This window comes from Streptomyces filamentosus (assembly GCF_014654895.1).
Taxonomy (GTDB): domain Bacteria; phylum Actinomycetota; class Actinomycetes; order Streptomycetales; family Streptomycetaceae; genus Streptomyces; species Streptomyces filamentosus.
Map to the genome: position 1 here is coordinate 2,455,001 of NZ_BNBE01000001.1, position 113,693 is coordinate 2,568,693.

Below are 113,693 nucleotides of genomic sequence, written 5' to 3' on the forward strand. Positions count from 1 at the left end.
GGATATCCGGTCACACTCGCGTTGAGCGGGACAGACGAGCCGGAATAAGGCCCGCTGTCCACAGCGTCCTCGCTGTGTCATTGCCACCCCCCGAAGAGGATGGACTTTTCAAAGGAACCTCGACCATCCGAAGATGGACGGGGTATCAACTAATCTGGCGTTGATTTTTGGCACGCTGTTGAGTTCTCAAGGTGCGGACGCTTCCTTCGATCCCGTTTCCGGGCCCTCCGGGCGCTTCCTTCGTTTCCGACTCTATCAGATCTTTCCGATCCGATTTCCTCGGTGCTTTCCGGTCCCGTTCGCTTTCGCTCCGGGCCCTTCCGGCGTTTCCGACTCTATCAGATCCTTTCGGCGTCTGATTCCCAGTCAGCGGGGTTTGTCTTCCCGGCTGTTGGGCCGTTCCGACGTCTCAAACCTTAGCGGTTTCCCTCCGCGACTCATAATCGAGTCGTTCGAAATGAATTTCGGCATGCCGGAATTCATCCCCTGCGGGAGATCGTGCTGGATTGAGGTGCCGCTATCGCGGCGGGATGGCTGTCGCAGAACCGTTCCGGCTCCGTGACAACTCGGAGAACACTACGCGTCTCCCAGGGGGGTGTCAACCCCCCTCTGGTGGCGTCCTCAGTCGAGGTCCGTCAGCCGGCCGCCCGCGTCGGGCTGGCTCAGTTCCACCCGGCGCAGGAGGCGGATGAGGGCGTCGCCCAGGGCGCCGCGCTCCTCGGTGGAGAGGTCCTGGAGGAGCTTCTCCTCGAAGTCGGTGGCCATGCGCATGGCCTCCAGCCACTTCGTACGGCCCTCGTCCGTCAGCTCGACGATCACGCGGACGCGGTTGTTCTCGTCGCGGTCGCGGGTGACCAGGCCCTCGCCGGCCATGCGGTCGATGCGGTGGGTCATGGCGGCGGGGGTGAGGCCGAGGCGCTTGGCCAGCTCGCCGGGGCCCAGGCGGTACGGGGCGCCGGAGAGGACGAGGGTCTTGAGGACCTCCCACTCCGCGTTGCTGATGCCGAGGTCGGCCAGCTGGCGGCCGTACGCCACGTTCATCCGGCGGTTCAGCCGGCCGAGGGCGGAGACCACCTTCTCCACCTGGGGGTCCAGGTCGCGGTACTCGCGCTGGTAGGCGGCGATCTGCTCGTCGAGCGTCGGCTCCTGCGGCTCTTGCTGGGCGGAGCGCTCGGGGGTGTCGGACATGGGGCGAGTATTCCACGGCCCTCGTTGGCGTTGAAGTCCTTCTATGTGTACTGTTAAGAATCGAACTTTAGGGTTGAAGTCTTCAGGGCTCAGGCGTACAAGCCTGAACCCGCTACCGAAGTGGGTGAGTGTGACCAAGGCGAGGGGCGCGGCGATGCGCCGGATTCAGGCGGGCAGCGCGCTGAGCGCGTTCGGACTCGGTTTCACCGTCCCGTACCTCTATGTGTACGTGGCACAGGTGCGGGATCTGGGCGCGACGACCGCGGGTGTGGTGCTGGCCGTCTTCGCCATGGCCGCGCTCGTGGTGCTGCCGTTCAGCGGGCGGGCCATCGACCGGCGCGGGCCCGTGCCGGTGCTGCTGGTCGCCTCGGCGGTGGCCGCGGTCGGCGCCGTGGGGATGGGTCTCGCGTCGAGCGTCCCGGCGGCGGTGGGCGCCGCCGCGCTGCTCGGTGCGGGCACCGCGGTGCTCCAGCCGGCGCTCGCCACGATGATCGTGTGGTGCTCCGAGCCCTCCGGCCGGACCCGTGCCTTCGCGCTCCAGTTCTTCCTCCAGAACCTCGGCCTGGGCGTCGGCGGTCTCATCGGCGGCCAGCTCGTCGACGTGAGCCGGCCGAACAGCTTCCTGCTGCTGTTCTCGATCGAGGCGGCGATGTTCCTGGTGCTGGCCGCGGTGGTCGGCACCGTGCGGACCGCCGGTTCGGCCGCCTTCCAGGAGGCGCGGCCCGCGGGCGGCAAGGGCGGCGGGGTCCGCGCGCTGCTGGGCCACAAGGCGATGGTGCAGCTGTGCGTCCTCGGCTTCGTCCTCTTCTTCGCCTGCTACGGACAGTTCGAGTCGGGTCTTGCCGCGTACGGCACCGAGGCCGCGGGCATCGCCCCGTCGACGCTCGGCATCGCGCTCGCCGCGAACACCGCGGTGATCGTGCTGGCGCAGTTCCTGGTGCTGAAGTTCGTGGAACGCCGCAAGCGCACCCGGGTGATCGCGGCCGTGGGCCTGATCTGGGCCGTGGCCTGGATCATCGCCGGGTACGCGGGGCTCGGGCACGGCAGCCAGGCGATGGCGACGGCCGCGTTCGTCTCCACGTACGCGCTCTTCGGCCTGGGCGAGGCGATGCTGTCGCCGACCGTGGCGCCGCTGGTCGCCGACCTGGCGCCGGAGTCCATGGTGGGCTCGTACAACTCGGCCTTCGCGCTGGTGAAGCAGCTGGCGCTGGCGGTCGGGCCCGCGGTGGGCGGTCCGATGGGCGCGTCCATGCACGGGCCGTACATCGTGACCTTCGTGCTCTTCTCGCTCCTGGTCACCGTGCTCGCGGTGCGGCTGGGCAGGCAGCTCACCCCGGTGCAGAACCAGCCGTCGCTGGCCGCCAAGCCCTCCCTCGTGGTGGCGCAGGGCCGGCCGGAGAAGGAGACCGTGGCCCTCTAGGGGCCCGGGCCCCTCACTCCTTGAGGGCGAACTCGCACCACACCGCTTTGCCGCCGCCCGGAGTGCGGCGGCTCCCCCAGGACGAGGCGATCGTCGCGATGATGGAGATCCCGCGACCCGCCTCGTCCTCCGTTTCCGCCCGGCGGCGGCGCGGCAGGTGGTCGTCCCCGTCGGTGACCTCGATGATCAGGCGGCGGTCGGTGCGGCGCAGCCGCAGGCGCATGGGCGGGGTGCCGTGCTGGAGGCTGTTGGCGACCAGCTCGCTGGTGGCGAGGACGCCGAGGTCGCGCAGCTCCACGGGGAAGCGCCAGGAGGAGAGGACCCCGGAGGCGAAGGCACGCGCGCGGGGGGCGGCCTCGACGCCGCCGAGGAGTTCGAGGGCCGCGTTGTGGAACAGCTCGGCGTCGGCTCCGGTGCGGGCCGGGTGCTGGACGACGAGGACCGCGACGTCGTCGTCGTGCTCGGCGGTCACGCCGAGGGCGCGGAGCAGCCGGCCGCAGATCACCTGGGGGGTGCCGCTGGCGCCCGCGAGCGCGCGGGCGAGGGCCTCGACGCCCTCGTCGATGTCCTCGCGGCGGCGCTCGACCAGGCCGTCGGTGTAGAGGACGGCGGTGGAGCCGGGCGGCAGGGCGATGGAGCCGGAGGAGTGCAGCCAGCCGCCGGTGCCGAGCGGGGGTCCGGTGGCGCCGTCGGCCTGGCGGACGGTGCCGTCCTCGTCGCGGACGAGGATCGGGAGGTGGCCCGCGGAGGCGTAGACGAGCCGGCCCTCGTTGGGGTCGTGGACGGCGTAGACGCAGGTGGCGATCTGGCTGGCGTCGATCTCGGCGGCGAGGCCGTCGAGGAGCTGGAGGACCTCGTGCGGGGGCAGGTCCAGGCGCGCGTAGGCGCGGACGGCGGTGCGGAGCTGGCCCATGACGGCGGCGGCGCGGACGCCGCGGCCCATGACGTCGCCGATGACGAGGGCGGTGCGGCCCGCGCCGAGGGTGATGACGTCGTACCAGTCGCCGCCGACGGCGGCGTCGGCGACGCCGGGCTGGTAGGTGGCGGCGATCCGCAGGTCGTCGGGCTGCTCCAGCTCCTGCGGCAGGAGGGAGCGCTGGAGGGTGACGGCGGTCTCGCGGTGGCGGCGCTCGCTGGCGCGGAGCCGCTCGGCGGCCTCCGCGTGGTCGGTGACGTCGGCGGCGTGGACGAGGACGCCGGCGCCTTCGAGGTGCGGGCTGTCGACGGGCAGGCAGGTGACCGTGTACGAGCCGCCGTCGGCGGTGCGGCGGGACTTCACCGTGCGGGGCCTGCCGCTGCGGAGCACCTGGTCGAGGAGGGGCAGCAGGCCCAGCTCCTCGGCCTCGGGGCAGGAGGCGGCGACGGTGGCGCCGGCCGGGCGGGGGCCGAACGCGGAGGCGTACGCCTCGTTGACGTACGCGATGCGGTGCTCGGGGCCGTACACGAGGGCGACGAGGCCGGGGAGGCGGCCGAGGAGGTCCCGTACGGAGAAGTCCTCCAGGGCGGGGACGTCGCCGGGGTCGCCGTCCTCGGCCGTGTGCTCCGGCTGGGGGCCGTACTCACCGCGGGCGGCGGGCACGGAGCCTTCGCCGCCCCGCGCCGCGCGGCGCTGCGTGCCGGGGAGCCGGGCGCTCCAACGGGTGAAGTTCACGGATCTGTATGCCTCGTGGTGTCGGTGCCGTGCGGAGTCACGCTGTGCAGGTGTGAGCCCACCTATGGTCACACGTCCAGTGTGGACGAGTGCACTGACAGTGATGTCAGGAGGACGGCTCGTCGGAGCCGGGGTCGCGGGCCGGGGGTGGCGGCGCTGCCGCGAGTTCGAACTCGGCCCGGGGGTGTTCCAGGGAGCCGAGGGAGACGATCTCGCGCTTGAACAGGCCGGAAAGGGTCCATTCGGCGAGGACGCGGGCCTTGCGGTTGGCGGTGGGCATCCGGCTGAGGTGGTAGGCGCGGTGCATCAGCCAGGCCGGGTAGCCCTTGAGCTTGCGGCCGTACACGTGGGCGACGCCCTTGTGGAGGCCGAGGGAGGCGACGGAGCCCGCGTACGCGTGCGCGTACTCCTTGAGCGGGCGGCCCCGCAGGGAGGCGGCGAGGTTCTCGGCGAGCACCTTGGCCTGGCGGACGGCGTGCTGGGCGTTGGGGGCGCAGGGGGTGCCGGGTTCCTCCGCGGTGACGTCGGGGACGGCGGCGGCGTCTCCCGCCGCCCACGCGTGGGGGGCGCCCTCGACGGCGAGGTGGGCGGTGCAGCGGATCCGGCCGCGTGCGTCGAGGGGGAGGTCGGTGGCGGCGAGGACGGGCGCGGGCTTGACCCCGGCGGTCCACACGACGGTGCGGGTGGGCAGGCGGGTGCCGTCGCTGAGGACGGCGACGCGGTCCTCGCAGCTGTCGAGGCGGGTGTCGAGGCGGACGTCGACGTTGCGTCCGCGGAGCTCGCGGATCGCGTACCGGCCCATCTCGTCGCCGACCTCGGGGAGGATCCGTCCGGCGGCCTCGACGAGGACCCAGCGCAGGTCCTCCGGCTTGATGTTGTGGTAGTAGCGGGTGGCGTACCGGGCCATGTCCTCCAGTTCGGCCAGTGCCTCCACGCCCGCGTAGCCGCCGCCGACGAAGACGAAGGTGAGGGCGGCGTCGCGGAGGGCCGGGTCCCGGGTGGAGGAGGCGATGTCCAGCTGTTCGAGGACGTGGTTGCGCAGGCCGATGGCCTCCTCGACGGTCTTGAAGCCGATGCCGTGCTCGGCGAGGCCGGGGACCGGGAGGGTGCGGGAGACCGAGCCGGGGGCGAGGACCAGCTCGTCGTAGGTGAGGGCGACCGGGCCCGCGCCCTCCTCGTCGGTGGCGAGGGTGGTGAGGATCGCGGCGCGCTTGGCGTGGTCGACGGACTCGACCTCGCCGATGAGGAGGCGGCAGCGGTCCAGGACACGGCGGAGCGGGACGACGACGTGGCGCGGGGAGAGGGAGCCGGCGGCGGCCTCGGGGAGGAACGGCTGGTACGTCATGTACGGGTCGGGGGTGACCACCACGATCTCGGCGGCGGAGGCCCTGAGCTCCGTCCTGAGCTGCCGCTGGAGGCGCAGCGCGGTGTACATGCCGACGTAGCCACCGCCGACCACGAGAATGCGCGCAGGTTCGGTCACCGTCCCATGAGGCATCGCCGTCCGGGGTTTGTCCACAGGCCCGGCGAATTGTGTGACCGGAGGGGTGCGGAGGCGCGGGGTGGCGCGCGCGAGGTGGGTGGGTGCAACGGCGCAGGTCACGGCGCGCGTGGGTGGTGGGACGGGGGGTGGGAAACCGGTGGCTTCGGTGCCTTGCTCCGATCGGGGGGCGCACCGTACGGAACTCCCCCTTCTGAATTGACCCGGACTCAACTATGTTCGTAGTTCGTCGGGGTGTCGGTTCCGGCGTGCGCGCGGACCGATGGCGCACACCGGCCGGGAGCCCCGTATCAGGGCGGGGAGTCTCCGGGGGGAGACATCATGAGCGGGGGAACGCTTATGCATATTCAGGATTCTCGTTGGCAGTCCGTGGTCGGGGCCGCGCAGGACGACAGGGGTGCGGGGGCCGTGGCCGCCGCGCCGCTGGTCGGGAGCGCGCTGTCCGGCGGCACCGTCTCGGGCACCGGCACCGTCGTGGGCGGGCCGGTGGCGGGCGGGCGTTCGGCGCCGCTGCGGGTCGACGCGCAGCGGAACCTGGAGCACGTGCTCCGGGCCGCGCGCGAGGTGTTCGGCGAGCTCGGTTACGGGGCGCCGATGGAGGACGTGGCCCGGCGGGCCCGCGTCGGCGTGGGCACCGTCTACCGGCGCTTCCCCAGCAAGGACGTGCTGGTGCGGCGGATAGCCGAGGAGGAGACCGCGCGGCTGACGGAGCAGGCGCGGGCCGCGCTGGGGCAGGAGGACGAGCCGTGGTCGGCCCTGTCCCGGTTCCTGCGCACCTCGGTCGCCTCGGGCGCCGGCCGGCTGCTGCCGCCGCAGGTGCTGCGGGTGGACGTGGACGTGCTCCCCGTCGACGGGGACGGCGAGGGGCCGGCGCGGGTGCCGTACCAGCGCGGTCTCGGCGAGCCGGGCGACGCGCGCGTGGTGGCGCCCCGGGGCGTGCCGTCGGACGAGCGGGACGACGCCGGGGCCGCCGAGCTCCTGGAGGTCGTCGGCCGGCTGGTCGACCGGGCGCGCGAGGCGGGCGAGCTGCGGGCGGACGTGACGGTGGCGGACGTGCTGCTGGTCATCGCCACCTCGGCCCCGGCGCTGCCGGACGCGGCCCAGCAGGCGGCGGCCTCGGCCCGGCTCCTCGACATCCTCCTGGAGGGTCTGCGCTCGCGGTAGTCCGCGGGCGCGGGCGGAGCCCGGTGCCGTCCGCCGGTCCGCCGGGTCCTTGGGCCGGGCGGACCAGCGGCCGTGCCACGAACGCGTGAGCGGTCACGCCGGGACGCGTGAAGTCGCCCCGGACGAGTGGTAAGTGGACGTGGCGCTTCGGCGTGCCCGCGTCGTGTGGCAGTCTTTCCCGGTGTTCGGGTCTGCGCATGCGTACGGGGGCTTCCGCGATGAGCGGTGACGGTCGGGACGATCCGCTGGGCGGTGGCGGTGCCACGGAGGCCGGCGGGCTGCCGGCCCGGCAGGTGCCGAGCCAGAAGGTCCCGGGCGGCCAGCCCGCGGGCGCCCCCGGATCCCCGCAGGCCCCGGCCGAGCCGAGCGTGCCGCAGCAGCGCGAGCCCCGTTCGGCGGGCGCCGCACGGCCCCCGGTCGCGGGCCCCGGCGCCGTACCGGTGCAGGAGACCGACGCCGTACCGCCCCCGGACGCCGACGACGGCGAGGGGGTGCTGCCGCCGCCCCGGGAGTCGGCGCCCTCCGACGCCGATCTCGTCCGGCTCATGCGGGAGGGCGACGACAGCGCGTACGAGGAGCTGTTCCGCCGCCACTCGGAGGCCGTCCGGCGCTACGCCAGGACCTGCTGCCGGGACGCGCACACCGCCGACGACCTGACCGCCGAGGTCTTCGCCCGCACCCTCCAGGCCGTGCGCGGCGGCGCCGGGCCCGAACAGGCCGTCCGCGCCTATCTGATGACCACCGTCCGCCGGGTCGGCGCGGCCTGGGCGAAGACGCAGAAGCGGGAGCACCTGGTCGAGGACTTCGCCGTCTTCGCCGCCGACGCCGCCCGCACCTCCGAGGTGTCCGACCAGGACACCATGGACCTCGGCGCCGAGGTCCTGGCCATGCGGGAGGCCGAACAGTCGCTGGCCATGCAGGCGTTCCGCTCGCTGCCCGAGCGCTGGCAGGCCGTCCTGTGGCACACCACCGTCGAGGAGGAGTCGCCCAGCGAGGTCGCCCCCCTCTTCGGGCTGACCGCCAACGCCACGGCCGTGCTCGCCAGCCGCGCCCGCGAGGGGCTCAAGCAGGCGTACCTCCAGGCGCACGTCAGCCAGGCGCTGACGGCCGGCGGCGACTGCGCCCGGTACGCGGACCGGCTCGGCGCCTACGCGCGCGGCGGGCTGCGGATGCGGGCCGAGCGGGGCCTGCGCAAGCACCTGGAGGAGTGCGCCAAGTGCCGGCTCGCCGCCGGTGAACTCGCCCACGTCAACGCCGGGATCCCGGCGCTGCTCCCGATCGCGGTCATCGGCTGGTTCGCCGCCGGGTACTCGCTCAAGGCCGCCGGGATCGTCGCCGGCGGGGCGGTGGGCGCGGCCGGTGCCGGTGCCGCCGCCGCGGCCACCGGCGGGTCCGGCTCCGCGGCGTCGGGCGGTGCCGCCGCCGAGGGGTTCGGCGCGCCCGCGAAGGCGGGAATCGCCGCCGCCGTGGCCGTCGCCGCGGCGGCCGGGCTCGTCTGGGCGATGGCCGGCGATCCGCAGCCCGTCGCCGCGCCCGCCCCGGCGCAGCCGGTCGTCACCCCCGTCGCCCCGCCCCCGCCGTCCGCGGAGCCCGCCCCGAAGCAGGCGCCGAAGCCGCCCCCGCCGCCCGCGCCGGAGCCGGAGCCCACCCCGCCGCCGGCGACACCGCCGCCGAAGCCGAAGCCCACACCCACACCCACGCCGAAGCCGAAGCCGGTGGTGAAGCCGTCCCCGAAGCCGACGCCGACACCCACGCCCACGCCGAAGCGGACGCCCACGCCGTCCCCGACGCCGACGCCCACCCCTGCCCCGACGACGCCCCCGCCGCCGTCCGCCCCCGCCCCGTACCAGGTCGACCAGCTGGACTACGAGGCGTTCGGCGACGGCAGCGGGCCGGAGGTCGTGCTGGAGGACGGCACGTGGCTGTGGCCGCGCCAGGGCATGTCGATCGGCGGCAGCACGTACGCGTACGGGGTGAGCGTGCACGCGCCCTCGTCGGTGCTCATCCGGCTGAACCGGCAGTGCACCGCCTACGACGCGCTCGTCGGCGTCGACGACCTGAGCGCGCCGCTCGGACCCGGCGGGGTCCGGTTCTCCGTGTACGGGGACGGGGAGCGGCTCTGGCGGTCGCCCGTGGTCCGGCCGGGCGATCCTGCCCTGCCGGTGCACGTCCCCCTCGACGGGCGCTCCACGCTGCGGCTGGTGGTGGAGGAGCACACGCCGTTCGGGAAGGCCGCCGTCGCCGACTGGGCCGAGTCGCGGATCACCTGCTCCTGACGGCTTCCCCGGCTCCCTCGGCGTACTGCTCCAGGAGGGCCAGGACGTCCTCGGGGGCGAGGCCGGAGCCGGCGGCGCGGGCGGTGGCGAGGCCGTCCTCGCCGAGCGCGGCCCGGCAGGCGTCGAGGACCGCCGCGGCCTCGCGCAGCTCGGGCACCGAGCGGGGTATCTCCCGCCGCCAGGTGTCGGTGGCGGCGGCCACGCGCGCGCAGAGGTCTGCTTCGCCGGCCCGGTGCAGAGCGTAGACCAGCCCCTCGGCGAGGCTGATGGTGATGAGGTCCGCGCAGTCGCCCTCGACGGCGGAGCGCAGCGCGGCGGCGGCGTCCGTGACGGCGGTCGGCCCCGCGCCCTCGAAGGCGGCGATCCGGGCGACGAAGCCCTCCACGGCGGCGGTGAAGTGCGCGGGCGGGGCGCCGGTGTGGGTGTGCGAGCCGGCCCGGGTGATCAGGGCACGCGCGCGTGCCGGGTCGTCGGCGTCGAGGGCGAGGACGGCGCGCAGGAAGTCGATGTAGGCGAGGGCGTCCTGGAGGCGGAGCCGCCCGGCCTCCCGGCCGGCCTCGTCGAGCTGCCGCTCGGCGGCGGCCGTGTCCCCGTCGCGGTAGGTCATGTCGGCGAGCCGGGCCAGGAGGAAGGGGGTCTCGGCGTGGGCGCCGACCTCGCGGGCGAGCCCGAGGGCCTCCTCGTACGCCTCCCTGGCCTCCGCGCGGCGGCCGCGCATGACGTGGGCCTCGGCGGCGGCGGAGGCGACCTGGGCGCCCATCCAGCGGTCGCCGGACCGGCGGGCGAGGGAGCGGAGTTCGGCGAGGTCCTCGTCGACGCCGTCCATGCCGCCCGACATGTCCACGATCATGTGGGTGCGGAACATCAGGCTGACGCCGGTCTCCCAGTCGCCGCCGTACCGGCGGCAGGTGTCGATGCCGGAGTCGAGGAGGGCGCGGACCGTGGCCGGCTCCTCGGTGAGGTACGCGGTGAACGGCCACAACAGGCCGGGGAAGCGGGCGGACTCCGGGCCGGGGTCCTTGCCGAAGGCGTCCCGGACGCGGCGGACGAGCGCGAGCGCGTCCTCGTCGTCGCGGAGGCCGCCGGTGTACATGTTCTCGTCCTCCATGGCGAGGAAGAACGACAGCATCCGCAGGTGCATGCGCGGCCAGTGGCGGGGGTCGGCCGGGTCGTCGGGGTCCTCGCCGAGGGCGAGGGCGCGCCGGGTCCAGGACAGGCCCTCCGAGCGGTAGTTCCGCAGCCACCAGAACCAGCCCGTGGCGAAGACCAGGCGGAGCCCGGCGGCCTCGTCGGGGTCCGTGACGAGGGTGCGGTGGAGGGCGGCCCGGACGTTGTCGAGGTCCCGTTCGAGCCGGTCGATCCAGGGGAGCTGGTCGGCGGACCTGAGCCGGGGTTCGGCCTCCTCCACCAGGGCCGTGAAGTGCGCGGTGTGGGCGGCCTCGGCGGCGGCGAGCAGGGCGGGGGTCTCGGCGGCGCGCTCGGCGGCGTACTCGTGGATGGTCTCCAGGAGGCGGTAGCGCATGGTGCCGTCGTCGGTGGGGGCGGCGACGACGAGGGACTTGTCCACGAGGGCGCCGAGGGTGGTGAGGGCGTCGGCGCCGGGGGGCGCGCCGGTGTGCGCGCGGTGGACGGCCTCGGCGGCCGGGAGGTCCCAGCCGCCGGTGAGGACGGAGACCTGGCGGAGCAGGGTGCGCTCGTCCGGGGCGAGCAGGTCCCAGGACCAGTCGACGACCGCGCGGAGGGTCTGCTGGCGGGGCAGCAGGGTGCGGGACCCGGAGCTGAGGAGGCGGAAGCGGTCGTCCAGGCGGTCGGCGATCTGGCGCGGGGTGAGCAGCCGCAGGCGGGCGGCGGCCAGTTCGATGGCGAGGGGGAGGCCGTCGAGCCGGCGGCAGATCTCGGCGACGGCTTCGGCGGTGCCGGCGCCCCGCGCGAGGTCCTCGTCGAAGCCGGGGCGGACGGCGCGGGCCCGCTCGGCGAAGAGGCGGTGCGCGGGGGCGGGCGGCAGCGGCTCGACCGGGCGGACGGTCTCGCCGGGGACGCCGAGGGGTTCGCGGCTGGTCGCGAGGACGCGGAGGCCGGGGCAGTGCGCGAGGAGCGTCTCGGCGAGGGCGGCCGCGGCGCCGACGACGTGCTCGCAGTTGTCGAGGACGAGGAGCAGGCCGGGGTGGTGGGCGAGGTGCTCGACCAGGTGGGCGGTGGGGTCGTCCTGGAGCGGGACGCCGTCGCGGGTGATGAGGTTGATCTCGCGGAGGCGGAGCGCGGAGAGGACGGCGCCGGGGACCGCCCCCGGGTCGTCGAGCGGGGCGAGTTCGGCGATCCACGCGTGGGGGCCCGCGACCTGCCGGGCGGCCTCCTCGGCGAGCCGGGTCTTCCCCGAGCCGCCGGGCCCGGTGAGCGTGACGAGCCGGGAGCGGGCGAGGTCCTCGCGGAGCGCGGCGAGTTCGGGCTCGCGGCCGACGAAGGAGGTGAGGCGGGGGCGGATGTTGCCGCCCCCGGGCACGGACGGGGCGGGTTTCCGCTCCGCCGGAGCGGGAGTCGGGGCGGAGGCCGGGGCGAGGGCCGGGGCCGGTCCCGGCGCCGGGGCCGGGGCGAGGAGCTCCCGGTGGAGGGCGGTCAGTTCGGGGCCGGGGTCGGTGCCGAGGGTGTCCGCGAGGGTGCGGCGGGCCGTCTCGTACGCGGCGAGCGCGTCGGCCGGGCGGCCCTCGGCGCGCAGGGCGCGGACGAGCTGGGCGTGGAAGCCCTCGTCGTACGGGTACGCGGCGGTGAGCCCGGTCAGCTCCGGCACGAGTCCGTCGACGGCGCCGCGCCGCAGGTCGGCCTCGACGCGCCGGCGCAGGGCGGCGAGGCGCTGCGCCTCCGGGCGCAGGCCCAGCGGCTCGGGCAGGTCGGCGAGGGCGGGGCCGCGGAAGAGCCTCAGGGCGCCCCGCAGCAGGGCGGCGGCCGTCTCGGGGTCGCCGGCGTCGAGGCGGGCGGCGGCGTCGGCGGCGCGGCGCTCGAACACGTACAGGTCGACGTCCTCCGGCCCGGCGGCGAGCCGGTACCCGGGCCCGGGGGTGGCGGCGACGGCGTCCCGGCCGAGGACCCTGCGCAGGCGGCCGACGAGGGCCTGGAGGGCGGCGGGCGCGTCGAGCGGCGGCTCGTCCCCGTACACGTCGTCGACGAGCTCCCCCACGGGCACGGCCCGTCCGCCGCGCAGCGCGAGCGCGGCGAGCAGCCCGCGCAGCCGGGCGCCGCCGAGGGGCAGGGGCGCGCCGTCGGGGCCGAGGGCCTCGGTGGTGCCGAGGATGAGATACCGCACCGGCCCATTCTCACCGCCGGGTACGGCGAACGCCTCGGGGTTTCCCCTGACTGTGGACAAAGGCGCCGGCTGTGGACGGAGGCGCCGGCCGGGTGACGCAGGCGTCGGCCGTGACGAAGCCGCGTGACGAAGGCGTCGGCCGGAGACAGAGGCGCCGGGGGCAGAGGCGGGCGGCTTCCGGGCGGTTCCGGCGGGGTCATCGCGCGGGCAGCGACCTCGACGCCGGGATCAGGGGGCCCTGGACCGCGCGGGGGGCGCGGGGGGTGGCCGTGTCGGTCCAGCAGGAGCCGCGGCGGGCGAGGAGGCGGCGGAGCCAGAGTTCGGTGGAGACCAGGTCGGCGAGGCCGTCGAGGGGGACGCGGGCACCGTCGGCGGCGGAGCGCAGGGCCTCGCGGACGGTGCCGGCCTCGATGAGGCCCGCGTCGGCGAGGAGGGGGGCGTCGAAGAGCGCGAGGAGGCCGGGGAGGGCGGCCCGCAGGCCCGCGCGGGCGGTGCCGGCGGGGACCGCCGGATAGGGGGCGCCCCAGCCGGGCGGCAGGTCGCGGATGCCGGTGTCGGCGAGGACGGTGCGCAGGACGCCGGCCCGGGCGTCGGGCTGGACGCGGAGCGCTTCGGGGAGGTCCCGGCAGGCGCGGACGACCTGGTTGTCGAGGAAGGGGGCGTGCAGCCGCTGGCCGCGGATCTCGGCGGCCTGTTCCAGCACCCGGTGGTCGGCGGCGGCGCGGGCGAGGACGGCACGCGCGCGTGCCTCGCCGGGGCGCTGCACGGACGGCGGCAGGGTGGCCGCCCGGCCCAGGCGGAACGACACCTCGGCCAGCGCCTCGCCGGTCAGCCAGCGGGCCGCCGGTCCCGGCCGGGCCCAGGCGAGGGCGGAGAGCGAGGCCGCGAGGGGGCCGTGGGCGTAGGAGGGGTCGCGGTTGGCGTCGAGGACGTGCCGGGCGGCGGTCTCCAGGCCGGTCCGGTAGGGGGTGCGGGCGAGCCTGCGGGCCGCGCGGTAGACGGTGACCGGCACCAGGAAGGCGCCCGCCGAGGGGCCGCTCGCGCGGGCGAGGGCGGTCACCGGGCGGACCAGGGAGCGGCGCCTGCGGTCCATCAGGAGGTCGGCGAGGCGCGCCGGGTGGGCGTCCAGGACCTGTTTGGCGCCCAGTCCGGTGAAGTGGTCGGCGCTGCCGCCGGAGAGCCGTCTGCGGTGCCGTTCGGCGGTGACCAGGGAGGGGCCCGGTTCGTCGGTGAGCGGCCCGTCCAGGGCGGCGTACGGCAGGGCCTCCTCGCCCGCGGTGACGACCACGTGGCGCAGCCGGGGGTCCGAGGCCAGCTCCCGGGCCCGCTCCAGTTCGGCGGCGCGGCCCGGGCCCGGCTTGTTCGCCAGGTCGCTGAAGGTGACGGCGAGGAGCCGCTCCCCCGCGTCGGCGCCGTGGCCGAGGATCGTGCCGGGGACGCCGGGCAGTCCGGCGGCGAGCAGGGCCAGGGTGGCGGAGGCGCTGCCGCCGGACAGGTCGGCGCCGATGCCGGGCACGGGGCCGGTGCCGCGGGCGGCGCGGCGGTCCGCGGGTCCCATGCCGGGGACCGGTCCGGGGTCCGGCGGGGGCGCGTCGGGGGCGTGCCGGGGGGCGGTGAGCCGGGCCCGCACGGACTCCACGAGCGCGTCCCTGACGGCTTCGACGGCCTGCCTCGGGTCGGCCTGCGGGGCGGCGACGGCGAGCGAGGCGACCGTCTCGTACCCGGCGATCTCGCGGGAGCCCTCACGCAGGACGAGGGCGTGGCCGGGCGGGACCCGCCGGACGCCCTCGTAGGGGGTCGAGTCGCGCAGCGCCTCAGGGGACTCGGGGCAGGCGAGCAGGGCGGCGAGGTGGCCGATGTCGAGCTGGGCCTCGACCAGGTCGGCGAGCGGGAGGGCGGCGGTGGCGTAGGCGGTGCCGCCCTCCCAGGGGGTGTGGAAGACGGGCCGGGCGCCCGCGAGGTCGCCGGTGACGGTGACCCGGCGGCCGGCCTTCACGACGGCGGTGTAGCTGCCGGGCCAGGCGGTGAGGTGGCGCAGGGCGCCGCCGCGCGCGGTGACGAGGCCGCGGCGGAGTTCGTCGTCGCCCGCGGCGCAGCAGCCGAGGACGGCGAGCCGGGTGCCGTCGTCGAGACCGACCACCCGGACCTCGTCCGGGCGCCAGTCGCCGACGGCCCACAGCGGGTCGGGATCGCCCCAGAGGAGCTGTGCGCCCACCGGCTGCACCGTGCGCCCCCCGACGTGCCCGCCGGTCCCGGCGTACGGGCCGACCCTGGGCGGGGTTCCGGAGCCGTACGCGCCGCTCGCCGCGGCGGCGGGCGCTCCGGCGGTCGTGGCGTACCCCGCGGCGACACTGCTCCAGCCCACCAGCCATCGCATCGGCGCCTCCACGTCCGTTTCGGTGGGGACATGCTGCCATGACAACGGCGCACGGGGCGGGGTGCGGGGGCACGCGCGTGAAAGCCGAATGCGCCCCTGGCATGGGCCCGTTGGCCGGGTGGTGGCGTCCGCCGGACGGACGGGTTGCGGACCGGCGGCGGGCGGGGGCGGGCCGGCGAAGGGGTCCGGGCGGGGCGGCGAGGGGGGCCGGGCAAGGCGGCGAGGGGATCCGGGCAAGGCGGCGAGGGGATCCGGGCGGGGCGCTTTAGGCCGAATCTCGCCCCCGGAAGGATGTTTGATTTTCCGTCAGCCGCAGAAGGGGGCCGCCAGAGGCGTTCCGTCCGGGGGTGTCGGGCGGTGCCGGCGCGTCCCGGCGGGCCCGGTCCCGTGCCGGTGTCCGGCAGTCCGGGAGGCGACCCGCCCCCCGGCGCCGTCCGCCGCCCGCGGGGAATGGAGCGGCGGTGTCCCCCGGCCCACCGGTGCGGGACGGGGAACCCGAGGGGGTTCCGCCTCCCGGCCGGACGGGCCGACCCACGCAGGTCCCATGCAAGCGTCCGGGGTCCGGGGCGGCGAGAGCGCACGGCCGGGCGCACGGCCGCGCGGCCGGAGCACGCTCCGGCGCCCGAGCCCCGCGGTGGGCTGGTCACACAACAATCTCGCCATACGGAACTCCGCCCCTTAACGGTGGGGATGCGGAGAACTACGCTTTGTTTACGAATGCCGCCCGCCTATGCCCGGCGTCGCGGCGGCCGTCTGGATGTCGAGGGGTGGCGTCATGTCCAGGGAGCAACGCGGGCCGAACGAGAAGCTCGGCGCCGTTCTCGCCCTCGCGGGAATCAGCAACGCCGGCCTCGCCCGGCGCGTCAACGACCTCGGCGCACAGCGCGGTCTGACGCTTCGTTACGACAAGACCTCGGTGGCCCGCTGGGTCTCCAAGGGGATGGTGCCGCAGGGCGCCGCGCCGCACCTGATCGCCGCCGCGATCGGGCAGAAGCTGGGCCGGCCCGTGCCGCTGCACGAGATCGGCCTCGCGGACGCCGATCCGGCGCCCGAGGTGGGCCTCGCCTTCCCCCGGGACGTCGGGGAGGCGGTCCGCGCCGCCACCGACCTCTACCGGCTGGACCTCGCGGGGCGGCGGGCCGGCGGGGGCGGGATCTGGCAGTCGCTCGCCGGGTCCTTCTCGGTCAGCGCCTACGCGACCCCGGCCTCCCGGTGGCTGATCACGCCCGCCGACCCGTCGGTGGAGCGGGAGGCGAGCCGGCCGGGCGGCGGGTCCGGTCCCGGGGAGCACGCGCGCGTGGGGCACAGCGACGTCGCCAAGCTCCGCGAGGCCGCCGAGGACGCGCGCAAGTGGGACTCCAAGTACGGCGGCGGGGACTGGCGTTCCTCGATGGTGCCCGAGTGCCTGCGGGTGGACGCGGCGCCGCTGCTGCTCGGCTCGTACTCGGACGAGGTCGGCCGGGCCCTCTTCGGGGCGACCGCCGAACTGACCCGGCTGGCCGGGTGGATGGCCTTTGACACCGGGCAGCAGGAGGCCGCCCAGCGCTACTACATCCAGGCGCTGCGGCTCGCCCGGGCCGCCGCCGACGTGCCGCTCGGCGGCTACGTCCTCGCCTCCATGTCGCTCCAGGCGACCTACCGGGGCTTCGCCGACGAGGGCGTGGACCTGGCGCAGGCCGCCCTGGAGCGGAACCGGGGGCTCGCCACCGCCCGCACCATGTCCTTCTTCCGGCTCGTCGAGGCCAGGGCGCACGCCAAGGCCGGCGACGGCCCGGCCGCGGCGGGCGCCCTGAAGTCCGCCGAGGGGTGGCTGGAGCGGTCCCGGGAGGGCGACGCCGACCCGACGTGGCTGGGCTTCTACTCGTACGACCGGTTCTGCGCGGACGCCGCCGAGTGCTACCGGGACCTGCGGCTGCCGGGCGAGGTGCGGCGCTTCACCGAGCAGGCGCTGTCCCGGCCGACGGAGGAGTTCGTCCGCTCGCACGGGCTGCGGCTGATCGTCTCGGCCGTCGCCGAGCTGGAGTCCGGGAACCTCGACGCGGCCTGCGCGGCGGGCACGCGCGCGGTGGAGGTCGCGGGCAGGATCTCCTCCGCGCGGACCACCGAGTACGTACGGGACCTGCTGCACCGCCTGGAGCCGTACGGGCACGAGCCCCGGGTCCGGGAGCTGCGGGAGCGGGCCCGACCGCTCCTGGTCGCCCCGGCGTGACCGGCGCGCGCCCGGCGCCCGGCGGGGTGCGCGGCGGCGCGCGAAAGCGTGACGCGCATCCCACGACGTGGGCGTTTAAGGGGGATGTCAGTGGGCCAGTGCACTATCGAGGGTGGGAGGTGGCGCTGTGTTCGACTGTGACGTGCTGGTGATCGGGGGCGGGATCGTCGGTCTGTCGACGGCGTACGCGCTCCAGCGGGCCGCTCCGGGCACCCGGGTCGCCGTGCTGGAGAAGGAGGAGGGCCCGGCCCGCCACCAGACCGGCCGCAACAGCGGGGTCATCCACAGCGGGATCTACTACCGGCCGGGCTCCCTGAAGGCGCGGTTCGCCGTCGAGGGCGCGGCCGAGATGGTCAAGTTCTGCTCGGAGTGGGACATTTCGCACGAGGTGACGGGGAAGCTCGTCGTCGCCACCGAGCGCGAGGAGCTGCCCCGGCTGCACGCCCTGGTCCAGCGCGCCCGGGAGAACGGCATCCCGGTGCGCGAGCTGGGCCCCTCGCAGATCAGCGCGTACGAGCCCCGGGTGCGGGGCCTCGCGGCCATCCACGTCGGCACCACCGGCATCGTCGACTACAAGGCGGTCGCACGGCGGCTCGCCGACTCCTCCGGCGCCGAGATCCTGTACGGGGCGGAGGTCGAGGCCGTGGACCGGCGCCCGTGGGGCGTCGCCGTGCGGACCGCCGACCAGCGGATCGTGCGCGGCAAGGTGCTGGTCAACTGCGCGGGGCTGCACTGCGACCGGGTCGCCCGGCTCGCGGGCGACGACCCGGGCATGCGGATCGTCCCCTTCCGCGGCGAGTACTACGAGCTGGCCGACCCCTCGCTGGTCCGGGGCCTGGTCTATCCGGTGCCCGACCCGGCCTTCCCCTTCCTCGGGGTGCACCTCACCCGGGGCATCGACGGCGGCGTCCACATCGGGCCGAACGCGGTCCCGGCGCTGGCCCGCGAGGGCTACGACTGGGGGGTCGTCCAGCCGCGCGAGCTGGCCGGCACGCTCGCGTGGCCCGGCTCCTGGGCCATCGCCCGCCGGCATTGGCGGTACGGCGCGGGCGAGCTGCGCCGCTCCCTGTCGAAGCGGGCCTTCACGGAGGCGGTGCGGCGGCTGCTGCCCGGCGTGGAGGAGTCCGACCTGCTGCCGACGGCGGCGGGCGTGCGGGCGCAGGCGGTGCTGCGGGACGGGACGCTGGCGGACGACTTCCTCATCCGGGAGGCGCCCCGCACGGTCCACGTCCTCAACGCCCCCTCGCCCGCGGCGACCGCGTCCCTCCCTATCGGCCGCGAGATCGCCCGCCGGGCGCTGGCCCTGCTGTAGGGCCTTCCGGGCCGTGCCCCGCGGGGCACCCGGGCGCGGTGCCGCGCCCGGACGGCATGGGCGGCGCGGCGGCCGGGGCCCGTACCATGGACGGCATTGTGTCTGAGCGCCATGAGAACCCCACCGAGCCCGTCGCCCGCCGCGGCAGCCGCATGTTCGCACCCGGCGAGGGCCCCTCGCCCGATCCCGCCGGTGCGCACTTCGAGCGGCGGATCCGGAGCTTCCAGCCGCGCCGCAGCCGGGTGACGGCCGGGCAGGCCGAGGCGATGCTGAAGCGGTGGCCGGACTGGGGCCTGGACATCGACGGCAAGCGGGTGCTCGACCTGCGGGAGATGTTCGGCGGGCTGCCCGTCGTCCTGGAGATCGGCTTCGGGATGGGCGAGGCGACCGCGCAGATGGCCGCCGCCGACCCCGGCACCGGCATCCTCGCCGTCGACGTGCACACCCCCGGCCAGGGCAACCTCCTCGGCCTCGCCGACCGGAACAGGCTGTCCAACGTCCGGGTCGCCAACGGCGACGCGATCATCCTGCTGCGCGAGATGCTCGACCCGGCCGCCCTCGACGGCTGCCGCGTCTACTTCCCCGACCCGTGGCCGAAGAAGCGGCACCACAAGCGGCGGCTGATCCAGCCCGAGTTCCTGACCCTGCTCGCGACCCGGCTGAAGCCGGGCGGGGTGCTGCACTGCGCCACGGACTGGGAGCCGTACGCGGAGCAGATGCTGGAGGTGCTGTCCGCGCACCCCGACTTCGAGAACACCGCTCCCGACGGCGGCTACGCCCCGCGCCCCGACTTCCGGCCGCTGACCCGCTTCGAGGGCCAGGGCCTGGACAAGGGACACGTCGTGCACGACCTGCTCTTCCGCCGGAAGTAGGACCCGCCGGGCCCTCCCCCGCCGAACCCCCTCCCGGCGGATCTGTGGACGGAGGCCACCCTGTGGACAAGTCCGTCGCCGCTGTCGGCGGCGCTCGCTAGGGTCGAGGCGTGTCACAACCCCTGCCGCCGCCCGACCCGTCCGCGCCGCCCGTGCCGCCGACGGCGGCCCCCGTGCTGCCGTCGCAGGCCGGACCGCCCGCACCCGAGCCACCGGCCCCGGCGGCCGGCGCACCCGGGACCCCCGCGCCGGGTCCCCACGCGCCCGCCCCCCACGTGCCCGAGCCCCGCGCGCCCGAGGCACCGAACCCCGAGACCCCGAACCCCGGCACCCACGGCCCGGGGCTCCTCGCCGGCGGGACCCACGACCCCGGGACCCACGTCCCCGGGATCCACGACCCCGGGATCCACGACCCCGGGATCCACGTCCCCGCGCGGGACGGGGACGAGCCGTCGTTCGCCGTGGCCGCCGACCGGAGCCAGTGGCGGTACCGGCCCCGGCGGGCCTTCTGGCGGAGCCGGATCGTGCGGGCCGTCGCCCTGGTCACGCTGCTCACCCTCTGCGCCCTGGTGATCCTGGCGCTGGTGCGGGAGCAGACCGGCACGGAGGGCTTCCTCGTCGGCCTCGGCCTCGCGGTGCTGCCCGTGCCGCTGCTGATGGCGGCCTTCCGCTGGCTCGACCGGGTCGAGCCGGGCCCGTGGAAGAACCTGCTGTTCGCCTTCGCGTGGGGGGCGTTCGCCGCCGCCCTGGTCGCGATCCTGGCGAACTCCTTCGCCGTCCGCTGGATCGCCACCGCGACCGCCGACCCGGGCGCCGCCGACGACCTCGGCGCCACCGTCATCGCCCCGGTGGTGGAGGAGTCCGCGAAGGCCGCCGCGATCCTGCTGCTCTTCCTCTTCCGGCGGCGGGACTTCCGGAGCCTGGTCGACGGCGTGGTGATCGCCGGGTTCACCGCGACCGGCTTCGCGTTCACCGAGAACATCCTCTACCTCGGCAACGCCTTCGGGGAGGACCAGGACCTCGGCGACGGCGGCATCGGCGCCGTCACCGCCGGGACCTTCTTCGTGCGGGTGGTGATGTCGCCGTTCGCGCACCCGCTCTTCACCGTGCTCACCGGCATCGGCTTCGGGCTGGCCGCGCTCGCCCCGCGCGGCAGGGTGCGCAGACCCCGGAAGGTGCTGCTGCCGCTCGCCGGGCTGCTGCTCGCGATGGGCGTCCACGCACTGTGGAACGGCTCGGCGACCTTCGGCGGCGCGCTCGCCTTCTACGCCGTGTACGGGGTCTTCATGGTCCCGGCCTTCGGGCTGCTGACCTGGCTTGCCGTGTGGAGCCGGCAGAAGGAGCTGCGGACGATCGCCGGGGTGCTGCCGGCGTACGCGGCGGCCGGCTGGCTCTCCCCGGAGGAGCCGCTGGCGCTCTCCTCGATGCGGGCCCGCCGCACCGCGCGGAAGGCCGCGTCCGCCAGGTACGGGAGGGCGGGGGCGCGGACGGTCGGCGAGTACGAGTCCTTCGCCACCACCCTGGCGTTCCTGCGCGAGCGGGCCCGCCGGGGCACGGTCCCGGTGCCGGACTTCGCCGCCCGCGAGCAGGAGCTGCTGCACCACCTGTGGGAGCGCCGGGCGACGGCCTCGCCCGCGCTGTCGTACGCGGCGCGGGCCACCGGCCGGGTGTGGGTGCCGCCGCAGTACCTCGACTACGGCGGCTACAACCCCTACAAGGGCTAGCCCTCGGTCGTCCCGGAGCCGGTCGTCCCGGACGCGGCCGTCAGGCGGGCCAGTTCGTCCGCCGTCAGGGTCAGGTCCGCGACCGCGACGAGGGCGGGCAGCTGCTCGACCGTGCGGGCCGAGGCGATCGGGGCGGCGACGGTGGGGCGGGAGGCGAGCCAGGCGAGGGCGACGGTCGCGGGCTCGGCGCCGTGGGCCTCGGCGACCTCGTCGAGGGCGGTGAGGACGGCCCGGCCGCGCGCGGTCTCCGCGTGGGCGGAGGCGCTGCGGGCGCGGACGCTCTCGACGGTCCGGCCGGGCCGGTACTTGCCGGTGAGGAAGCCGGACGCGAGGCCGAAGTACGGGACGGCGGCGAGGCCCGCCCCGGCGACGACGTCGAGGAGCGGGCCCTCGTACTTCTCGCGCGCGACGAGGTTGTACTCGGGCTGGAGCGCCACGTACCGGGCGAGGCCCTCGGCCTCGGCGAAGTCGAGGGAGGCCCGCAGCCGCTCGGGGGAGATGTTGGAGGCGGCGACGGCCCGGACCTTGCCCTCCTTCACGAGCTGGTCGAGGGCGGTGACGATCTCCTCGACCGGCACCGACTCGTCGTCGAAGTGCGTGTAGTAGAGGTCGATGTGGTCGGTGCCGAGGCGGCGCAGGGACTCCTCCGCGCCGGCCTTGATGGTGGGGGCGGCCAGGCCCTTGAGGCGGGAGTGGTGGCCGACCTTGGTGGCGACGACGACGTCGGAGCGGTTGCCGCGCGAGGCCATCCAGCGGCCGATGATCGTCTCGGACTCGCCGCCCTCGTTGCCCTCGACCCACTCGGAGTAGACGTCGGCGGTGTCCAGGAAGTTGCCGCCGGCGGCGGCGTAGGCGTCGAGGACGGCGAAGGACTGCCGCTCGTCGGCGCTCCAGCCGAAGACGTTGCCGCCGAGGGCGAGGGGGAAGACGCGCAGGTCGGAGGTGCCCAGCGGGCGCAGAGGTGAGCTCATGGAAGAGGTCAACTCCGTGCGCCGCCGGGCGTATTCCGGTCGGGGAGCCTGAACCCCGGCCGGAACGCTCGCGGCCCGGGGGTCAGACCGTCAGGCCCTTGGACCGCAGCCACTCGGCGGGGTCGATGCCCGAGCCGTCGGGGGTGTGGACCTCCATGTGGAGGTGGGGTCCGGTCACGTTGCCGGTGGCGCCGACGCGGCCGATGGTCTCGCCGGTGGCGACGGTCTGGTCGGCGGCGACGGTCATGGAGGAGAGGTGGCAGTACCAGACCTCGGTGCCGTCCTCCAGCTCCAGGACGACCCGGTAGCCGTACGAGCCGGAGTAGGTGGCCGACTTGATCGTGCCGCCGTGCACCGCCTTGAGCGGGGTGCCGGTGGGCGCGGCGAAGTCGAGGCCGGTGTGGTAGCCGGAGGACCACATCGAGCCGGACTGCATGTAGGTGGAGGTGAGCGTGTAGGAGGAGAGCGGCATGGAGTAGCTGGCGGCCAGCTTGGCGAGCCGCTCGGCCTCCGCCTTCTCGGCGGCGATGCGCTCGGCCTCGGCCTTCTCGGCGGCGAGCCGCTCGGCCTCCGCCTTGGCCTTGGCGACGGCCTCGGCCTTCGCGACGGCGTCCGCCTCGGCCTTGGCCTGGGCGGCGGCCTCCACGGCCTTCTCGGCGGCGGCCTTCTCGGCGGCCTCCTTCTCGGCGTCGACGGCGGCCTGCTGCTGCTGTTCGGCCTGCTGGAGGATGCGGGCGCGCAGGGCCTCGCCGGCATCGGCGGCGGCGACGGTGCGCTCCGCCTCGGCGGCGGTGGCGGTGTCGGCCGGGGCGGCGTACGTGAGGGAGGTCAGCGGCTTCGCGGCCGTGCCGCCCGCGGCTGCCGGGGCGGAGCCACGCGCCTCGGCGGGCCCGTCCTCGTCGTCGGCCAGGAGGGCGCCGACGCCCGGGAGGTCCTTGGCGTCCGGCAGGCCCAGGTCGGGGAGGTCCGGCAGCGAGATCGCGACCGGGGGCTTGTCCTGCGCGGTGGCGAGGCCGCCCGCGCCGACGGCGGCGATGACGCCGACGCCGAGGACGGTGGAGGAGCGGGCGAAGTTGGAGCGCTGCTTCACGACGCGGTGGCGGCCGCCGGAGCGGCTCTCGGCGCGCAGGGAGCCCTCGGTCGGGTTCCACTCCCCGGGGGCGGGGGTGAAGGAGGCGGTTTCGTACGCGCCCGGTGCGGAGCCCGCCGGGTCGTCCGCGCCGGCGGCACCCCGGCCGCCGAAGGGGTCGAAGGGGGCTTCGGGTACGGGGGTGTTGGACGCCACGGAGGCGCGCTCCTTTCCTTCCTTCTCGCCTACCGGGTTAGCTGACGGGTTCGGAGCAGGAAGGTCTCCTACGGGCGTGTTCGCACGGGGGCGTGCGAGGGGCCCGATTCACCCCAAGGGATGGTTCCCCGGTTCCCTTTCGGGATTCGGCACATGCGCGCGGAGCCGCCTCTTGCGACGGCTGGGACGACCGCGCTGCGTTATCGAACGTTAATAGACACGGCGGCCCGATTCCAAGCCGTTCCCCTTGATCATTCATTGAAATGGAAGGGAATCGCCCGACTTGAGTCCCCTTCAGCATCACCCGGGCAAACCCCCGCGATCTGACGTTATGTCAATTGTTATCGCTGTGACACCTCGTGACCACGGACGGTGACGGGGCGTCCTCAGGGGTGGCCGGGCCCGGGCGGCACCACCGGCATCGTCCGCCGCCGCTCGGGCGCCCCGGCCGCCGGCCGGCTGAGCGCGAGCAGCGCCATGTCGTCCGTCGCGCCGCCGCCGGTGTGCCGCCGCACGTCGTCCACGAGCGCGTCCAGCAGCTCCTCCGGTCCGGGGAAGACCGCCCCCGCGAGCCGGGCCGCCGGGTCGTAGAAGACGCCGTGCGCGTCCCGCGCCTCCGACAGGCCGTCCGTGTGGAAGAGCAGGGTGGCGCCCGGCGGGTACGTCCGCTCGTCGGCCCGGTCCGGCCAGACGGACAGCTCCCCCATGCCGAGCGGCAGCGCCGGTTCGGTCGGATCGACCTGCTCCAGGCGCCCGTCCCCGTACAGCAGCAGCAGCGGCGGATGGCCCCGGTTCACGAGCCGGACCCGGCCGCCGCCGTGCGGGACCTCGGCGAGCACCGCCGTGGTGAACCCCTCGAAGGCGTCGAGCCCCTCGCGCCGGGCGCCCTCCCGGGTGAGGGCCCGGTCCAGGCGCCGCGCCACCCCCTCCAGGGTCTCCTCCTGCTCGGCCGCCTCCCGGAAGGCTCCGATGACGACGGCCACCGCCTCCACCGCGTCCATGCCCTTGCCCCGGACGTCCCCGACCACCAGCCGCACCCCGTGCGGGGTGTCCTGCACGGCGAACAGGTCGCCGCCGATGAAGGCGTCCGCCTGCGCCGCCTCGTACCGGGCCGCGCACTGGAGTCCGGCGATCCGCTCCGCGGGCATGGGCAGCACCGCCCGCTGCGCCGCCTCCGCGATCACCCGCGCCGACGCGAGCCGCTCCCCGCTGCGCCGCACCACCAGGTTGATCAGCATCGCCAGCGCGGAGACGGTCACCACGGTCAGCGTCTCGGTCAGCGAGGGCACGTCGGAGAGCGTGTGGTTGTACGCGTGCAGCCCGACCGAGGCCAGGACCGCCGCGATCCCGGTCAGCAGGGTGGTGAGCCGGGAGAAGAACGGGGCGGCGATCAGCGGGGCGGCGGAGAAGAGCGGCGAGGCGGTGTACGCGGCGGGCGTGGCCAGGTCGAACACCACCCCGCCCCCGATGATCAGCGGCGGCAGCGCCCGCAGGAACCTCCGGGCGACGCCGTACGGCACGGGCGGGCCCTGGACGCCGTTCCCGCCCGTGCCGTACGGCGCCCGGTGCGCGCCGGACCCGGCGGCGCGGCGTGTGCCCCGCCGCCCGTCGCCCGCCGCTCCCCGAGGGTGCGCCACCTGAACTCCTGACCGTTCCCCGCGGCCCCGGGCCCGGACCCGCGCCGCACGCCCCTCCAGGGTCGCCGCACCGGCGGCGGCGGGCGACCCGGGTGGCCCGATCGGCGGAGGGGCGCGGGGAACGGCCGCGCCACGCGCGCGTGGCGCGGGACGACGGAGGCGCACCCCGGCCGTGCGGCCCCGCTAGCCGGTCCGCAGCCGCCCGCCCCGGCCCAGCAGCGCGACCGCCGCCGCGCAGCCGAGGCCCACGGCGCACAGGGCGAGCCAGGGCGCGGCCGTCCAGCCGGTGACGTCGAGCAGCACGCCGGTGCCCAGGTTCCCCAGGGTGATGCCGATCCCGCACACCGTGTTGTAGAGCCCGTAGTGGGTGGCGACCCAGCGGCCCCGGGAGAGGGCGACGACGGTGTCCATCTCGTACGGGTAGAGCACCGCGTTCGCCACCGCGAGGACCGCCGCGCACAGCAGCAGCGCCGGGGCGCCCCGGCCGAGCAGGGCGGGCAGCAGGAAGGCGCCGCCCATCAGCGCGAGGCCGAGGACGAGGCTCCGCTCGCGGGAGAGCCGGGCCGCGCACCAGGCGGTGATCCGCAGCTGCCCGGCGAGCGCGACGAGCGCGGAGACGACGAAGAGCGCGGTCGTCGTGCCCGTGCCGCCGGCCGCGAGCGGCAGCGCCAGGTAGACCTGGAAGGACAGCACGTAGGAGCCGGTCATGGCGAGCGAGAAGAGCCAGAAGACGCGGTTGCCGAGGACGGTGCGGAACTGTCCCCGGGCCCCGGCCTCCTTCGGCGCGGGCCGGCCGCCGCCCGCCGAGACGGGCAGGTGCCGCAGCTGCACCAGGGTCAGGCCCAGGAAGAGCAGGGCCGCGACGACGCAGGTCAGCCGGAACGACACCCCGGTGAGCGCCACCCCGATCAGCGGGCCGAGCAGGATGCCCGCCTGGTAGTGGGCGTTGAACACCGCGAACGCCTCCACCCGGCGCTCCTCCCCCGCCTCCGCCGCCAGGCAGGCCCGCACGGCCGGGTTGAAGAGCGCGCCGGCGAGGCCGGTGGCGAGCGAGGCGGCGATCAGGAAGGACAGCGACTGGGCGAAGGCGAGCGCGCCGAAGCCGACGGTCCGCAGGGCGCAGCCGGCGACGATGAGCGGCTTGAAGCCGAGCCGGTCGGCGAGCGCGCCGCCGACGAGGAACATGCCCTGCTGGGAGAGGTTCCGGACGCCGAGGACGAGCCCGACCGCCCAGGCCGCCATGCCGAGCCCGTCGGCCAGGTGGGCGGCCAGGTAGGGCATCAGCATGTAGAAGCCGAGGTTGATGGTGAGCTGGTTGAGGAAGAGCAGCCGGACGGCCGGGTCGAAGGTGCGGCTGCGCTTCCAGATCCCGCCGCGTGCGGACGCGGCGGTGGTGGCCGTGGGGGTCAACGCGCCGCCCCCGCCTTCCGGTCCAGGACCCGGCGGGTCCAGCCCTCGACGCCCTCGGGGCCCTCGTAGGCGGCCGGTTCGTCCCGTACGGGTCCGTCGAGGAGGCCGTGGGCGGCGCAGTAGGCGTCGTTGAAGACGGTGTCGAAGTAGCGCTGCGGGCCGTCGGGGAAGACGGCCGCGACGCGGGTGCCGCGCGGTCGGGTGCGGGCCAGCCAGCCCGCGACGAGCGCGACGGCGCCGACGCTCCAGCCGCCGGTGGCGTACTGGCGGGCGGCGAGCCTGCGGGCCGAGCGGACGGCCTCGGCGGGGGCGACCCAGTGGACCTCGTCGAAGGCCGCGTGGTCGACGTTGGCGGGGTGGATGGAGGAGCCGAGGCCGCGCATCAGCCGCTCCCCGGCGGGCAGGCCGAAGACGGTGGAGCGGATGGAGTCGACGCCGACGAGCTCCAGGGCGGGGCTGCTGGTGGCGCGGAGCGCGCGGGCGATGCCGGCGGAGTGGCCGCCGGTGCCGACCGCGCAGACGAGGACGTCGATCCGGTCGAGCTGTCCGGAGAGTTCGGCGGCGAGCCCGGCGTAGGCGGCGGGGTTGTCGGGGTTGGCGTACTGGTCGGGCCACCAGGCCCCGTCGAGGAGGGCGAGGAGTTCGGCGACCCGGTCCTTGCGGGCCTGCTGCCAGCCGCCGTGCGGGTGGGGTTCGGTGACGACGTGGACGGTGGCGCCGTGGGCGACGAGCATCCGCTCGACGATCGGCTCCAGGCCGGGGTCGGTGACGACGTGCACGGGGTGGCCGTGGAGCACGCCGGCGAGGGCGAGGCCGAGGCCGAGGGTGCCGGAGGTCGACTCGACGATGGGGGCGCCGGGCCGCAGGTCGCCCCGGCGGCGGGCCTCCTCGACCATGTGGAGCGCGGGGCGGTCCTTGATGCCGCCGGCGTTGAAGCCTTCGAGCTTGGCCCAGTAGCCGTCGTCGGTCCACAGCACGGGGGTGTTGCCGACGGTGGGGTGCGGGCGCGGGGCCGGGTGCAGGGGCGCGGGCGCGTGCGGGGGCAGCGGGGTGTGTACGGGCAGGGGGGTGTGCGCGGGAGCGTGCATGGGTGCGGTCACGTCCTCGGGGTCCGGAGGGGGTGGGAAGGGGCCGGGCCGTCGCGGGGGGCGACGGGGGCGGCCCTCAGTTCCGGTCCACTCCGAGGGCGATGAGCAGGCGTCCGGGCTCGGGGCGGGGGCCCGCCCGGGTGCGCGGGTTCCTGAGCTCCGCCGCCGGGGGCAGCGGGGTGGTGCGTCCGGCGGTGACGGGCGTGCCGGGGCCCGGCGGGTCGAGCTGCGGGGTGGTGGCCGTCTGCGCGGGCGGCGGCAGCTCGGCGGCGTGCCCCTCGCCGTCCTGCCCGCAGCCGTGCGGGACGGCGCCGTGGGCGGGGCCCGCGAAGGCGGGGGCGAAGGCGACGCTGCCGGCGGGGCCGGTGGCCGCGTGGCCGGGCCCGGTGTGCCCGCCGTGGCCGGGGGCGCCGTGGCAGAGCCCCGCGAAGAGGGCGACGAGCGCGAGGAGGAGCAGGAGGACGGGCGCCCGTCCTCCTGCTCCTCCTCGCCGCCTCGTCACCGCTTCGTCACACATGGCGGTCATGACGTTACGTTCCGCGTTCGCGCCCGCGCAAAGAGGCGGGCACGGACGGGGAAGGTTTCGGACAGCGTTTACTTCGGGCGCGGGAGCCCCGCGCGGGGGCTACAGGTTCCGCTCGGCCCACACGGCCAGGGCGTCGCGCACCAGGACGGCGGTGCCCTCGCCGTGCTTGTCGTAGTTCCTGGCGAACCTGGGGTCGTCCACGTACATCTGTCCGAGTCCGATCAGGTACTCCTTGGTCGGGGTGGTGGTGGCGGACAGCCACGCGCACTGGCGGCGGGCCAGGTCCTGCACCTCGTCGCTGTCCGGCGCGAGGCCGGCCGCGGCCGCCGCGCCGAAGTCGCGGGCGATGCCGGCCTGCGTCTCCAGGAACTCCTTCTTCTCGGCCTCGCCGAGCGAGCGCCACCAGCGGTCGCCCCGCTCGTACGCGTCGCGGCCCCAGCGTTCGGTGACCTCGGCCTCGTAGCGCGTGTGGTCGAACCCGTCGAAGACTTCCTCGGCCATCAGTCGTTCTCCTCTCTCGGTCTTGTGGAGGGTGGTCCGGACGGCCTCGATCTGTCGCCCGATGCGCTCGCGCTCCTGCTGGAGGAGGGCCAGATGCGTGCGCAGGGCGGCCGAGGTGTCCCGCTGGCCTTCGAGGACCTCGGCGATGGCGGGCAGCGACAGCCCGAGCTCGCGCAGCAGAAGGATCCGCTGGAGCCGGACGAGCGCCGCCTCGTCGTAGTACCGGTAACCGTTCGTGCCGATCCGGCTCGGCTCCAGCAGCCCCAGCTCGCCGTAGTGGCGGAGCGTGCGGCTGGTGGTGCCGGCCTTCCTGGCGATCTCCTGGATCGACCACTCCATGACGGGAACGCTAGAACTTGACGTTGCGTAAAGGTCAAGCCGGCCGCGCGGGGCTGCGGGAGTGCTTCGGGAGTGCTCCGGGAACGCCGAAGGCCCGGATCGTCCTGAGACGATCCGGGCCTTCGGGCTACTGAGTAGCGGGGACAGGATTTGAACCTGCGACCTCTGGGTTATGAGCCCAGCGAGCTACCGAGCTGCTCCACCCCGCGTCGGTGAATATGACTCTACGGCATGGGTGGAGGAAAGCGAAATCCGATTCCTCAGCAGCCGCAGTCCTCGGCGTCGACCGGGGCCGTCAGCGGGTCGGCGGCCTGCTGCGCCGGGCCCTCCCAGGTCTCGTAGGCGAAGCCCTCGCGGGCCCAGTACTCGAAGCCGCCGAGCATCTCCTTCACCTGGAAGCCCAGCTCGGCGAGGGCGAGCGCGGCGCGGGTGGCGCCGTTGCAGCCGGGGCCCCAGCAGTAGGTGACGACCGGGACGGCCTTGTCGAGGATCCGCTCGGCCTGCTCGGGGATGAGGGCGGTGGGGAGGTGGACGGCGCCCGGGACGTGCCCCTGGTCCCAGGAGGCGGTCGAGCGGGTGTCGATCACCACGAAGCCGGGGTCGGCTCCGGTCTCGCGGGCGCCGGCCAGCACGGAGGCCACGTCGGAGACGTCCGCGTGGAAGGCGAGGCTCGCGGAGAAGTAGGCGGCCGCGGCGGCGGGGGAGGCGGGCGGGGTGCGCAGCACGGGGTTGACCTGGTGGCCTGTCGTCGTCATGGTGATCAATCTACGGACGAAGATCACCACGCTGAAGTGGTGTTCCACGGTGGCCGGGGGGGCCAGGCCGGGGAAATCCGGGCTCTTGCCCCCGGGCGGCGTGGATCTCACGGTGCGGGACCGGGAGGGCGCGCACGTTCTCGCTCCGCTGTCACATCCAGGGATTCTGATCCGTCATGCGGGCATGACGGGACGCGAAGGGGGAGATCGACGGATGGACGAGAGCAGGGCCGGGGGACCGGCCGCCGGCGCGGACACGGGTGCGGGTACGGGATCCGGTACGGGTACGGGCGCCGGCGCGGGTGCGGGATCCGGCGCGGGTACGGGCCCCGGCCCGGCTACGGGCCCCGGCGCGGGTGCGGGCGGGGGCGCGTACGGTGACGCGGACGCGCTGGCGCGCCGGTTCGACGCCGACCGGGGACACCTGCGGTCCGTCGCGTACCGCATGCTCGGCTCGGTCGGCGAGGCCGAGGACGCGGTGCAGGAGACGTGGTTCAAGCTCAGCCGCACCGACGTGAGCGGCGTCGCCAACCTCACCGGCTGGCTCACCACCGTCATCGGCCGGGTCTGCCTGGACATGCTGCGCTCGCGCGGCTCCCGGCGGGAGGACCCGCTGGACTTCCACGTCCCCGACCCGATCGTGCACGTCCCGGGGCCCGGCGACCCGGAGCACGTCGCCGAGCTGACCGAGTCGGTGGGCCTCGCGCTGCTCGTCGTCCTGGAGACGCTGTCACCGGCCGAACGGCTCGCCTTCGTGCTGCACGACATGTTCGCCGTGTCCTTCGACGAGATCGCACCGGTCGTGGACCGCACTCCGGCCGCGACCCGGCAGCTGGCGAGCCGGGCGCGCCGCCGCGTCCAGGACGCCGACCCGGGGCCCGGCCCCGACGCGCGGCGCCAGCGGGAGATCGCCGACGCCTTCCTCGCCGCCTCGCAGGGCGGCGACTTCGAGGGGCTGCTCGCCGTCCTCGACCCGGACGCGGTGCTGCGCGCGGACGGCGGCACGCTGCTCGCGGGCACCTCGCGGGTGGTCCGGGGCGCCGAGTCGATCATGCGGCAGGCCGTCATGTACGCGAGCTTCCGCAAGGCCTCGCTGTCGGTCCTCGTCAACGGCCGCCCGGCCGTCCTGTCGGTCGTCGGCGGGAAGGCGACCGCGCTCATGGCCTTCACCATCTCCGGCGACCGCATCGTCCAGCTCCACGTGCTGGCCGACCCGGACCGCATCGCCGCCCTCGGCATCCCGGAGGAGGCCCTGGCCCGCGCCGCGTACCCGGAGGACTGACCGGGGACGCCCCGGGGCGCCGGGCGCGGCGGCGTCAGGTGCGGCGGCGGGACTCCTCGTACGCCGCTCCGACCGCCGCGACCGCGTCGTCGATCCCGCCGAGGGGGAGGGAGCCGTAGCCGAGGAGGAGGGCGGGGCCGCCCAGGGGGCCGGGGGGCCCGCCGAAGCGGAACTCCCCGCCGCCCCGGACCAGGACCGAGCGGCGCCGCGCGCCCTCCACCACCGCCGCCTCGTCGGTGCCGGGCGGCAGCAGGGCGAAGCTGTGCAGGCCGGCCGCGCAGCCGACGAGCCGGGCATCGGGCAGCGAGCGGCGCACGGCGCCGGCCAGCGCCTCGCGGCGGGAGCGGTAGCGGGCGCGGACCCGGCGCAGGTGGCGGTCGAGGAGGCCGCTGCGCACGAGCTCCGCGAAGGCCAGCTGGGTGAGCGCGTCGGAGCCCAGGTCCTGCCGGGAGCGGGCCCGTTCCACCAGGGGGTACAGCCCCGGCGGGAGCGCCAGCCAGCCCAGGCGCAGTCCGGGCACCAGGACCTTGCTGGTGGTGCCCGCGTACACCACGCGGTCCGGGTCGCCCTCCTGGAGCGCGGCGGGCCGGTCGCGGTGGTCGAACCAGAACTCGCCGTCGTAGTCGTCCTCGACGATCCAGCCGTCCCTCTCCCGCGCCCAGTCGACGAGCCGGCGCCGCCGCTCCGGGGAGAGCACGACGCCGGTGGGGAACTGGTGGGCGGGCGTCACCAGGACCGCGCGGACGCCGGTGCGGTACAACTCCTCGACGTCCAGGCCCTCTTCGTCCACCGGTACCGGCACCGGCACCATCCCGGTCTCCTGGACGAAGAGGCGCTGCCCGTTGTGGCCCGGCGCCTCGACGGCGATCCGGTGGACGCCGAGGCGCTGGAGCGCCTGGGACAGCAGCGCGAGACCCTGCGCGAACCCGGCGGTGACCATCGTCCGGGCGGGTTCCGTGCGGACCGAGCGCACCCGGCCCAGATAGCCGGCGAGTTCGTTGCGCAGCTCCGGGACGCCGGCGACCGGCGGGTAGTCCAGGCCCTCCCGGCCGACGTCCCGCACCGCCTTCCCGTAGCAGTGGAGCCATTCCTCGCGGGGGAAGTTCGACAGGTTCGCGTTGCCGACCCGCAGGTCCCAGCGGGCCCCGGTGTCCCGGCGCTCCTCCAGCAGGCAGGCCCCGCCGTCCCCTTCGGGCAGGGTCCGGGCGACGCGGGTGCCCGAGCCGCGGACCGCCTCCAGATACCCCCCGGCGATCAGCTGCTCGTACGCCTCCACCACCACGCGCCGCGAGATCCCCAGGTCCAGGGCGAGCCGGCGGCTCGACGGCAGGCGCGCGCCCGGGTGCAGGACCCGGTCCTCCACGTGCGCCCTGATGGCGCCGCGGAGCTGCGCGGTGAGCGGTACGGACGATTCCCGGTCCACCTGGACCGAGAGGTCCCAGGCCATGTGCCCTGCTCCTTCCCCTCCTCGTCCCTCCCCGGTCCTTCCCTCCGCTCAGTCCGCCGCCGGGCGGGCGCGCAGCAGGGAGGCGCCGAGGGCGAGGGAGGCGGTGCCGCTGGCGAGGCCCAGGACCGCTCCGGCGGCGACGTCGCCCGGGTAGTGGACCCCGGTGTGGACGCGGGAGTAGCCGACCGCCGAGGCCAGCAGGCCGAGCGGCACCGCGGCCGGCGGCAGCGCCACGCCGACGGCGGTGGCGAAGGCGACCGCCGAGGCGGTGTGCCCGGAGGGGAAGGACGCGGACTCGGGCATCGGCACCTGACGGCCGGTCACGACCCGGGCCGCCTCCCGGTCCGGGCGCGGCCGCCGCACCAGCCGCTTGCCGAGGAGGTTCGCGGAGGCGGAGGCGATGGCGATCGCACCGACGCCCGCGAGCGCGGCCCGGCGCGGCCGGCCCGGGAAGAGGGCGAGCCCGGCGGCGACGGCGAAGGAGATCTTGGAGTGGTCGGCGGCGTTCGACAGGCGGCGCAGACCGGCGTCGAGGGCGGGCGTCGGCGTGGCCGCCACCGCCGCGTACACCGCGCCGTCCACGCCCCGCAGGTCGTGCAGCACGGCCCGGACGGTGACGGCCGCGGCCCGCGCCCGCTCCTGCGCCCGGGTCCGGGGCGTCGTCCCGGCCGCCGGGCCGCCCCCCGTCTCGTACGTGCTCTCGTCGCTCATGCGCCACTCCTGTAAGGGTCGTCGTACCGTTCGTTCTTCGAGGGGCCGGGCCCCTGGGGGTCCGGGAAGGCGAGCCCGATGATCCTCCGCCAGTTCAGCGGCGGGGGCGGCGGAGCCACTCCGGGGCGGCTCCTCGGCACCAGGACGCGCAGGGCGCGGGGCCGCAGTTCGCAGACGACGGGGGCGGGCAGGACGAGCGCCTCGCCGTCCACGGCCACCGAGACGGCCCGGTCCGCCTTCCGCACGCCGGTGTTGGTGACTCCCCCGTGGACTTCGACGCGCCGGGCGGTCAGGACGTTGAGCCCGGACGCCTGGGTGCCCAGCACCACCAGTTCGGCGGCCTGTGCCGCGCCGTCCACCCGGATGCCGATCACGCCGAGCCGGCCGCTGTCGAGCCGGACCCGGTGCCCGGCGCCGGCGCTGAACAGGTCGGGCGCGGCGTACGGGTTGTTGCTGACCAGCACCGCCTGCTGGCCCGGCAGCGGCGTGCTGTCCGCGGTGGCGTCGAGCCGGTCGCCCTGCCCGCCCTGGAGGAGGTCGGGCAGCGCGTCCAGCGCGGTCTCCGCCTTGGCGTCGCGGTACTCGGGGCGCCGCACGACGTCCGCGTACACGCCGAAGGAGACGGTGTTGACGAAGGGCCGGCCGGAGACCGTGCCGAGGTCGACCCGCAGCTCCTCCCCGTCGGTGAGCGCGTCCAGGCAGCGCGCGGGGTCGTCGCGGTCGAGGCCGAGGTCCATGGCGAAGTGGTTGCGGGTGCCGGCCGAGATCACCAGGAAGGGCAGGTCGTGCTCGGCGGCGACCGCGGCGACCAGCGCCTGGGTGCCGTCGCCGCCCGCGACGCCGAGGAGGTCGGCGCCCCCGGCGACGGCCTCGCGGGCCAGCGCCTCGACGTCGGCGGGGGCGGACGGGTCGAGCAGGACGACCCGGGCGCCCAGCCGCTCCGCCTTCGCGGCCAGGCCGAACCGCTCGACCTTCCCGCCGCCGGACTTCGGGTTCATGATCAGCACCGGCCGCCGGGGCCGGACGGCCGGTTCCGCGCGGGCGGGTCCCGGCGCGGGCTCGCCCGGTCTGCGCAGCGCCTCCCGGCCGCAGCCGAGGGCGGTGCCCCACAGGGCGAGCGCGCTCAGGGCGTAGAGCCACAGTCCGCCGACGACGTACAGCGCGAGGACGGCGACGGGCGCGCCGAACAGGAGGAGGCCGCCGAGGATCCGCACGGTCCCCCGGTGCGCGAGGAACCACCAGAGTCCGGCCGCCGCGGCGACCAGCCCGGCGAGTCCGCCGAGGAGGACGTAGAGTCCCCCGCCGCCCAGGGCGAACAGCAGCACGACCACGGCGGCGCCGGCCGCGCCGAGCGCCGTCCTCGCCAGTCCGCGCGTGACCGCCCCCACGTCGCCCGCACCCCATCGGTACGCCGATCCCGTCACCGACCCCACCTCCACGTTCTCAGGTTCTCCCACCCTCTCCCGGGCGACTTCGCGGAAGGAGCCATTCGACGGAGCGGGGCGTTCAGCCCGTGGGAAAGATCCTGTCCTCGAGGCTCGGAACCATATGCGTTCGGAAAGAAATATTTCCTCTCCGCCCTCGTGGGCCCCTCCGCCTCGTTCGTCACGGGGCGGTCCGTCCACGTCGACGGCGGCCGACCGCTCCACTGGGACCGTCGACAAGCAAGGAGACGAACCGAAATGACCGAACGAGTCCGCGCCGTCCTCGTCACCCCCGACGACACGATGCTGGTCATCCGCCGCACCCGGCCCGGCATCCCCGAGTACTGGGTCCTGCCCGGCGGCGGCGTCGAACCCGGCGACGCCTCCCGGGAGGCCGCCCTCCACCGCGAGATCCACGAGGAGATCGCGGGGAAGGCCGACATCGTCCGCCTCCTCCACACGATGGAGTCCGACGACGAACGCCAGTTCTTCTACCTCGCCCGCATCGCCACCTGGTCCTTCGACGACCGCACCGGTCCCGAGTTCAGCGCCGAGGGCCGCGGCGCCTACGCGCTGGAGGAGATCCCTCTGACCCCGGAGGGGCTCGACGGCATCGCCCTCAGGCCCGAGGAGATCGCCCACGTCCTGCGGGAGGCCGTCAGCGCCGGAAGCCTCGGACCGTGAGCCGGCCGGGAAACCGACAGGCCCCCGAACGGGCCCCGGGAACGACGGAAGCGCCCCGCCCGGAGGATCCGGGCGGGGCGCTTCCGGTGCCGTAGGCCGTGTGGGACTCGAACCCACAACCAATGGATTAAAAGTCCACTGCTCTGCCAATTGAGCTAACGGCCCGTGTGCGAGCACACCGTGCAGCATAGCCCGCCGGGCCCCCGGAACCGATCGGGTATCGGCTTTCCCGCCGTGCCGTGCCCCGCCCCCGGGGCACGGCACGGCGGGCTGGGGGTGGGGTCAGGACAGGGAGCGGTAGGTGTTCCAGCCGCCCTGGCCGATGACGACGCGGTCGGCGTAGAGGCCGTTGCCGCGGCCGGTGTAGGCGTAGAGGCGGCCGGTGGTGTCGCGGGCGAGGAGGTCGGCGATGCCGTCGCCGGAGAGGTCGCCGGTGCCGAGGACGGCGGTGTAGCCCTGCCAGCCGCCGCCGATCCGGACCCGGGCGGTGACGCCGCCGGTGGCGGTGCCGTAGTAGCGCCACAGCACGCCGGCGGAGTCGATGCCCAGGAGGTCGCCGCGGCCGTCGCGGTTGAGGTCGCCGGCGCCGGTGAGCTTCTTGTACAGCTTCCAGTCGGTGCCGATCCGCACCCGGGACGTCAGCCGGTGGGTGGCGGTCCCGCCGTAGAAGTACACGTCGCCCGTGGTGGTCTGGCGGGCGATCAGGTCGGCGTAGCCGTCGCCGTTCACGTCGCCGGACGAGGTCAGCACGTCGTACTGGCCCCAGCCGGAGCCCACGGAGGTGTACGGCGACGAGGCCGTCACCACCTTGCCGCAGCCCGGCCGGTAGGCCCGCAGCTCGCCGCCCACGCGGGCGAGGACGTCGGCGCAGCCGTCGCCGTTCACGTCGCCGAAGGGCACGAGGACGGTGCCGGCGGGGAAGGCCGCGCCGGAGCCGGGGATCCGGGCCGACAGGTGGCTGTCGTAGCCGGTGCCGCGGTACATCGAGACGGCTCCGGCGGCGTCCGTGGCCAGCAGGTCGGCCTGGGCGTCGTTGCCGGCGAGGTCACGCCAGGCGGGCTGCCCGCCGGTGACCGCGATCCGACCGGAGGCGCGCAGGTCCTGGCCCTTGCCGTCGGCCGTGCCGGCCCTCAGCTCCCACTCGTAGGGCCCGTTCGGCACGGTCTTCCCCGCGGCCGTCCGGCCGTCCCAGGTGACGTCGATCCGCCCCCGGGTCTCGTTCGCCCGGAAGGTCCGCACGGTCTTCCCGCTGTACTGCTCCCGGACCGTCACCTCGTGGTACGAGGCGGGCTTCGACAGCGTCCAGTACGCCTTCCAGGCCGCCGGCAGCCGCAGCGACGCGGGCGCGGAGGAGGAGGGCGCGGTCAGGTCGGAGGTGGGGACTCCGGGCCAGACGGCGTGGACGAGGCCGTCGATCCCCAGGTGGGCGACGGGGCCGCCGAAGCGGTCCACCGCGAAGCCCTCGCGGCGGGGTCCGGTGACGTACGCGGCGGGGCCCGGGACGAAGCGGGTGGGCGTGCCGGTGTGGAAGTCGGTGACGTGGAGCGTGAAGGTTCCGGGCGTCGAGTCCCGGTCCGCGTAGTAACCGTCGCCGAGGAGACCGCCGGTGGCCGCCTTCCCGGTCAGGTCGATCACCGCCGCGGTGGGCCTGCGGAGGTCGACGACGCCGTGGGTGAAGGAGGAGGCGCACTTCCAGTAGAGCCAGCGGCCGGCCGCGAGCTGGTACTCCTCCGCCGCGCACGGGATCCGCGTGCTGAGCTTGCCGAGGTCCTTGCCGGTGGCGAGGTCCGTCCGGGCGACCTCGCCGGCGACCGCGGTGGCGGAGAAGAGGGTGTCGCCCCAGACGGCGGCCGCCGTGCTCGCCCGGTCCTGGACGATCACCGGCTTGCCGGGCGCCGCGTCCAGGTCCAGGACGAGGGTCCGGCCACCCGTCCGGAAGGCCACCCAGCGGCCGAAGACGTCGGCGACGGCGCCCTGCGTCTTCCCGGTGGAGATCCGGGTCAGCTTCCCGTCGGAGGTGCGGGACACCACTTCCAGCGGCTCGTAGTGGTCGGCGCGGGCGAGGTGGACGGTGCGCCCGTCGCCGCTGTCGAAGAGGGGGGTCGTGCGCTCCAGGAGCACCGGTGCCGAAGGCAGCCGGACCGGCGCGGACTGCCCGGTGTGCAGGGGTCCGACCGGCAGCGTCCGCGCCGAGAAGCCGGTTCCCTTCGTCCCGCCGGTCTCCAGGGTGGAGAGCCGGCCGGAGCCGAGCGCGAGGGACTCGGTGGTGACGGCCACCGGTGCGACGGGCGGCGCGAGCTTCTCCAGGAAGGGGTTGCCGGCCTTGTCGAGCACCACCTTGAGCAGGGACCAGTCGGTGGCGCCCGCGCCGCCGACGACGGCCACGCCGTCACGGCTCCCGCCGTCCCCCGCGACCTGGTTGAGCTCGCCCTCGGACTTCTCCAGCAGGGTGACCGAACGGCCGTCGGGGTGGAGCGCGACGACCGCGCGCCGCAGGACCGGGTCCGCGCCCTCGGTCTTGCCGGAGACGACGACCCAGTCGCCGACGACGCCGATCCGGTAGCGGTCCTCCAGCGTCCCGGGCAGCGGGAAGGTCCGGTCGGCGACGGCGCCGGTGCGGTCCCGGAGGTGGACGGTGCGGCCCCGGTCCACCCAGGCGAGCCGGTCGGCGGTGAGCACCACGGGCGCGGAGGAGCTGCCGGAGTTCGTCACGGCCGCGCCCTCGATCACCGACAGCCGGGCGGTGGCGAGGTCGAGGAGGGCGAGCCCCTCGTCGCCGGAGAGGTCCCCGACGCGCCCGAAGCGGACCACCACGTGGCCGGAGTCGCCCGCCACGAGGGCGGTGCTCCCCGGGTCCGCGTCGGCGGGCCAGCCTGTGACCCGGGTCGCCGGGGCGGCGGGGTCGGCGGCGGACACCAGCGAGTAGCCGGTGGCGTCCCGGAGGACGAGCCGGTCGCCGAAGAGGGCGACGTACTGGGCGCCGGCCGGCACCGTGAACGGCTTCTCCGCCCCGGTGGCGAGGTTCCGGACGGTGCCCGTGGTGGAGCGGTCGAGCCCCACGGGCACGTACCGGCCGCCGATCCCGGCCGCGCCGAAGAGCGGCGACGCCGTCCCGAGCTCGATGCTCTCCCCCGTCGCGAAGTCCGTCCACATCAGGGGGTCGTCGTCGTGGTCGACGGCGTCCTCGGTGGCGTGCGCGTAGCCGTTCGCCGAGACGGAGGTGACGACCTCGGCCCGGGGCACCGCCCGCCAGTCGGGGGCGATGTCGATCCGGTCGACGGTCACGACCGGGTCGGCCGCCGCGGCGGGAGCGGCCAGCGAGGCGCTCGTGGCCACCAGGACGGCGGCGAGCAGGACGGCGCGCGCGCGGGTCCGCCGCGCGGGTGCGGTACGAGACAAGAGGGCCCCTCCCCGGGGGTGGTCCATCGGTACGGCGGGCGGCCGGACGCGCGTGCGTCACACGTGCCCCCGTACGAGACCGGTCTGCCCCCGGGATGGTTGTACGCCGGACACGACGAACCCCCGTGACAGCGGGTGTCACGGGGGTTGGTCGTACGCGTCAGGTCACGCGGCGCGGCCGGTGTCAGCCGTTGCGCTTCCAGCGGGGCTTGTCGTCGCGGCGGCCGAAGGAGGAACCGGAGCCGGAGCCGGACGGACGGTGGTCGTCGCGGCGGAAGCCGCCGGACGGGCGGTCGTCGCGGCGGAAGCCGCCCGAGGGACGGTCGTCGCGGCGGTCGCGGTTGAACGGACGGTCGTTGTCCCGGCGGAAGCCGCCGGACGGACGGTCGTCGCGGCGGAAGCCACCGGAGGGACGGTCGTCGCGGCGGAAGCCGCCACGGTCGCCACCGCGCTCGCCGCCACGGTCGTCACGGTCACGGAACGACGGACGGTCGTTGTCCCGGCGGAAGCCGCCGGACGGGCGGTCGTCGCGGCGGAAGCCGCCCGAGGGACGGTCGTTGTCGCGGCGGAAGCCGCCGCGGTCGCCACCGCGGTCGTCACGGTCACGGAACGACGGACGGTCGTTGTCCCGGCGGAAACCACCACGGTCGCCGCCACGGTCGTCACGGTCACGGAACGACGGACGGTCGTTGTCCCGGCGGAAACCACCACGGTCGCCGCCACGGTCGTCACGGTCACGGAACGACGGACGGTCGTTGTCCCGGCGGAAACCACCGGACGGACGGTCGTTGTCGCGGCGGAAGCCGCCACGGTCGCCACCGCGGTCGCGGCGCTCGTAGTTGCCCCGCTCGTCGCGGGACGGACGCTCCTCGCGGCGCTGCTCCTCGCGGGCGGCGCGCTCGGCGGCAGCGGCGGCGGCGGCGATCTCGGCCTCGGCGGCCTCGGCGACGGCGGCCACCGCGGTCTCCGGGTCCTCACCGCGCTCGCGGGCGGCCTGGGCGACGAGGCGGTCGGCCTCCTCGCGGAGCTCGACGGCGCGGCGCTGGAGGCGCTCCAGCTGCTTGGTCAGGTCGACGACCTCGCGCTCGGCCTGCTTGGCCGAGTTGTTCGCCGAGTCGGCTTGGACCTCGGTCAGCGAACGGGCGCCGGTGATCTCGGCGACCTCGGGGTCGAAGGCGCCGGCGCCGCCGACGATGTGGCGCGAGGCGTCGACGCCCGCGTCCTCCATGAGGCGGAAGATCTGGCGGCGCTGGTGCGGCAGGGCCAGGGAGACCACGACGCCGGAGCGGCCGGCGCGGGCGGTGCGGCCCGAGCGGTGCAGGTAGTCCTTGTGGTCGCCGGCCGGGTCCACGTTGAGGACCAGGTCGATGCCGTCGACGTGGATGCCTCGGGCGGCGACGTCGGTGGCGACGAGGACGTTGACGTAACCGTCCTTGAAGTCGGCGAGCGTACGGGTACGGGCGCCCTGGGTCATGCCGCCGTGCAGCGCGTCGGCCTTCACGCCGGACTCGCGCAGCTGCTCGGCGACGCGGTCGGCACCGAGCTGGGTGCGGACGAAGATGATGGTGCGGCCCTTGCGGGCGGCGATGGCGGCGGTGACCGGGGCCTTGTCCTTCGGCTTCACGACGAGGACGTGGTGGGTCATGGTCGTGACGGCACCGGCGGACGGGTCGACCTCGTGGGTGACCGGGTTCACCAGGTAGCGCTTGACCAGGCTGTCGATCTCGTTCTCCAGCGTGGCGGAGAAGAGGAGGCGCTGGCCGCCGGCCGGGACCTGGTCGAGCAGCTCGGTGACCTCGGGCAGGAAGCCCAGGTCGGCCATCTGGTCGGCCTCGTCGAGGACGGCGATCTGGACCTGCTCCAGGGAGCAGGCGCCGCGGTTGATGATGTCGCGCAGACGGCCCGGGGTGGCGACGAGGATGTCGACGCCGCGCTCAAGGGCGTAGATCTGGTTGCCCATCGACGTGCCGCCGCAGACGACCTTCATCTTGAGGCCGAGGACGTCGCCGTAGGGCTGGAGGGCGTCCGCGACCTGCATCGCGAGCTCACGGGTCGGGGTGAGGATGACGCCGCGGGGCTTCTTCTTCTCGGTCTGGCCGCCGGCCAGGGTGGCGAGCAGCGGGAGGCCGAAGGAGAGGGTCTTGCCGGAGCCGGTGCGGCCGCGGCCCAGGATGTCCTTGCCGGCCAGGGCGTCCGGGATGGTCGCGGCCTGGATCGGGAAGGGGCTGGTCACGCCGTTCTGCGCGAGCTTGCGGACGACGCCCTCGGGCAGGCCCAGGTCGCCGAAGGTGATGCCGGGGGCCTCGTCGGCCTCCTCGGCGTCGTCGATGTCGTCGGCGCCGTCCTCGACCTCGTCGGTCAGGTCGGCGGCGTCATCGGTGATCTCGGCGTCGTCGGACAGCTCGACGATCTCGACGATCTCGGTGATCTCGTCGTTCTCGGGCATGACGGCGTGGTCAGAATGAGAAATGGACATGCGAAATGCGAAACCTTCCGGAGTCTCGGCACGCGCCCGTCAACTCCGTGTTTCGCACAAGACCGCCTCTATGCGGTCAGCCACGGCAAGGGAGAGTACGCGCCAGTCGCGGCGCTCTTCGGTCGTGGCGCCGGGCAAATGGGATCAAACGATCTACCACCATACGCACTCCCCCCCGCCCAAGGCAAACCGAGCTGCGTCACACCGGTCCCGCCCCGGCGTCCTCCCCCCGATTCCACGCCGGTTCCACCCCGGTCCCGCGCGGGTTCCACCCCGGCCCTCCGCCCGCCCCGCTCCGTCTTCACGCCGGGCTCATCTGCGGCGATGCCACCGGTTCGGTGGCGACCCCGGCGGCCCGCACCCCGCCCAGCTGGGTCGAGGGGCCCTCGGTCGGCGCGTCGGTCGGGTTCGAGGTCGGCTCGGGCGTGGGCTCCGGCGTCGGCTCCGGGGTGGGGGTGGGCTCCGGGGTCGGCTCCTGCGTGGGCTCCGGCGAGGGGGTGCCCCCGCCGCCGCCCGGCGCGCCCCCGGCCTCGCCGCCCGTCCCGCCCGTACCGCCTCCGGCTCCGCCCGCGTCCCCGCCGCCCGCACCGCCGCCGGCTCCGCCGGTCCCGCCCGTGTCCCCGCCGCCCGCGCCCCCGGCCGCGCCGTCCGTCCCCCCGTGGCCGCCCGCACCGCCGCCGGGCGTGGGGTGCGGCCGGGAGGGCACGAGGCCGCCCTCCTCGCCGGGCTCCATCGTCCTCGGGCCCGGGGAGGGGGAGCCGGAGGTGGAGGGCGAGCCGCCCGGCACCGGCGTCCCGCCGTCCTCGCCCGCCGGGCCGGGGCCGCCGGGACGGTCGTCGTACCCGCCGCCGGACGCGCTGCCACCGCCGTCCGGCTCCCCGGTGCCGCCGCCGTCCGGCTGGGCCGACGCGCCCGGCTTCCCCCCGGTCGCCCCCGGCGCGGGCCGGGCGCCCTCGTCGCTCACACTCATACAGCCGCTCAGGCCGGCGCACGCGGCGACCGCGAGGGCGGCGGCGGCCCATCGAACGCGGGTGGGCAAATGGCGCACGGAGGCACCTCCAGGACACAAAAGGCGGGGAAGGAACGCGTCCCCCTGCCCAACTCCCCGGGCGTCACGGGGGACACGGCGCGACGGCCCCTTGTTCGACAGGAATCGGCCCCACGGACCGAAAACCCCCGCCCGCCACTCCGGAACGCCCCCGCTCCGGAAGCCCGGCTCCTGAAGCCCCGCTCCGGAAGCCCCCGCCGCCCGCGCGGGTGTCACCCGCACCCGGCCCCGCCGGCCGTACGCACCCGAGCGCGTGCAGCCGCGCCCGCAGCAGACCCGTCAGCCGGTCCCGCCGCCCGCCCGCACCCGGCCCCGTCAGCCGTACCCGAGCGCGTGCAGCCGCTCGTCGTCGATGCCGAAGTGGTGGGCGATCTCGTGGACCACCGTGATCTCGGTCTCGGCCACGACGTCCTCGCGGGTCTCGCACATCCGCAGCGTCGGCCCCCGGTAGACCGTGATCCGGTCGGGCAGCACGCCGGCGTACCACTCGCCCCGCTCGGTCAGCGGCGTCCCCTCGTAGAGCCCGAGCAGCTCCGGGTCGTCCGGAGAGGGCTCGTCCTCCACGAACACCGCGACGTTGTCCATCAGCCGCGTCAGCTCCGGCGGGATCCGGTCCAGGGCCTCGGCGACAAGCTCCTCGAACTCCTCGCGCGTCATCTCCAGCACGGGCCCATTCTCCCCCTCCCGGAAACCGTTTTGGCGATACCGCCCGCCATCCCATATGCTTCTCACGTCCCCGACGCGCTGATGAAGCGCCAGGTGGGGCCGTTAGCCCTCATCGTCTAGTGGCCCAGGACGCCGCCCTTTCAAGGCGGTAGCACGGGTTCGAATCCCGTTGGGGGCACGCACAACCGTGTGCGAGACTAGTGCTCGTACACAAGCAAGGCTCTGTGGAGCAGTTGGTTAGCTCGCCACCCTGTCAAGGTGGAGGTCGCGGGTTCAAGTCCCGTCAGAGTCGCCGAAGCTGGAAACAGCTTCGTGGCTGGGTAGCTCAGTTGGTACGAGCGATCGCCTGAAAAGCGATAGGTCGCCGGTTCGACCCCGGCCCCAGCCACAAAAGAAGGGCCCCGTTCTCACGAACGGGGCCCTTCGTCATTCCGCCCGCCGCTCCCGGCTCCGGCCACGGCTCCGCGCCGCCGCCACCAGACCGGCCACCGTGACGACCGCCACGAGCAGCGCCCAGTCCGGCACCGCGCGGCCCCACTCGGCCACCCGCTGCTCCACGGCGAAGGAGTCGTCCACCGAGAGCAGCCCCGGCAGCGCGGTCGTCCCGTCGAAGACCAGGAACAGCGCCCCGAGGGCCACGAAGAAGAGGCCCGACGCCAGCGAGGTCGAGTGGACCCCGAAGCGCCCGAACCGCAGCGGCCGGCCGCGCAGCCAGCGCCGCCGCCCCAGGTCGTACCGCTCCCACAGCAGCGCCAGCACGAACAGCGGCACCGCCATCCCGAGCGCGTACACCGCGAGGAGCAGACCGCCGTACGCCGGGCTGCCGCTCAGCGCCGCCACCGTCAGGACGCTGCCGAGGATCGGGCCCGCGCAGAAGCCGGCCAGGCCGTAGACCAGGCCGAGGGCGTAGACCGAGAGCGCCGAGGTGGGCCGGATCCGGCCGCTCGCCTCGGACATCCGGCGGGAGGCGAAGCCCAGGCCCAGGACCTGGAGGACGCCGAGGCCGATGATCAGCCAGCCGCCCGCCGTCACCAGCAGGTCCCGGTGGCCGTAGAAGAAGCGGCCCGCGAGCGAGCCCGCCGCGCCGAGCGGCACCAGGGTGGTGGCGAGGCCCGCGTAGAGGATCGCGGTCCGCGCCACCAGCTTCGCCCGGTTCTCGATCGAGTACGCGAAGAAGGCCGGCAGCAGCAGGGCGCTGCACGGGCTGAGCAGGGCGAGCAGACCGCCGAGGAAGGCGGCGAAGTAGCCGATCCCGGAGGTCACCGCGAGGCCCCGGCCTTCCCGGCCGCCCCGGTCTCCTCCTCGCCGCCCTTCGCCGGCATGCGGGACCCCTCCGCCGCCTCGCGCGCCGCCTCGATCGCCTCCGTGAAGGTCTCCAGGGACTGGGCGCCGGCGATCGGACGGCCGTTGACCAGGAACGACGGGGTGGAGGAGGCGCCGAGCTCGTACCCCTGTTCCTGGTCCTTCCGGACCGCCTCGCGGGCCGCCGCGCCCTCGCTGTCCTCCGCGAAGCGCGCGAGGTCCGGGACCCCGGCCGCCTTCGCGAGGGCGGCCAGCCGCTCCTTCCCGAAGCCCTTCTCCTTGGCGCCCTCCGCGTACGCCTCCTTGTGGAACTGCCAGAAGCGGCCCTGCTGCCCGGCGGCCCAGGAGGCGCGGGCCACAGCCTCGGACTCCTCGCCGAAGATCGGGAAGTTCCGCCACTCGATGCGCAGGGTGCCGTCCTGCACGTACTTCTCCACCAGGGCCGGCTCGGTGTCCCGGGCGAACTTGCCGCAGTAGCCGCACTTGAAGTCGGCGTACTCGATCAGGACGACCGGCGCGTCGGCGCGGCCCAGGGCGAGCCCGTCGGAGGCGTCCCGGCGGGCGTACTTCTCCAGCTCCGCGTAGACGCCGGCCTCCGGGTCGGCGGAGACCTCGGCGACGGCGGCGGAACCGGGGCCGGACGGCCCGGACGGCTTGGTGGCGGTGTACGAGACGAGACCGAGGACGGTGGCGGCGAGGGCCACCCCGGCGACGATCAGCACGGGACGGGTCCTGGAGGGCGACTGGGGGCTGGACATGGCATGCACTCTAGACACGGGCCCGGAACACTCCGTGAGCAAGGGTGCAAAGCGAAGCAATCCGGCCACGGGGAGGGTCGTAAATCGGTTCGCCGCTTCTCGCCCGCAGGTGCGATCCTGGATTCCGTATGTCTACTTCCTTCGCCGCCCTCCAGTCCGTCCTGGCCGGGGTCTCGCTGCGGGACTCCCACCGGCTCGGCCGCCGTCTCGAAGGCGCCCGCCGCATCCGCAAGCCCGAGGCCCGCGAGGCCGTCCTGGACGAGATCGCCGCAGAGGCGGCCAAGGCCAAGGAGCGCGTCGACGGGCGCGCCGCCCGCGTGCCCGCCGTCACCTACCCCGAACAGCTCCCGGTCTCGCAGAAGAAGGACGAGATCCTGGAGGCGATACGCGACCACCAGGTCGTGATCGTCGCCGGTGAGACCGGCTCCGGCAAGACCACCCAGATCCCCAAGATCTGCCTGGAGCTGGGCCGGGGCGTCCGGGGCATGATCGGGCACACCCAGCCCCGCCGGATCGCCGCCCGCACGGTCGCCGAGCGCGTCGCCGAGGAGCTGCGCACCCCGCTCGGCGAGGCCGTCGGCTGGAAGGTCCGCTTCACCGACCAGGTGAACCCGGACGCCACCTTCGTGAAGCTGATGACCGACGGCATCCTGCTCGCCGAGATCCAGACCGACCGCGAGCTGCGCGCGTACGACACGATCATCATCGACGAGGCCCACGAGCGGTCCCTCAACATCGACTTCCTGCTCGGCTACCTGGCCCAGCTGCTCCCCCGCCGCCCCGACCTCAAGGTCGTCATCACCTCCGCGACCATCGACCCGGAGCGCTTCTCCCGTCACTTCGGCGACGCCCCGATCGTCGAGGTCTCCGGACGCACGTACCCGGTCGAGGTCCGCTACCGGCCGCTCCTCGAAGAGGACTCCGAGGACGCCGACCGGGACCAGATCACCGCGATCTGCGACGCCGTCGACGAGCTCCGGAAGGAGGGGCCGGGCGACATCCTGGTCTTCCTCTCCGGCGAGCGGGAGATCCGCGACACGGCGGACGCCCTCACCAGGAAGAAGCTCTCCGGCACCGAGATCCTGCCGCTGTACGCCCGGCTCTCGCACGCCGAGCAGCACCGCGTCTTCCAGGCGCACTCCGGCCGCCGGATCGTCCTCGCGACCAACGTCGCCGAGACCTCCCTGACCGTCCCCGGCATCAAGTACGTGATCGACCCGGGCACCGCCCGCATCTCGCGCTACTCCCACCGCACCAAGGTCCAGCGCCTCCCCATCGAGGCGATCTCGCAGGCCAGCGCCAACCAGCGCAAGGGCCGCTGCGGCCGCACGTCGGACGGCATCTGCATCCGGCTGTACTCCGAGGACGACTTCCTCACCCGGCCGGAGTTCACCGACGCCGAGATCCTCCGCACCAACCTGGCCTCCGTCATCCTCCAGATGACCGCCGCCGGCCTCGGCGAGATCGAGAAGTTCCCCTTCATCGACCCGCCGGACCACCGCAACATCCGGGACGGCGTCCAGCTCCTCCAGGAGCTCGGCGCCATCGACCCGGCCGAGAAGGACCCGAAGAAGCGGCTCACCCCGCTCGGCCGGAAGCTCTCCCAGCTCCCCGTCGACCCCCGGCTCGCCCGCATGGTCCTGGAGGCCGACAAGAACGGCTGCGCCCGCGAGGTCATGGTGATCGCGGCCGCGCTCTCCATCCAGGACCCGCGCGAGCGGCCCTCCGAGAAGCAGGCCCAGGCCGACCAGCAGCACGCCCGCTTCAAGGACGAGACCAGCGACTTCCTCGCCTTCCTCAACCTGTGGCGGTACGTCCGCGAGCAGCAGAAGGAGCGCGGCTCCTCGTCCTTCCGCCGGATGTGCAAGCAGGAGTACCTGAACTTCCTCCGCATCCGCGAGTGGCAGGACATCTACGCCCAGCTGCGGACCGTCGCCAAGCAGATGGGGATCCACCTCACCGAGCCGCAGGACGACGAGACCTTCCCCGAGCAGGCCATCCACGTCTCCCTCCTCTCCGGCCTCCTCAGCCACATCGGCCTGAAGGACGTGAAGGAGTCCAAGGAGGGCGCCCCGAAGGACGGCCGGCGCGAGGGCGCCCGGGGCGAGTACCTGGGCGCGCGGAACGCCAAGTTCGCGATCTTCCCGGGCTCGGCGCTCTTCAAGAAGCCCCCGCGGATGGTGATGTCCGCCGAGCTGGTGGAGACCTCCCGGCTGTGGGCGCGGGTGAACGCCCGGATCGAGCCCGAGTGGGTCGAGCCGCTCGCCCAGCACCTGGTGAAGAAGACGTACAGCGAGCCGCACTGGGAGAAGGACCAGGCGGCCGTGATGGCCTTCGAGAAGGTGACGCTGTACGGCGTCCCGATCGTCGCCGACCGCAAGGTGAACTACGGCCGCATCGACCCCGAGGTCTCCCGCGAGCTGTTCATCCGCAACGCCCTGGTGGAGGGCGACTGGCGCACCCACCACAAGTTCTTCGCCGACAACCGCAAGCTGCTCACCGAGGTCGAGGAACTGGAGCACCGGGCCCGGCGCCGGGACATCCTCGTCGACGACGAGACGCTCTTCGACTTCTACGACAAGCGGGTCCCCGAACACGTCGTGTCCGGCGCCCACTTCGACTCGTGGTGGAAGCACAAGCGGCACGAGGAGCCGGAGTTCCTCGACTTCGAGCGCGAGATGCTCATCAACGAGAAGGCCGGGGCCGTCACCAAGGACGACTACCCGGACTCGTGGCGGCAGGGCGCGCTCAAGTTCCGGGTGACGTACCAGTTCGAGCCGGGCGCGGACGCGGACGGCGTGACCGTCCACGTGCCGCTCCAGGTGCTGAACCAGGTGACGGACGAGGGCTTCGACTGGCAGATCCCGGGCCTGCGCGAGGAGGTCGTCACCGAGCTGATCCGCTCGCTGCCGAAGCCGATCCGCCGCCACTACGTGCCCGCGCCGAACTACGCCGGCCGCTTCCTGGACGCGGTCGTGCCCGTGCAGGAGCCGCTGACGACGGCGCTCGCGCGCGAGCTCCAGCGGATGGTCGGGGTCCCGCTGACCCCGGAGGACTTCGACTGGGCGAAGGTCCCCGAGCACCTCAAGGTCACCTTCAGGATCGTCGACGAGCGGCGCCGCAAGCTCGCCGAGGACAAGGACCTGGAGACGCTGCGCCTGAAGCTGCGCCCCAAGGCCCGTCAGGCGCTCTCCAAGGCCGCCCAGGCGGCCACGGCGGGCCCGGACGGCTCCGGGCCCTCCCTGGAGCGCACGGGGCTCAGGGAGTGGACGATCGGGACGCTCACGAAGGTCTTCGAGACCAAGCGCGGCGGGCAGCCGGTCAAGGCGTACCCGGCGCTGGTCGACGAGGGCGACAGCGTCGCCGTGCGGCTCTTCGACTCGGAGGCCGAGCAGGCGCTGGCGATGTGGCGGGGCACCCGGAAGCTGATCATGCTGAACATCCCGGTGAACCCGGCGAAGTTCGCCTCGGAGAAGCTCACCAACCAGCAGAAGCTGGCCCTGTCGGCGAACCCGCACGGCTCGATCCAGGCGCTGTTCGACGACTGCGCCACCGCCGCCGCCGACCGGCTGATCGCCGAGCACGGCGGCCCGGCGTGGGACGGGGAGTCCTTCCGGAAGCTGTACGACAAGGTCCGCGCCGACCTGGTGGAGCTGACCGTCCGCACGGTGGGCCAGGTCCAGCAGGTCCTGGCCGCCTGGCAGGCGTGCGAGCGGCGCCTGAAGGCCACCACGAGCCCCGCGCTGCTGCCGAACCTCCAGGACGTCAGGAAGCAGCTGGACTGGCTCGTGCCGGCCGGTTTCGTGACCCGCACGGGCCTGAAGCGGCTGCCGGACCTGATGCGCTACCTGGTGGCGGTCGACCGGCGGCTCCAGCAGATGCCCACCGGGGTCCAGCGGGACACCACCCGGATGGAGAAGGTCCACGAGATGCTCGACGAGTACGCGTGGCTCCTGGAGCAGCTCCCGAAGGGCCGCCCGGTCCCGGCGGAGGTCACGGACATCCGCTGGATGATCGAGGAGCTGCGGGTGAGCTACTTCGCGCACGCCCTGGGCACCGCCCACCCGGTGTCCGACAAGCGGATCGTGAAGGCCATCGACGCGGCGGTGCCGGGCCCCGCCCGGTAGCGGGGCGCCCGTCGCCGGCGAGTTCGACCGGACCGCTGACCTGCTGTACAGTTCTTCTCGCAGCCAAGAAAGACCGGCTGCAAGGGCTCTGTGGAGCAGTTGGTTAGCTCGCCACCCTGTCAAGGTGGAGGTCGCGGGTTCAAGTCCCGTCAGAGTCGCCTCATCAGAAGGCCCGCATCGTCTCGATGCGGGCCTTCTTCGTGTGCCGGTGCGTGGACCTCCCCGCGCCGGTGCGCGGGTTCCCTCGCACCGAGGCGTGAGTCCCCTTGTTCCGGGGCGCGGTTTCCAGCTCCACCCGAACGGGGGACCTTGGTCCCACGAGCCGGTGACCAACGGCGGGTCGGAGCGCGCCGCCCGGGTGGCAGGCTGTTCAGTGGCAAGCCTTCGGTGGTGTGACGGGAGTCACGTGAAGTCCTTCCGGAACCCCCTCGTTTACACCACCCCTACAACGCCTCGATTTAATATGTGCAATTGCACCTGTGTACGACGGGTGGAGCCGGGCACAAAAAGACGATCGCGCTGGACCCGGCGGAGTCCAGCGCGATCGATGACGGTGGCCTGTTGGGGCAGGAACCGCCGGCAGAGCTGTGGTTGGGCAACCGGATTGGGGGATCCGGAAGTGCCCGGTGTTACGGGGTGCTGCGTGTGCTGCGCAGGCCTCAGGCCTCGCTGCGCTGCTGCGGAATGCCTGCCAGCAGGGCGCGAACCTCGGCCTCGCGGTACCGGCGGTGCCCACCCAGGGTGCGGATGGACGTGAGCTTGCCGGCCTTGGCCCAGCGCGTCACCGTCTTCGGGTCCACGCGGAACATGGTGGCGACCTCGGCAGGGGTCAGCAGCGGCTCGGCATCAGGGGTGCGAGCGGTCATGAGCGGCCTCCTCGGGAGAACCGAACCTTCTCGGTTCTTTCCTCTAAATTCTGCACCTTGACCCGCCTTGCCCGAAATGGCAGAAGCGGGACGAGTCGGTTATAGGACGAACGGCTTGTCCTCGGCACTACAACTACACCATCCGTCCAGCCGCGTCGGCCAAACCGATGGAATTGCCCTCGCAGGTGTTCATCAGCGGCGGAAGTCGACTGACCATGCCATAGCGGACAGTCACACCACTGTGACGATCAGTCACAGAGCGATCAGGAGTCCTCAGACCCCCCATAGAGTGCAATGCTGAGCTTTCCGCCCATAGTTGGGCGGAAGGAACCCTCCCCGGACTCCTTGTCCTATTTTGGCACGAGGATAGGTGATCGACGCAAGGGTGCGTTTAGTGCTGTCCGTCACGCTTGAGACAAAGGCCCGGTTCAGGACCAACGTCCCACCGGATCCGGACAGATCGATCCGGCCAGACGTCCTGAAGATCATTTACCTCGGTGGCACATGTCTTGTCCATGCACACCTGACGAAGATGCCCGTCCTATGTCAATTCGCGTGCCGCAGGTCCCTGACGGACCGCCAGCGCTCCGCCAGCCGCCCGTAGACCTCGCCGGCCGTCTCCTCGTCCCCCGCCCGCAGCGCCGCGAGCCCGGCCGCCACGTCCGCCGCCGACCGGTCCGCCGCCAGCCGCTCCTCCCCCACCGCGTGCACCAGGCCGCCGTAGTCCAGCTCCACCAGCGCCCTCGGGTGGAACTCCTCCAGCCAGCGGCCCACGTCGATCAGCCCCCGCGTCAGCGGACCCTCGTCCACCGAGTCCCGCAGCGCCCGCAGCGCCCTGGCGAGCCGCCGCCGCGCCTGCGCCATCGTCGTCCGGTAGCGCAGCTCCGGCGCCCGCCCCGCCGCCGGGTCCCCCGGCTCGTACCGCCGCTCCTCGTCCCCGAAGAGCGCGAACCAGCGCAGCGGCACCTGCCACACCGCCGTCCGGATCCACGGCCGCGCGTCCGGGTTCCGCTCCAGCCACCGCTCGTGGTCCGCCTCCACCTGGGCCCGCACCACCGGCGGCAGCATCGCGTCGAGCACCGGCCCCGGCAGACCGCTCTCCGCCACCAGGTCCCGCAGCGCCAGCCAGCTCCGCAGCCGGGTCCGCCACGGGCAGATCACCACCGCCCCGTCCAGGTGCGCCACGAAGGCCTCACCGCTCTCGTGCACCGGCACCGGGACCGGCGGCACCGGCAGCAGGTCCGCCAGCGAGCGCCGCAGTTCGTCCTGGGCCCCCGGGGCGCCCGACCGGCGGGCGTAGCGCGACCAGTGGGTCCGCTCCGGCTCCGGGAACGCGGCCAGCGGCTCGTACACCCGCAGGTAGGAGGCGTACGGCACGAGCAGGGTGGAGTCGACCGACATGTCCCGATCCTTCCACGCGGGTACTCCCCAGGGGGGTGATCCGGACCACTCCGCCCTCCCTACGGGCAGGTAGGACTTAATCTCGTGGCGCAATGTGTCCTCCCCCACCCGCAGGGGGGACCTTCCGCCGCTTCGTACCCGGGAGTCACCACCGTGACCGCTGTATCCGACGGCGTCCTGCAGACCCTGTTCCACTCGGAGCAGGGGGGGCACGAGCAAGTCGTGCTCTGCCAGGACCGCGCCACCGGCCTCAAGGCCGTCATCGCCCTGCACAACACCGCCCTCGGGCCCGCCCTCGGCGGCACCCGCTTCTACCCGTACGCCACCGAGGCGGAGGCCGTGGCCGACGCGCTCAACCTGGCGCGCGGCATGTCGTACAAGAACGCCATGGCCGGGCTCGACCACGGCGGCGGCAAGGCCGTGATCATCGGCGACCCCGAGCAGATCAAGACCGAGGAGCTCCTCCTCGCCTACGGCCGCTTCGTCGCCTCCCTCGGCGGGCGCTACGTGACCGCCTGCGACGTCGGCACCTACGTCGCCGACATGGACGTCGTGGCCCGCACCAACCAGTGGACCACCGGCCGCTCCCCCGAGAACGGCGGCGCCGGCGACTCCTCCGTGCTGACCGCCTTCGGCGTCTTCCAGGGCATGCGCGCCTCCGCCCAGCACCTGTGGGGCGACCCGACCCTGCGCGGCCGGAAGGTCGGCGTCGCCGGCGTCGGCAAGGTCGGCCACTACCTCGTCGAGCACCTGCTCTCCGACGGGGCCGAGGTCGTCATCACCGACGTCCGCGAGGAGTCGGTGCGCCGGATCACCGAGAAGTTCCCGCAGGTCCGGGTGGTCGCCGACACCGACGCCCTGATCCGCGTGGAGGACCTCGACGTCTACGCGCCGTGCGCGCTGGGCGGGGCGCTCAGCGAGGAGACGGTGCCGTTCCTCACGGCGAAGGTCGTCTGCGGCGCGGCGAACAACCAGCTCGCCCACCCGGGCATCGAGAAGGACCTCGTGGAGCGCGGCATCCTCTACGCCCCGGACTACGTGGTGAACGCGGGCGGCGTGATCCAGGTCGCCGACGAGCTGCACGGCTTCGACTTCGACCGCTGCAAGGCGAAGGCCACGAAGATCTTCGACACCACCCTGGAGATCTTCGCACGTGCGAAGGCGGACGGGATCCCGCCGGCCGCCGCCGCCGACCGGATCGCCGAGCAGCGGATGGCCGAGGCGCGCGGCGCCCGGGTCTGACGGCTCCCCGCGGGGGTCCGGCCCGCCGTCCGGGAGACTTCCCTCACGCCGGTCGGCGGGTCGACCCCCCAGAAGAGGTTAAAATCGCGATTGACCAGCGAGGAAAGGGCACCTCGATGGTTCTGTACCGGGGTATGTGATGCGCGCGGCGTACCGTAGACCCGAGGAAACAGGTACCGTTGAAGCCCTGCGGACCGGTCTCTCCATCGAGAGCCCGTTTCGCTTCATGAACGCGTGTCAAGACTCTGGGGCCAGAGAGCCCCGTCACCGAGGGGGTCGAGCCATGGGGCGCGGCCGGGCAAAGGCCAAGCAGACCAAGGTCGCCCGCCAGCTGAAGTACAGCAGCGGCGGGACTGACCTGTCGCGTCTGGCCAATGAGCTGGGCGCTTCGACTTCGAGCCAGCCGCCGAATGGCGAGCCGTTCGAGGACGACGACGAGGAAGACGACCCGTACGCACAGTACGCGGATCTCTACAACACGGATGACGAGGACGAGGACGACGAGTCCGGTCCGCACTCGTCGCCGCGTCGCGCTTGACCTTCTGAACTGAACACCGAAACTCGGTCCGGGTCTCCCGGGCCGAGTTTTCGTGCTGTCCGGAGTTCCCGCGGGACCTGTGCGGACGCACGGGAGACCGAGGACGTACGGGGGGCGGCGGACGTACGAGGGAGGGGCACCCCGCAGCTGCGGGGTGCCCCTCCCTCGTACGTCCCGTGACTACTTCGCGTAGTCGCCGACCAGCTCCGCGCCGGTGGCCTTCTCGCCGCGCTCGGTGATCTCGCCGGCGACCCAGGCGTCGAGCCCGCGGTCGGCCAGCGTGGTGAGGGCGGCGTCGACCGACTCGGCGGGGACGACGGCCATCATGCCGACGCCCATGTTGAGGGTCTTCTCCAGCTCCAGGCGCTCCACCTGGCCCGCCTTGCCGACCAGGTCGAAGATCGCGCCCGGGGCCCACGTGGAGCGGTCCACGGTGGCGTGCAGGCCGTCCGGGATCACCCGGGCGAGGTTGGCCGCGAGGCCGCCGCCGGTGATGTGACTGAACGCGTGCACCTCGGAGGTCCGGGTGAGCGCCAGGCAGTCGAGCGAGTAGATCCGGGTGGGCTCCAGGAGCTCCTCGCCCAGGGTCCGGCCCAGCTCCTCGACCTGCTGGTCGAGGCGCATGCCGGCGCGGTCGAAGACCACGTGACGGACGAGCGAGTACCCGTTGGAGTGAAGCCCGGAGGAGGCCATGGCGATGACCGCGTCCCCCGTACGGATGCGATCGGCGCCCAGCAGGCGGTCGTGCTCCACGACGCCGGTGCCCGCGCCGGCCACGTCGAAGTCGTCCGGGCCGAGGAGGCCCGGGTGCTCCGCCGTCTCGCCGCCGACCAGGGCGCAGCCGGCGAGGACGCAGCCCTCGGCGATGCCCTTCACGATGGCGGCGACCCGCTCCGGGTGGACCTTGCCCACGCAGATGTAGTCGGTCATGAAGAGCGGCTCGGCGCCGCAGACGACGATGTCGTCCATGACCATGGCGACCAGGTCGTGGCCGATGGTGTCGTACACGCCCATCTGGCGGGCGATGTCGACCTTCGTGCCGACGCCGTCGGTCGCCGAGGCGAGCAGCGGACGCTCGTAGCGCTTGAGGGCGGAGGCGTCGAAGAGGCCGGCGAAGCCGCCGAGGCCGCCGAGGACCTCGGGGCGCTGCGTCTTCTTCACCCACTCCTTCATGAGCTCGACGGCGCGGTCGCCCGCCTCGATGTCGACGCCCGCAGAGGCGTAGCTGGCACCAGTGGTCTGAGACATGGGGTTCAGAGCTTTCGTGTCGTTACTGCGTCACTGCGGGTGCAGCGGGATCTCACGGACGGCGCAGGGCGTCGGCGGCCGCGGTGGCGGCGGGGCCGGCGGCCAGTTCCGTCTCCAGGAGCTGCTTGCCGAGCAGCTCGGGGTCCGGCAGCTCCATCGGGTACTCGCCGTCGAAGCAGGCCCGGCAGAGGTTCGGCTTGTCGATGGTGGTCGCCTCGATCATCCCGTCGATGGAGATGTACGAGAGCGAGTCCGCGCCCAGCGACTTGCCGATCTCCTCGATCGACATGCCGTTGGCGATCAGCTCCGCGCGGGTGGCGAAGTCGATGCCGAAGAAGCACGGCCACTTCACCGGCGGGGAGGAGATCCGGATGTGGATCTCGGCCGCACCGGCCTCGCGGAGCATCCGGACCAGGGCGCGCTGGGTGTTGCCGCGGACGATCGAGTCGTCGACGACGACCAGCCGCTTCCCTTTGATGACTTCCTTGAGGGGGTTCAGCTTGAGGCGGATGCCCAGCTGGCGGATGGTCTGCGAGGGCTGGATGAAGGTGCGCCCGACGTAGGCGTTCTTGACCAGGCCGGCGCCGAAGGGGATGCCGGACGCCTCCGCGTAGCCGATGGCGGCGGGGGTGCCGGACTCAGGCGTCGCTATGACCAGGTCGGCCTCGACGGGGGCCTCCTTGGCGAGGCGGCGGCCCATCTCGACGCGGGAGAGGTACACGTTCCGGCCGGCGATGTCCGTGTCGGGACGGGCCAGGTACACGTACTCGAAGACACAGCCCTTCGGCTTCGCTTCCGCGAAGCGGGAGGTGCGGATGCCGTTCTCGTCGATGGCGATGAGCTCGCCCGGCTCGACCTCGCGGACGAAGCTGGCGCCGCAGATGTCGAGGGCGGCGGACTCCGAGGCGACGACCCAGCCGCGCTCCAGTCGGCCGAGGACCAGCGGGCGGATGCCCTGCGGGTCACGGGCGGCGTAGAGCGTGTGCTCGTCCATGAAGACGAGGGAGAAGGCGCCCCGGACGTCGGGGAGGACCTTCGCGGCGGACTGCTCGATGGTGAGCGGCGCGCCGTCCTCGTCCACCTGGCCGGCGAGGAGCGCCGTGACCAGGTCGGTGTCGTTGGTGGCGGCGACCTGGGTGGCGCGGCCGTCCTTCTTGGGAAGGTCGGCGACCATCTCGGCCAGCTGCGCCGTGTTCACCAGGTTGCCGTTGTGGCCGAGCGCCAGGGACCCGTGGGCGGTGGCCCGGAAGGTCGGCTGGGCGTTCTCCCACACGGAGGCCCCGGTGGTCGAGTAGCGGGCGTGACCGACCGCGATGTGACCTTGGAGGGAGCCGAGAGAGGTCTCGTCGAAGACCTGGGACACGAGGCCCATGTCCTTGAAGACGAGGATCTGGGAGCCGTTGCTGACCGCGATTCCCGCGGATTCCTGACCCCGATGCTGGAGGGCGTAGAGCCCGAAGTACGTGAGCTTTGCGACCTCTTCACCCGGAGCCCAGACCCCGAAGACGCCACACGCGTCCTGGGGGCCTTTCTCGCCGGGGAGCAGGTCGTGATTGAGTCGACCGTCACCACGTGGCACGTCTTCGAGTCTAGGGGACCTCGACCACTGGTCCGAATTGGCGAACGGAGCGTGAGCGGCGCTCGTACGATCGCACCAAAAGATCGCCGCGAACTTGGACGGGCCTACAAGGCAGGCGCCGGAAGGGTTCCGGGCCTCCGGGCGACCCCCGAGCGGACGCTCGTCCCCCTCCGCGGAGCGCCCGGGGATGTGACGCAGAACGCAGTGACCGGGGGTTTCACCGGCGTTTCGATCACGCGAACTACGCGCGTCGACCACCTCCTCCGCCGTTGACGCCCCCGCCCTCCTCGGCGAGGCTCCTGGCCCATGCAGCCCCGCAGTGACCGAGCGGTCACCCTCGTCCGGCGCCGGCACGTGGACCTCGTCCGTGTCGCGAGCGCCGGCTGTCACCGCGCCTGAACCGGCCCGGCCCCTCCGGCTGCCCCTCCGCCCCCCTTCCCCTCCGTCCCGGCCGCGGCGCCGTCCCCGCCCGCCGGGACCGGAGGCACACCCGTACGTTCTCCTGGAGATCCGCCATGTCCTCGCCCCTGTCCCGCCGGGCCTTCGGCGGCGCCGCCGCCGGTGCCGCCGCGGTGGCCGCCGTCGGCGCCGCCCCCGCCCACGCGGCGCCCGCCCCGGCCGCCGGTCCGGCCGCCGCCCCCGCGGAGCGCCCCTTCCGGGCCGCCCGCCCGCGCCGCCACTCCCGGCGGCCCAACATCCTCTTCATCCTGGGCGACGACCTCGGCTGGGCCGACCTCTCCTCGTACGGCTCCCCGCACATCCGCACCCCGCACCTCGACCGGCTCGCCCGCCAGGGCGTCCGCTTCACCGACGCCTACTCCGGCTCCGCGACCTGCTCCCCCACCCGCTTCAGCCTCTACACCGGCCGCTACCCGGGCCGGACGAAGGGCGGCCTCGCCGAGCCGATCGCCGACAGGTCCGTGGGCCTGGAGCCCACCCACCCCACGCTCGCCTCGCTGCTCCGCGACTCCGGCTACGCCACCGCCCTCATCGGCAAGTGGCACTGCGGCTACCTCCCCGACCACTCCCCCACCAAGTCCGGCTGGGACGAGTTCTTCGGCAACTTCGGCGGCGCCCTGGAGTACTACTCCAAGCTCGGCCTCGGCGGCGAGTACGACCTCTACGAGGGCGACGCCGAGTACAAGGACCTCCGCTACTACACGCGGATCCTCACCGAGCGGGCGAGCGAGTACGTGAGCCGGGACCACGAGAAGCCGTGGCTGCTCAACCTCAACTTCACCACTCCGCACTGGCCGTGGATCGCCGACGGCGACGAGGAGGCGAGCGCCGAGATCGTCCGCCGGATCAAGGCCGGCGACCGCTCCGCCCTCTGGCACCAGGACGGCGGCTCGGTCGAGAAGTACAAGGAGATGGTCGAGGACCTCGACCGCTCGGTCGGGAAGGTCCTGGCGGCGCTGAAGCGCTCCGGCCAGGAGCAGGACACCCTCGTCTTCTTCGCCAGCGACAACGGCGGCGAGCGCTTCTCCTACAACTGGCCGCTCGCCGGGAACAAGGGCTCCCTCCAGGAGGGCGGCATCCGCGTCCCCTCGGTCCTGCGCTGGCCCGCCCGGATCGACGGCGGCCAGGTCAGCGACCTGCCCGTCTTCACCCCCGACTGGACGGCGACCCTCCTCGACCTGGCCGGGGCCCGGCCCCACCCGGCGTACCCGCTCGACGGCACCAGCCTCGCCGGACACCTGCTGCGCGGCGAGGACGTGCCGGAGCGCGACCTGTTCTGGCGGGTCAGGGGCGAGCGGGCGCTGCGCCGCGGCGACTGGAAGTACTACCGCGGCAAGTCCGGCCGCGACCAGCTCTTCCACCTCTCCGAGGACACCCGCGAGCAGGCCGACCGGGCGCCCTTCGAGCAGGCCCGGCTGGCCGAGCTGCGGACCGCGTGGGAACGGATCGACGCGGGGCTGCTGCGCTACTGAGCCGGGCCGGCGCCGGGCTGCCGGCCCCCCGGGATGCCGCGCTACCGGGCCGGTTCGGCGCGAGCCGTCAGGCCCTCGCCGCCGCCGTCGACGAGGGTCAGGGTCCGGTGGTCGAGCCGGTAGGAGAGGGGGCCGTCGAGGAGCTCGTACAGCTTCGTCTCCAGCTCCATCTGCGGGCCCGCGCACATCATGCGGGTGGTGGCGGCCGGGCCCTCGACGGTGAGGGTCCCGGCCTCCTCGTCGACCTTCGCGGCGGCGGAGAAGCCGTTGCAGCCGAGGTTGCCGGTGATCCTGCCGTCCGCGCCGACGACGAAGCGGGCCTTGTCGCCGCCGCCCTCCGGGAGGGAGGCGGCGGCGTCCTCGGAGACCAGGCCGTCGATCTTCCAGGAGGTGCCGCGCAGCGGGGCGGACGGTTCGGCCGCCAGCTCCACCTTCCGGCCGCCGTCCGCCGAGGCGAGGGTGAGCGCGCCGTCCTCCAGGGTGCCCGTCAGGGGGCCGGCGAAGGCGGCGAGGAAGGCCGTCTCGAAGCGCCGCCGGTCCTCGGGGCACCCCATCTCCGTGACCTCGTCCGGGGAGACGGTGACGGTGGTGCCCGCGACGGCGGCCGTCCCGCCGAAGTGGTTGCAGCCGGTCCCGCCCCGGGTCCGGCCGTCCCGGGTGAACTCGACGGCGGCGCCCCCGGGGGCCTTCGAGCGGCTGCCGTCCACGGTGACCGCGGTCACCGTCCAGTGCGTGCCGGCGAGGGGCAGGTCGGGGTCCCCGGCGCCGCCGCTCCCGCCGCCCCGCCCGCAGGCGGTGAGGGCGGCGAGCAGGAGGGCGGCTGCGGCGAGGGTGCTGCGCGGCTTCGGCATGCCGGTGGGACGCGGCGGAGCCGTACGGGGTTCCCGGCGGGATCCGTACGGGTTCCCCCGGCCGGGTCCGTACGGGGCCCCCGGCCGGGTCCGTACGGGGTCCGTACGGGATTCCCGGCCGGATCCGTACGGGCCCCCGGCCCCCCTCGCCGGGGGTCAGCCCATCACGGGGAGCAGCTCCGCCAGGTCCGCGCGCTCGCCGCTCGCCGCGATCCGGGCCGCGTCGAGCTCGGCCGCCCAGCCGGACCGCCCGGTGGCCAGCCGGATCCAGGTCAGCGGGTCCGTCTCCACGACGTTCGGCGGGGTGCCCCGGGTGTGCCGGGGGCCCTCCACGCACTGCACCACCGCGTACGGCGGGACCCTGACCTCCACCGCGCCGCCCGGGGCCTTCACCGCGAGGGCGTCGGCGAGCAGCCGGGTGCAGGCCGCGAGCGCCTGCCGGTCGTACGGGATCTCCGCGCCGGTCGCGGCGGCGAGGTCGTCGGTGTGGACGACCAGTTCGACGGTCCGGGTGACGAGGAAGTCGGCGAGGGTCATGGCCCCGAAGCGGGTCGGCACGAGCCGCTCCCCGTCCGCGCCGGCGACCAGCTCCTCGTACCGCTCCGCCGTCCGCCCGTACAGCCCCGGCAGGTCGGCGGTGTCGGCGGCGCGGACGTCCTCGTCGATCCGCGCGGCGGCCGTGCGGGTCGCGAACGGCCAGTCGAGCAGCGTCAGTTCGCGCTTCTCCGGCTCGGGCCCCTCCAGGGCGCGGACGACCGAGCCGAGCGCAGCCGTGACGTGCCCGGCGAGCTCCCGGACGGTCCAGGAGCCGAGCCGGGTGGGCCGGCCGAGGGCCTCCGGCGGCAGCGCGAGCACCGCCTCCCGCACGTGTCCGAACTGGGCCGACACGGCGGCCCTGGTCCTGGCGGGGTCGTAGCTGCGGGCGCGTTTCCTGGCGGGTGGCATGGCCCGAGGCTAACGCCGAGACTGGGAGGGAGGGGGGAAACCCCTCAGGAAAGGCAGTGGCGGGACCATGACCCATCACGAGCACCCCGACGCGGCTGTCGTGCGCCGGGGGTACGCAGCGTTCACCGCCGGCGACATGGAGACCCTCGCCTCCCTGATGACCAGCGACTGCACGCACCACTCGCCCGGCGAGAGCCAGATGTCCGGGCACTTCAAGGGCCGGGACAACGTCCTGGCGCACTACGGGAAGCTCGCCGAACTGACCCGCGGCACCTTCCGGGTGGAGCTGAAGGACGTCTACCCGGACGGGCGGGGCCACGCGATGTCCGTCCACACCTGGCACGCCGACAAGGGCGACCGGGGCATCGAGATGGACGGCGGCCTCTTCTTCACCCTCATCGGCGGCAAGATCTCCGACATCGACGAGTGCGTGGCCGACATCACCGAGTCGGACGCCTTCTGGGGAACGGAGTAGCGCGGACGCGGAAGGACCCCCGCCCGAGCGGCGCGGGGGTCCTCACGTGGTGCGCGGAGCGCGGATCAGGCCAGCAGGCCCGGGATCGTCGCCTCGTGCGCGGTGCGCAGCTCCTCCAGGGAGAGCGCGAACTCGCCCTGGACGTCGACCGCGTCGCCGTCGACGACACCGATGCGGGTCGCCGGCAGGCCGCGGGCGCCGCACATGTCGGTGAAGCGGAGCTCCTCGCTGCGCGGGACGGCGACGACCGCGCGGCCCGCCGACTCCGAGAAGAGGAACGTGAAGGCGTCCAGGCCCTCGGGGACGACCAGGCGCGCGCCGTTCCCGCCGCGCAGGCAGGACTCGACGACCGCCTGCACGAGACCGCCGTCGGACAGGTCGTGCGCCGCGTCGATCATGCCGTCGCGGGAGCCCGAGATCAGGATCTCGCCGAGCAGCTTCTCCCGGTCGAGGTCCACGGCCGGCGGCATGCCGCCGAGGTGCTGGTGGATCACCTCGGACCAGGCCGAACCGCCGAACTCCTCCTTGGTGTCGCCCAGCAGGTAGAGGAGCTGGCCCTCTTCCGCGAAGGCGATCGGGGTGCGGCGGGTGACGTCGTCGATCACACCGAGGACGGCCACGACGGGCGTCGGGTGGATGGCGACCTCGCCGGTCTGGTTGTACAGCGACACGTTGCCGCCGGTGACCGGGGTGCCGAGCTGGAAGCAGCCGTCGGCGAGACCGCGGGTGGCCTCGGCGAACTGCCACATGACGGCCGGGTCCTCGGGCGAGCCGAAGTTCAGGCAGTCCGAGATGGCGAGCGGCTTGGCGCCGGAGGCGGCGACGTTGCGGTACGCCTCCGCGAGGGCGAGCTGCGCGCCGGTGTACGGGTCGAGCTTGGCGTACCGGCCGTTGCCGTCGGTCGCCATGGCCACGCCGAGGTTGGTCTCCTCGTCGATGCGGACCATGCCCGCGTCCTCGGGCTGCGCCAGGACCGTGTTGCCCTGCACGAACCGGTCGTACTGGTCCGTGATCCAGGACTTCGATGCCTGGTTCGGGGAGGAGACGAGCCTCAGGACCTGGTCCTTCAGCTCCTCGCCCGTCCGCGGCCGGGGCAGCTTGCCGGCGTCGTCGGCCTGGAGCGCGTCCTGCCACTCCGGGCGCGCGAACGGCCGGTGGTAGGTCGGGCCCTCGTGGGCGACGGAGCGCGGCGGCACGTCGACGATCTGCTCGCCGTGCCAGAAGATCTCCAGCCGCTCGCCCTCGGTGACCTCACCGATGACGACCGCGATGACGTCCCACTTCTCGCAGATCTCCAGGAAGCGGTCGACGTGCTGCGGCTCGACGATCGCGCACATGCGCTCCTGCGACTCGCTCATGAGGATCTCCTCGGGCGAGAGCGTCGCGTCGCGCAGGTGGACCTTCTCCAGGTCGACCCGCATGCCGCCGGAGCCGGCCGAGGCCAGCTCGGAGGTGGCGCAGGAGAGCCCGGCGCCGCCGAGGTCCTGGATGCCCGCGACGAGCTTCTCCTGGAAGATCTCCAGGGTGCACTCGATGAGGAGCTTCTCCTGGAACGGGTCGCCGACCTGGACCGCGGGGCGCTTGGTGGGCTTGGTGTCGTCGAAGGTCTCGGACGCGAGGACCGAGACGCCGCCGATGCCGTCGCCGCCCGTGCGGGCGCCGTACAGGATGACCTTGTTGCCGGGGCCCGATGCCTTGGCGAGGTGGATGTCCTCGTGCTTCATCACGCCGATGCAGCCGGCGTTGACCAGGGGGTTGCCCTGGTAGCAGGAGTCGAAGACGACCTCGCCGCCGATGTTCGGCAGGCCCAGGCAGTTGCCGTAGCCGCCGATGCCGGCGACGACACCGGGCAGCACGCGCTTGGTGTCGGGGTGGTCGGCCGCGCCGAAGCGCAGCGGGTCGACGACCGCGACCGGGCGGGCGCCCATGGCGAGGATGTCGCGGACGATGCCGCCCACGCCGGTGGCCGCGCCCTGGTAGGGCTCGATGTACGAGGGGTGGTTGTGCGACTCGACCTTGAAGGTGACCGCGTACCCCTGGCCGACGTCGACGACGCCCGCGTTCTCGCCGATGCCGACGAGCATGGCGTCGTTGGCGGGGGTCTTCTCGCCGAACTGCTTCAGGTGGACCTTGCTGCTCTTGTAGGAGCAGTGCTCGGACCACATGACGGAGTACATGGCGAGCTCGGCGCCGGTGGGACGGCGGCCGAGGATCTCGCGGATGCGCGCGTACTCGTCCTCCTTGAGGCCGAGCTCCTTCCAGGGCTGCTCGCTGTCCGGCGTCTCGCTCGCGTGCTTGACGGTGTCGAGGCTCATCAGGCGTTGACCAGCTTCTTGAGGATCGAGGTGAAGAAGCCGAGACCGTCCGTCTTGCCGGTGCCGATCAGCGGCTCGACGGCGTGCTCGGGGTGCGGCATCAGACCGACGACGTTGCCCGCCGCGTTCGTGATGCCGGCGATGTCGCGGAGCGAGCCGTTGGGGTTGACGTCCAGGTAGCGGAAGGCCACCCGCCCCTCGGCCTCCAGCTCGTCGAGCGTGCGCTCGTCGGCGACGTACCGGCCGTCCATGTTCTTGAGCGGGACCTCGATCTCCTGGCCCGCGGAGTAGTCCGAGGTCCAGGCGGTCTCCGCGTTCTCCACCCGCAGCTTCTGGTCGCGGCAGATGAAGTGGAGGTGGTTGTTGCGCAGCATCGCGCCCGGCAGCAGGTGGGCCTCGGTGAGGATCTGGAAGCCGTTGCAGATGCCGAGGACGGGCATGCCCGCCTTCGCCTGCTCGATGATGGTCTCCATCACCGGCGAGAAGCGCGAGATGGCGCCGGCCCGCAGGTAGTCGCCGTAGGAGAAGCCGCCGGCGAGGACCACGGCGTCGACCTGCTTGAGGTCCTTGTCGCGGTGCCAGAGCGAGACGGGCTCGGCGCCCGCGAGGCGGGCGGCGCGCAGCGCGTCCTGGTCGTCGAGCGTGCCGGGGAAGGTGACGACGCCGATGCGTGCGGTCACGACTCGACCTTCACGACGAAGTCTTCGATCACGGTGTTGGCAAGGAAGGTTTCGGCCATCTCATGGATGCGGGCGAGGGCGGCGTCGTCGACCGGTCCCTCCACCTCCAGCTCGAAGCGCTTCCCCTGACGGACGTCGGCGATTCCGGCGAACCCGAGGCGGGGCAGTGCACGCTGCACCGCCTGTCCCTGCGGGTCGAGGATCTCCGGCTTGAGCATGACGTCGACTACGACGCGTGCCACTGGCACTCCCGGTGGTGTGTTGCGTGGGCGGTTCCCTCAGCGTACCTGCCTCCAAATTCTACGCGGGTAGAGATCTGAAGGATCCTACAAATCCCCAGGCCGGAAGGCGCCCCCGGCGGTGATCCGCCCCAAACCCCCGCACCCCGCCGCACATGAAATGCGAGTGAAATATTGCGCCGCTCATTGCCCCGGGACACGCTGAGACAATTGACGGGGCTTCACAATGCGACGCCCATCGCTGTACAAAGGAATCCAGAGGAAGAAAACATTGCCCCCGGGCAGCCGGCGGCCCGCTATCACCGCACGTCAGAGGCGCACCCACAGCCCCTGACAGGTGGCGGGCCACAGGAAAGGACCCATATCCGTGGCGCAGCGAGTGGTGGTCACCCTCTCCGACGACATCGACGGCGGAGAAGCGGCGGAAACGGTCGCGTTCGGTCTCGACGGGAAGATGTACGAGATCGACCTGAATACTGCCAATGCAAAGAAACTCCGCAAGGCCCTCGCGCCCTACCTCGCGGCCGGGCGCAAGCAGACCGGCAGGCAGGCGGGCAGTCGGGCGACCGGAGGTGTGACGGGGGCCACCGTCGCCTACACCCACACCGCCCTCGCCCCCGACCCCGCGGCGGTCCGCGCCTGGGCCCAGTCCAACAAGATGGACGTGCCGGCCCGGGGCCGCATCCCCAAGCGGGTCTACGAGGCCTTCCGCGCGGCGAGCTGACGCCGGGCGGAGCGGGGCGGGACGACGGCCGGAGAGGGGCGGGCGGAGCGGATTTGCATTCCACCCCCCTTGATCGGCTAGAGTCTGGATCACGCCGAAGGGCAAGGCCGAAAAGCCGGGCCCGAAGCAGCGTGCGGGTGTAGTTCAGTAGTAGAACATCCCCCTTCCAGGGGGAAGGCGCAGTGTGCGATCCCTGTCACCCGCTCTGCATCACGGTTACCGACCACTCCGGTGGATCAGGTAGAGTGGTGCTCGCACCGCCCGGTGAAAGCCGGTCGGGAGCAATGCGGACGTGGCTCAGTTGGTAGAGCATCACCTTGCCAAGGTGAGGGTCGCGAGTTCGAATCTCGTCGTCCGCTCAGGGAAAAGAAGGCCCCGGTTCATCGAACCGGGGCCTTCTTCGTTCTCCCCCACACAGGAGCCACCCGCCCGCCCATGACATTTGTCAGTCGGGCCGATGACAGCGCGCACTGCCCGCCCTCCCCGCCGCACGGGAGGCTGGAGCCATGACAGCCGAAGCCCTGAACCCCGCCATCGAGGCGACCGACCTGCGCCGCAGCTACGACGGCGGTTTCGAGGCGGTGCGCGGCATCTCCCTCTCCGTCCCCCGGGGCGAGATCTTCGCCCTCCTCGGCACCAACGGCGCCGGCAAGACCTCCACCGTCGAACTCCTGGAGGGCCTCGCCGCCCCGACCGCCGGCACCGCCCGCGTCCTCGGCCACGACCCGTACCGGGAACGCTCCGCCGTCCGCCCCCGCATCGGCGTCATGCTCCAGGAGGGCGGCTTCCCCTCCGACCTCACCGTGGCCGAGACCGTCCGCATGTGGGCCGGCTGCACCAGCGGCGCCCGCCCCGCCGGCGAGGCCCTCGCGAGCGTCGGCCTCACCGGCCGCGAGAAGGTCCGCATCAAGCAGCTGTCCGGCGGCGAACGCCGCCGCCTCGACCTCGCGCTCGCCCTCCTCGGCCGCCCCGAGGTCCTCTTCCTCGACGAGCCCACCACCGGCCTCGACGCCGAGGGCCGCCGCGACACCTGGGAACTCGTCCGCGAACTGCGCGCCCAGGGCACCACCGTCCTCCTCACCACGCACTACCTGGAGGAGGCCGAATCGCTCGCCGACCGGCTCGCAATCATGCACAAGGGCCGCATCGTCCTCTCCGGCACCCCCGCCGAGGTCACCGCCGCCCAGCCCGCCCGGATCCGCTTCGCGCTCCCCGCCGGCGTGCCCGCCGCCCGCCTGCCGCTCGGCCTGAAGGCCGCCGAGGAGGGCGGCCGGATCGAGATCCGCACCCACGCCCTCCAGGACGACCTCACCGCTCTCCTCGGCTGGGCCCGCGAGCAGGACGTCCGGCTCGACGGCCTCGACGCCCGCTCCGCCTCCCTCGAAGAGGCCTTCCTCGACATCGCCTCCCGCACGGAGGACGCCCCGGCCGGCCACAAGGAGACCGTGACCCGATGAGCACGCCGCAGACCACGAGCGCCCCCACGGCCGCCGGCCGCCCCTCCACCACCCTCACCCGGCTCACCGCCCTCGGCCGGGCCGAACTCACCCTCCTCGGCCGCAACCGCAACAACCTCTTCATCGCGGCCCTCATGCCGCTGCTGATGATCTTCCTGCTGCGGTCCTCCCTCAAGGGCGTCGACGAGTCCACCCTCGGCATCTCGCCGACCGCCGCCACCCTCATCGGCGGCACCGGCATGGTCCTGCTGCTCGTCGTCTACATGAGCTTCGTCTCCAGCCTCACCGCCCGCCGCGAGGAGCTGGTCCTCAAGCGGCTGCGCACCGGCGAGGCCACCGACCCCGAGATACTCGCGGGCGCCGCCCTGCCCGCCACCGCCATCGCCCTCGTCCAGTGCGCGATCCTCACCGTCGGCGGCTTCACCCTGCTCGGCGCCGACGCCCCCGCCCGCCCCGACCTGCTCGTCCTCGGCCTCGCCGGCGCGATCGTGCTGCTCGCCGGGCTCGCCGCCCTCACCACCACCATCACCCGCACCGTCGAGAGCGCCGGCCTCACCACCCTGCCGCTGTTCCTGATCTCCTCCTTCGGCTCCGGCCTCTTCGTCCCCCGCGACGCCCTGCCCGGCACGGCCGCCGACGTCGCCCAGCTCCTCCCGCTCAGCGGCGTCATGGAGTTCGTCCGGGCCGGCTGGCTCGGCACCGCCCACGCGGGCAGCCTGCTGACCGCCGCGCTCAATACAGTGGCCTGGGCCGTCCTGACGGGATGGGCGGTCCGCCGCTGGTTCCGCTGGGAGCCCCGGCGCTAGGGGTGGGACCGGAGGGGAGACGGGACGGGATGTCCGCGATGACGGGATGGTGGACGCGGCGCAGCGCCGCCGGGAAGGTCGAGCTGTACACCCGCTGGACCTTCCACCTGATGGCCCCGGTCGAACTGGTCACGCTCGGCGGCCTCCCGCTGAACTCCGGAGGGAAGCCCCGTGACCTCGGCACCGGCCTGACGGTCGGCCTGCTGCTGTGGGTCCTGGCCCACTCCGCGCTCTGCTGGACGGTCTCCTCCCGCGCCCTCGGCCACACCACCGGCCGGCGGGCGCGCCCCGTCCGGCTCGCCGTCGCCCTCGCCACCGCCACCCTCCTCGCCGACCTCGCCGTCGCCGGGCTGTGGGCGGGCGGGGCGCTGCCCGACGAGTCGCTCGTCGCGAGCCTGCTCATCGTCACCTCGGTCTTCACCGCCGGCACGCTCGTCCTCTGCCTGGACCGGGTGCGGCACATGGCGTACGCGGTCGCCGGCACCGCCCTGGCCGCCGCGCTGCCCGTCGCCGCCTTCGGCCACGGCGCCCCGGAGGGCCTGATCACCCTGGTCGCCGTCCTCGCGGGCGGCGGCGCCTACGCCTCCGCCTGCGGCTTCTCCTCCTGGCTGCTCCGCGTCGTCCAGGAGCTGGAGCGCTCCCGCGACCTCAAGGCCCGGCTCGCGGTCGCCGAGGAGCGGCTCCGCTTCGGCCGCGACCTCCACGACGTCATGGGCCGCAACCTGTCGGTGATCGCGCTCAAGAGCGAGCTGGCCGTCCAGCTCACCCGGCGCGGCCGCCCCGAGGGCGTGGACCAGATGGTCGAGGTCCAGCGGATCGCGCAGGAGTCCCAGCGCGAGGTCCGGGAGGTCGTCCGCGGCTACCGCGAGGCCGACCTGCGGGTCGAGCTGGAGGGCGCCCGCGGCGTCCTCGGCGCCGCCGGGATCGACTGCGCCGTCGACGCCCCCGCCCTGGAACTGCCCGCCGGGGTGCAGTCCGTGCTCGGCTGGGTCGTCCGCGAGGCCACCACCAACGTGCTGCGGCACGGCGACCCCGGCCGCTGCGCGATAGCCCTGCGGCGGACGGCGGACGGGGTGCTGCTGACCGTCGAGAACGACGGGGCGGTGGTACGGGACGGGGCCGGCGCCCCGGGCCGGACCGGTTCCGGCCTCGCCGGGCTGCGCGAACGGCTCGGCGCGGTGGACGGCACCCTGGAGGCCGGGCCCGTGGCCCCGCAGTCGTTCCGCGTCACCGCCCGGGTGCCGCTCGCCGTGCCGGGGACCGCCGGCACCCGACAGGAGAAGGAGACGGTCGCGTGACCGAGCCCGTACGCGTCCTGCTCGCCGACGACGAGCACCTGATCCGGGGCGCGCTCGCCGCCCTGCTCGCCCTGGAGGACGACCTGGTCGTCGTCGCGGAGGCCGCCACCGGCCCCGAGGCGCTGGCCATGGCCCGCGCCCACCGGCCCGACGTCGCCGTCCTCGACCTCCAGATGCCGGGGGCGGACGGTGTGACGGTGGCCACATCGATCCGGGACGAACTCCCGGGCTGCCGCACGATGATCGTGACCAGCCACGGCCGTCCCGGGCACCTCAAGCGGGCCCTCGCGGCGGGCGTCCGGGGCTTCGCGCCGAAGACCGTCAGCGCCCAGCGGCTCGCCGAGCTGATCCGTACCGTGCACGCCGGAAACCGCTACGTGGACCCGGAGTTGGCGGCCGACGCGATCGCCGCCGGGGACTCCCCGCTGACCGCGAGGGAGGCCGAGGTGCTCGAACTCGCCGCCGACGGCGCCCCCGTCGCGGAGATCGCCCGGCGGGCCGCGCTCTCCCCCGGCACGGTCCGCAACTACCTCTCCTCCGCCGCCGCGAAGCTCGGTGCGGAGAACCGTCACGCGGCGGTGCGTCTCGCGCGCTCCAAAGGTTGGGTATAGTTAGCAGCGCGCTACGGCGCATGCGGACGTGGCTCAGTTGGTAGAGCATCACCTTGCCAAGGTGAGGGTCGCGAGTTCGAATCTCGTCGTCCGCTCAGAGGGAAGGCCCCGGTTCATCGAACCGGGGCCTTCTTCGTGTGCGCGCACGACGGACACGGCGCCGCACCGGCCCCCCGGAGGGGACCCGTGCGGCGCGCGTCGGCCGGGGCGTGCCTCTCGGACCGGGCCCGGCCGCGGCGGGCCCGGCGTGGTCCGGAAGACGCGGCCTAGAAGCTGTCGGACCAGGACGTGCCGGTCAGCAGCTCGTACGCCTCCAGGTACTTGGCGCGGGTGGCGTCCACGACCTCCTGCGGGAGCGGCGGCGGGGGCTGCTCGCTCTTGCGGTCCCAGCCCGAGGCCGGGGAGGTCAGCCAGTTCCGCACGAACTGCTTGTCGTACGAGGGCTGGGCGCGGCCCGGCTGCCACTGGTCGGCCGGCCAGAAGCGGGAGGAGTCCGGGGTGAGGACCTCGTCGGCGAGGATCAGGTCCGCGCCCTCGAAGCCGAACTCGAACTTGGTGTCCGCGAGGATGATGCCCCGCTCGCGGGCGATGTCCCGGGCGCGGGAGTAGACGGCGAGGGTCGTCTGGCGCAGCAGGGCGGCGGTCTCGGCGCCGACCTGGCGGGCCACCTCCTCGTACGAGACGTTCTCGTCGTGCTCGCCGACGGCGGCCTTGGCCGCCGGGGTGAAGATCGGCGCGGGCAGCTCGGAGCCGTCGGTCAGGCCCTCGGGCAGCGCCAGGCCGCAGACCGTGCGGGAGGCGTCGTACTCGACCAGGCCGGAGCCGGTGAGGTAGCCGCGGGCCACGCACTCGACCGGGACCATCTCCAGGGGCTTGCAGATCAGGGTGCGGCCCGCCCAGTCGGCGGGGGCGCCGGCCGGCAGCTCGGTCGAGAGCACGTGGTTCGGGACCAGGTCGGAGAGCTGGTCGAACCACCACAGGGAGAGCTGGGTGAGGACGCGGCCCTTGTCCGGGATCTCGGTGGGCAGGACCCAGTCGTACGCGGACATGCGGTCGCTCGCCACCATCACGAGCTCGCCGGCCCCGTTCCGGTACAGGTCGCGCACCTTGCCCGTGTGCAGGTGGGTCAGGCCCGGGACCTCGATGGGCTCGGGCTTTTCTACAAATCCGGACACGGTTCCTCCGCGTAGGTTGATCCAGGAACGGTCCGATTCTCTCGCACGCGCGAGCGGCCCCGCCGACCGGGGCTGCTCGCCCGGTCAGTCCCTCTTACAGATGCGGTCGAGGAGGTTGGCGGTGGCGCGCTGGACCCGGGCGTCCACGTGGCCCGGCCGGTCCAGCGCGGGCGACCAGGCGAAGGTGCCGGAGGCGAAGACCCAGGCCCCCGACGGCGCCCGGTACAGGCTCGTCTCCTGGTGGCGCAGCGTCCCCTCGCCGTCCCGGTAGGGCGAGTGGGCCAGCAGGATGCGGCCGTCGTGCTCGGGGAGCGCGGTGCGCGGGAAGTAGCGGTCGGCCTCCCCCGCGACCAGGCCGGGGAGTTCGTCCCCGTCCCCGGCGCCGGTCGCCTCCCACAGCCAGTGCCCGGCGTTCCGCACGACCAGCGGGTGCGGTTCGGGCACCCGCCCCGCGTACTGGATGCCGAGGAGCTGCTGCTCGGGGCGGTCCACCTCGCGCCAGAGCGCGGGCCGGCCGGGCCCCCGGCGCTTGCGGCAGGTGAGCAGCCGGTCCGGCACCCCGGACGGCGAGGGGCCCAGCTCCACCTGCCAGTACATGGTGTTGGCGGAGAGGAAGACCAGCGAGGTGCCCTGGTCGCGGGCGCGCTCGGCGGCCTTCCGCATCGGCGCCGACCAGTACTCGTCGTGGCCGGGGAAGACCAGGCCCCGGTAGCGGGCCGGGTCGACCCGGCCGGCGTGCAGGTCGCGGGTCTCCGCATAGGCCAGGTCGTAGCCGTACCGCTCCGCCCAGCGGATGAAGTCGTAGGCGTGGCCCACGTGCAGGGGCAGGCCCGCACCCGCGTACGGCCGGTCGAAGGAGACGGTCGTCGCCGCCTCCTCCTCGCCGAGCAGCCGGCCCTCCTCGTCCCACGCGTGGTAGAGGCTGGCGCCGGTGTGCCCGTCCTCCGGGTAGAGGTTGTACGCCTGCCAGGTCACGTCCGGAAGGACGAGGAGGAGGTCCGCCGGGTGGGAGTCGCGGACGGTGAAGGGGATGTGGGAACGGTAGCCGTCGGCGGTGGTGAGGACGGCGACGTACGCGCCGATCGACCAGTAGGTCGGCACCTGGAGCCGCCAGGACTGCCACCAGTGGTGGCAGGAGACCGTGCGGTCGGCGGTGAGCGGCGGCGGCTGGACGATCCCGGAGAGCCGCGGGCTCGTGGTGATCTTCGCGGCGCCGTCGCCCCCGTAGTGACCGATCCGGTAGACGTCGACCGAGAACGGCTGCGGCGGGTCCACGGTGATGTGGAAGTCGATCGACTCGCCGGGCGCGACGGCCCCGCCGGAGGCGAAGCCCTTGATCTGCCGGCGCACGTCGTCGGCGGTGCGCGGGCCCCCGGCGCCGCCCCGGGCCAGGGTCTCGTCCGCGTACCAGGGGACCATCTGCCCCGTGTCGTCGAAGTAGTTCTCCGAGCCGCGCAGCCAGGGCAGCGGGCCCTGGCCGAAGGGATCGGAGACGGCGTGCGCGAGCGCACCCGACTCCCAGCGCCTGATCTGCTCCGCCCCCATGACGCGCCCCTCCCTCGACTCCCCCGGTCAGTGCCGCCGGCCCCTGCCCGCGGATGGTGCCCCTGTCAGTGCCGGTCTCCAGCACATCACATAACGCAGGGGGACCGTCACCGTTCGTCGCGAATCGGAAAAGGTGGAAGGCCCTCTTCCGGTCATGAGGCCGTCCGGAGGGCGCTCGGGACGTCGTTCGGGGCGCCGTCGGGGGCGCACGGAGGCCGCTCAGGACGTCGTTCGGGGCGCCCGGAACCCCCGCCGACCCGGCGGGGGCCCGCTCCCGGGGTCAGAGGAGACGGACGGGCTTCTCCGGGCGGACGCCGGTGGTGCTGAGCCAGGCCCGGAGCGGGGCCGGATCGCCCTCCTCGACCAGGGCGAGGACCCGCGGCCCGAGGTCGGCCGCCCGCTCTCCGCCGACGAGCAGCGCGGGCCCGTCGAGCCAGTCCAGGCCGGGCACGGCGCCGGTGGTGTCGACGGCGGCGCAGCAGACCAGGGCGGTGACGTGGTCGGCGAGCAGGTCCCGGCCGGTCCGGGGCGGCAGCAGCGGACCGAGCGGCCAGGGCCCGTCCGGGCCGGTGAACCCGGACCGGTCTCCGGCGGTGGCCGCGAGCCGGGCCTCCCGCTCGGCGTCCTCCCGCGCCACCTGGGCGCTGAGCGCGGCCGCCAGGGCATCGGCGACGGGATTGCGGGCCTCGTCCTCGTCGTCGTACGGGTCGTCCGCGTCCTCTTCGAGGGGTACGGCGGGGAGGTCGAGGGGGACGGCCGGGAGCTCGCCGGCCGACGGCGCGGGGTCCCGGGGGCCGGGCCCCTCCGGGCCTCCGGTGCTCTCCGTGCTCTCGGTGCTCTCCGTGCTCTCCGTGCTCTCCGTGCTCTCGGTGCCGAGGGTGCAGGTGGTGCCGAGGGTGCCGGTGGCGTCGGTGGTGCTGTCGATGCCGCCTGTGTCGAGGGCGCCGGGCGCGGCCGTCAGGTGGGTGAGGACGCGGGTGAGGGTCGGGCCCTCCGGGGCCCCGTCACCGGGGCCGCCGGGGACGGGGGCCGTCGCGAGCCGGTCGAGGACGTCGTGGAGCCGGGCGGCGTCCGCGCGCCACGTCCGGTCGACGACCTCCTCCGGATAGCGGCTCCACTCGACCGGCGCCCAGTCCGGTCCGGGCTCGGCCGGGCCGCCGTGGAAGAGCCGGGCGGCGAGCAGCGAGGCCGCCTCGTCCACGGCGCCGGGCTCCTCCAGGAGGTCGCAGGCCGGGCGGTCGCCGAGCCGGGAGGAGAAGCCCTCCGCGAGCCGGTCGCGCCGCGAGAGCTCGGTCAGCGCCGCGACCACGCCCGCGTCGAGCCGGGCCGGCCAGCGGCCCATCCGCCAGGCGGGCAGCGCGACCCGGGTGAGGAGCCGGTCCCAGCCCGCGTAGGCGAGGCCGACCTGCTCCTGGGCGACGATCCGCGCCCCGTGGTCCACGGCCTGGGCCCGCTCGGAACCGGCGACGGCCACCCCGCGCTCCATCTCGGCCGGATGGCTGCCGCAGGCCCGCAGCAGCAGCCGGGCCACCCGGCCCACGCCCCGGGCGCCGAGCCCGCGGAGCGGGCCGAGGCCGGGATCGCGGGGGACCGCGGCGGCCGCGTCGAGCCCGCGCACGAAGCGGCGGGCGGCGGCTATGTCGGGATCGGAGGCCGGACCCGTGCCGGCGACGACCGGGGCGAGGACCGCCCGCAGCTCGCCGACCCGCATCCACCACAGGAACGGGGAGCCTATGACGAGGACGGGAGCCGTCCCCGCGGGGACGGCCGCCGCCCCGTACGCGGGATGGGAGCGGTCCTCCAGCCAGCTGTCGCAGTCCGGGGTCAGGGCTATCGCCGAGGGCGCGGGCACGTCGAGCCGGTCGGCCAGCTCCCGCACCAGGCGGTGCAGGTCGGGGGCGGCGGTCTCGGAGAGCTCCACCGTCGGCGTCACCGCCGGGCGGGCGCGGGCGACGACGAGGGCGACGGCCCCGGCGGCGAGCAGGACGAGGACGGCGAGGACGGTCACGATCCAGCGGGCCGTGGTCCAGCCCGTACCCGTGAAGTGGCCGGTGACCTCGCCCGCGTAGAGCACCACGGCGACCGCGGCGGGGAGGACGGCGGCGCCGAGCGCCCTGCCGCGGACGCGCAGGACGGCGAGGGCGCGGGAGCGCGCGGCCCGCGCGCCCCACTCGTCGCCGAGGCCACCGCCGCTGCCGTGGTTTCCGAAGCCGCTGCCGGACACGCCGTACCTCACCCCCTCTGCCTGTCCTCGACGGGACTACCCGTGGTGGTGTTGCTCACTCCCCCACTGTGGCACCCGCCACCGACATCGCAATGCCGGTGGGCCAAGTGCCGGAATGCCTGCGCCGCACCCTAGTTGGGGCTTCGGCGGCAGTCATCCAGATGGGCGAGTCGTCACCCGATCGAATGGCTTTGGGTAAAGGTGGTGCCGGTGGCGCGGCCGTGCGCTTGACTGCGCGGCCGCGCCCGCACTCCCGGGACGGGTCAGGCCCCGGCGGCCTTCAGCGCGATGTCCGTGCGGTGCTGGGAGCCGTCAAGGCGGATGCGGCCGACTGCCGCGTAGGCGCGCTCGCGGGCCTCGGCCAGGTCCGAACCGGTGGCGGTCACCGACAGGACCCGGCCGCCGGCGCTGACGATCGCGTCGCCGTCCCGCTTCGTGCCCGCGTGGAGCACGTAGGCGTGCGGCGCGTCCTGCTCCGCGATCTCGTCCAGGCCCTCGATGGGGTCGCCGGTGCGCGGGGTGTCCGGGTAGTTGTGGGAGGCGACGACCACGGTGACGGCGGCGTCGTCGCTCCAGCTCAGCGGCGCCTGGTCGGCCAGGGTGCCGTTGGCCGAGTTCAGCAGGACGCCGGCCAGCGGGGTCTTCAGGCGGGCCAGGACGACCTGCGTCTCGGGGTCGCCGAAGCGGGCGTTGAACTCGATGACCCGCACGCCGCGGCTCGTGATCGCCAGACCGGCGTAGAGCAGGCCGGAGAAGGGGGTGCCGCGGCGGCGCAGCTCGTCGACGGTCGGCTGGAGCACGGTCTGCAGGACCTCGTCGACCAGCTTCGGGTCGGCCCACGGCAGCGGCGAATAGGCGCCCATGCCACCGGTGTTGGGGCCCTCGTCGCCGTCGAGCGCGCGCTTGAAGTCCTGCGCGGGCCGGAGCGGGAGGACGGTGGTGCCGTCGCAGATCGCGAAGAGGGAGACCTCGGGGCCGTCCAGGTACTCCTCGATGACCACGCGGTTGCAGGCGAGCGCGTGGGCGCGGGCCGCCTCGACGTCGTCGGTGACGACGACGCCCTTGCCGGCCGCGAGGCCGTCGTCCTTGACGACGTACGGCGCGCCGAAGGCGTCGAGTGCCTCGTCGATCTCGGCGGGGGTGGTGCAGACGTAGCTGCGGGCGGTCGGCACGCCGGCGGCGGCCATGACGTCCTTGGCGAACGCCTTGGAGCCCTCCAGCTGTGCCGCCTCCTTCGACGGCCCGAAGACCGGGACGCCGGCCGCGCGGACCGCGTCGGCGACACCGGCGACGAGCGGCGCCTCCGGGCCGACGACGACCAGGTCGGCACCGAGCTCGGTGGCGAGCGCGGCGACCGCCGCGCCGTCCAGCTGGTCGACGGGACGCAGCTCGGCGACCTCCGCGATTCCGGCGTTGCCGGGCGCGCAGTACAGAGCGGTGACGTCGGGATCGAGGGAGAGAGAGCGGCACAGGGCGTGTTCGCGGGCGCCGCCGCCGATGACGAGGACCTTCACGTCAGCCAGGGTATCCGGCCGGACGCGCGGACCCTTGTGCGGGCCACCGAGCGAGACGGCCCTAGTCGTTCGTGTATTCCTCCACAACGGTGGCGCCGAGCTCCCGCACGATCAGGTCGTGCCCGGAGAGCGCCGACTCGACGAGGTCGGGGTCGTCCTCCTCCGGCACGTCGTCCTCGGGCGCCACCGGCTGCGGCTGCGGCCGCGGCGGCGCCGGGTCGGGCGCGGCCTGCGCGGCGGGCGGGGCCTGTACGGGGGCGGGCGCGGGCGCCGCGGCGGGGGCGGGCGCGGGGGCGAAGGCCGGTGCGGGCGCGGCCGGGGGCGGAGGCGCGGAGGGGCGCCCGAAGCCGCCGCCACCGCCGCCTCCCGAGAAGTTCCCCGCCCCTGACGGGGGCGCGGAGCCGCCCGACGGGTCGACGATCGCCTCGACCTTCCAGTTCACGTTGAACTGCTCGGCGAGCGCCGCCTTGAGGACGTCCTCGCTGCCGCTGCTCGCGAAGTTGTCCCGGGCGCCGGCGTTGAGGAAGCCGAGCTGGAGCGTGGTGCCGTCGAAACCGGCCACCTGCGCGTTCTGGCTGAGCAGGATCCAGGTGAAGCGGCGCCGGTTCTTGACCGCCTCCAGGATCGACGGCCACATGTTCCGCACCTGGGCGGCCCCGGCGGCCATGTCCCCGGCCGGAGCCTGCGCGGCCGCCGGAGCGGACGGAGCCTGCGCGGGAGCGGAAGCCGGCGCGGGCGCCTGCGGGGCGGCGGTCGGCCAGCCACCGGGCCGCGCGGCCCCCGGCCAGGCCCCGGGCCGCCCGCCCTCCGGCTGCTGCACGGGGGCGGGTACGGGCGCGGGCGCCGGGGCGGCCTGCGGCGGGGGCGGCGGGGCCATCGGCGTGTGCGCCTCGGGCCCGGGGACGTACCCCATCGGCGGCCCGGCGGGCGGGGCGGGCGTGAAGACGGCGGCGGCCTGGACCTGCGGCGCCGCGGCGGCTCCGCGCTCCAGCCGGTCCAGCCGGGCGAGCAGCGACCGCTCGTCGTCGAAGGCGGCGGGCAGCAGCACGCGCGCGCAGATCAGCTCCAGCTGGAGGCGCGGGGAGGTGGCGCCGCGCATCTCGGTCAGCCCGGAGTTGACGAGGTCGGCGGCGCGGCTCAGCTCGGCGGCCCCGAAGACGGACGCCTGGGCCTGCATCCGCTCGACGACGTCGGCGGGCGCGTCGATGAGCCCCTTCTCCGCGGCGTCCGGCACGGCGGCCAGGATCACCAGGTCCCGCAGCCGCTCCAGCAGGTCGGCGACGAACCGCCGGGGGTCGTTCCCGCCCTCGATGACCCGGTCGACCACCTCGAAGGCGGCGGCGCCGTCCCCGGACGCGAAGGCGTCCACGACGGAGTCCAGCAGCGACCCCTCCGTATAACCGAGGAGCGAGGTCGCCATGGTGTACGTCACACCCTCCTCGCCGGCACCGGCGAGGAGCTGGTCCATGACGGACATCGAGTCACGCACGGACCCCGCGCCGGCCCGCACCACGAGCGGCAGCACGCCGTCCTCGACGGGGATCCCCTCCCGCCCGCACACGTCCCCCAGGTACTCCCGCAGGGTCCCCGGCGGCACCAGCCGGAAGGGATAGTGGTGCGTCCGGGACCGGATGGTCCCGATGACCTTCTCCGGCTCGGTCGTGGCGAAGATGAACTTGAGGTGCTCCGGCGGCTCCTCGACCACCTTCAGCAGGGCGTTGAAGCCCGCCGAGGTGACCATGTGCGCCTCGTCGATGATGTAGATCTTGTACCGGCTCGCCGCGGGCCCGAAGAACGCCTTCTCCCGCAGGTCACGGGCGTCCTCCACACCACCGTGCGAAGCCGCGTCGATCTCGATGACGTCGATGGACCCCGGCCCGCCCCGCGCGAGGTCCTGGCACGACTGGCACTCCCCGCAGGGCGTGGGCGTCGGCCCCTGCTCGCAGTTCAGACACCGCGCGAGGATCCGCGCACTGGTCGTCTTGCCGCACCCGCGCGGCCCGCTGAACAGGTACGCGTGATTGACCCGGTTGTTCCGCAGGGCCTGCTGCAACGGGTCGGTGACATGCTCCTGCCCGATGACCTCGGCGAAGGACTCGGGACGATAGCGGCGGTACAGCGCGAGAGACGACACGTCTACGAGGTTATAGGCGCCCACCGACAACCCGGGAAAACCACCACCCGCCCACCCGGGCGCCCCGCCCCGCGCCACGCCCGCCCCCGCGTCCGCGCCCGCTCCGGAAACGCATCCCGCTCCGGGAACACGTCCCGTCCCGGGAAAGCATCCGCCCCGCCCCGTCCCCGGGAACGCAAGCGCCCCCCACGCACCCGCCAGAGCCGACCTACCCTTGCTGCCTTCCGGCCCTGGGGGAGTTCAGTCAGATAGCGCCGCGTGAGGGGCTCCGCCCAGGGTACCCGATCCGAACCCCCACCCGAACCCCACCCGGCCCCTTCCCCACCTCCTCCCCCACCCCGCTCCTCCCCCTCCCGGATCACGTTCGCGAGCACCCTCCGCGGTCATGTAATGTTCTCCACGGAGGATTCGCCTAGAGGCCTAGGGCGCACGCTTGGAAAGCGTGTTGGGGGCAACCCCTCACGAGTTCGAATCTCGTATCCTCCGCCAGCCCGAAGGGCCGGACCGCAAAAGCGGTCCGGCCCTTCGGCATTCCCGCCCCACTCACGCGCAGCCGCCGAGCCCGCCCGCCGGGACCACCGCTCCCACGCTCCGGGCCACCCCGCCCACGCCTGCGACGCATCCCCGGCCCCCGCGTCCACCCCGCGCCACCTCGCCCGGCCCCCTGCCTCCCCAGGTTCACGCGGCCACCCCGGCATTCACCCCCACTCCCGCGACCTCCCTCACCCACCCCGACCTGGCCCTTCCCCTCCCTCGCCCTCCCTGCGAGCGGGCCCCCGCCCGTCAGCGAAGAGATTCTTTTTCGACGTTCCGTTCACCGGATCGGGCGGTGATCAGATGGAGGGTACGTTCCTGCTGTTTCCCCTCCGTATCCGATCGGCTACGTTCCGTGACGATCGAATGGCTCTCTAACCAATCAGGGGACATCCATGGGGAAGTTGAGGAAGTCGGTGACCGCCGCGATCGCCGCGGGCCTGTTCTTCGGCGGGGCGAGCGCGGCGGTGGCGGACTCGTGGCACCGCCTGAAGATGCGCTCGACAGGCGTCCACTTCAAGGGGTCCTACAAGTGGGAACCGAAGTTCGTGCACCGCGGCGGGTTCCACATCGACGGAACGCTGGAGGACACCGAGGCCGACGACGGGCACAACGTCTACCTGCGCGCCAGGGTCGAGTCCTATGGCTGGACGCGGGTCAAGGGCGTCCAGAAGAAGACCATCCACGTCAATCACGTCTTCTTCGACGGCGCGGTCCTGGAGACCACGGAGGCTGAGATCCAAGCCTGCCGCGATCGTGGATCGCTCCGGCCGGACAACTGCTCCAAGCTTCGAAAGTTCGCGCGCTGACCATTCATCGCCCAGGGGAGCCGCGCCCAGCGGCTCCCCTTTTCCTCGAAGGAGCCACAACACCATGACTGTCATCCTGCATGCCGAGAACGTGAACTTCCTCTATGGCGAGCAACACGCGGTCAGAGACGCTGACCTCACGCTCAACCGCGGGGAGGTGGCCGCCATCATGGGGAGCAGCGGTTCCGGAAAGTCCTCTCTGCTGTATTGCCTCGCCGGGGTCCTCCCGCCAGCGAGCGGGACGGTGACCTTCGACGGCATGGTGTTGTCGTCCCTTCCGGACGTCGAGTTGAGCGCCTTACGCCGGGAGAGGATCGGGTTCGTCTTCCAGTACGGAGAGCTGCTCGACGAACTGACGGCTGAAGAAAACGCGGCCCTGCCCTTGCGTCTGGCAGGAGTCCCGAAGGACCGAGCCCATGCGGCTGCCGCGCGCATTCTCGCCCGGCTGGGGCTGGGGGATCTCCTCCGCCGCAGGGCTTCGAAGCTTTCCGGCGGTCAGCGTCAGCGAATCGCCGTCGCGCGTGCTCTCGTTCATCAACCGGACGTAGTTTTCGCGGACGAGCCGACCGGAGCGCTCGACAGTTCCAACGCCTCTACGGTTCTGGAGGAATTCCTCCGGCTCGCGAAGGAGCAGGACACCGCGGTGGTCATCGTGACGCACGATCCACAGGTTGCCGCCAAGGCCGACACCCAGTACATGATGGTGGACGGTGTTCTCGCCCAGAGCGTGACCGCATGAACCCTTTTCTCCTCGGACTACGTCTGCTTTGGGGCAGCGGGCGCAGAGGCCGTACGCGTTTTCTGCTGATGACGTTCGGTGCTGGTCTGGGAGTGGCCTGCCTCGCGGCAGTACTGACCATTCCGACGATTCTCGCGGCCCATGACGCTCGCACCACAGCGCGTTCGCCCCAGGTCGCTGAACGAGCGAACGTCGTCTATCAAAAGTTCGTCGATCCCTACGGCTCGAGGCCGCTTCGCAGAGTCTTCCTCGCGCGCACAGGACCGGGTCCGATCCCGCGCGCCCCAGGAGTCACAGAACTTCCCGGCCCTGGAGAGGCCGTCGTATCCCCGAAGCTCCGCGAGATTCTCACGGCGCACCCCAGTGTCACCGGACTCGTCCCAGGACGAGTGACGGGCGTGGTCGAGGCCGAAGGACTCGGAGGGCCGGACGATCTCTACGCCTATATCGGAACCACCCCGGACAAGCTCTCCGAGCCTCGTCCACTCGCCCGCTTCGGGGGCGGTCGACTCCAGGACGAAGTCGTCGATCAGGGAGCTTCTTCAGAGTGGTCACCGATCGGGTGACGGCCAAAGGTGGATAGCAGACGAGGCCTTCGGGCAGTGGTTCGAGATGTCTGACGTCTCAACCGCTGCGACCGGAGGCCTCGTTGGTCATCTATCCTGCCGCACTCGACCTGCCGCACGCGCTCGTGGAGTGGGTCACGATGCTGATCGTCACCCGTGAAGGTGATCGCCGGTGCAAGCTGCGACCTTCGCAACGCGCGATCATCACCCTGGTCTACCTGCGCGAGCACACCACCTACGCGAAGCTCGCCGCGGGTTTCCGGATCAGCGAGGGCACTGCCCACGCCTACGTACAGAGCGTGATCAAACTCCTCGCCTCCAGGGCACCGTCCCTCACGCAGGCGCTCCGTCGCACACGTCCCGAGTACGTCCTGGTGGACGGCACCATCGCCGAGTGCGACCGGGTCGGCGACCACGAACGGGACTACTCGGGCAAGGCCCGACGGCACGGAGTGAACATCCAGGTCGTCACCGATCCCGCGGGCGGGTTGATCTGGTACTCGCCGGCGTTGCCGGGTCGTACGGTCGACATCACCGCCGCCCGCACCCATCGAATCGTTACGATCTGTGAGCGACTGCGGATCCCGGTGCTGGCCGACAAGGCCTACGCCGGAGCCGGCGGCACGTTCCAGGTCCCGTTCAAACGCCACCTCGGACGGCCCCTCACCACCAGACAGGCAGCCGTCAACCGAGCACACGCACGGCTCCGCTTCCCCGTCGAGCGAGCCTTCGCCCGCCTCAAGGCCTGGCGGATCTTCCGCAAAGCGCGGATCAGCCCGAACCGGCTCACGTCAATCGCCAAGGCCGTCCTCACCCTCGAGAGACGACGCTGAAGATCCTTAGGAGACACTGGGCATTCTCCGGTTCACCCTCGGATGCATCGTTCTCCTCCCCCTGGTCGTGTTCCTCTCCGTCTGCGCACGTCTGTCCGGGGAGTCCCGGGCACGACGGCTCGCGGCGCTGCGGTTGGTAGGTCTCAGCATCAAAGACACGGTGCGGGTCAATGCCGGCGAAAGCGTTGCGACGGCGGTCGCCGGGTCGGTGCTCGGACTCCTCGCGTACCTCGCGTCCAATGAAGTCATGGCGCGAGTCGGGCTACCGGGGTTGCAGTGGTACCCGGCGGACGGACGTCCCACGTGGTCGACCGTGGCGGTGTGCCTGGTCGGGAGCCCCGCGCTTGCGTGGGTCGTCGGGTTGTTCAGCGCCCGACAGGCCGCCCTCTCACCGATCGCGGTGCGCCGGACGACGGGACGCAGGCCGACGTGGAGGTTCGGGGCGTTGCTGCTGGTCCCGGGGCTGGGGGTGATCGGTGGCTACTGTGTGATGAGCGTATTGGGGAAGGACCCGTCCGGAGGATCCGCCAGTTCCACTCTCGTTCCTTGCGCCGTCCTGCTGACCGGCGCGGGGCTCGTCCTCGGGCTGACTCCCGTCACCGCCTGGATCGCGCGGCGCCTTGCCGGCGCCTCGAAGTCCCTTCCGCTGACGTTGGCGATGCGGCGTGCGGAGGTGGACCCCGGCTCCTCCATGAGGGTGGTCACAGGACTTGTCCTGTTGGTCTTCGGTGCGTCGCTCACCCAGGGCGTGCTCATCGAACTGGACCAGGTGAGCCGACGTGATTCGCCGCTCCAGGAGTACCAGGTCGATCTGGCCAAGATCAGCCCTTCGCAACAACGTCGGCTGGAGCGGCTTCCGGGTGTCCGAGCCCACTTGCGCTCATACAGCTCGTGGACGCCGCCCGGAGACGCCTACGTCGCGGGACTGGAAATGATCGTCGGCACGTGTGAGCAGATCGCCGCGACCACCATCTCGGTGAGGGGGTGCACGGAAGGGAAGGCCATGAGGCTTCGTGGCGGCAACCCGCCGTCCGCATACGACCCGAAGCCCGGAGAGCGGTTCCCCTTCGCCCTTCGGAACGGTCGGAAGGCCGTCTTCACGGTGCCCGAGGCCAGCGCCGAACTGCACTCCTATCAACCTTCCGTCCTTCAGTCAGACAGCTTGCTCGTACCGCCCTCGGCGGTGCCCGCGGGGATGGCGGCAGCGGGAAGCCTCACCCTGGTTTCGAAGGCCGATACGGAAACCGTCCGGGCCGTGCTCGACGGGATCGGTGCCGTGGCACCGACCGTGGAGGTGGACGCGGTGGGGATCGCGATCGAGGCGCTGGCGCAACTGGCCGTCATCCGGAGCCTGCTGGTGGTCGGGATGGTGCTCGGGTTGGCCGTGGGGGTTGCGGCGTTCGTTGTCTCTGTGACTGATCGGGCGTTGGAGCGGCGGGGGCAGGTGGCGGCGCTGGGGTTGTTGGGGGCTCGGGCGGGGACGTTGCGGGTGGTGCAGGTGGTGCAGGTGGTGGTGCCGTTGGCGGTGGGGCTGGGTGGGGCCGTGGTGGCGGGGTGGCTGGCCGAGTCGAGTTACCTGATCACCGGGGGCGGGGCCGTGCACTGGGACTGGGCGGGGCTGCCGGTGTTGGTCGCGAGTGCGCTGGGGGTGCTGGTGGTGGCCGGGATGGCCTCCGTACCAACGGTACGGAGGCATGTGGATCCCGAGCACATCCGGAGGGACTGAAGGAATGAGGGGTTGAAGGGTTGAGGGGGGCTAAGGAGCGGGGGCCGGTCGTCCCTGGGGCGTCAGGCGAACTGGCCCGGGACGTAGTCGCCCGCGGGCTGCTGGGTCATGACGTTGAGGCGGTTGAAGGCGTTGATGAGGGCGATGAGGGAGACGAGGGCGACGAGCTGCTCCTCGTCGTAGTGCTTGGCGGCGTTCGCCCAGGCCTCGTCGGTGACGCCGGTGTGGTGGTCGGCGAGGCGGGTGCCCTGCTCGGTGAGTTCGAGGGCGGCGCGCTCGGCGTCGGTGTAGACCTTGGCCTCGCGCCAGGCGGCCACCAGGTTGAGGCGGAGGGCCGTCTCGCCGGCCGCGGTGGCGTCCTTGGTGTGCATGTCCAGGCAGAAGCCGCAGCCGTTGAGCTGGCTCGCGCGGATCTTCACCAGCTCCTGGGTGCTGTGGGGGATGACGGAGTCCGGGATGGCGGCGCCGGCCGAGGCGAGGTGCTTGACGACCTTGGCGGCGACGGGGCTGGCGAAGAGGTCGAGGCGGGCGTCCATGGGGTTCCTCCGTGGTGTCGGTGGTTTTCGTGGTGCGGGGTGTCCGGGCTTTCAATGGGGTGACGGAGCGCGGGGGCTCGGTGTGACGGGAAGAGGGGGCGGATGAGTGTGAGCTGGGTCACTCGGGAGTTCGTGCGTGGGGGCGTCGTCCTGTCGCTGCGCGACTGGGGCGGCGACGGGCCCGGCGTACTGCTGCTGCACGGGCTCGCCGGGCACTGCGGGGAGTGGGACGGGCTCGCCCGGCGGCTGGGCGGCGACGGGTACCGCGTGCTCGCCCTCGACCAGCGGGGGCACGGGGCGAGCGAGCGGGCGCCGGAGGACGTCTCCCGCGCGGCCCATGTGGACGACGTGCTGGGGGTCGTGGAGGAGTACGCCTCCTCGGAGGACCGCCTGGAGCCCTCCGCGCGGTCCTTCGTGCTCGTCGGGCAGTCCTACGGCGGGCTCGCCGCGCTGCTGGCCGCCGCCCGGCGGCATCCGCTGGTCGCCGGGGCCGTCCTGGTCGAGGCCGGGCCCGAGAAGTCCTCGCCCGAGGACGTGGACGGGGTCGTGGGGTGGCTGCGGGGGTGGCCGGTGCCGTTCGGGGGGCGGGAGGAGGCCGTCGCGTACTTCGGGGGCGGGGCCCTCGGGGAGGGGTGGGCGGCCGGCCTGGAGGAGCGGGACGGCGGCTGGTGGCCCCGGTTCGACGCCTCCGTCCTCGCCGCCTCGCTCGCCGAGAACGCCACCCGCGCCTGGTGGGAGGAGTGGGACGGCATCGACGTGCCCCTCCTCTCCGTCCTCGGGCAGCACGGGATCATCGGCGCGGAGCAGTGGGACGGGATGGCCCGCCGGCAGCCGGGACTGCGCGGGGTCTGCCTGCCGGGCGCCGGGCACGACGTGCACCTGGAACGGCCGGAGGAGGTGTACGGGGCGGTGTCGGCGTTCCTCCGGGAGGTCACCGGCGGCCCGGGCGGACCCTCCCGTACTCCCGCCGCTTGACCTGGAGTTCGCTCCAGGGCCTAGGGTGCGGCGCATGCGCTATCGGGTACTCGGCGGGACCGGGATCGAAGTCAGCACCTACTGCCTCGGCACCATGATGTTCGGGGCGGTCGGCAACCCCGACCACCAGGACGCCGTACGGATCATCCACTCCGCCCTCGACCGGGGCGTCAACTTCGTCGACACCGCCGACATGTACTCGGCGGGCGAGTCCGAGGAGATCGTCGGCAAGGCGCTGCGCGACCCGCGCCGCCGGGACGAGACCGTGCTCGCGAGCAAGGTGTACTTCCCCGTCGGCGGGGACGGGCCCGCGCGGGGCGGCCTGTCCCGGCGGTGGATCGTGCGGGCCGTCGAGGCCAGTCTCGCGCGGCTCGGAACGGATCGGATCGACCTCTACCAGGTGCACCGGCCCGACCACCGCACCGACGTCGAGGAGACCCTCGACGTCCTCGGGGACCTCGTCTCCCAGGGGAAGATCCGGGCCTTCGGCTGCTCGACCTTCCCCGCCGAGCGGATCGTCGAGGCGCACGCGGTCGCCGAGCGGCGCGGGCTGCGCCGGTTCCGCACCGAGCAGCCGCCGTACTCGCTGCTCGCGCGCGGGGTGGAGACCGCCGTGCTGCCGGTGGCGCAGCGGTACGGGATGGGCGTGCTGACCTGGGCGCCGCTCGCCTCCGGCTACCTGTCGGGGGCGTACCGGAAGGGGCGCGGGGTCGACCTGTCGCGCGGGCGGGCGGCGCTCACCCCGCACCGCTTCGACCCGGCCCTCCCCGAGAACGCGGCGAAGCTCGAAGCCGTCGAGCAACTCGCCCTGCTCGCCGAGGAGATCGGCTGCTCGCTGCCCGAACTCGCGGTCGCCTTCGTCGCCGCGCACCCCGCCGTCACCTCGGTGATCCTCGGACCGCGGACGATGGAGCAGCTGGACGGGCTGCTGAAGGGCGCCCCGCTCGTGCTGAGCGACGAGGTACTCGACCGCATCGACGCGATCGTGCCGCCCGGCACCGACCTCTACCGGGCCGACGGCGTCTGGCGTCCCCCGTCCCTCACCGAACCCGCCCTGCGGCGAAGGGCGTTGGACGACCGGGCCGCCGCCGAGTCCTGAGCCTCGGCCCACAGACCTGCCGACCCGCCGACCCGCCACCGGCCGACCTCCCGATCCACCGGTCTCGTCGGCCTGCCGGTCTCGTCGGCCTGCCGGTCTTGTCGGCGGGCGTGGAGCCGGCTCCCGTACGCGTGCTCCTCCGGCGGGTACGCGTACGGGCGGCGGGGGCGGCGAACCGGCGCCGCGCCACGTCCCGGCCTGGTCCAGAGACACACCGTCTAGTGCCGGTCGAGGCCCGGGACGCCCAGTTCCGCGAGGCCGTCGAGGAAGAGGTCCACGCCGACCGCGGCCAGCAGGAGGCCGAGGAGGCGGCCGAAGAGCTCGATCGTGGCGTGGTGGGTGCGGCGCAGCAGCGGGGCGAGGAACAGGACGCAGAGCAGGTCGAGCGCGATGACCGTCACGTACGCGCCGACGACGGTCGAGCGCCAGCCGACCGAGTCGCGGGCGGCGGACTCGACGAGCACCGCCGTCATGGCGAGCGGGCTGACGACGTACGGCATGAGGAGGTCGCGGACGCCGCTGAGCGTGTCGGGGGCGTCGTCGTGGGAGCCGTCGGAGCCGAGGTGCATGCCGAGGACGAGCCCGACGGCGTAGATGAAGAAGATGACGCCGCCGGCCAGCTGGAGCGCGGGGGTGCTGATGTGGAAGAGGTCGAGCAGCCAGGGCGCGGTGGCGCCCGCGACGAGGCCGACGAGGACCGCCGCGCCGGAGGCGATGAGGGCGATGGTGCGGAGCTGGCGGATCGGGTGGACCTGGGCGAGGCCGGCGAACGCGAGGAGCACCTTCGGCGGGCCCACGACCGAGAAGAACGTGATGAACGTGGCGGAGTAGGTGAAGGGGTTCACAGCGGCCATCATCGGGCGGCCGGGTGATTCGGGACGTATTTTCCGGATCCGTCCGCGCGGTGTCGAGATCCCGGCGCCGGCTCCGACTCTCCTGCGGAAGGCCGGCCGGGAGCACCGGAAGGACCGGCAGGCCGAGAGGGGAGTCCGCAGGGGCTCCCGAGGAGATGTGGAGGACCCCATGAAGTACCTGGTGATGGTGCAGGGCTCGCACGCCGACTACGAGGCGATGTCCGGGCGCGGCTCCGCGCAGGGCCCGGCGTGGGACAAGGAGTCCCTGAAGGCGATGTTCGACTTCATGAACACGCTCAACAAGGAGCTGATCGAGAGCGGCGAGATGCTCGACGGGCAGGGCCTCGCCGACCCGGCCGAGACCCGGCTGGTCTCCCTGGACGCGCAGGGCCGCCCGGTGGTGACGGACGGCCCGTACGCGGAGACCAAGGAGGTCCTGGCGGGCTACTGGGTCCTGGACTGCGCGAGCCTGGACCGCGTGACGGAGATCGCCGCCCGTGTGATGCGCTGCCCGCAGCCGGCCGGGGCGCCGGCCTACCCCGTGGTGATCCGCCGGATCGACGAGACCGGTCCCGTGCAGGACTGACCGGAGGCCGGGAAGGACTGGGCCGGCGGCCGGGCGAGAGCCGGACCGGACAGGAGCCGGGAAGGGCCCCGGGGCGGGGGGAGCTACTTCCCGGGGCCGCTCAGGCGGGTCAGGGTGGCGGTCAGGTCGGGGGCGGTGGTGGTGGGGCGGTTGTGGGGGAGCTTGCCGAGCATGAGGGCCATGCCGCAGGCGTTGGTGAGGGCCGAGAAGACCAGGCCGCCCGCGATGGCCGCGGAGAGCAGCTGGAAGGCGGGGTGGACGAGCAGGCCGAGGAGGAGGCCGAGGAGGACGAGGGAGCCGGCGGTCAGGCGGACCTGGCGGTCCATGGCCCAGACGGCCTTGGCGGGGGCGCCGGCCGGGCGGTCCAGGGGGTGGCCCGCGGCGGCCCAGCCGCTGGTGCCGCCGGCGAGGTCGAGGGCGGGGACGCCGTGGGCGGCGAGGCGGTCGCGGGCGCCGGCGGAGCGGTTGCCGGACTGGCAGACCAGGAGGAGTTCGCCGCGGGCGGCGGCGGCCTTCAGGGCGGGGACGGCGCGGGCGAGCGCGTCGAGGGGGACGTTGTGGGCGCCGGGGACGTGGCCGGAGGCGTACTCGGCGGGGTGCGGACGTCGACGACGGCGAGGTCGGGGAGGCGGTCGCGGGCCTCCGCCGCGTCGAGGACCGGGGGCGTACTCATGGCAGATGTCATCCTTGGTTGTCGAAGGCCCCCCGTACCTGGGGAGTAAATTACCCCCTGGGGTATGTGCAGGAGGAGTGGTTGTGGAACTCGACCTCGCGGGCGCGGAGCTCAAGGCCGTCCTGAACCGGCTGCGCCGGGCGCAGGGCCAGATCTCCGGAGTGATCCGGATGATCGAGGAGGGGCGCGACTGCGAGGAGGTCGTGACCCAGCTGGCCGCCGCCTCGCGGGCCCTGGACCGGGCCGGTTTCGCGATCATCGCGACCGGGCTCCAGCAGTGCCTGACGGACATCGAGGGCGGCCGGCGGGACGGCGAGGACCCGGAGAAGATGCGGGCCCGGCTGGAGAAGCTGTTCCTCTCCCTGGCCTGACGCCCCTAGCCGTGCACGTGGGAGTGCCCCCGGCGGAGTCTTCCGCCGGGGGCACTCCCGCGTACAGGGGGACGGGTACGGGTCAGTCGACCGCGAGGCCCTTCAGGCGCTTGGCGATCGTGGCGAGGCGGGTGCCCTGGTAGCGGGCGGCGGCCAGCACGTTCTCGGCGGGGGCACCGTTGGCGGCGGGGTGCGCGGTGCCGTACGGGTTGCCGCCGGCCGCGTAGACGGCGGGGTCGGTGAAGCCGGGGGAGACGATGACCGAGCCCCAGTGGTGGAAGGTGTTGTAGAGGGCGAGCAGCGTGGACTCGTTGCCGCCGTGCACGTTGTGGGCGCTGGTGAAGCCGGTGGCGGGCTTGTCCGCCATGACCCCGCGCTGCCACAGGCCGCCGGTGGTGTCGACGAACTGCTTCAGCTGGGCCGCCACGTTCCCGAAGCGGGTCGGCGAGCCGAGCGCGTACGCGTCCGCCCACTCCAGGTCGTCGAGCGTGGCGACCTCCACGCCGGCGGTGGCCTCGACGTGGGCGCGCCAGGCCGGGTTGGCGTCGATCGCGGCGTCCGGGGCCAGCTCGGGCACCCGGCGCAGCCGCACCTCGGCGCCCGCCTTCTCGGCACCCTCGGCGAGCGCGCGGGCGAGCTGGTGCACGGCACCGGTGGACGAGTAGTAGACGACGGCGACCTTCACGGACATGACGGGCTCCTGGTTCCGAAGTTCCGAACGGACGGCACTCACACGGGTTCTGCTCGGCCGCGCTCGGCGGGCCGCACCCAAACGGATCACTTTCCGCTTGGGCGTCCCGAGGCTAAACGGATAGCAATCCGGATGGCAAGGCGGGCGGGTATGCTCGTACCCACGGGGAACGCGTGCGCACGAGGAACACACGGGGAACCGGCCAGCGGGAGACCGACCACGACGGGGGAGCGACGAAGGGCAGGGACGGAACGATGAGCAGGACGAGAAGACCGCAGACCGACGACGGGTCCGTGCGCCTGCTCACCCTCCTGCCGACCGGCCACGGCACGGGGCCCGGCACGGGCGCCGCGACCGGCTCCGGACCCGGCGCCGAGCGCGCCGACGCCGCCCGCAACCGGCGCCGGATCCTCGACGCCACCGCCCGGATCGTCGCCGAGAAGGGCCCCGACGCGGTCACCATGAACCAGGTCGCCCACGCCAGCGGCATCGGCGTCGGCACCGTCTACCGCCGCTTCGGCGACGTCTCGCAGCTGCTGTGGGCACTCCTCGACGACCGCGAGCGGCAGTTCCAGGAGGCGTACATGAGCGGCCCGCCGCCGCTCGGCCCCGGCGCCCCCGCCGGCGAACGGCTCGACGCCTTCCTGGACGCGCTCGTCGACCGCGTCGCCGAGCAGCGCGCGATCCTGCTCGCCGCCCACTCCGCCGCGCCCCGCGCCCGCTACCACAGCGGCGCCTACCAGGTGATGCACGCGCACGTGGCGATGCTGCTGTCCCGGATCCGGCCCGGCGACGACTCCGCCCTGCTCGCCCACCTCCTCCTCGGGTCCTTCTCCCCGGACCTCCTGCACCACCTGACGGTGGAACGGTCCCTGCCCGCCGAGCGGATCAAGGCGGGCGTACGGCAGCTGCTCGCGCTCCGCGCGTAGGCCCCCGGCCCCGGGGCGGGCGTCCACCCTTCGGAATCCCCTGGACGCCCGCCGCGCCGCCGCCCGACGATCGGGCCATGACCGCACCCCAGACCTTCCTCCTGCTCCACGGCTTCCAGAACCACCGGCCGCCCGGCCACTGGCAGCACTGGCTCGCCGGGGAGCTGCGCGCCCGCGGCCACGAGGTCCGCTACCCGCAGCTGCCCTCCCCCGACGCGCCCGTGCTCGGCGAGTGGCTGGACGCCCTGGAGGAGCACGGGAAGCGGCCGGCCTCGGGCGAGTTCGTCGTCCTCGCGCACAGCCTGTCCGTACTGCTCTGGCTGCGGGCGGGCGCGCGCCGGCCCGAGGCCGACCGGGTGCTGCTCGTCGCCCCGCCCTCCCCCGGCGTCACCGCCTCCATCCCCGAGATCGCCGCCTTCGCCGACGGACTCGACCTCGCCGAGCGGGGCGCGACCGCCCGGCTCGTGTACGGGGACGGAGACGCGTACTGCCCCGAGGGAGCCGCCTTCCACTACGGCACCCCGCTCGGCCTCGACACCGACCTCGTCCCGGGAGGCGGCCACCTCAACCCCGACAGCGGCCTCGGGCCGTGGCCCGCCGTCCTGCGCTGGTGCGAGAACCCGGACGCCCGGATCACCGGCACCGAGTAGCGTCGGGCGGATGCGGCCCGAGACCCCTGAGACCCCCGAGACCCACAAGACCCACGAAGTCTCCGGGAACCCTGAGATCCCCAGGACCACCGGGAGCGCCGAGGTCCCCGGGGTTCCCGGGACCGCCGCGCCGCCCCCGTACGGTCCCGCCCGCCCAGCCCCGTACGCCTCCCCCGCCCCGTACGCCTCCGGGCTGCTCGACGTCGGGGACGGGAACCTGGTCCACCACCAGGTCCACGGGAACCCCCGGGGCAAGCCCGCGCTCGTCGTCCACGGCGGACCGGGCTCCGGGTGCTCCCCGACCGCGCCCCGGTCCTTCGACCCGGAGAAGTACCGGATCGTCCAGTTCGACCAGCGCGGCTGCGGGCGCTCCCTCCCGCACGCGAGCGATCCCGCCACCGACCTCTCCGTGAACACCACCGCCCACCTGGTGGCCGACATGGAACGGCTCCGCGTCCACCTGGGCGTCGACCGCTGGCTGCTGTACGGCGGCTCCTGGGGCTCGACGCTGGTCCTGGCCTACGCGCAGGCGCACCCGGAGCGGGTCGGCGAGATCGTCATCCCGTCCGTCACCACCACCCGGCGCTCCGAGACGGCCTGGCTGTACGAGGGGGCCGGGCGCTTCTTCCCCGAGGCGCACGAGCGGTTCCGGGCCGGCGCGGGCCACGCGGAGGACCTGGTGGGGGCCTACGCGGCCCTGATGAACCACCCCGACCGGGTCGTCCGCGAGAAGGCGGCGGCCGACTGGTGCGCCTGGGAGGACGCCGTCCTGTCGACGGAGGGCATGGGGACCCCGTACAGCGACCGCGTCGACGACGCCCGGCTCGCCTTCGTACGGATCTGCTCGCATTACTTCGCGCACGGCGCCTTCCTGGAGGAGGGCGCCCTGATCCGGGACGCGCACCGGCTCGCCGGCATCCCCGGCGTCCTCGTCCACGGGCGGCGCGACATGGCCGGACCGCCCGTCACCGCCTGGGAACTCGCACGGGCCTGGCCGGACGCCGAGCTCCACGTCGTGGAGGGGGCCGGGCACCTGGGCGGCGAGGAGACCCGGCGGCTGATCACCGACGCCCTCGCGCGCTTCGCGGAGCGGTGAGCCCCTCGCCGGGGGACCGGCACGGCCGAAGGGGTGATCCGCGTGGCGGACCGGGGCCGAGGAGCCGATCATCGAGGAGTCGGAGGATCCGGAGGAGTGTCCGGCCGAGGGTCCGGAGGAGGGTCCGGAGGCCGGCTCGGAGAGTGAGGGGCCGGGCGTCGCGGACTGGCGCGAAACCTTCCCTCCCGCCGACGGCCAAACCCACCAAGCACGGCAAATCGTCCGGGAATTGAGAATTCCAGATGTCAATCCTGTTCAAGGTGACATGAATTGCGCCGAACGTGTTCACAGAAGGCCCACTTGATGGCTAACTTCCCCTCAACCTCGTCCCCATCGGGAAGGACCTCTGTGAACTCGACGCAGCGTCGCGCCGCGGCCATCCTCGCCGCCACGGCCCTCGCCACTCCCCTGCTCCTCGCCTCTCCCGCCACCGCGGGCCAGGACCCCGGCGCCGCACCCGCCCGGGACGCCGCGAAGCTGGCGAAGAAGCTGGTCCGGGAGACCACCGGCAAGGACGCCTTCAAGCACCTGCAGAAGTTCCAGGCGATAGCGGACTCCACCGGCGGCCACCGCGCGGCCGGCAGCCTCGGCCACGACGCCTCGGCCGCCTACGTGTACACGCAGCTGAAGAAGGCCGGGTACGACGTCTCGTACCAGAAGTTCGACTTCATCTACACGCAGACCCTGGCCGAGAAGGCGTCCGTCCTCGGCGCCGCGCCGCGCGAGCTCGGCATCAAGGCGATGACCTACACGAAGTCCACCCCGGTCGGCGGCGTCACCGCCGCCCTGGCCGCCGCCCCGCTCGACGCGGACGGCACCCACGGCTGCGAGCCGGGCGACTTCGCCGCCGGCGCCTTCACCGGCAAGATCGCCCTCATCAAGCGCGGCGCCTGCTCCTTCGCGGCCAAGCAGCAGAACGCCGCCGCGGCCGGTGCCGTCGGCGCCATCGTCTACAACAACACCGAGGGCCTGCTCTCCGGCACCATCGGCGACCCCGCCGACGGCCGGATCCCGACCGCCGGCCTCTCGAAGGCCGAGGGCGAGCGGCTCGCCGCCGACCTCGCCGCCGGCCCGGTCCAGCTCTCCTTCGAGGTCCGCGAGCTCCAGGAGAAGCGCTCCACCAACAACGTCATCGCGGAGACCAAGGGCGGCAACGCCGCCAACACCGTGATGCTCGGCGCGCACCTCGACTCCGTCGACGCCGGCCCCGGCATCAACGACAACGGCTCCGGCTCCGCCGGCATCCTCCAGACCGCCCTGGAGCTCGCCAAGTCGAAGGACAAGGTCCGCAACAAGGTCCGCTTCGCCTGGTGGTCCGCGGAGGAGAACGGCCTCCTCGGCTCCGAGCACTACGTCGCGAACCTGACGGAGCTCGACAAGAAGGAGATCAAGCTCTACCTGAACTTCGACATGATCGCCTCGCCGAACTACGGCCTGTTCGTGTACGACGGCGACAACTCGGACGGCGTCGGCGCGGACGCGGGTCCGGCGGGCTCCGCCCAGCTGGAGCGCGACATCACCGACTTCATGGACAAGAAGGGCCTGCCGCACCTGGGCACCGACTTCGACGGCCGCTCCGACTACGGCCCGTTCGTCGACGCCGGCATCGCCTCCGGCGGCACCTTCACCGGCGCCGAGGGCATCAAGACCGCCGAGCAGGCCGCCCTGTTCGGCGGCGAGGCCGGGGTCGCCTACGACGTCAACTACCACGCCGCGGGCGACGACCTGAAGAACGTCAACATGACGGCCTTCGACGCCAACATCGACATCATCGCCAACGCCGTCGGCACCTACGCCCACGACATCTCCTCGCTGCGCAAGCCGGTCGACTCCGTGCCGACCGCCGGCGGCACCGCGGGCGGCGGCCACGACCACGACCACGGCGTGACCGAGTAACCGGTCCCGTCCCGGTCGGATCAGGACCGGGATCCCGATCCCGATCCTGGCGCCGACGCCGGTCCCGTGAGGGCCCCTCCCCGAGGGTCCCTCACGCGCGTCATGTCGCCCATGTCGGGATTCGCGGGGTCATCCCGTGGCCTCCGCGTGGCTGCGCCGGGAGCCGGTCGCCCGGTAGGCTTTCCGTGTGATCTTCAAGCGCATCGGAAACGGCAGGCCGTATCCCGACCACGGCCGGGAAAGCACCCGGCAGTGGGCGGACGTCGCCCCGCGCCCGGTCCGCCTCGACCAGCTCGTCACCACCAAGGGCCAGCTGGACCTGGAGACCCTGCTCGCCGAGGACTCCACCTTCTACGGCGACCTCTTCGCGCACGTCGTGAAGTGGCAGGGCGACCTCTACCTCGAGGACGGACTGCACCGCGCCGTCCGCGCGGCCCTCCAGCAGCGCCAGGTGCTCCACGCCCGCGTGCTGGAACTCGGCTGACGCTCCCGGACGGCCCCGGGACCCCGCCCCGGGGCCCGGACCGGCACGGACGCTCCCGACGGCTCCCAGGGGTGCCGGACGGGGCTTCGGGCTGATCCTTTCGGGGGCAGTTCCCGCCCATCCGGCCGCGATCACATGATCATCAAGTAGGCATCGCGCACGGGCGGCATTACGCTGCGCCCATGAGCATGCTCACTCCCCCCGGCATGGGCGGAAAGTACCGCATCACGGGGGATGTCTACCCGCGCATGCGCCGCCCCCACCGCCGGCGCAGGATCGTCCTGGCCTCCACCGCCGCCGTGGTCGTGCTCGGCGCGGCCGGCTGGGGCACGCTCCAGCTCGTCGACGTCTTCTCCGGCGGCGACGACACCCGGAAGACCGCCGCCGGCGGCCAGACGGACTGCAAGCCCGCGCCCGCCCCCAGCGCCACCCCGGCCGCCAAGCCGCCCAAGCCCGCCCAGGTCACGGTGAACGTCTACAACGCGACCCCCCGCAAGGGACTCGCGAAGGCCACCGCCGACGAGCTGAAGAAGCGCGGCTTCGCCATCGGCAAGATCGGGAACGCCCCCGCCGCCTACGACAAGAAGGTCACCGGCGCCGGACTGCTGCTCGGCGCCCCGGTCGCCACCAAGGGGGCCTTCGCCGTCCTCGGCACCCAGCTCGCGGGCGCCACGACGAAGGTCGACGCCCGCACCACGGCGGACGTCGACCTGATCATCGGCACGGCCTTCAAGACCCTGTCGCCCAAGGCGACGGCGGACGCGGCGCTGGTGGCCCTCAACAAGCCCAAGCCGGCCCCGGCCCGCTGCTGAACCCCCGAAGGGGCTGCGCGGCGGGGCCGGATTCCGGCCCGCTGCGCCCTGTTCGGCGGAGCCGACCGTGCCCTATTCGGCGGAGCCGTACATGCGGTCGCCCGCGTCGCCCAGGCCCGGCACGATGTAGCCGTTCTCGTTGAGCCGCTCGTCGACCGAGGCGGTCACGACCGTCACCGGCGTGCCCGCGAGCTCGCGCTCCATGACCTCGACGCCCTCCGGGGCGGCCAGCAGCACCACGGCCGTCACGTCGTCCGCGCCGCGCCGGATCAGCTCCTGGATCGCCGCGACCAGCGTGCCGCCGGTCGCCAGCATCGGGTCGAGCACGTACACCTGGCGGCCCGAGAGGTCCTCCGGCATCCGCGTGGCGTAGGTCGACGCCTCCAGCGTCTCCTCGTTGCGGATCATGCCCAGGAAGCCGACCTCGGCGGTCGGGAGCAGCCGGACCATGCCGTCGAGCATGCCGAGACCGGCCCGCAGGATCGGGACGACCAGCGGACGCGGGTACGACAGCTTCACGCCGGTCGTCTGCGTGACGGGGGTCTCGATGTCGACCTGCTCGGTCCGGACGTCCCTGGTGGCCTCGTAGGCGAGCAGGGTGACCAGCTCGTCGGCGAGACGGCGGAAGGTCGCGGAGTCCGTGCGCTTGTCGCGCAGGGTGGTGAGCTTGTGGGCGACCAGCGGGTGATCGACGACGTGGAGACGCATGGCTCCACAGTAGCCCGCTGTGCACTGGCATCGATCCACGCCACTGGGGCAGGGTGGGGGCACAGGGACCCAGCGATGGGGTGGTGTGGCCGATGCCCGACCCGAAGAACACATCCGGCCAGGTCCGGGGCGACAAGGAGCCCCGGACGCCGGAGACACAGCCGGAGACCGACGCGGAGCGCCGCAGGCGCCGCGCCCAGTTCCTCCGCGACCTCCACGAGGCCAAGGCGCTGCGCGACCGCGTCCAGCCCCGGCGCGCCCGGGCGGCCCGGATGAGACAGGCCATGCGCATGCGGACCTTCCGCTGGTGAGGCCCCGGCACGCCGTCCGCGCGCCGCACGGCCCCCTCCCGGCACGGCTCCTCGTGCGCCCCGTGTACGCCCCTCTGTGCGCCCCCTCCGTGCGCCGGGGTCGTACGCCCGCCCGAACGCGGTGTGGTTCAGACTGATGCACGACGCAAGAGCCGAAGACCTCTCCTGAGGCCGTCGTTTCTGTCACGATGCCGATTGGGCGGGGCTCAGGAGCGCGCCGCCGGATCATCACACCTCTGATCAGTGGGAGAGTCAGGTGTACTTCGCCGCACTGCTCGCGCGCACCGAAGACGGGTGGGAAGCGAGCGATACGGAGCTCGACGACGTGGAGACGCTGGCGGACCTGGCCGATCTGGCCCGCGAGGCGGCGGCCGACGAGGGGGAGACCGTCCTCGTCTTCATCGAGCAGGAGGACGCGTGGTTCGGCATCGTCCGCGTCGACGGGGAGGACGACCCCCGGGTCTACGTCTCCGACGCGGCCGCCGCGGCCCGCTCCTCGTACGGGGAGATCCTCACCTCGGAACTGCTCGGTGACGACGACCCGGACGACGAGCTCGCCGACCTCGACGGACTCGTGGACCTGGACGGCACCGAGGACGGCGAGCCGGAGCGGGCCGTCGACGGGGCCGACGAGGACACCTCCGCCGGAAGCTCCGGGATCGTGCCCGCGGGACCGCTCGGCGAGGGCCGGATCCTCGCCGACCTCGGCCTGTCCGAGCGCGAGCTGCTCGCCGTGACCGAGGACGCCCTCGGGGAGATCGCCGACGCCATCGGCGCCTCCGACATCCTGGAGGCCGTCCGCTAGTGACGTCCGCAGTCCCCGGCCCCGTGCCGGACCTCTGGCGCGGGGCCATGCGCCTCGCCCTCGCCGAGGCCGCGGCGGCCGTGCCGGCCGGTGACGTACCGGTCGGCGCGGTCGTGCTCTCCCCGTCCGGCGAGGTCCTCGCCCGCGGCCACAACGAGCGGGAGGCGGCCGGCGACCCGACCGCCCACGCGGAGGTCCTGGCGCTGCGCCGGGCGGCGGCCGCCACCGGCGAGTGGCGGCTGACCGGCTGCACCCTCGTGGTGACCCTGGAGCCCTGTGTGATGTGCGCGGGCGCCCTGGTCCAGTCCCGCGTCGAGCGGGTCGTCTACGGCGCCGACGACGAGAAGGCCGGTGCCACCGGCTCCCTCTGGGACCTCGTCCGCGACCGCCGGCTCAACCACCGCCCCGAGGTCGTCCGGGGCGTCCTCGCCGAGGAGTGCGCGGAGCAGCTGACCGCCTTCTTCCGAGCCCGCTGACCTGCGGAGGGATACGGATTTCTTCACCGGGCCGGTTTGGGCTAAGCTCTCTCTCGGTAGCGTGTCCGAGCGGCCGAAGGAGCTCGCCTCGAAAGCGAGTGTGGGGAAACTCACCGAGGGTTCAAATCCCTCCGCTACCGCCAGATCGAAGGGCCCGACGCGAGAGCGCCGGGCCCTTCGGCGTTGCCGCGCACGCTCCGTACGGCGAGGACGACAGCGGTACGGGGGCACGAGGACGCGAGCGGTACGTGGAAGGGCCCCGGCACGCCACCGGGGCCCTTCCACGTACCGCTCGCGTCCTGCTCACGCGTCCCGCCCCGAAGGAGGACGGGGGGAGCGGCATCGGGGGGACAAGCCGCTCCCCCCGATGAGAACCGGTCCGGCAAGTCCTGCGCCGCAGTCAGGGGGGAAGCTCGCGGCGCGGACCCCGCAGTGCGGGCCGGTTCCATGTGCCCCGCGGATTCCTGCCAGATCCGCCGGGCTCGACATCCATACTGCTCCCCCTGCACCCTTCCGGGGGACGGCGAAAGACCCCGAAGCACGGGCCCTTGGTCCATAAAGGCTCGGTTAGAGTGGGCCACCGCCGAGGCGGGGTCGCGGTACGGGGAGGGTGAGGGGCATGGCTCAGGCGAGGAAAGTCGCGCTGTACGCGGTCGGGGTCTTCGTGCTGTACACGATCATCACGTCCCCCTCCCGGGCCGCCGACCTGGTCCAGGTAGGGTTCGAGGGCATTTCCAGCGCCGCCCAGGGAGTCGGCGAGTTCATGACCGAACTCATCAACTAGGAGCCCTCGTGATCCGCCATCTGGTCCTCTTCAAGCTCAACGAGGGCGTCGAGCGCGACGAGCCCCGTGTCGTCGCCGGAGCCGAGGCGTTCCGGGCGCTCGGCGGGCAGATCCCCGAGCTGCGGTTCTGGGAGTGCGGCTGGAACGTGTCGGACCGGCCCATCGCCTACGACTTCGCCATCAACTCGGCCGTCGAGGACCCGGACGCGCTCCGGCGGTACCTGGAGCACCCGGCCCACCAGGCGGGCGTGGCCCTGTGGCGCGAGTTCTCCACCTGGGTGATCGCGGACTACCCCTTCGAGGGCTGACCCCCCTCCTCCCGCGCGAGACCCCCCGCCGTACGGGCGGGGGGTCTCGCGCGTTTCCGCCCTCCGCGCCTCTGGCCTCAGCTTTTTCGTCCACCATGCCTTCAACACGTCGTTATGCGGTGCTTGCACACAGTGGACATGTCTTGTGATGCTATGACCGCTTTTGATGGATGAATTGACCGTTTGCTCGTAGTTGACGAGTAGCCAGCTACACCAGCCAAAGGGGTGGCGTGAACGTGCCGGCCAGTACAGCGCCTCAGGTCCCGCCCCAGCACGAGGCGGGCGGCGTCGCGGACCCCCCGCGGCCCCGCGACCGGAGCACCCGCGGGGCCGACACCCGCGCCCTCACCCAGGTGCTCTTCGGGCAGCTCAAGAACCTGGATCCGGGCACCCCCGAGCACGACCGCGTGCGCGGCGCCCTCATCGAGGCCAACCTGCCGCTCGTGCGGTACGCGGCGGCCCGCTTCCGCTCGCGCAACGAGCCGATGGAGGACGTCGTCCAGGTCGGCACCATCGGCCTCATCAACGCCATCGACCGCTTCGACCCGGACCGGGGCGTGCAGTTCCCCACCTTCGCCATGCCCACCGTGGTCGGCGAGATCAAGCGGTACTTCCGCGACAACGTCCGCACCGTGCACGTGCCGCGCCGGCTGCACGAGCTGTGGGTCCAGGTGAACGGCGCCACCGAGGACCTGACGACGGCCCACGGGCGCTCCCCCACCACCGCCGAGATCGCCGAGCGGCTGCGGATCGGCGAGGACGAGGTGCTCGCCTGCATCGAGGCCGGACGGTCGTACCACGCCACCTCCCTGGAGGCGGCGCAGGAGGGCGACGGGCTGCCCGGACTGCTCGACCGGCTCGGGTACGAGGACCCGGCGCTGGCCGGCGTCGAGCACCGCGACCTCGTCCGGCACCTGCTCGTCCAGCTGCCCGAGCGCGAGCAGCGGATCCTGATGCTGCGCTACTACAGCAACCTGACCCAGTCTCAGATCAGCCAGGAGCTGGGGGTCTCGCAGATGCACGTGTCAAGGCTCCTCGCCCGCAGCTTCGCCCGCTTGAGATCCGCAAACAGAATCGAGGCATGACCGGAACGGGTAGACCGGTTCGGAGCAGTTCCACGGCGTCCCAATTGCCTTACACCCCTTGTTTCCTGCGGATATGCGCCCACATCTTGTCGACAAGTCACTACAGCGCGTTGCCGACATGTGACATTCTGCTGGGGACGCGTTTGCCGCAGCCCCACGGCCGGTATTCAGGTGGAAGCTGCGTTCCTCCGATGGTCGCGGCCCCACCGCGACCGTCCGCGACCTCCAGGGGGTGGCATGTCCGCAGATCAGGGCAGCTCGAAGGTGCTCACGCTCACGCCCGTCCCGGTCCTCGTGCCCGAGGCCGGGCCCGTGCCCGTGCAGACGACGGCACGGGCCGCCGCCGACAGCGGGCCACTGCCGGCCCCGCCGCCGCCCGCCGTCGCCCCGGAGGCTCTCGACACCCGCACCCTCTCCCGCTCCCTGTTCCTGCGGCTGCGCGCCCTCGACGGCGTGGGCGCGGCGGCCGACAGCCCGGAACGGACCTACGTCCGCGACACCCTCATCGAGCTGAACCTGCCGCTCGTGCGGTACGCGGCGGCCCGCTTCCGCTCGCGCAACGAGCCGATGGAGGACATCGTCCAGGTCGGCACCATCGGCCTGATCAAGGCGATCGACCGCTTCGACTGCGAACGGGGCGTGGAGTTCCCGACGTTCGCGATGCCGACGGTCGTCGGCGAGATCAAGCGCTTCTTCCGCGACACCTCGTGGTCGGTGCGGGTGCCGCGCCGGCTCCAGGAGCTGCGGCTCGCGCTGACGAAGGCCAGCGACGAGCTGGCGCAGAAGCTCGACCGCTCCCCGACCGTGCCCGAACTCGCCGCCGTGCTGGGGGTGTCGGAGGAGGACGTCGTCGACGGCCTCGCGGTCGGCAACGCCTACACGGCCTCCTCGCTCGACTCGCCCTCCCCCGAGGACGACGGCGGCGAGGGCTCCCTGGCGGACCGCCTCGGCTACGAGGACGCGGCCCTGGAGGGCGTCGAGTACCGCGAGTCCCTGAAGCCGCTGCTGGCCAAACTCCCGCCCCGTGAGCGGCAGATCATCATGCTCCGCTTCTTCGCGAACATGACCCAGTCGCAGATCGGCGAGGAGGTCGGCATCTCCCAGATGCACGTCTCCCGGCTGCTCACCCGCACCCTCGCGCAGCTCCGCGAGGGCCTGATCTCGGACTGAGCACCTCCGATTCACGCGAACCCGCCCCTTGTTGACGAGCCGTCAGTCACACTGGGGCGCATGAGGCGCAGGAAGCAGCCGGTACTCGTGGCGGTGGCGCTCTGCCTCGGCGGAGCGCTCACCGCGTGCGGCGGAGGGGACGGCGGGGGATTCACGGCGGTCGGCGCCGGACCCTCGCCCGGCGGCGCGGTCGGTCCCTCCGGCGCGGTCGAGCTCGTCCCGCTGGAGACCCCCACGGCGAGCGGCACCATCTCCAGCACCTCCTCTCCGTCCCCGGGCGCCCCGGAGTCCCCGCGGCCGCCGGGCGCGTCGCCCTCGCCCTCCACCGGCACGGGACCGGGCGCGGACTCCGGCCCCGGCTCCGGTACGCGGCCGGGCGCGGGTTCCGGCGCCGGCCCGGGCTCCCCCGGTTCCGGCACGGGGCCCGGCGACGGTTCCGGTACGGGGCCCGGCGACGGCCCCGGAGGGCGTACGGAGCCGGGGGCGCCGCCCGGGGGCCCCTCCGGCGGCGGCGCGTCGTCCGGCGCGACCACGGCACCACCCCGCACCACCGACCCCGCGCCCCGGCCCACCGCCTCGGCGCCCCGGCCCTCCTCGCCGGCGCCCGCGCCCGGCCCGGCCGCGCTCACGGTCTCCGCGCCGGTCACCGCGGACGGCGACACGCGCTGGTGCGAGCAGGTCACGGTGACCTTCCGGAACACCGGCGGCTCCCCCGTGACCTCCGGCACCGCGACCTTCGCCACCCACGTCATCGGCGCGCTCGGCCTCGACTGGGGCACGGTCACGACCAGCCAGCCGCTGCCGGCCCCGATCGCCGCCGGGGCGGCACGGAAGCAGACGTACACGGTGTGCGTGGAGTCCTGGCGGGTGCCGCTCGGCATGCGCGTCGACACCCGCGAGGTGACCGCCGACTGGCGGTGAGCCCGTAAGCGGCCCCGCGGTCTCCGACACCCGGGGCCCACCCGCGGCCGGCCCGGCGGCGCAGGGCGGACCGGTCGCGGGGCTGACGACCCGCACCCGCCCTCGCGGCCCGGGCGCACTGGCTGCGGAACCGGCCCGGGGCCCTCGGCGGCCGAGCACCGCGGACGGTCCCGCGTAAGGGAAAAGGGCGGTCGCGGCGGAGACCTCCGAGGTCTCCGCCGCGACCGCCCTTCCCGAGTGCCCTCTCCGAGGGCGCGTCCCGGGGGCTCGGGTCAGCCCAGCGCGAGCCAGACGACCACCGCCACGACCACGATCGCGGCGACCACGCCGGCGATCACGCCGACGCGGGGGCCGCCGGAGGCCGCCGCGGCCTGCTGCGGCTGGTGCTGGGGGGTGCCCTCGTCGACGAAGGCGCGGAACATCTGGGTGCTGCCGGCGGGGTCGTAGCCCTCGGGGCCCTGGGCGCCCTGGCCGTACGGTGCTTGCGGGTTGTGTGCCATGGGCCAGGACCCTAGCGAACGCCGGGTGGGGGACCCAAGCCCCGGCCGCCGGCCTCCCCCGAGTCCCCTTCCCGCCCGCCCTCCAGCTCCGCTTTGCCGATTCTTTAGCGCCGTTTGAGCGCTGTTTGACCGATTTAATTTGCCTGGAGCAACCATCCATCTCTATGGTTGCCCTAAGCAACAAGTTGGAAGGGGTTCTCGTGGACGGGAACGGACGCTACGAGGACCTCGCCCGCGCCATCAGCGCGTTCGGCGCCGTGAAGCGCGGGATCTCCCGCGTCCTGCCCGGTGAGTGCCAGGGCGGGGCCGCCGCCGTGCTCGCCCTGCTCAAGCACCACGGGGACATGCGGATGAGCCGGCTGGCCGAGTTCATGGCCGTGGACATGTCGGTGTGCAGCCGCCACGTGGCACACACCGTGGACCACGGCTGGGTCGAGCGCCTGCCCGACCCCGACGACGGCCGCTCCCGCATCCTGCGGCTGAGCCCCGCCGGGTTCACGATGCTCACCGAACTCGACCGGCGGGTGACCGACGCCTTCACCCGCCACCTCGCGGAGTGGTCCGACGACGACGTCGCACTGCTCACCGCCCTGCTCGCCCGACTCCGCGACTCCTTCGGGGACTGCCGGGCCACCCACGCCTGACCACGCCGACCGAGCGCGCACGCGCTCGAAAACAGAGGAACTTCATGGCTACGACCACACCCGACACCGGGGTGCGGGGCGCCCCGGCCGGACAGGGAGACGCCGCCGCTCCCATGACGCACCGACAGATCATGGAGGCGCTCTCCGGGCTGCTGCTCGGCATGTTCGTCGCCATCCTGTCCTCGACGATCGTCTCCAACGCCCTCCCCCAGATCATCACCGACCTGGAGGGCGGCCAGTCCGCCTACACCTGGGTGGTCACCGCGACCCTGCTGTCGATGACCGCCACCACCCCGCTCTGGGGCAAGCTGGCGGACCTCTTCTCCAAGAAGCTGCTCATCCAGATAGCCCTGACCATCTACGTCGCGGGCTCGATCGTCGCCGGGCTCTCCCAGTCCACCGGCATGCTCATCGCCTGCCGCGTGGTCCAGGGCATCGGCGTCGGCGGTCTCACCGCCCTCTCCCAGATCATCCTCGCCGCGATGATCTCCCCCCGCGAGCGCGGCCGTTACAGCGGCTACCTCGGCGCGGTCTTCGCCGTCGCCACCGTCGGCGGTCCGCTGCTCGGCGGCGTCATCACCGACACCGAGTGGCTCGGCTGGCGCTGGTGCTTCTACGTCGGCGTGCCGTTCGCGATCATCGCCCTGATCGTCCTCCAGAAGACCCTCAAGCTCCCCGTCGTGAAGCGGCAGGTCAAGGTCGACTGGGCCGGCGCCTTCTTCATCAGCGCCGCCGTCTCCCTGCTCCTCGTCTGGGTCACCTTCGCCGGCGACAAGTACGACTGGATGTCCTGGCAGACGGCCGCCATGGTCGGCGGATCGGTTCTGCTCGGCGCGGTCTTCGTGCTCGTCGAGTCCAGGGCGTCCGAGCCGATCATCCCGCTGCGGCTCTTCCGCAACCGGACGATCACGCTGGCCTCGCTGGCCTCGCTCTTCGTCGGCGTCGCGATGTTCGCCGGCACGGTCTTCTTCAGCCAGTACTTCCAGCTGGCCCGCAACGAGTCGCCGACCATGTCCGGCGTCCTCACCATCCCGATGATCGCCGGCCTCTTCGTCTCCTCGACGGCCTCCGGCCAGATCATCACCAAGACCGGCCGCTGGAAGGCGTGGCTGGTCAGCGGCGGCGCGCTCGCGGCGGCGGGCCTCGGCCTCCTCGGCACCCTGCGGTACGACACCCCGTACTGGCACACCGCCCTCTTCATGGCCGTCCTGGGCCTCGGCCTCGGCATGATGATGCAGAACCTGGTGCTCTGCACGCAGAACCAGGTGGAGCCCGCCGACCTCGGCGCCGCCTCCTCCGTCGTCACCTTCTTCCGCTCCCTCGGCGGCGCGATCGGCGTCTCGGCGCTCGGCGCGGTCATGGCCCACCGGGTCACCGACTACGTCAAGGAGGGCATCACCGCGCTCGGCCCGGAGGCCGCGAAGGCGATGCAGCAGAGCGGCGCGGGCAGCGGCCTCCCCGACATGGACGCGCTGCCCGGCCCGATCCGCACGGTCTTCGAGAGCGCCTACGGGCACGGCGTCGGCGACGTCTTCCTCTACGCGGCGCCCTTCGCCTTCATCGCCTTCCTGGTGACGCTGTTCATCAAGGAGGTCGCGCTGAAGAGCAGCACCGTCACGGCGGAGGCCGCCGAGTAGGGCGGTGCGGAAAAAGCTCCCGGCCGCGCTTCGAGCGGAGGCGCGGCCGGGTGGAGACGGAGCGGCGGGCAGGGGACGGCCCGCCGCTCCGGCGTGTTCAGGGGCTTTCCGGGGCCTTCGGAGGCATTTCAGGGCTTTCGGAGGCTTCCCGGAGCCTTCCGGGCCCTTCCGCTCCGGCCGCCTCCCGGGCGACCATCGTCTCGATGCCGGCGATCAGGATGTCCAGGGCGTAGGAGAAGTCCCGCTCCCAGATGGCGGAGACGCTGCCGTGCGAGGCCCGCTCGTCGAGGATGTCCGTCATCGGCTCCAGCGCCTCGCGGAACTGCGGGTCGTCGCGGAAGGCCGCGACCGAGTCGTGGTAGAAGTCGTCCTGCGACATCCCCGCGTCGGCCGCCCGCCGCTCGAACTGCGCCTCGATCGTCCCGTAGCCGTACACGAACTGGAAGACCGCCGACATCGCCCCCGGCTGGCCGCCCAGCGGCAGTCCGGTCTCCCGGATCGCCTCCTGGATGCGGGAGCCCACGGCGATCGCGTACGGCCCGATGTTCAGGTACTGGCCTGCGCACGGCGACATCCACGGGTGGCGGACCAGCATCCTGCGGTAGTCCAGGGCGAGCGTCCGGATCCGCTCCCGCCAGTCCGCCCCGGCGGCGACCGCGTCCAGGTCGATCTCCCGGTACGCGGTGTCGATCGCGTACTCGATGATGTCGTCCTTGGTGTCCACGTACCAGTACAGGGACATCGCGGTGACGCCGAGCTCGGCCGCCAGCCGGCGCATCGACAGCTTGGCGAGCCCGTCCCGGTCGAGCATCCGGACCGAGGCGGCGACGATCCGGTCCCGGTCGAGACCGGCCGGGCCGCCCCCGCCGCGGGCGGCCCGCTCCTCCAGCCAGACGCTGGACCCGGTGGGGTTCTTCGCCCGGTCCGCGGCCTTGACCATGCGCTTCCTCCGTCTGTCGACGCTGCCGACCATGCTAGGCAGCCACGGCGGTCTCCTGCGCCGCGGGCTGCTCCGCCCGTTCCGCCCGCTTCAGGAGGAAGGCGGCGAGCAGGCCGCCGACGAGGACGGCGACCGCGCCGACGAGCTGGCTGGCCTGGAGGCCGGAGGCGAAGGCGTCCGAGATGCGGGCCCGCTCGGCGTCGTCGCCGGCCGCCGCGAGGGCCGCCGGGAGCGAGGCCGCGGTGACGGTGACGAGGGCGGCGAAGCGGGCGTTGAGGACCGCGCCGAGGACGGCGACGCCGAGGCCGTTGCCGAACTCGGCGAGGGTGCCGTTGACGCCCGCGCCCACGCCCGCCTTCTCCGGCGGGATCGCGCTCATGATCGCGTTGGCCATGGCCGGGTTGGACACGGCCAGGCCGGTGCCCATGAGGACCAGGCCGAGCAGCATGCCCCAGTAGGTGCCCTCCGTGCCGCCGCCGATCAGGGCGATCGAGGCGAGGCCGGCCGCGACCAGCGTCATGCCGACCGTGACGGTCAGCGGGGTGCCGAGCTTCATCACGATCCGCGGGCCGATGCCGCTGAGGTTGAGGACGACCACGGTCAGCGCGAGCGGCGCCATCCGCAGTCCCGCCTCCAGCGGCTCGTACCCGAGCACGAACTGGAGGTGCTGGGTGAGCAGGAACATCGAGCCGCCCATCCCGAACATCACCAGGATCGCGCCGGCGACCGCGCCCACGAACTTCTGGTTGCGGAAGAAGTGCATGTCGAGCATCGGGTACGGGGTCCGCAGCTCCCACAGCGCGAACGCGGCGAGCACCACGACCCCGATCGCGGCCGGGACCAGCACCTCGGAGGAGGTCCAGCCGTGCTCCGGGCCGGTGATGATCGCGTACACGGCGGCGGTCATGCCGATGGTGGAGAGCAGCGCGCCGAGGAGGTCGGGGCGGTCGCCCTGCGGGTTCTTCGACTCGGGGACCAGCTTGAGGACGGCGACCAGGCCGATCACGGCCACCGGGATGTTGATGAGGAAGATCATCCCCCACCAGAAGTGGTCGAGGATCGCGCCGCCGATCAGCGGCCCCGCGGCGAAGCCGAGCGAGCTGACGGTGGCCCAGAGCGCGATGGCCTTCACCCGCTCGGAGTCGTCGAAGATCTGCATGACGACGGCGAGGGTGGTGGTCATCAGGAGCGCGCCGCCGACGCCCATGCCCGCGCGGGCCGCGATGAGCTGCCCGGTGGAGCCGGCCAGGCCCGCGGCGAGCGAGCCGAGGCCGAAGAGCGCGAGGCCGAGGGCGAGCAGCTTCTTGCGGCCGTAGCGGTCGGCCGCGTTGCCCGCGGAGAGGAGCAGGCCGGACTGCACGAGCGAGTAGGCGTTGATCATCCACTGGATGTCACTGGTGGAGGCGTGCAGCTCCGTGGTGAGCGAGGGGATGGCGACGCTGAGGACGGTGTTGTCGAGGAGCACGGTGAGCTGGGCCAGGCAGATGACGCCGAGGATCAGCCAGCGCTGGGGATGGCCGCCGGTGGCCGTCATGAAAACTCCTCTACGGTGTACGGGATTCAGGGCTCGTACACCGTAGAGGAAGTCTCGTACGCTGTATATCGCTTTTGGGTTCCTGCCCTACTTCTCGCTGGTCAGGTCGTAGAAAGTGGTGCCCCCGACGGTGGTGGAGGTGAAGTTCTCCTGCACCCAGGCGGTGATCTCGGAGCCGCCGCCCATGCCTCCGCCGCCCATGCCTCCGCCGCCCATGCCTCCGCCCCCGATGAAGTAGTGGACCTTCCCTTCGGCGACGTACCGCTGGAACCGGTCGAGGGTCGGGGACGGGTCGCTGCCGTTGAAGCCGCCGATCGCCATCACCGGCTTCTCGGTCGCGAGCTGGTAGCCGGCCGCGTTCTGCGCACCGATCGTGGCGGCGGCCCAGGTGTACGCGTCGGCGTCCTGGAGCAGCTTGGTCCTGGCCTCCGCGCCGACCGCAGTGCCGTTGAGGAGACCGCCCATGCCACCGCCCATGCCGCCGCGCTCACCGGGACCGGGCATCTGCCCACCGGTCGGGGGCTGCCCTTGGACCTGGCCCTGCCCGCCGCCCTGCCCGCCGGCCGGGAAACCGTTCGGGAAGCCGTTCGGGGGCTGCATGCCGTTGGGCGGCTGCACACCTCCGGCTCCGCCACCGCCGTCCGTACGCTGCCCCCCGCCGTCCGTGCCCCGGCCGCCGTCCGTGCTCCGGCCGCCGTCCGGGAACTCGCCCCCCGGGAAGCCGCCGCCCGGGAAGCCGCCGCCGCCCGGTCCCCGTCCGCCGAAGCGGGCGCCCGCCGGGCCCGCCGTCACGATGGAGCCCTGGTGACCGGTGGAGAGCGTCTCCAGGGTGTACGCGAAGGGTCCCGCGAGTCCCGCCGCGAGGCCGAGGCCCGCCGCGGCGAGGCCCAGGCGCCGGTCGGCCCGGCCCGCGGCGAGCAGCGCGAGCGCGGCCACCGCGCCCGCGCCGAGCACGGCCCAGCGCAGCCACGGCAGGTGGTCGGGCGTGCGGCCGAGCAGCGTCCAGCCCCACCAGGCCGTCACGCCCGCCGCGACCGCGAGCGCCGCCGAGGCCGCGAAGCGGGTCCGCTCCTCCCACAGCACCGCCGCGCCCATGCCGATCAGGGCGGCGAGGTACGGCGCCAGGGCCACCGTGTAGTACTCGTGGAAGATGCCGGCCATGAAGCTGAAGACGCCCAGCGTCATCAGCAGCGACCCGCCCCACACGAGGAACGCGGCCCGGGCCGTGTCCGTGCGCGGTGCCCGCCGGGTGACGACGAGCCCGGCGAGGAGCAGCAGCAGCGCGGCCGGCAGCAGCCAGGAGATCTGGCCGCCGATGGAGTCGTTGAACATGCGCAGCAGCCCGGTCTCGCCCCAGCGGCCGCCCTGTCCGCCGCCGGGCCCGCCCCCGCCGCCGACGCTGCCGACCTCGTCGCCGTTGATCCGGCCGAGGCCGTTGTAGCCGAAGGTCAGCTCCAGGAAGCTGTTGTCCTGCGAGCCGCCGACGTACGGGCGCGAGGCCGCCGGCCAGAGCTCGACGAGCGCCACCCACCAGCCGCCGGAGACGAGCAGCGCGAGCCCGGCGAGGCCCAGCTGGCCGCACCGCTTCAGCGGCCGGGCCGGGGAGCACACCGCGTACACGAGCGCGAGCGGCGGCAGGATCAGGAAGGCCTGGAGGGTCTTCGTCAGGAACGCGAAGCCGAACGCGACGCCCGCCGCGACCAGCCACTTCGTGCTCCCCTCGACCCGCTCCAGGGCCCGCAGCACCGCGTACGCGGCGACGGTCATGAGCAGGGCGAGCAGCGCGTCCGGGTTGTTGAAGCGGAACATCAGCGCGGCGACCGGGGTCAGCGTGAGCACGACGCCCGCGAGCAGGCCGGCACCCGCGCCGAAGCGGCGGCGGACGGCCGCGTACAGCACGGCGACCGTGGCCGTGCCCATCAGCACCTCGGGCAGCAGGATCTGCCAGGAGCCGAGGCCGAAGAGGCGGACGGAGAGCGCCATCGGCCAGAGCGCGGCCGGAGGCTTGTCGACGGTGATGGCGTTGGCCGCGTCGAGCGAGCCGAAGAAGAACGCCTTCCAGCTCTCGGAGCCGGCCTGGACGGCCGCCGAGTAGAAGGAGTTGGCGTAGCCGGAGGCGCTCAGGTTCCACAGGTAGAGCCCGGTGGTGACGGCGAGCAGGCCGAGGAACGCCGGGCGCACCCAGGGGGCGTCCTCGGGCCTGCCGCGCCACGCGCGGGCGAGGCGGCCGGGGGGCCGGGGCCCGGTGTGCGCGCCCTGGTGCGCGCCCTGGTGCGCGCCCGGTTCGGCGGACGGGGTCGGTGCGGTCATCGGGGGTCCCCCGTGGGGTGTCGGCGGTCCGGGAAGACCCAGAGCCGGAAGAGCAGGAAGCGCAGCACCGTCGCGGCGAGGTTGGCGACGACGAGCACGGCGAGTTCGGTGGAGTGCGCCGGGTCGCCGCTCGCCGCGCCGAGCGCGGCGAGCGAACCGCTGGTCAGGGTGAGGCCGATGGCGAAGACCACGAGCCCCTGCGCCTGGTGGCGGACGGCCCGGTCGCGCCCCCGGACGCCGAAGGTGAGCCGGCGGTTGGCGGCCGTGTTGGCGACGGCGGAGACGAGGAGGGCGGCGGCGTTGGCGATCTGGGCGCCGGCGCCGAGCCGGAAGAGGGAGTAGAGCGCGAGGTAGAAGAGCGTGGACAGCACGCCGACCACGCAGAAGCCGACGAGCTGGCGGGCGAGCCCGCCGGGCACCCCGGAGAGGTCGCGGTCGCGCGGGTCGTCGCCGAAGGGCCGGGCGAGCCGGTCCAGCGGCAGCGAGCCGGTCGCGAGCGCCCGCCCGACCCGCCACACGCCCTTCAGGTCGTCGGTGGCGGTCCGCACGATGTGCACGGTCGAGTCGGGGTCGTCGACCCAGTCCACCGGCACCTCGTGGATCCGCAGCCCGGCCCGCTCGGCGAGGACCAGCATCTCGGTGTCGAAGAACCAGCCGGTGTCCTCGACCATCGGGAGCAGCCGCTCGGCGACGTCGCGCCGGATCGCCTTGAAGCCGCACTGGGCGTCGGAGAAGCGGGCGGCGAGCGACCCGCGCAGGATCAGGTTGTAGGCGCGGGAGACGAACTCCCGCTTGGGCCCGCGCACGACCCGCGAGGAGCGGGCGAGCCGGGAGCCGATGGCCAGGTCGGAGTGGCCGGAGATCAGCGGGGCGACCAGCGGGAGCAGCGCGTTGAGGTCGGTGGACAGGTCCACGTCCATGTAGGCGAGGACGGGCGCGTCGGAGGCCGACCACACGGTCCGCAGCGCCCGGCCGCGGCCCTTCTGCTCCAGCCGCACGGACCGCACCTCGGGCACCTCGGCGGCGAGGGCCGCGGCGATGCCGGGGGTGGCGTCGGTGGAGGCGTTGTCGGCGACGGTGACGCGGAAGCCGTACGGGAAGGTGCGCTTCAGGTGCGCGTGGAGCCGGCGGACGCACGGCTCCAGGTCCTTCTCCTCGTTGTAGACGGGGATCACCACGTCCAGGACCGGCCGGCCCGTTGCGCTCACCGGCAGGTGCTCCCGGGCGGGGAGGGTGCCGGGGGCCTGCGTCGCGGGCCCCGCGAGGGTGTGGGTTCGCATGTCCACGACCCTCGCGGGGCCCGCTGTCACGGCTGTGTGATCAGCCTGTGGTCCGGCTGTGAGTGTGCGGCGGCGGGGATCCTGACCGTGAAGACGGTGTGGCCGGGGGCGCTGTCGACGGCCACCTCGCCGCCGTGGGCGGTGACGACGGCCCGCACGATGGCGAGGCCGAGGCCGGTGGAGCCGGCCTGCCGGGAGCGGGAGGCGTCGCCGCGGGCGAAGCGCTCGAAGACGGCGGGGAGCAGCTCGGGCGGGATGCCGGGCCCGTCGTCCCGGACCTCCGCGACGACGGCCGCGCCCTCGTGCCGCACGGAGGCGGTGACCGTGGTCCCGGGCGGGGTGTGGGTGCGGGCGTTGGCGAGGAGGTTGAGCAGCACCTGCTGGAGCCGGGCGGCGTCGCCGCGCACGGCCGCCGGTTCGCCCTCCGCGGGCAGGTCGAGGCGCCAGTGGTGGCCGGGCCCGGCGGCGCGGGCGTCCCCGACGGCGTCCACGGCCAGCGGGACGAGGTCGGTGGTCTCGTGCGCGAGGGGGCGGCCCGCGTCGAGCCGGGCGAGCAGCAGCAGGTCCTCGACGAGACCGGTCATCCGGGTGGCCTCGGACTCGATCCGGCCGAGCGCGTGCCGGGTGTCGGGGCCGCACTCCTCCCGTCCGCGCCGGGTCAGTTCGGCGTAGCCGCGGATGGAGGCGAGGGGGGTGCGCAGCTCGTGGCTGGCGTCGGCGACGAACTGCCGGACCCTGGTCTCGCTCTGCTGGCGGGCGTCGAGGGCCGCGTGGACGTGGTCGAGCATCCGGTTGAGCGCGGCGCCGACCTGCCCGACCTCGGTCCGCGGGTCGGCCTCGGCCTCCGGGACGCGCTGGTGGAGCGCCACCTCGCCGCTGTGCAGCGGCAGCCGGGCGACCTGGGAGGCGGTGGCGGCGACCCGGCGCAGCGGGCGCAGCGCGATCCGCACGAGCGCCGTCCCGGCGAGGGAGGCGGCGGCGAGGGAGGCGACGGTGAGGCTCAGTTCGACCAGGACGAGGGTGGAGAGGGCGCTCTCGACCTCGGCGAGGGGGATGCCGACGAGGGTGCTGCCGTGGATGCCCTCCGCGTAGACGACCCGGTACGGGCCGAGGCCGCCGGGCAGTTCGACGGTGTGGGGCCGGAAGTCGCGGGGCACGGCGGCGAGCGCCTTCCGCTGCGCCGCGTCCAGTTCCTCGACCGGGAAGCGGGGCCGGTCGCCCGTGGTGCTGTCGACGGTCTCCGTCGAGTACCCCGCCTCGCTGACCTCCGTGCCGTCGACGGCGGCGCCGAGCGTGCCGATCGGGGAGCCCGGGTCGCCGAGGAAGGCGAGCGGGGGACGGCCCTGGCCCGCGCCGAACCCGGGCGGCGCGACCGGCGGCCCGGCGGCCCGCTGGGCGAGCCCGGTGAGCTGCTCGTCGGCGCGGTCGTAGAGGTAGGAGCGGTACGCGATGGTGGTGACCGTGCCGATGACGGCCGCGACGACCGCGATCAGCGCGACGGCGGAGACCACCAGCCGGGTCCGCAGCGACCACGGCCGCCGGGACCTGCTCCGAGGACGGAGGCGCACGGGGGCTACTCCCCCGGCTTGATGAGGTAGCCGGCCCCCCGCCGGGTGTGGATCATCGGCGCGCGCCCGGCGTCGATCTTCCGCCGCAGGTAGGAGATGTAGAGCTCGACGACGTTGGCCTGGCCGCCGAAGTCGTAGGACCAGACCCGGTCGAGGATCTGCGCCTTGCTGAGCACCCGGCGCGGGTTGCGCATGAGGTAGCGCAGCAGCTCGAACTCGGTGGCCGTGAGGTGGATGGATTCGCCGCCCCGGGTGACCTCGTGGCTGTCCTCGTCGAGGGTGAGGTCGCCGACCACGAGCACCGACTCGCTGCGGGCCTGCGCGGCGCCGGAGCGGCGGATCAGGCCGCGCAGCCGGGCGACGACCTCCTCCAGGCTGAACGGCTTGGTGACGTAGTCGTCGCCGCCGGCGGTGAGTCCCGCGATCCGGTCCTCGACGGCGTCCTTCGCCGTCAGGAAGAGGACCGGGACCTCGGGCAGTTCGCGCCGGATCGAGCCGAGCAGGCTGAGCCCGTCGACGTCCGGGAGCATGATGTCCAGGATCACGACGTCGGGCCGGAACTCCCGCACGGCCCGCAGGGCACCGGCGCCGTCCCCGGCGCTGCGGACCTGCCAGCCCTCGTAGCGCAGGGCCATGGAGAGCAGTTCGGAGAGGGACGCCTCGTCGTCGACGACGAGGACGCGGACGGCGGTGCCGTCGGCACGGAGCAGATCGGCGCGGGTGCCGCGGCGGGCTGAAGTGCTGCGAGTGGTGACGGTCATGGGCCCACGCTCGCCGTCGCCGCTGAGATCCCTCTTTCGCTTTCCTGTGAATTCCCTGAGAAAGCGGAGGGTCACTGTTTCACGTGAAACGGCTACTCACTGTTTCACGTGAAACATGGCGGCTCCGTTGTCGTGGAGGACGGCCCGGAGCCAGTCGTCGCCCAGCCCGAGCCGTTCGAGGGCGTGGAGCTGGTGGACGTAGGGGTACGGGATGTTCGGGAAGTCGGAGCCGAGGAGGATCCGGTCCTGGAGGCCGAGCAGCCGTGCGCGGGCCTCGCGGGGGAAGGGCGCGAGCCGTTCGGCGAAGTCCGTGAACGTCATGGTGGTGTCCAGGCACACGCCCTCGTACCGCTCGGCGAGCCCGAGGAAGTCCTCGTACTCCGGCATGCCCAGGTGGGCGACGATCATCCGCAGCCGCGGGTGCCGGGCGAGCAGCGCCCCGGCCGGTCCGGGGCCGGTGAAGGCACCGGGCGCGGGTCCGGAGCCGCAGTGGACGACGGCCGGCGTCCCGCTCTCGGCGAGCAGGCCCCACACCTCGTCGAGCAGCGGGTCGTTCGGGTCGAAGCCGCCGACCTGGACGTGCACCTTGAAGACCCGGGCGCCGGCGTCGAGGGCCTGCCGGACGTACCCGGCGGCCCCGGGCTCGGGGAAGAAGGTCGCGGTGTGCAGGCAGTCGGGCGTCCGGGCCGCGAAGTCCGCCGCCCAGGAGTTGAGCCAGGCGCCCATGCCGGGCTTGTGGGGGTAGAGCATCGAGGTGAAGGCGAGCACGCCGAACCCGCGCAGCAGCTCGACCCGCCGGTCCTCCTCCTCCCGGTAGGTGATGGGCCAGGGCTGCCCGAGCAGCGGCCCGACGGCGTCGAAGTACGCCCAGACCTTGTCGAGGACGTTCTGCGGCATGAAGTGCGTGTGGACGTCGACGAGTCCGGGCAGTCCGAGCCGGGCGACGAGCGCCCGCACGGCCTCGCTCCCCTCCGACGCGCTCCCGCCCTGGACGCTCTCACTCCCGCCCGGGACGCTCTCACTCCCGCTCAAAGCCGTAACTCCGCTCGACCTTCCCGATGTGGACGCTGTACGCCTCGTACCAGTGCTCCCGGCCGTGTGCCTTCGCCGCCGCGTGCGCGGTGTCGAGCCGCCAGGCGTCGAGCGCCTCCAGGTCGCGGAAGTAGGCGACGGTGATGCCGATGCCGCCGGGCGTGCGGGCGGCCTCGTAACCGAGGAAGCCGGGTATCCGCACGACGCGGTCGCGCAGTTCGGCGGCGGTCTCGGCGTACCCCTCGGGGGCGTCGGGCCGCAGGGAGGTGAAGACGGCCGTGTAGTAAGGGGGTTCGAGGCCGGACACCAGTTTCTGAGTCATGTGATCACCCTCGCCGGGCGGGGCGCGCGGTGTCCACGGCCGAAGGCAAAGGGATCCAAGACTTTACGAAGCCACCCCGCCGGGAACAGCCCTCCCACCTTTCCGGGAACAGTCCTTCCCGGTCGGCCGGAACCGCCCTCCCCGACCGGTCAGAACAGCCCCTCCTGACCGGTCCGCGCGTCCGCCTCCCGGGGCGCGGGGGCGACGGGCACGCTCCAGGGGTCGTCCTCCGCGGCCCTTTCCAGTCCCCAGCCCGCGAGCAGCCGCCCGTCGAGGACGAGGTGGCGGCCGCCGGGGTCGCGCAGGTGCAGATCGGGTCCGGCGGCGGCGAGCACCCGCCCGGTGACGGTCCCGCCGTCGACGAGTCCGGTGACGGTCCCGTCGAGCGCGGGCAGCTCCCCGAGACCGAAGGCGTCCCCGTGGTCGTACGCGGCGAACGGCAGCGCCTCCAGGGTCTCGCCCCAGCCGCCGACGCCCAGGGCCCGCCCGTACAGCTCCTCGATCTCGCCGCGCCGGGCGGCGGCGTCCGGCGGGGCGACCCGCAGGGCCCGCTTCCGCTCGTACGGCACCCGGTCGGGCACGCCGAGCGCCTGCCGCAGCACCTCCTCCGTCCGCCGGGCCGCCATCAGGGGTCCCCGGCCGAGCCAGCAGAAGGCGACGGCCCCCTGTTCGAGCAGCCGGACGGAGCCCCGGTGCTCCCCGGTGATGCCGACCTTGACCGTGCCGGGCCCGAACCAGGCGAGGTAGACCCGGTAGGGCCGGGGGTCGTCGGCGAAGGTGTCGGCGGCGACGGAGTGGGCCCGGTCGAGCCGCGCGCACCCGGGGCACAGCCCGCCGGTGGACCGCTCCGGCACGGCGGCCCCGGTGGGGCAGGGGTTTTCCCGCACCCCCGCGCAGGCCCGCCCGCCGACGGCCCGGAGGGCGAGCGGACGCCCGTACGCCACGGGGCTGACCCGGCCGCCCCACCACCGGAGCCCGGGCGCGCCCCCGGCCCATCCGATCCCACCGCTGCGCCACACGGAGCGCCCACCTCCCACGTCCCCGTCCTCTCCCCCATCCTCCCCCTCCTCCCCCTCGGGCGGGCGCGTGTCAGGGGAGGACGTAGATCCTGG

The 113,693-nt window shown here is 73.6% G+C and carries 95 protein-coding genes, 11 tRNA genes, 1 other RNA gene, 1 pseudogene and 1 riboswitch (1 of these 109 cut by a window edge); of the genes and pseudogenes, 53 read left to right on the forward strand and 55 right to left on the reverse strand.

Annotated elements, in window-relative coordinates; translation table 11 throughout:
• Window positions 1–621: 621 nt before the first annotated feature.
• Window positions 622–1,188, reverse strand: coding sequence for a MarR family winged helix-turn-helix transcriptional regulator (locus tag IE326_RS11060; protein ID WP_030763439.1), 567 nt, complete (start codon window positions 1,186–1,188; stop codon window positions 622–624).
• A gap of 154 nt (window positions 1,189–1,342) precedes the next feature.
• Here IE326_RS11060 and IE326_RS11065 point away from each other — a divergent pair, with 154 nt between their 5' ends.
• Window positions 1,343–2,608 (forward strand): MFS transporter, encoded by a 1,266-nt coding sequence (locus tag IE326_RS11065; protein ID WP_190041408.1) that lies wholly within the window; start codon window positions 1,343–1,345, stop codon window positions 2,606–2,608.
• A 13-nt stretch (window positions 2,609–2,621) separates the two neighbouring features.
• Here the strand turns inward: IE326_RS11065 and IE326_RS11070 are convergent, their stop codons facing one another.
• Window positions 2,622–4,259 carry an ATP-binding SpoIIE family protein phosphatase gene (locus IE326_RS11070; RefSeq protein WP_190041409.1) on the reverse strand — a complete coding sequence of 546 codons (1,638 nt, stop codon included), beginning with the start codon at window positions 4,257–4,259 and terminating at the stop codon, window positions 2,622–2,624.
• Window positions 4,260–4,365: 106 nt separating this feature from the next.
• Window positions 4,366–5,757 carry an NAD(P)/FAD-dependent oxidoreductase gene (locus IE326_RS11075; RefSeq protein WP_190041410.1) on the reverse strand — a complete coding sequence of 464 codons (1,392 nt, stop codon included), beginning with the start codon at window positions 5,755–5,757 and terminating at the stop codon, window positions 4,366–4,368.
• Between the two features lie 342 nt (window positions 5,758–6,099).
• On the opposite strand from IE326_RS11075, the gene IE326_RS11080 reads away from it, so the two are divergent.
• Together IE326_RS11080 and IE326_RS11085 are read left to right on the forward strand one after the other, a co-directional pair.
• Window positions 6,100–6,924 carry a TetR/AcrR family transcriptional regulator gene (locus IE326_RS11080; protein ID WP_373310178.1) on the forward strand — a complete coding sequence of 275 codons (825 nt, stop codon included), beginning with the start codon at window positions 6,100–6,102 and terminating at the stop codon, window positions 6,922–6,924.
• Window positions 6,925–7,142: 218 nt separating this feature from the next.
• Window positions 7,143–9,200, forward strand: coding sequence for a sigma-70 family RNA polymerase sigma factor (locus IE326_RS11085; RefSeq protein WP_190041412.1), 2,058 nt, complete (start codon window positions 7,143–7,145; stop codon window positions 9,198–9,200).
• On the opposite strand, the gene IE326_RS11090 is transcribed toward IE326_RS11085, so the two are convergent.
• Both IE326_RS11090 and IE326_RS11095 read right to left on the reverse strand, forming a co-directional pair.
• Complete coding sequence (locus tag IE326_RS11090) at window positions 9,187–12,498, reverse strand: ATP-binding protein (RefSeq protein WP_190041413.1); 3,312 nt, start codon at window positions 12,496–12,498, stop codon at window positions 9,187–9,189. The genes IE326_RS11085 and IE326_RS11090 overlap by 14 nt on opposite strands.
• A gap of 196 nt (window positions 12,499–12,694) precedes the next feature.
• Window positions 12,695–14,875, reverse strand: coding sequence for an asparagine synthase-related protein (locus tag IE326_RS11095; RefSeq protein WP_190041414.1), 2,181 nt, complete (start codon window positions 14,873–14,875; stop codon window positions 12,695–12,697).
• A 775-nt stretch (window positions 14,876–15,650) separates the two neighbouring features.
• Here IE326_RS11095 and IE326_RS11100 point away from each other — a divergent pair.
• The 4 genes from IE326_RS11100 (at window position 15,651) to IE326_RS11115 (ending at window position 20,992) form a co-directional block, all read left to right on the forward strand.
• The gene (locus IE326_RS11100) at window positions 15,651–17,084 is read left to right on the forward strand and encodes an NsdA family TPR-like regulatory protein (protein WP_150229866.1); all 1,434 of its coding nucleotides are present in this window, start codon (window positions 15,651–15,653) and stop codon (window positions 17,082–17,084) included.
• Between the two features lie 127 nt (window positions 17,085–17,211).
• Entirely contained in the window at window positions 17,212–18,396 is a 1,185-nt protein-coding gene (gene lhgD, locus IE326_RS11105; RefSeq protein ID WP_190041415.1) for an L-2-hydroxyglutarate dehydrogenase, read from the forward strand.
• A gap of 152 nt (window positions 18,397–18,548) precedes the next feature.
• Window positions 18,549–19,268, forward strand: a complete 720-nt coding sequence (gene trmB, locus IE326_RS11110) for a tRNA (guanosine(46)-N7)-methyltransferase TrmB (protein ID WP_229915443.1) — start codon at window positions 18,549–18,551, stop codon at window positions 19,266–19,268.
• A 419-nt stretch (window positions 19,269–19,687) separates the two neighbouring features.
• Window positions 19,688–20,992: a PrsW family intramembrane metalloprotease gene (locus IE326_RS11115; RefSeq protein WP_373310226.1), complete on the forward strand. Its 1,305-nt coding sequence runs from the start codon at window positions 19,688–19,690 to the stop codon at window positions 20,990–20,992.
• Here IE326_RS11115 and IE326_RS11120 read toward each other — a convergent pair.
• The 9 genes from IE326_RS11120 to IE326_RS11160 form a co-directional block, all read right to left on the reverse strand.
• Complete coding sequence (locus IE326_RS11120) at window positions 20,989–21,963, reverse strand: aldo/keto reductase (protein WP_150229861.1); 975 nt, start codon at window positions 21,961–21,963, stop codon at window positions 20,989–20,991. The two genes, IE326_RS11115 and IE326_RS11120, sit on opposite strands and share 4 nt — an antisense overlap.
• Window positions 21,964–22,045: 82 nt before the next feature.
• Entirely contained in the window at window positions 22,046–23,248 is a 1,203-nt protein-coding gene (locus IE326_RS11125) for a M23 family metallopeptidase (protein WP_190041417.1), read from the reverse strand.
• A gap of 11 nt (window positions 23,249–23,259) precedes the next feature.
• Window positions 23,260–23,410: riboswitch (cyclic di-AMP (ydaO/yuaA leader) on the reverse strand.
• Between the two features lie 224 nt (window positions 23,411–23,634).
• The gene (locus IE326_RS11130) at window positions 23,635–24,885 is read right to left on the reverse strand and encodes a PP2C family protein-serine/threonine phosphatase (RefSeq protein ID WP_373310179.1); all 1,251 of its coding nucleotides are present in this window, start codon (window positions 24,883–24,885) and stop codon (window positions 23,635–23,637) included.
• A gap of 183 nt (window positions 24,886–25,068) precedes the next feature.
• Window positions 25,069–26,295: an MFS transporter gene (locus tag IE326_RS11135; protein WP_190041418.1), complete on the reverse strand. Its 1,227-nt coding sequence runs from the start codon at window positions 26,293–26,295 to the stop codon at window positions 25,069–25,071.
• Complete coding sequence (locus IE326_RS11140) at window positions 26,292–27,383, reverse strand: PLP-dependent cysteine synthase family protein (RefSeq protein ID WP_190042216.1); 1,092 nt, start codon at window positions 27,381–27,383, stop codon at window positions 26,292–26,294. The genes IE326_RS11135 and IE326_RS11140 overlap by 4 nt, the downstream gene beginning before the upstream one ends.
• Window positions 27,384–27,459: 76 nt before the next feature.
• Complete coding sequence (locus IE326_RS11145) at window positions 27,460–27,909, reverse strand: hypothetical protein (RefSeq protein ID WP_150229857.1); 450 nt, start codon at window positions 27,907–27,909, stop codon at window positions 27,460–27,462.
• A gap of 99 nt (window positions 27,910–28,008) precedes the next feature.
• Window positions 28,009–28,749 (reverse strand): MerR family transcriptional regulator, encoded by a 741-nt coding sequence (locus tag IE326_RS11150; RefSeq protein WP_150229855.1) that lies wholly within the window; start codon window positions 28,747–28,749, stop codon window positions 28,009–28,011.
• A gap of 135 nt (window positions 28,750–28,884) precedes the next feature.
• A tRNA-Met gene (locus tag IE326_RS11155) sits at window positions 28,885–28,958 on the reverse strand.
• A gap of 51 nt (window positions 28,959–29,009) precedes the next feature.
• Entirely contained in the window at window positions 29,010–29,504 is a 495-nt protein-coding gene (locus IE326_RS11160) for a rhodanese-like domain-containing protein (RefSeq protein ID WP_190041419.1), read from the reverse strand.
• Window positions 29,505–29,718: 214 nt separating this feature from the next.
• On the opposite strand from IE326_RS11160, the gene IE326_RS11165 reads away from it, so the two are divergent.
• Window positions 29,719–30,786 (forward strand): sigma-70 family RNA polymerase sigma factor, encoded by a 1,068-nt coding sequence (locus tag IE326_RS11165; protein WP_190041420.1) that lies wholly within the window; start codon window positions 29,719–29,721, stop codon window positions 30,784–30,786.
• A 34-nt stretch (window positions 30,787–30,820) separates the two neighbouring features.
• On the opposite strand, the gene pdxR is transcribed toward IE326_RS11165, so the two are convergent.
• The 3 genes from pdxR to IE326_RS11180 are packed head-to-tail and all read right to left on the reverse strand — an operon-like array spanning window position 30,821 to window position 34,368.
• On the reverse strand, window positions 30,821–32,233 hold the full coding sequence (gene pdxR, locus IE326_RS11170; RefSeq protein ID WP_190041421.1) for a MocR-like pyridoxine biosynthesis transcription factor PdxR: 1,413 nt from the start codon (window positions 32,231–32,233) through the stop codon (window positions 30,821–30,823).
• A 48-nt stretch (window positions 32,234–32,281) separates the two neighbouring features.
• On the reverse strand, window positions 32,282–32,944 hold the full coding sequence (locus IE326_RS11175; RefSeq protein WP_190041422.1) for a phosphatase PAP2 family protein: 663 nt from the start codon (window positions 32,942–32,944) through the stop codon (window positions 32,282–32,284).
• On the reverse strand, window positions 32,941–34,368 hold the full coding sequence (locus IE326_RS11180; protein ID WP_190041423.1) for a diacylglycerol/lipid kinase family protein: 1,428 nt from the start codon (window positions 34,366–34,368) through the stop codon (window positions 32,941–32,943). Before IE326_RS11180 ends, IE326_RS11175 begins: the two co-directional genes overlap by 4 nt.
• Window positions 34,369–34,626: 258 nt before the next feature.
• On the opposite strand from IE326_RS11180, the gene IE326_RS11185 reads away from it, so the two are divergent.
• Window positions 34,627–35,052, forward strand: coding sequence for an NUDIX hydrolase (locus tag IE326_RS11185; RefSeq protein WP_190041424.1), 426 nt, complete (start codon window positions 34,627–34,629; stop codon window positions 35,050–35,052).
• Between the two features lie 92 nt (window positions 35,053–35,144).
• Here IE326_RS11185 and IE326_RS11190 read toward each other — a convergent pair.
• From IE326_RS11190 to IE326_RS11210, 5 genes are all read right to left on the reverse strand, one after another.
• Window positions 35,145–35,217: transfer RNA gene (locus IE326_RS11190), tRNA-Lys, on the reverse strand.
• A 117-nt stretch (window positions 35,218–35,334) separates the two neighbouring features.
• Entirely contained in the window at window positions 35,335–38,451 is a 3,117-nt protein-coding gene (locus tag IE326_RS11195; RefSeq protein WP_190041425.1) for an FG-GAP-like repeat-containing protein, read from the reverse strand.
• Between the two features lie 184 nt (window positions 38,452–38,635).
• Entirely contained in the window at window positions 38,636–40,927 is a 2,292-nt protein-coding gene (locus IE326_RS11200) for a DEAD/DEAH box helicase (protein WP_150229840.1), read from the reverse strand.
• Between the two features lie 301 nt (window positions 40,928–41,228).
• The gene (locus tag IE326_RS11205; RefSeq protein WP_150229838.1) at window positions 41,229–41,897 is read right to left on the reverse strand and encodes a hypothetical protein; all 669 of its coding nucleotides are present in this window, start codon (window positions 41,895–41,897) and stop codon (window positions 41,229–41,231) included.
• A gap of 393 nt (window positions 41,898–42,290) precedes the next feature.
• Window positions 42,291–42,641: a metallopeptidase family protein gene (locus IE326_RS11210; RefSeq protein WP_190041426.1), complete on the reverse strand. Its 351-nt coding sequence runs from the start codon at window positions 42,639–42,641 to the stop codon at window positions 42,291–42,293.
• 105 nt (window positions 42,642–42,746) lie between these two features.
• Between IE326_RS11210 and IE326_RS11215 the strand changes: the two genes are divergently transcribed.
• The 3 genes from IE326_RS11215 to IE326_RS11225 all read left to right on the forward strand — a co-directional run bounded on the left by IE326_RS11215 (window position 42,747) and on the right by IE326_RS11225 (window position 43,029).
• Window positions 42,747–42,819: transfer RNA gene (locus tag IE326_RS11215), tRNA-Glu, on the forward strand.
• 40 nt (window positions 42,820–42,859) lie between these two features.
• A tRNA-Asp gene (locus IE326_RS11220) sits at window positions 42,860–42,933 on the forward strand.
• 22 nt (window positions 42,934–42,955) lie between these two features.
• A tRNA-Phe gene (locus IE326_RS11225) sits at window positions 42,956–43,029 on the forward strand.
• A gap of 38 nt (window positions 43,030–43,067) precedes the next feature.
• On the opposite strand, the gene IE326_RS11230 is transcribed toward IE326_RS11225, so the two are convergent.
• Window positions 43,068–43,904, reverse strand: a complete 837-nt coding sequence (locus tag IE326_RS11230; RefSeq protein ID WP_190041427.1) for a cytochrome c biogenesis CcdA family protein — start codon at window positions 43,902–43,904, stop codon at window positions 43,068–43,070.
• Window positions 43,901–44,701 carry a DsbA family protein gene (locus IE326_RS11235; protein WP_190041428.1) on the reverse strand — a complete coding sequence of 267 codons (801 nt, stop codon included), beginning with the start codon at window positions 44,699–44,701 and terminating at the stop codon, window positions 43,901–43,903. The genes IE326_RS11230 and IE326_RS11235 overlap by 4 nt, the downstream gene beginning before the upstream one ends.
• Before the next feature lie 128 nt (window positions 44,702–44,829).
• On the opposite strand from IE326_RS11235, the gene hrpA reads away from it, so the two are divergent.
• Both hrpA and IE326_RS11245 read left to right on the forward strand, forming a co-directional pair.
• Complete coding sequence (gene hrpA / locus IE326_RS11240; protein WP_150229831.1) at window positions 44,830–48,828, forward strand: ATP-dependent RNA helicase HrpA; 3,999 nt, start codon at window positions 44,830–44,832, stop codon at window positions 48,826–48,828.
• 84 nt (window positions 48,829–48,912) lie between these two features.
• Window positions 48,913–48,986 (forward strand) — tRNA-Asp (locus IE326_RS11245).
• Between the two features lie 501 nt (window positions 48,987–49,487).
• Here the strand turns inward: IE326_RS11245 and bldC are convergent.
• A complete protein-coding gene (gene bldC, locus IE326_RS11250; RefSeq protein ID WP_003949541.1) occupies window positions 49,488–49,694 on the reverse strand; it encodes a developmental transcriptional regulator BldC in 207 nt (68 codons plus the stop codon).
• Between the two features lie 546 nt (window positions 49,695–50,240).
• The gene (locus IE326_RS11255; protein ID WP_190041429.1) at window positions 50,241–51,095 is read right to left on the reverse strand and encodes a DUF8083 family protein; all 855 of its coding nucleotides are present in this window, start codon (window positions 51,093–51,095) and stop codon (window positions 50,241–50,243) included.
• 153 nt (window positions 51,096–51,248) lie between these two features.
• On the opposite strand from IE326_RS11255, the gene IE326_RS11260 reads away from it, so the two are divergent.
• Together IE326_RS11260 and IE326_RS11265 are read left to right on the forward strand one after the other, a co-directional pair.
• Window positions 51,249–52,337: a Leu/Phe/Val dehydrogenase gene (locus IE326_RS11260; RefSeq protein WP_150229827.1), complete on the forward strand. Its 1,089-nt coding sequence runs from the start codon at window positions 51,249–51,251 to the stop codon at window positions 52,335–52,337.
• Window positions 52,338–52,620: 283 nt separating this feature from the next.
• Window positions 52,621–52,875 carry a DUF3073 domain-containing protein gene (locus tag IE326_RS11265; RefSeq protein ID WP_030760248.1) on the forward strand — a complete coding sequence of 85 codons (255 nt, stop codon included), beginning with the start codon at window positions 52,621–52,623 and terminating at the stop codon, window positions 52,873–52,875.
• A gap of 180 nt (window positions 52,876–53,055) precedes the next feature.
• On the opposite strand, the gene purM is transcribed toward IE326_RS11265, so the two are convergent.
• Together purM and purF are read right to left on the reverse strand one after the other, a co-directional pair.
• Window positions 53,056–54,123 carry a phosphoribosylformylglycinamidine cyclo-ligase gene (gene purM, locus IE326_RS11270; RefSeq protein WP_190041430.1) on the reverse strand — a complete coding sequence of 356 codons (1,068 nt, stop codon included), beginning with the start codon at window positions 54,121–54,123 and terminating at the stop codon, window positions 53,056–53,058.
• Window positions 54,124–54,175: 52 nt separating this feature from the next.
• On the reverse strand, window positions 54,176–55,702 hold the full coding sequence (gene purF, locus IE326_RS11275) for an amidophosphoribosyltransferase (protein WP_150229823.1): 1,527 nt from the start codon (window positions 55,700–55,702) through the stop codon (window positions 54,176–54,178).
• A 306-nt stretch (window positions 55,703–56,008) separates the two neighbouring features.
• Between purF and IE326_RS41840 the strand changes: the two genes are divergently transcribed.
• Together IE326_RS41840 and IE326_RS11280 are read left to right on the forward strand one after the other, a co-directional pair.
• A complete protein-coding gene (locus tag IE326_RS41840) occupies window positions 56,009–56,101 on the forward strand; it encodes a putative leader peptide (RefSeq protein WP_350975015.1) in 93 nt (30 codons plus the stop codon).
• A gap of 116 nt (window positions 56,102–56,217) precedes the next feature.
• Window positions 56,218–57,633, forward strand: coding sequence for a sulfatase family protein (locus IE326_RS11280; protein WP_150229821.1), 1,416 nt, complete (start codon window positions 56,218–56,220; stop codon window positions 57,631–57,633).
• Between the two features lie 41 nt (window positions 57,634–57,674).
• On the opposite strand, the gene IE326_RS11285 is transcribed toward IE326_RS11280, so the two are convergent.
• Together IE326_RS11285 and IE326_RS11290 are read right to left on the reverse strand one after the other, a co-directional pair.
• Window positions 57,675–58,484, reverse strand: coding sequence for an META domain-containing protein (locus IE326_RS11285; protein WP_150229818.1), 810 nt, complete (start codon window positions 58,482–58,484; stop codon window positions 57,675–57,677).
• Between the two features lie 156 nt (window positions 58,485–58,640).
• Window positions 58,641–59,429 (reverse strand): maleylpyruvate isomerase family mycothiol-dependent enzyme, encoded by a 789-nt coding sequence (locus IE326_RS11290; protein ID WP_190041431.1) that lies wholly within the window; start codon window positions 59,427–59,429, stop codon window positions 58,641–58,643.
• A gap of 67 nt (window positions 59,430–59,496) precedes the next feature.
• On the opposite strand from IE326_RS11290, the gene IE326_RS11295 reads away from it, so the two are divergent.
• Window positions 59,497–59,904 (forward strand): nuclear transport factor 2 family protein, encoded by a 408-nt coding sequence (locus IE326_RS11295; protein ID WP_150229814.1) that lies wholly within the window; start codon window positions 59,497–59,499, stop codon window positions 59,902–59,904.
• A 65-nt stretch (window positions 59,905–59,969) separates the two neighbouring features.
• Here the strand turns inward: IE326_RS11295 and purL are convergent, their stop codons facing one another.
• From purL to purS, 3 genes are read right to left on the reverse strand one after another with little or no spacing between them, the layout of a single operon-like run.
• On the reverse strand, window positions 59,970–62,219 hold the full coding sequence (gene purL, locus IE326_RS11300; protein ID WP_190041432.1) for a phosphoribosylformylglycinamidine synthase subunit PurL: 2,250 nt from the start codon (window positions 62,217–62,219) through the stop codon (window positions 59,970–59,972).
• Window positions 62,219–62,899, reverse strand: coding sequence for a phosphoribosylformylglycinamidine synthase subunit PurQ (gene purQ / locus IE326_RS11305; protein ID WP_043224763.1), 681 nt, complete (start codon window positions 62,897–62,899; stop codon window positions 62,219–62,221). Before purQ ends, purL begins: the two co-directional genes overlap by 1 nt.
• Window positions 62,896–63,141, reverse strand: coding sequence for a phosphoribosylformylglycinamidine synthase subunit PurS (purS, locus tag IE326_RS11310; protein ID WP_015035032.1), 246 nt, complete (start codon window positions 63,139–63,141; stop codon window positions 62,896–62,898). Before purS ends, purQ begins: the two co-directional genes overlap by 4 nt.
• A 364-nt stretch (window positions 63,142–63,505) precedes the next feature.
• Here purS and IE326_RS11315 point away from each other — a divergent pair, with 364 nt between their 5' ends.
• The 8 genes from IE326_RS11315 (at window position 63,506) to IE326_RS11350 (ending at window position 68,129) form a co-directional block, all read left to right on the forward strand.
• A complete protein-coding gene (locus tag IE326_RS11315) occupies window positions 63,506–63,862 on the forward strand; it encodes a histone-like nucleoid-structuring protein Lsr2 (RefSeq protein ID WP_170313844.1) in 357 nt (118 codons plus the stop codon).
• A gap of 133 nt (window positions 63,863–63,995) precedes the next feature.
• A tRNA-Gly gene (locus IE326_RS11320) sits at window positions 63,996–64,067 on the forward strand.
• 81 nt (window positions 64,068–64,148) lie between these two features.
• Window positions 64,149–64,221, forward strand: a tRNA-Gly gene (locus IE326_RS11325).
• A 147-nt stretch (window positions 64,222–64,368) separates the two neighbouring features.
• Window positions 64,369–65,319 (forward strand): ABC transporter ATP-binding protein, encoded by a 951-nt coding sequence (locus tag IE326_RS11330; protein WP_150229811.1) that lies wholly within the window; start codon window positions 64,369–64,371, stop codon window positions 65,317–65,319.
• Window positions 65,316–66,125 carry an ABC transporter permease gene (locus IE326_RS11335; protein WP_190041433.1) on the forward strand — a complete coding sequence of 270 codons (810 nt, stop codon included), beginning with the start codon at window positions 65,316–65,318 and terminating at the stop codon, window positions 66,123–66,125. Before IE326_RS11330 ends, IE326_RS11335 begins: the two co-directional genes overlap by 4 nt.
• Before the next feature lie 29 nt (window positions 66,126–66,154).
• Entirely contained in the window at window positions 66,155–67,423 is a 1,269-nt protein-coding gene (locus IE326_RS11340; RefSeq protein ID WP_190041434.1) for a sensor histidine kinase, read from the forward strand.
• Window positions 67,420–68,034 carry a response regulator transcription factor gene (locus tag IE326_RS11345; RefSeq protein ID WP_150229805.1) on the forward strand — a complete coding sequence of 205 codons (615 nt, stop codon included), beginning with the start codon at window positions 67,420–67,422 and terminating at the stop codon, window positions 68,032–68,034. The genes IE326_RS11340 and IE326_RS11345 overlap by 4 nt, the downstream gene beginning before the upstream one ends.
• Window positions 68,035–68,056: 22 nt before the next feature.
• Window positions 68,057–68,129: transfer RNA gene (locus IE326_RS11350), tRNA-Gly, on the forward strand.
• Window positions 68,130–68,300: 171 nt separating this feature from the next.
• Here IE326_RS11350 and IE326_RS11355 read toward each other — a convergent pair.
• The 6 genes from IE326_RS11355 to ffs all read right to left on the reverse strand — a co-directional run bounded on the left by IE326_RS11355 (window position 68,301) and on the right by ffs (window position 76,897).
• Entirely contained in the window at window positions 68,301–69,209 is a 909-nt protein-coding gene (locus tag IE326_RS11355; RefSeq protein ID WP_150229803.1) for a phosphoribosylaminoimidazolesuccinocarboxamide synthase, read from the reverse strand.
• A gap of 84 nt (window positions 69,210–69,293) precedes the next feature.
• The gene (locus IE326_RS11360; RefSeq protein ID WP_150229801.1) at window positions 69,294–70,754 is read right to left on the reverse strand and encodes a N,N-dimethylformamidase beta subunit family domain-containing protein; all 1,461 of its coding nucleotides are present in this window, start codon (window positions 70,752–70,754) and stop codon (window positions 69,294–69,296) included.
• A gap of 280 nt (window positions 70,755–71,034) precedes the next feature.
• The gene (locus IE326_RS11365) at window positions 71,035–72,990 is read right to left on the reverse strand and encodes a M48 family metalloprotease (RefSeq protein WP_229915292.1); all 1,956 of its coding nucleotides are present in this window, start codon (window positions 72,988–72,990) and stop codon (window positions 71,035–71,037) included.
• A gap of 251 nt (window positions 72,991–73,241) precedes the next feature.
• On the reverse strand, window positions 73,242–74,492 hold the full coding sequence (gene purD / locus IE326_RS11370) for a phosphoribosylamine--glycine ligase (protein WP_190041435.1): 1,251 nt from the start codon (window positions 74,490–74,492) through the stop codon (window positions 73,242–73,244).
• A gap of 61 nt (window positions 74,493–74,553) precedes the next feature.
• Complete coding sequence (locus tag IE326_RS11375; RefSeq protein WP_190041436.1) at window positions 74,554–76,626, reverse strand: DNA polymerase III subunit gamma and tau; 2,073 nt, start codon at window positions 76,624–76,626, stop codon at window positions 74,554–74,556.
• Between the two features lie 172 nt (window positions 76,627–76,798).
• Window positions 76,799–76,897, reverse strand: an RNA gene (gene ffs / locus IE326_RS11380) — signal recognition particle sRNA small type.
• A gap of 130 nt (window positions 76,898–77,027) precedes the next feature.
• On the opposite strand from ffs, the gene IE326_RS11385 reads away from it, so the two are divergent.
• The 5 genes from IE326_RS11385 to IE326_RS11405 all read left to right on the forward strand — a co-directional run bounded on the left by IE326_RS11385 (window position 77,028) and on the right by IE326_RS11405 (window position 81,833).
• Window positions 77,028–77,115: transfer RNA gene (locus tag IE326_RS11385), tRNA-Ser, on the forward strand.
• Between the two features lie 440 nt (window positions 77,116–77,555).
• Window positions 77,556–77,969, forward strand: a complete 414-nt coding sequence (locus IE326_RS11390; protein WP_190041437.1) for a hypothetical protein — start codon at window positions 77,556–77,558, stop codon at window positions 77,967–77,969.
• Window positions 77,970–78,033: 64 nt separating this feature from the next.
• Window positions 78,034–78,708 (forward strand): ABC transporter ATP-binding protein, encoded by a 675-nt coding sequence (locus tag IE326_RS11395; RefSeq protein WP_190041438.1) that lies wholly within the window; start codon window positions 78,034–78,036, stop codon window positions 78,706–78,708.
• A gap of 649 nt (window positions 78,709–79,357) precedes the next feature.
• Window positions 79,358–80,107: a transposase family protein gene (locus IE326_RS11400; RefSeq protein WP_190041439.1), complete on the forward strand. Its 750-nt coding sequence runs from the start codon at window positions 79,358–79,360 to the stop codon at window positions 80,105–80,107.
• A 46-nt stretch (window positions 80,108–80,153) separates the two neighbouring features.
• The gene (locus tag IE326_RS11405) at window positions 80,154–81,833 is read left to right on the forward strand and encodes an FtsX-like permease family protein (protein ID WP_308440322.1); all 1,680 of its coding nucleotides are present in this window, start codon (window positions 80,154–80,156) and stop codon (window positions 81,831–81,833) included.
• A gap of 62 nt (window positions 81,834–81,895) precedes the next feature.
• Here IE326_RS11405 and IE326_RS11410 read toward each other — a convergent pair whose 3' ends face one another.
• Window positions 81,896–82,369: a carboxymuconolactone decarboxylase family protein gene (locus IE326_RS11410; protein ID WP_190041440.1), complete on the reverse strand. Its 474-nt coding sequence runs from the start codon at window positions 82,367–82,369 to the stop codon at window positions 81,896–81,898.
• A gap of 102 nt (window positions 82,370–82,471) precedes the next feature.
• On the opposite strand from IE326_RS11410, the gene IE326_RS11415 reads away from it, so the two are divergent.
• On the forward strand, window positions 82,472–83,344 hold the full coding sequence (locus IE326_RS11415) for an alpha/beta fold hydrolase (protein ID WP_190041441.1): 873 nt from the start codon (window positions 82,472–82,474) through the stop codon (window positions 83,342–83,344).
• A gap of 34 nt (window positions 83,345–83,378) precedes the next feature.
• Entirely contained in the window at window positions 83,379–84,443 is a 1,065-nt protein-coding gene (locus IE326_RS11420; protein ID WP_150229784.1) for an aldo/keto reductase, read from the forward strand.
• Between the two features lie 218 nt (window positions 84,444–84,661).
• On the opposite strand, the gene IE326_RS11425 is transcribed toward IE326_RS11420, so the two are convergent.
• Entirely contained in the window at window positions 84,662–85,288 is a 627-nt protein-coding gene (locus tag IE326_RS11425; RefSeq protein WP_150229782.1) for a MarC family protein, read from the reverse strand.
• Window positions 85,289–85,466: 178 nt separating this feature from the next.
• Here IE326_RS11425 and IE326_RS11430 point away from each other — a divergent pair, with 178 nt between their 5' ends.
• Window positions 85,467–85,883: a YciI family protein gene (locus IE326_RS11430; protein ID WP_190041442.1), complete on the forward strand. Its 417-nt coding sequence runs from the start codon at window positions 85,467–85,469 to the stop codon at window positions 85,881–85,883.
• An 83-nt stretch (window positions 85,884–85,966) separates the two neighbouring features.
• Here the strand turns inward: IE326_RS11430 and IE326_RS11435 are convergent.
• Window positions 85,967–86,568 (reverse strand): annotated as a pseudogene (locus IE326_RS11435) (rhodanese-like domain-containing protein).
• 71 nt (window positions 86,569–86,639) lie between these two features.
• Between IE326_RS11435 and IE326_RS11440 the strand changes: the two are divergent.
• On the forward strand, window positions 86,640–86,927 hold the full coding sequence (locus IE326_RS11440; RefSeq protein WP_030752445.1) for a metal-sensitive transcriptional regulator: 288 nt from the start codon (window positions 86,640–86,642) through the stop codon (window positions 86,925–86,927).
• An 82-nt stretch (window positions 86,928–87,009) separates the two neighbouring features.
• Here IE326_RS11440 and wrbA read toward each other — a convergent pair whose 3' ends face one another.
• Window positions 87,010–87,618: an NAD(P)H:quinone oxidoreductase gene (gene wrbA / locus IE326_RS11445; protein WP_190041443.1), complete on the reverse strand. Its 609-nt coding sequence runs from the start codon at window positions 87,616–87,618 to the stop codon at window positions 87,010–87,012.
• A gap of 254 nt (window positions 87,619–87,872) precedes the next feature.
• Between wrbA and IE326_RS11450 the strand changes: the two genes are divergently transcribed.
• The 6 genes from IE326_RS11450 to IE326_RS11475 all read left to right on the forward strand — a co-directional run bounded on the left by IE326_RS11450 (window position 87,873) and on the right by IE326_RS11475 (window position 93,485).
• Window positions 87,873–88,547, forward strand: coding sequence for a TetR/AcrR family transcriptional regulator (locus IE326_RS11450; RefSeq protein WP_150229774.1), 675 nt, complete (start codon window positions 87,873–87,875; stop codon window positions 88,545–88,547).
• Between the two features lie 77 nt (window positions 88,548–88,624).
• A complete protein-coding gene (locus IE326_RS11455) occupies window positions 88,625–89,197 on the forward strand; it encodes an RBBP9/YdeN family alpha/beta hydrolase (RefSeq protein ID WP_190041444.1) in 573 nt (190 codons plus the stop codon).
• A gap of 10 nt (window positions 89,198–89,207) precedes the next feature.
• Window positions 89,208–90,293, forward strand: coding sequence for a prolyl aminopeptidase (gene pip / locus IE326_RS11460; RefSeq protein ID WP_190041445.1), 1,086 nt, complete (start codon window positions 89,208–89,210; stop codon window positions 90,291–90,293).
• 348 nt (window positions 90,294–90,641) lie between these two features.
• Complete coding sequence (locus tag IE326_RS11465; RefSeq protein WP_229915294.1) at window positions 90,642–92,189, forward strand: M28 family metallopeptidase; 1,548 nt, start codon at window positions 90,642–90,644, stop codon at window positions 92,187–92,189.
• A gap of 187 nt (window positions 92,190–92,376) precedes the next feature.
• Window positions 92,377–92,673 (forward strand): type II toxin-antitoxin system VapB family antitoxin, encoded by a 297-nt coding sequence (locus IE326_RS11470; RefSeq protein ID WP_003955420.1) that lies wholly within the window; start codon window positions 92,377–92,379, stop codon window positions 92,671–92,673.
• Window positions 92,674–92,855: 182 nt separating this feature from the next.
• Window positions 92,856–93,485, forward strand: coding sequence for a LytR C-terminal domain-containing protein (locus tag IE326_RS11475; RefSeq protein ID WP_190041446.1), 630 nt, complete (start codon window positions 92,856–92,858; stop codon window positions 93,483–93,485).
• Between the two features lie 72 nt (window positions 93,486–93,557).
• On the opposite strand, the gene upp is transcribed toward IE326_RS11475, so the two are convergent.
• Entirely contained in the window at window positions 93,558–94,193 is a 636-nt protein-coding gene (upp, locus tag IE326_RS11480; protein ID WP_030752424.1) for a uracil phosphoribosyltransferase, read from the reverse strand.
• Window positions 94,194–94,285: 92 nt separating this feature from the next.
• On the opposite strand from upp, the gene IE326_RS11485 reads away from it, so the two are divergent.
• The 9 genes from IE326_RS11485 to IE326_RS11525 all read left to right on the forward strand — a co-directional run bounded on the left by IE326_RS11485 (window position 94,286) and on the right by IE326_RS11525 (window position 100,053).
• On the forward strand, window positions 94,286–94,504 hold the full coding sequence (locus IE326_RS11485; protein ID WP_150229762.1) for a hypothetical protein: 219 nt from the start codon (window positions 94,286–94,288) through the stop codon (window positions 94,502–94,504).
• A gap of 256 nt (window positions 94,505–94,760) precedes the next feature.
• Complete coding sequence (locus IE326_RS11490; RefSeq protein WP_150229760.1) at window positions 94,761–95,309, forward strand: tRNA adenosine deaminase-associated protein; 549 nt, start codon at window positions 94,761–94,763, stop codon at window positions 95,307–95,309.
• A gap of 47 nt (window positions 95,310–95,356) precedes the next feature.
• A complete protein-coding gene (tadA, locus tag IE326_RS11495; protein ID WP_150232906.1) occupies window positions 95,357–95,785 on the forward strand; it encodes a tRNA adenosine(34) deaminase TadA in 429 nt (142 codons plus the stop codon).
• A 55-nt stretch (window positions 95,786–95,840) separates the two neighbouring features.
• Window positions 95,841–95,928: transfer RNA gene (locus IE326_RS11500), tRNA-Ser, on the forward strand.
• Between the two features lie 476 nt (window positions 95,929–96,404).
• Window positions 96,405–96,569: a hypothetical protein gene (locus IE326_RS11505; RefSeq protein WP_170313843.1), complete on the forward strand. Its 165-nt coding sequence runs from the start codon at window positions 96,405–96,407 to the stop codon at window positions 96,567–96,569.
• A gap of 8 nt (window positions 96,570–96,577) precedes the next feature.
• Window positions 96,578–96,877 (forward strand): Dabb family protein, encoded by a 300-nt coding sequence (locus tag IE326_RS11510; protein WP_190041447.1) that lies wholly within the window; start codon window positions 96,578–96,580, stop codon window positions 96,875–96,877.
• A gap of 236 nt (window positions 96,878–97,113) precedes the next feature.
• Window positions 97,114–97,962, forward strand: coding sequence for an RNA polymerase sigma factor SigF (locus tag IE326_RS11515; protein ID WP_150229756.1), 849 nt, complete (start codon window positions 97,114–97,116; stop codon window positions 97,960–97,962).
• 237 nt (window positions 97,963–98,199) lie between these two features.
• Complete coding sequence (locus tag IE326_RS11520) at window positions 98,200–99,132, forward strand: RNA polymerase sigma factor SigF (RefSeq protein ID WP_190041448.1); 933 nt, start codon at window positions 98,200–98,202, stop codon at window positions 99,130–99,132.
• A gap of 60 nt (window positions 99,133–99,192) precedes the next feature.
• Entirely contained in the window at window positions 99,193–100,053 is an 861-nt protein-coding gene (locus IE326_RS11525; protein WP_229915295.1) for a hypothetical protein, read from the forward strand.
• Window positions 100,054–100,325: 272 nt separating this feature from the next.
• Here the strand turns inward: IE326_RS11525 and IE326_RS11530 are convergent, their stop codons facing one another.
• Window positions 100,326–100,553, reverse strand: a complete 228-nt coding sequence (locus IE326_RS11530; RefSeq protein WP_150229752.1) for a hypothetical protein — start codon at window positions 100,551–100,553, stop codon at window positions 100,326–100,328.
• Window positions 100,554–100,717: 164 nt separating this feature from the next.
• On the opposite strand from IE326_RS11530, the gene IE326_RS11535 reads away from it, so the two are divergent.
• Both IE326_RS11535 and IE326_RS11540 read left to right on the forward strand, forming a co-directional pair.
• Window positions 100,718–101,197, forward strand: a complete 480-nt coding sequence (locus tag IE326_RS11535) for a MarR family winged helix-turn-helix transcriptional regulator (RefSeq protein ID WP_150229750.1) — start codon at window positions 100,718–100,720, stop codon at window positions 101,195–101,197.
• A gap of 113 nt (window positions 101,198–101,310) precedes the next feature.
• The gene (locus IE326_RS11540) at window positions 101,311–102,834 is read left to right on the forward strand and encodes an MDR family MFS transporter (RefSeq protein ID WP_475537078.1); all 1,524 of its coding nucleotides are present in this window, start codon (window positions 101,311–101,313) and stop codon (window positions 102,832–102,834) included.
• 97 nt (window positions 102,835–102,931) lie between these two features.
• On the opposite strand, the gene IE326_RS11545 is transcribed toward IE326_RS11540, so the two are convergent.
• The 10 genes from IE326_RS11545 to IE326_RS11590 all read right to left on the reverse strand — a co-directional run.
• Window positions 102,932–103,774, reverse strand: coding sequence for a TetR/AcrR family transcriptional regulator (locus IE326_RS11545; RefSeq protein ID WP_190041449.1), 843 nt, complete (start codon window positions 103,772–103,774; stop codon window positions 102,932–102,934).
• 34 nt (window positions 103,775–103,808) lie between these two features.
• Window positions 103,809–105,308 (reverse strand): MFS transporter, encoded by a 1,500-nt coding sequence (locus IE326_RS11550; protein WP_150229744.1) that lies wholly within the window; start codon window positions 105,306–105,308, stop codon window positions 103,809–103,811.
• Between the two features lie 87 nt (window positions 105,309–105,395).
• Entirely contained in the window at window positions 105,396–107,618 is a 2,223-nt protein-coding gene (locus IE326_RS11555; protein WP_190041450.1) for an ArnT family glycosyltransferase, read from the reverse strand.
• A complete protein-coding gene (locus IE326_RS11560; protein ID WP_229915296.1) occupies window positions 107,615–108,898 on the reverse strand; it encodes a bifunctional glycosyltransferase family 2/GtrA family protein in 1,284 nt (427 codons plus the stop codon). The genes IE326_RS11555 and IE326_RS11560 overlap by 4 nt, the downstream gene beginning before the upstream one ends.
• A gap of 26 nt (window positions 108,899–108,924) precedes the next feature.
• On the reverse strand, window positions 108,925–110,466 hold the full coding sequence (locus IE326_RS11565) for a sensor histidine kinase (protein WP_190041452.1): 1,542 nt from the start codon (window positions 110,464–110,466) through the stop codon (window positions 108,925–108,927).
• Between the two features lie 5 nt (window positions 110,467–110,471).
• Window positions 110,472–111,227, reverse strand: coding sequence for a response regulator transcription factor (locus tag IE326_RS11570; protein WP_190041453.1), 756 nt, complete (start codon window positions 111,225–111,227; stop codon window positions 110,472–110,474).
• 96 nt (window positions 111,228–111,323) lie between these two features.
• Window positions 111,324–112,184, reverse strand: coding sequence for an amidohydrolase family protein (locus tag IE326_RS11575; RefSeq protein ID WP_229915297.1), 861 nt, complete (start codon window positions 112,182–112,184; stop codon window positions 111,324–111,326).
• Window positions 112,185–112,245: 61 nt separating this feature from the next.
• Window positions 112,246–112,581 (reverse strand): antibiotic biosynthesis monooxygenase family protein, encoded by a 336-nt coding sequence (locus tag IE326_RS11580; RefSeq protein WP_150229732.1) that lies wholly within the window; start codon window positions 112,579–112,581, stop codon window positions 112,246–112,248.
• A gap of 149 nt (window positions 112,582–112,730) precedes the next feature.
• Window positions 112,731–113,600 carry a DUF2797 domain-containing protein gene (locus IE326_RS11585; RefSeq protein WP_190041455.1) on the reverse strand — a complete coding sequence of 290 codons (870 nt, stop codon included), beginning with the start codon at window positions 113,598–113,600 and terminating at the stop codon, window positions 112,731–112,733.
• A gap of 70 nt (window positions 113,601–113,670) precedes the next feature.
• Window positions 113,671–113,693, reverse strand: the 3' portion of a protein-coding gene (locus IE326_RS11590; RefSeq protein WP_150232902.1) for a BRO family protein. 799 nt of this gene lie beyond the right edge of the window; only the last 23 of its 822 coding nucleotides appear in the window; the start codon falls outside the window, past its right edge; it ends in the stop codon at window positions 113,671–113,673.

Excerpts from the sequence above, each read along its gene's own strand:
- wrbA (WP_190041443.1), bottom strand. The coding sequence starts at position 87,618 with ATGTCCGTGAAGGTCGCCGTCGTCTACTACTCGTCCACCGGTGCCGTG.
- IE326_RS11120 (WP_150229861.1), bottom strand. The coding sequence starts at position 21,963 with ATGAGCTCACCTCTGCGCCCGCTGGGCACCTCCGACCTGCGCGTCTTC.
- IE326_RS11165 (WP_190041420.1), top strand. The coding sequence starts at position 29,719 with ATGGACGAGAGCAGGGCCGGGGGACCGGCCGCCGGCGCGGACACGGGT.
- IE326_RS11570 (WP_190041453.1), bottom strand. The coding sequence starts at position 111,227 with ATGACCGTCACCACTCGCAGCACTTCAGCCCGCCGCGGCACCCGCGCC.
- IE326_RS11540 (WP_475537078.1), top strand. The coding sequence starts at position 101,311 with ATGACGCACCGACAGATCATGGAGGCGCTCTCCGGGCTGCTGCTCGGC.
- IE326_RS11390 (WP_190041437.1), top strand. The coding sequence starts at position 77,556 with ATGGGGAAGTTGAGGAAGTCGGTGACCGCCGCGATCGCCGCGGGCCTG.
- IE326_RS11530 (WP_150229752.1), bottom strand. The coding sequence starts at position 100,553 with ATGGCACACAACCCGCAAGCACCGTACGGCCAGGGCGCCCAGGGCCCC.
- IE326_RS11430 (WP_190041442.1), top strand. The coding sequence starts at position 85,467 with ATGAAGTACCTGGTGATGGTGCAGGGCTCGCACGCCGACTACGAGGCG.
- IE326_RS11335 (WP_190041433.1), top strand. The coding sequence starts at position 65,316 with ATGAGCACGCCGCAGACCACGAGCGCCCCCACGGCCGCCGGCCGCCCC.
- hrpA (WP_150229831.1), top strand. The coding sequence starts at position 44,830 with ATGTCTACTTCCTTCGCCGCCCTCCAGTCCGTCCTGGCCGGGGTCTCG.
- IE326_RS11085 (WP_190041412.1), top strand. The coding sequence starts at position 7,143 with ATGAGCGGTGACGGTCGGGACGATCCGCTGGGCGGTGGCGGTGCCACG.
- IE326_RS11395 (WP_190041438.1), top strand. The coding sequence starts at position 78,034 with ATGACTGTCATCCTGCATGCCGAGAACGTGAACTTCCTCTATGGCGAG.
- IE326_RS11255 (WP_190041429.1), bottom strand. The coding sequence starts at position 51,095 with ATGTCGGTCGACTCCACCCTGCTCGTGCCGTACGCCTCCTACCTGCGG.
- tadA (WP_150232906.1), top strand. The coding sequence starts at position 95,357 with ATGCGCCTCGCCCTCGCCGAGGCCGCGGCGGCCGTGCCGGCCGGTGAC.
- IE326_RS11285 (WP_150229818.1), bottom strand. The coding sequence starts at position 58,484 with ATGCCGAAGCCGCGCAGCACCCTCGCCGCAGCCGCCCTCCTGCTCGCC.
- IE326_RS11450 (WP_150229774.1), top strand. The coding sequence starts at position 87,873 with ATGAGCAGGACGAGAAGACCGCAGACCGACGACGGGTCCGTGCGCCTG.
- IE326_RS11080 (WP_373310178.1), top strand. The coding sequence starts at position 6,100 with ATGCATATTCAGGATTCTCGTTGGCAGTCCGTGGTCGGGGCCGCGCAG.
- IE326_RS11525 (WP_229915295.1), top strand. The coding sequence starts at position 99,193 with ATGAGGCGCAGGAAGCAGCCGGTACTCGTGGCGGTGGCGCTCTGCCTC.
- trmB (WP_229915443.1), top strand. The coding sequence starts at position 18,549 with ATGTTCGCACCCGGCGAGGGCCCCTCGCCCGATCCCGCCGGTGCGCAC.
- IE326_RS11280 (WP_150229821.1), top strand. The coding sequence starts at position 56,218 with ATGTCCTCGCCCCTGTCCCGCCGGGCCTTCGGCGGCGCCGCCGCCGGT.
- IE326_RS11065 (WP_190041408.1), top strand. The coding sequence starts at position 1,343 with ATGCGCCGGATTCAGGCGGGCAGCGCGCTGAGCGCGTTCGGACTCGGT.
- IE326_RS41840 (WP_350975015.1), top strand. The coding sequence starts at position 56,009 with ATGCAGCCCCGCAGTGACCGAGCGGTCACCCTCGTCCGGCGCCGGCAC.
- bldC (WP_003949541.1), bottom strand. The coding sequence starts at position 49,694 with ATGACCGCTCGCACCCCTGATGCCGAGCCGCTGCTGACCCCTGCCGAG.
- IE326_RS11060 (WP_030763439.1), bottom strand. The coding sequence starts at position 1,188 with ATGTCCGACACCCCCGAGCGCTCCGCCCAGCAAGAGCCGCAGGAGCCG.
- IE326_RS11200 (WP_150229840.1), bottom strand. The coding sequence starts at position 40,927 with ATGTCCATTTCTCATTCTGACCACGCCGTCATGCCCGAGAACGACGAG.
- IE326_RS11175 (WP_190041422.1), bottom strand. The coding sequence starts at position 32,944 with ATGAGCGACGAGAGCACGTACGAGACGGGGGGCGGCCCGGCGGCCGGG.
- pip (WP_190041445.1), top strand. The coding sequence starts at position 89,208 with ATGCGGCCCGAGACCCCTGAGACCCCCGAGACCCACAAGACCCACGAA.
- IE326_RS11505 (WP_170313843.1), top strand. The coding sequence starts at position 96,405 with ATGGCTCAGGCGAGGAAAGTCGCGCTGTACGCGGTCGGGGTCTTCGTG.
- IE326_RS11150 (WP_150229855.1), bottom strand. The coding sequence starts at position 28,749 with ATGGAGTGGTCGATCCAGGAGATCGCCAGGAAGGCCGGCACCACCAGC.
- IE326_RS11075 (WP_190041410.1), bottom strand. The coding sequence starts at position 5,757 with ATGCCTCATGGGACGGTGACCGAACCTGCGCGCATTCTCGTGGTCGGC.
- IE326_RS11555 (WP_190041450.1), bottom strand. The coding sequence starts at position 107,618 with ATGACCGCACCGACCCCGTCCGCCGAACCGGGCGCGCACCAGGGCGCG.
- IE326_RS11360 (WP_150229801.1), bottom strand. The coding sequence starts at position 70,754 with ATGGGGGCGGAGCAGATCAGGCGCTGGGAGTCGGGTGCGCTCGCGCAC.
- upp (WP_030752424.1), bottom strand. The coding sequence starts at position 94,193 with ATGCGTCTCCACGTCGTCGATCACCCGCTGGTCGCCCACAAGCTCACC.
- IE326_RS11340 (WP_190041434.1), top strand. The coding sequence starts at position 66,155 with ATGTCCGCGATGACGGGATGGTGGACGCGGCGCAGCGCCGCCGGGAAG.
- IE326_RS11140 (WP_190042216.1), bottom strand. The coding sequence starts at position 27,383 with ATGCACGCTCCCGCGCACACCCCCCTGCCCGTACACACCCCGCTGCCC.
- IE326_RS11550 (WP_150229744.1), bottom strand. The coding sequence starts at position 105,308 with ATGACGGCCACCGGCGGCCATCCCCAGCGCTGGCTGATCCTCGGCGTC.
- IE326_RS11455 (WP_190041444.1), top strand. The coding sequence starts at position 88,625 with ATGACCGCACCCCAGACCTTCCTCCTGCTCCACGGCTTCCAGAACCAC.
- IE326_RS11415 (WP_190041441.1), top strand. The coding sequence starts at position 82,472 with ATGAGTGTGAGCTGGGTCACTCGGGAGTTCGTGCGTGGGGGCGTCGTC.
- IE326_RS11485 (WP_150229762.1), top strand. The coding sequence starts at position 94,286 with ATGCCCGACCCGAAGAACACATCCGGCCAGGTCCGGGGCGACAAGGAG.
- IE326_RS11235 (WP_190041428.1), bottom strand. The coding sequence starts at position 44,701 with ATGTCCAGCCCCCAGTCGCCCTCCAGGACCCGTCCCGTGCTGATCGTC.
- IE326_RS11095 (WP_190041414.1), bottom strand. The coding sequence starts at position 14,875 with ATGCGATGGCTGGTGGGCTGGAGCAGTGTCGCCGCGGGGTACGCCACG.
- IE326_RS11475 (WP_190041446.1), top strand. The coding sequence starts at position 92,856 with ATGAGCATGCTCACTCCCCCCGGCATGGGCGGAAAGTACCGCATCACG.
- IE326_RS11160 (WP_190041419.1), bottom strand. The coding sequence starts at position 29,504 with ATGACGACGACAGGCCACCAGGTCAACCCCGTGCTGCGCACCCCGCCC.
- IE326_RS11545 (WP_190041449.1), bottom strand. The coding sequence starts at position 103,774 with ATGGTCAAGGCCGCGGACCGGGCGAAGAACCCCACCGGGTCCAGCGTC.
- IE326_RS11295 (WP_150229814.1), top strand. The coding sequence starts at position 59,497 with ATGACCCATCACGAGCACCCCGACGCGGCTGTCGTGCGCCGGGGGTAC.
- IE326_RS11290 (WP_190041431.1), bottom strand. The coding sequence starts at position 59,429 with ATGCCACCCGCCAGGAAACGCGCCCGCAGCTACGACCCCGCCAGGACC.
- IE326_RS11185 (WP_190041424.1), top strand. The coding sequence starts at position 34,627 with ATGACCGAACGAGTCCGCGCCGTCCTCGTCACCCCCGACGACACGATG.
- IE326_RS11580 (WP_150229732.1), bottom strand. The coding sequence starts at position 112,581 with ATGACTCAGAAACTGGTGTCCGGCCTCGAACCCCCTTACTACACGGCC.
- IE326_RS11145 (WP_150229857.1), bottom strand. The coding sequence starts at position 27,909 with ATGACCGCCATGTGTGACGAAGCGGTGACGAGGCGGCGAGGAGGAGCA.
- pdxR (WP_190041421.1), bottom strand. The coding sequence starts at position 32,233 with ATGGCCTGGGACCTCTCGGTCCAGGTGGACCGGGAATCGTCCGTACCG.
- purL (WP_190041432.1), bottom strand. The coding sequence starts at position 62,219 with ATGAGCCTCGACACCGTCAAGCACGCGAGCGAGACGCCGGACAGCGAG.
- purM (WP_190041430.1), bottom strand. The coding sequence starts at position 54,123 with ATGTCTCAGACCACTGGTGCCAGCTACGCCTCTGCGGGCGTCGACATC.
- IE326_RS11265 (WP_030760248.1), top strand. The coding sequence starts at position 52,621 with ATGGGGCGCGGCCGGGCAAAGGCCAAGCAGACCAAGGTCGCCCGCCAG.
- IE326_RS11535 (WP_150229750.1), top strand. The coding sequence starts at position 100,718 with ATGGTTGCCCTAAGCAACAAGTTGGAAGGGGTTCTCGTGGACGGGAAC.
- IE326_RS11560 (WP_229915296.1), bottom strand. The coding sequence starts at position 108,898 with ATGCGAACCCACACCCTCGCGGGGCCCGCGACGCAGGCCCCCGGCACC.
- IE326_RS11100 (WP_150229866.1), top strand. The coding sequence starts at position 15,651 with ATGTCCAGGGAGCAACGCGGGCCGAACGAGAAGCTCGGCGCCGTTCTC.
- IE326_RS11330 (WP_150229811.1), top strand. The coding sequence starts at position 64,369 with ATGACAGCCGAAGCCCTGAACCCCGCCATCGAGGCGACCGACCTGCGC.
- IE326_RS11410 (WP_190041440.1), bottom strand. The coding sequence starts at position 82,369 with ATGGACGCCCGCCTCGACCTCTTCGCCAGCCCCGTCGCCGCCAAGGTC.
- IE326_RS11420 (WP_150229784.1), top strand. The coding sequence starts at position 83,379 with ATGCGCTATCGGGTACTCGGCGGGACCGGGATCGAAGTCAGCACCTAC.
- IE326_RS11205 (WP_150229838.1), bottom strand. The coding sequence starts at position 41,897 with ATGAGTGTGAGCGACGAGGGCGCCCGGCCCGCGCCGGGGGCGACCGGG.
- IE326_RS11520 (WP_190041448.1), top strand. The coding sequence starts at position 98,200 with ATGTCCGCAGATCAGGGCAGCTCGAAGGTGCTCACGCTCACGCCCGTC.